Here is a 115,343-nt window from a genome sequence, read left to right as displayed (position 1 = left end):
GAGTTTGCAGATTTATCCACAGCTGAAACTTCAACCATCTGTGGCCGGATAAATAACTCTAGGCTTTCCTTCTTCTCTACTTTTTCCATAGGGAGAGACTGTGTGGATTTCACAAGACCTAGTGGGGTACTCACATGGAACTCATCTTCAATGGTTACTGGCAGAACATTTCCTGCCCCCATAAAATCGGCAATAAACCGGTTGTCTGGATGATGATAGATATCGAAGGCCGTTCCCTGCTGCATGATTCTGCCCTGGCCCATTAATGCAATGGTATCCGCAAATGCAAAACCTTCTTCACGACTGTGGGTGACAAACAGTCCTGCGACTTTTTGCTGCTTGAGAATATCCCGGATCTCTCTGACCAGATGCTGACGGACCTGGCTGTCGATATTTGAAAACGGCTCATCCAGCAACAGGATTGAAGGTTCATTGGCCAGCGCCCTGGCTATTGCTACTCGCTGCTGTTGTCCTCCAGAGAGTTCATGCGGATACCGCTTATCAAGACCATAGAGGTTGACCAGCTGAAGCATATCCTGAACCCGTTGTCTGATCTGTTCAGTGGTCTTTTTCTTAAGGCCGAACGCGATGTTGTCAAAAACCGTCAGGTGGGGAAACAGGGCATAGTCCTGAAAGATCATACCGATTCCCCGCTGTTCTGGAGGTGTTACTCTGGTAGCAGAGCTGACTTCCTTTCCATGTAGCTCAATGGTGCCGGATACCGGCTGAATCAAACCCGCTATCGCTTTCAATAAGGTCGACTTACCACATCCACTTCGACCCAGAAGACAGACAATTTCCCCATCCTCTATGGACAGGTTTAATCCTGATAGAACAAGATTGCTGGCAATAGCGTTGTTTGTTCCCGGTGGGCTGCTTTTTTTGGCAGAGCTGTCATAAGCACAGGCAAGTTCAGTGATTTTCAGGGCACTCATTTCTGTTCCTGCCTTTCCAGAGAGCGGTTTAGCATAATTAGAGGAATCAATCCTACCAGAACCAGTACCAATGCGGCAGGTGCCGCATATTCCAGCTGCTCATCAGACACGTATTGGAAGACCCAGGTTGCCAGTGTTTCAAAATTGAAAGGTCTGAGTAACAGCGTTGCAGGCAGCTCTTTCATGCTCTCAATAAATACCAGCAACAGTCCCGCCAGCATACCCTTGCGGATTAAGGGAAGGTGAACACGTTTCACCATTTCCTGAGGGTTACATCCCAGAGTTCGACTGGCCATATCCAGCGAAGGGGAAACTCTCCCAAGACTGGACTCAACGCTGCCAACAGCAACAGCAGAGAAACGCACAACATAGGCAAAAATCAGGGTAATGATAGAGCCACTGAAAATGAGCCCTACGGTTGACTGGTTCCAGTGAATGAGCAGTTCGTTGATTAAATGATCAGAGAGTGTCAGGGGAATCAGTACACCAATGGCCAGAACATTGCCTGGCAGGGCATAACCGGTTGAGGCAAGGCGAGCTGGAATTCGAGAAAAACTCGTACTCTTTAAACGCTGATAAACACCAAGGAACAACGCAATAAAACAGGCTACAGCGGCTGCGGAACCGGAAACCATCAGGCTGTTAAACCCATATTCAAAAAGCTCCGTGCTCCACGAGTTATCGAAATAGGCAATCATATACTCCACCAGCACCAACGATGGAAGCAGAAAACCCAGGATAACAAGCATCCAGCACCAACCAATAGCCAGCCACTTTGACCAGCCTGAAAGTTCGACCAGCTCCCGCTGCTCCTGCCCCGTATTTTTCTGATAGAGCTGCTGTTTACGGCGGCTGTATTTTTCAGTACTGATCAACAGCATGACCACCAGCAGCATCATGGCTGAGATTTTTGCTGCTGCATTCAAGCTGCCATAACCAAGCCAAGTGTCATATACCGCAGTTGTTAACGTCGGAACGGAAAAATAGCTTACCGTAGCAAAATCACCGAGGGCTTCCATGCCCATCAGAGCCAGACCGGTAATAATGGCTGGACGAGCCATGGGTAATGTTACGCGGAAGAAACTTTGTAGCGGTGAGCACCCCAAAAGCCGGCTTGCCAGCATCTGGCTTTTTGATTGCTCAAGAAAAGCGGTTCTTGCCAACAGGTAAAGGTAAGGGTAAAGCACCAGAGCCAGAACGATAATAGCGCCGCCAAGGCTGCGTATTTCCGGGAAGGAATAGTCTGCTGCGGATTCCCAGCCAGTGAGCGCTCTCAGAAACCGTTGAACTGGCCCGGCAAATTCCAGAAGGTCTGTATAGATATAGGCAATAACGTAGGATGGCATAGCCAGTGGTAAAACCAGCAACCACTGTAGCTGGTCTCTTCCTGGAATTCGGGTATTGGCCATCACCCAGGCTGCAGGAATAGCCAAAATGGCTCCAAGCCCCCCTACTCCGAGAATTAGAAGAACACTGTTCGCTATGTAGGTGGTGAGAACCGTATTCCACAGATGATCAAATAACTCTCCGGCAGGGGCGAGAGCCTCTATGACCAGAGCAATGACGGGAGAAAACAGCAAAAGGGCCAGCAACCAGCTGCCAGCCCTCCAGTAGATCGGTAAGTTGTGATTCATGCACTAATGAATAGATCTAGAGATCAAATTTTACTTCGTCCAGAAGACGTTGGGCCTTGGTACGGTTCGCTGCAATTTCTGAAATAGGCAGTGGGTCAGCCTTGAACTCACCCCATGCAGCAACGGTGTCAGACACAGGAACCTTCGGATTGACCGGGTACTCCATGTTGTCTCGAGCATAAATGGATTGAGCCTCTTCACTGGCCAGGTACTCCATCAGCTTGAGGGCATTATCCTTATTAGGCGCGTACTTTGCCATCACCATACCGCTGATGTTGACATGGGAACCAAAGTTTTTCTGGTTAGGGAAGTTGATATAAACCGCATCAGCCCAGGCTTTTTGATCGTCATTCTGCATCATTTTGCCAAAGTAGTAGCTGTTGCCCAGAGAGACATCACAAACGCCCTCTTTGATCGCTTTTACCTGAGCACGATCGTTTCCCTGAGGACGACGGGCCAGGTTTGCTTTCACCCCTTCCAGCCACTGTTTGGTTTCAGCTTCGCCTTTATGGGCGATCATGGAGGCTACCAGACCAATGTTGTATGGATGCTTACCACTGCGGGTACAGATTTTTTCCTTAAACTCACTGCTGGCCAGGTCTTCATAGTTGATATCAACCGGTTTTTCACCACGCTTGGAACTGTAAATATTTCGAACCCGCATGGTCAGTGAGTACCACTGGTTATTTGGATCTCTTAAGTGCGCAGGGATGTTCTCATTAATGGTTTTACTGTTGACTGGCTGTACCAGTTTGCGGTCAACCAGATCAAAAAGACTGATCATGTCAGAAGTCAGCACAACATCTGCCGGGCTGAATTTTCCTTCTCGCTCTATACGCTCTTCCAGGCCTTTCTTGGCAAATACAACGTTAACCTTAACGCCTGTCTGCTCTTCAAAGTCTTTCAGCATGGGCTCGATCAAAAAAGGTTGGCGGTAAGAGTAGACATTCACTTCTTCAGCAGCCTGAGCCAGCAAAGAAGAACAAGAAATAGCAATAGCGGAAGCAATAGAGAGAAGTTTTTTCATAGCGGTCTGTAAACAAGAATTATTATCGTTTGCGAATTCTACTTATTTCCACTGAATTCGCAACCGCTTTATTCCTCTGTGGATAAATTCAATTGCTATAAAACCATCGATTACTTTGAACATCCGATAACAAAAGGCTTTCAGGCAAGACATCTGAGAATCATGGAAATGTGGACATATACACAGACAAGCTATTAACAAGCCAAGGAATAACCTTTTAATAATATCTTTCTGTGGATAACGTCTGTTTTTTCCACAGCTTAATGACATGTTAACTAAACCTTTCTACCAAAAATACAACAGGGTTGTTCAATCAGTAATTTAATGAAAATAAAGAGATTTACTTGGTTATCCACAGATTTTATCAACACCTATATCTATTAAAAAAATAAAAGAACACTAAGAAACAGCTATTCGCTGTTATTACTGTTGTTTACACGGAAAAACCGTCCATTTTTATGAGAAACGTGTAGAGTTTTTGGGTGGATCTGCTGGCTGTGAGTAAAATTACGTGGCTTGTTTCCTTTCACAGACGTTATGAAAGCGTTGTCATTGGGCTAGCCGCTTGAAATCTTCAGATCACTCTTATCCAATGCTGGGTCACAGCGCTATTTAACCTGTGTATAATTGCCGGCCTTATCTTCTCTTGATGACAGGTGACAAACTTTGGCAGTGGATTTCCCAAAACAATTTGATGTGATTGTTATCGGTGGTGGTCATGCCGGTACTGAGGCCGCCCTGGCTTCAGCACGTATGGGCGTTAAAACGCTGTTGTTGACCCATAACATCGAAACTCTGGGGATGATGTCCTGTAATCCAGCCATTGGCGGGATTGGTAAAAGTCATCTGGTAAAAGAGGTTGATGCGCTTGGCGGTGTCATGGCAAAAGCGACAGACCTTGCCGGCATTCAGTTTCGGATTCTGAATGGCAGGAAAGGGCCTGCTGTAAGAGCAACAAGAGCACAGGCGGATCGTGCTCTGTATAAAGCAGCCATTCGTTCGATTCTGGAAAACCAGGAGAACCTGTGGATATTTCAGCAGGCTGCGGATGATCTGGTGGTTGATGACAGCACCAGTCAGGTTCGTGGTGTCGTGACCAACATGGGGGTTCGTTTTCTTGCCCCAAACGTTGTTTTGACCGCAGGTACTTTCCTTGGCGGCCGAATTCACATTGGTCTGGAAAATCACAGCGGGGGCCGAGCTGGTGACCCTCCATCCATTGCCCTTGCAAACAGGCTGAGAGAATTGCCTCTGGATGTTCAGCGCCTGAAAACAGGTACTCCTGCACGTATTGATGCCCGGAGTGTGGATTTTTCAGTGATGGAAGCTCAGCCAGGGGATACGCCGATGCCGGTGATGTCTTACCTTGGATCAATAGAACAACACCCTGAGCAGGTATCCTGTTATATCACTCATACCAATGAGCGAACCCACGACATTATTCGTGGTGGACTGGATCGCTCACCCATGTTTACCGGGGTGATTGAAGGCATTGGCCCTCGTTACTGCCCATCGATAGAAGACAAAATTACCCGCTTTGCGGATAAGAACTCGCATCAGGTATTTCTGGAGCCGGAAGGGTTATCCACACATGAGCTGTACCCCAACGGTATTTCCACCAGTTTGCCCTTCGATGTGCAGATTAATCTGATTCACTCTATTCGTGGCCTGGAAAATGCTCATATTACCCGTCCCGGTTATGCCATTGAGTACGACTACTTTGATCCAAGAGGGTTGAAGTACTCTCTGGAAACCAAAGCCATTGGCGGTTTGTTCTTTGCTGGTCAAATCAACGGTACTACTGGGTATGAGGAGGCTGCAGCACAAGGGCTGTTGGCTGGTATGAATGCGGCTCTCAGGGCACAGGACAAAGAGTCCTGGTGTCCTCGTCGTGATGAAGCCTATATCGGTGTGCTGGTGGATGATCTGATTACCAATGGCACCAGCGAGCCTTACCGCATGTTTACCAGTCGGGCAGAGTACCGTTTGATTCTTCGGGAAGATAACGCAGATCTGCGTTTGACGGAGAAAGGTAGAGAGCTTGGTCTGGTGGATGATGAGCGCTGGGCAGCATTCAGTGACAAGAAAGAGCGTATTGAGAAGGAATCTGAGCGCCTTAGAGCGGCGTTTGTCCATCCAGGTAGCGATGCAGCCAGTACACTGGAAAATAAGCTCAGCAGGCCTATAAGCCGTGAATACAGCCTTTTGGAACTGCTTCGCCGTCCTGAGTTGACCTATAATGATGTCGCTGGACTGGTGGGTGAGGCTGAAACCCATGACCAGGTAGCGGAACAGGTTGAGATTCAGATCAAGTATCAGGGGTATATTGATCGTCAGACAGAAGAGATCGATCGTATGCGGCGCTATGAGAATACCCGTATACCGGAGACCCTTGATTATACATTGATTGAAGGATTGTCGAACGAGCTGAAGCAGAAGCTGAGTGATGCCCGTCCCGAGACACTTGGCCGTGCATCCCGCATTCAGGGCATGACACCTGCTGCAGTCTCTTTGCTGCTGGTGTATATGAAAAAGCGTTCCATGGCGGCTTGATCAGCCAGTTACATGTTCCTGATGTCTCAGGAACATGTAACGTTAACCTCTCGATTCAGTTTATTCATCCACACAACACTCCTCGCTGAGAAATCCCATCACTTCATTGAACGTGTCAAACTGGGCAATGCAGTACAGTGTCCTTCCATCTCGCTTCTGTTGAACCAGCCCCACTGAAACAAGCGCTGAAATATGGTGAGAAAGGGTTGAACCGGGAATATCCAGCTCCTTTTGCAGGGTTCCAACGGGCAAACCATTATGGCCAGACCTGACAAGGCGTTTGAAAATCCCAAGTCTCGAAGGATGCCCCAGCTCTTTCAGAGCCTTTGCACAAGTGTCTAGATCCATAGTAGAAACTTACGTGACAAATAATTCGATAATAATGGAAATGAAGTGGGTTTGTACAGAAACTGCTTCCGGTTTATGGATTATTCTTTGGAAGCAGCTGGTCAATATTTGCTAGGCCAAATAGTGAGCAATGCCGTCCATAAACATCTGTACAGAGAGCATAACCAGTATCATCCCCATGAGCCGTTCAATGGCAAATATGCCCCGGCCACCCAGCAATTTCATGATTTTACCCGACATCATCAGAATGGCCGCACTCAGCGCCCAGGAGATAAAGACAGCCATGGCGAGTTTTAACTGATTTCCTGGGTGCTGACTGGATACCAGCATCAGGGTTGCCAGAATTGATGGGCCCGCAATGAGAGGGATTGCTAATGGGACAATGAAGGGTTCACCGTCTGGCGTACTGCCCATGATGCCGCCACCCCGACTGGATGGGAAAATCATACGAATAGCGATAATAAACAGGATGATAGCACCGGCAATACTCACCGATTCCTGTTTCAGATGAAGTGATAACAGCAGATATTTACCGGCAAACAGGAAGATCAGAAGAATAAACAACGCTATGAGGAGCTCTCTGATGAGCACCTTACTGCGCCTCTCTTCCGGAACACCTTTCAAGATCGAAATAAAAACAGGCATATTGCCCAAAGGGTCCATGATCAGGAAGAGTAGAATAACGGTTGAATATATTTCCATGTTAAGCGTAGCCAGATTGCCCTGAAAAGAGGGGTGGCTTATAACACATCTGAAATACAGACGAAAAGCACACCTCAGGTGTGCTCACAGATTATACACGGCCTTTTTCCGCAACTATTGAAGCCAGCCTCTGAGCATTTGATCTTTCGTAGGGAGTATCTTCTCCCATTAGAATATCCTCTTCAGCAAGCTTGTCATGGTACTTATCTGTCGCTTTGTCGGCCTGCTGAGTAGCACTGGCTTTTGCCGCTTCTTCAGCAAGTTCGATCTGAAGAGCGAGTAAATCTTCTTTGTTTCCGCTATTGACACCTTCGATTGGCATAGTTTTCACCCCAGAAAGTAGTTGTTATGAAACCCAAAAACGTTGCTAATAAATTCAGATTAGTTTTAGTGAGATGAATTCGTCTGTAATACTATGGTCGATAGCCTGAAAAAGACCGCGTATTTTTCTTTTAACTAATTGATAGTTAAAGATTAATAAATAGTGAGCCTTGTTCTTACTGATGAAAGTTCAAGTGATCAGATAGCTATCCTTCAGTTTCACGTAATTTCCTGCTGTGTATTTGAAAAAACTACGTTCTTTTTCAGATATTTCCCGTGTTTTTGTGGCCGGATTGCCTTTGTAAACAAAGCCACTTTCAAGACGTTTTCCCGGTGGTACCAGACACCCCGCAGCAACGATCACTTCTTCTTCAACCACTGCGCCATCCAGAATAATGGCGCCAATACCAATCAGGCATCGATTTTTAATGGTGCAGCCATGAAGAACCGCTTTATGCCCTACGGTTACATCATCGCCAATCGTCAATGGGTAGCCATTGGGGTTGTAATCGCTGGCATGGGTGATATGCAGAACTGAACCGTCCTGTATGCTGGTTCTGGCGCCAATGCTGATTGAATGCATGTCGCCACGAATAACGGCCGTTGGCCACACAGAGCTGTCATCCCCGATCGTGACATCGCCAAGCACAACTGCACTCTCGTCGATGTAGACCCTTTCTCCCATAACTGGCATTTTATTATTGAAGCTTCTGATGGCTTGACTCATTGAGCAGGGCTCCTCTGGTGTTTCTGCCATAGTGGATAGTGCGCTGACTGGATTCTGCTTGAATTCATACGGCGGTGCACCCATCTATTACAAATAATAACCTTGGTATAGAGAGCTGTCCTATGAATAACCCGCTACTGGAATCCAGTGAACTTCCTCCGTTTTCCAAAATTCTTCCTGAACATATAAAGCCAGCGATTGAATCCATTATTGATGAAAATGAAAAAGCGGTAGCGGCGTTACTGGCTTCCGGGGCGGGTACCGAATGGAGTGCTTTGCAAGAGCCTCTGGACCAACTGGATGACCGGCTGGGTCAGGCCTGGTCACCTGTTGGTCATATGAATGCAGTGGTCAACAGTGAAGCGCTGAGGGATGCTTACAATGGCTGTTTACCACTGTTGTCTGAATACTCCACTCGCCTTGGGCAAAATCGCCAATTGTTTGAAGCTTACCAGTCTCTGGCAGACTCTGAAGAGTTTAACAAGCTGGACAGTGCTCAGCAGAAAGTGATTAACGATAATCTCAGAGACTTTCGTCTTGCCGGTGTTGCCCTGGAAGACGATAAGAAAGCCCGCTATGGCGAGATTAAAAAACAGCTGTCAGAACTGACCAGTAAGTTCTCTGACAATGTTCTGGACGCCACCATGGCCTGGAGCAAGCTGATTACCGATGAATCTGAACTGGCTGGATTACCCGAGTCCGCACTGGCAGGCGCAAAGCAGCTTGCTGAGTCTAAAGAGAAAGAAGGCTGGCTGCTGAATCTGGACTTCCCAAGCTACTTTCCGGTGATGACCTATTGCGATAACAGGGAGCTCAGGAAAGAGGTTTACACCGCATTCTCTACTCGTGCTTCTGACCAAGGACCGAATGCCGGGGAGTTTGATAATACTAAGAACATCCAAGAAATCCTCAAACTGCGACATGAGCTGGCTCAACTGCTGGGTTTTGATAATTACGCCGAGTATTCCCTGGCCACCAAGATGGCCGAATCTCCTGATAAAGTCATTGAGTTTCTCGAAGACCTGGCTGCGAAAAGTAAGCCTCAGGCAGAAAAAGAGCTGGCAGAACTGAAAGCGTTTGCCAAAGAGACGTTCGGTGCTGAAGAGCTTGAAGCCTGGGATGTTGGTTATTATGGCGAAAAGCTTCGCCAGCAGCGTTATGCCATTTCTCAGGAAGAGCTGCGCCCATGGTTCCCGGCAGAGAAAGCGATTTCTGGCATGTTTGAAGTCGTAAATAGACTCTATGGTATTGAGTTTGAAACGGTGAATAACGTGGATACCTGGCATAAGGACGTTCGCTTTTTCAACATCACCAGGAAGGGAGAAGTGATCGGCCGTTTCTACCTGGACCTTTATGCCAGAGAGCATAAGCGTGGTGGTGCCTGGATGGATGTTTGCCGTTCGCGCTGGAAGCAGGATGACAAGTTGCAACTGCCGGTAGCGTATCTGACTTGTAACTTCACACCTCCAGTTGGTGATAAACCGGCTCTACTGACTCACGATGAAGTGGTTACCTTGTTCCATGAGTTTGGTCATGGGCTGCACCATATGCTTACCAAGGTTGATTATGCAGCGATTTCAGGCATCAGTGGTGTTGCCTGGGATGCCGTAGAGCTGCCCAGTCAATTTATGGAGAACTGGTGCTGGGAGAAGGAAGGTCTGGCCATTATCTCCGGTCATTTTGAAACGGGAGAGCCTCTGCCGGAAGAGATGCTGGATAAACTGCTGGCCGCAAAAAACTTCCAATCCGCCATGATGATGGTCAGGCAGTTGGAGTTTTCGCTCTTCGACTTCAAACTGCACAAGGAGTACAGGGAAAACATTGATGTGCAGTCTGTGCTTAATGAGGTACGTAAGCAGGTAGCTGTAGTCATACCTCCATCTTTCAATCGTTTTCAGAACAGCTTCAGCCATATCTTTGCGGGTGGTTATGCGGCGGGATATTACAGCTACAAATGGGCTGAAGTTCTATCAGCTGACGCATTTTCACGCTTTGAAGAAGAAGGGATTTTTAACCGGAACACCGGCGAGTCCTTCCTGCATGAGGTTCTGGAGAAAGGCGGTTCAGCAGAACCTATGGAGCTGTTTGTCAACTTCCGTGGCAGAGAGCCACAGATTGATGCGCTACTGCGTCATAGTGGTATTCAGACGGCTTAATGGCTTAGACTTCGCACTAATAATGATAAGTCTTGCAGTTAAATGACGATTATTTGAAGTAAATACGCAGCAGACAGTTTGAGGAGCTTTCTGTTGCGTATAAATGTCAGGTCATCAGTCAGGGATATGAGCCATGAAAACCAAACGATTTATAGCAGGAGCGGTATGTCCTTCCTGCGGAACGATGGATTCTGTTCGTATGTTTCGTAGTGAGACTGAACGGGATTACCGTGAATGTGTTGAATGTGGCTTTAGTGATGTGATGGAAGTGAACCCCAAGCTGGAGGGGGATCTACCAGCGGCTCGTATTGCCCGGGAAGAGAGTATTCTGGAAGATCATACCGATGTAATACGCTTTGTAGACGCCTCTTCTTCCGATAAACATTGAGCTGTTATGGACATACATTTACTTCTGCTGCTCAGGCTGCAGAAGTAAACTTCAGCTCTATACCCAGATTATTAGAAAGGCAGTTCCAGCGTGACCAGATTCTGATCCACTCCTCTGCACTGCGGTTGTGGATAAACTCTTTGAACTTCTCTTCATGATAGATGGCCTGAGAACGCATCATCTGGTCCACGGTTTTATCCACAATGATATCCAGTTCATTGGCAAAGTCTTCTCCCAAAATTGAGTGAACAATCAAGTTGGCCCAGGTCATATTCATCGGAATGAGCGTTGAGCCGGTTTTTACAAGATATTGGTCGTTTACTTCTTCAATGAGTCGATGAGCAAAATAAGCCTTATCCAGCAATAGATCGAGACCAGATAACGGCTGATCCTGGGTCACGGGAGACAGGAAGTTTTCTTCAGCAATATCAAGGAACGGTGAAATAAAACTGTGAATACCAACCTGTTGAGAGGCTTCATTAAGTGCCTCCAGAAAGTCAGGTACATGATCAATGTAATCCATTGTGAAGATCAGCAATGTCTCACAGGCATTCTCATCAGGCAGTTCAATTGTGCGATGTAATTGTTCAATCTGATCACTGATAAGCGTTTGGAGGTGTTTGCCTTGCGCTTCCAGCTCTTTGATCCGAATAATTAAATTTCGGATTGCCTGCACATCCATATTTATCCCCTGTGTTCATCCATTGCTGCCAGTATGAATTACTGACAATGGCTGTCCGGTAGATGCTTACAAAACCATAGTGCTGTTTATAAAACAAGAGATAGTAAATATTCCTTTTTCATATATTTCAATATTTTTATAAATAAAAAATAATACAGAAAAAAACTGTAAAATAAGGCTTTTTCCAAATTTTGGAATCTGTTGTGCAGTCAAAAAAATGGCACACTATATATGCCATGCCAGCTTTTATTTGATGGGTTTTATGGGTGGTTGGAAGGGTGCTCTCTCTGAATGATTGAAACAATAGTGCTCTATTTTCACAGCTACTATGGGAACACCACTCATAATAGTTAACTGTCATGCCCGCTTCTGTTATTTCCAGCTCTACCAAAAGCATCGTTTTGCAAATTGAAGTTTCTATAGATTCAGGCAACATGCTGAATCTTGAAGATAGTTTACAGCGTGCACTCAATGAAGCCGGGCAGCTTGGAACAAAAGAGTTATTGGGGCTATTTGAATCACCCAATAAAGAACCTATCGTCGTTAATCAGCAGAAGTGGAACTACAAAGGAAAGGTTCTTAAGCACTATGAAACCTTATACGGTCGTATACCTTTGGAGCGCTCCGTATATCAGGGTGTCAGAGGTGGCAGTACTCTGGCAGCACTTGATCTTCGTGCCGGTATTATTGGTTCAGCTACCCCCAAATTTGCCAAGTCTATCGCCTGGAAATACAGCCAGATGCCAGCGCCTGCGGTAAAAGAAGATTTTGAGACCAACCATCAAAGGACGCTTTCAAATTCTTATATCAAGCATTTATCGGACAGAGTAGGTGCATTAATTGAAGACCAGCAAGACACTCACTACCACCTTCCTCCACTAAAAGAGCCTGTTGAAACAATAGCCATTGGTCTGGATGGAACCTGCATGCTGCTTTGTGAAGAAGGCTGGAGGGAAGCCATGTGTGGGACATTGAGCCTATATTCTGCAGATGGAGACAGGCTCCACACGATATATACAGCCAGTTCGCCAGAGTATGGTAAACAAAGCTTTATGAGCAAGCTCGACGAGGAGATTGCAGATCTAAAACGACTCTACCCAAATGCCACATACATCGGGGTAGCTGACGGGGCTAGAGAAAACTGGAGTTATTTGAAACAACATACCTCTGGGCAGATACTCGATTTTTATCATGCATCTGAATATTTAGCTGGAGCAGCGGAAGCACTGTTTCCAACCAGTAAGGCGAAGCGACACCAGTGGCTTGAAGACAGGCTACATAGTTTGAAAAACAAGCGTGGAGCAGCCAAAAAAATCCTTCAGGAAATTGAATCAGCCGAGCTCCCGAAAAAGACAATCGCACTGACAGAGAAGCGCTACAAAGCTGTGAGCTATTTTACAAACAATCACCAGTTAATGAATTATCATCAGGCGCTTAAACGCCATTGGCCAATAGGTTCAGGAGTTACTGAAGCGGCTTGTAAGACTCTGGTAAAGCAACGATTATGTGGTTCTGGAATGAGGTGGAAAGCAACAGGAGCGGAAGTGCTTTTGACAACAAGAGCACTGATCCAGAGTAAGGGGCGCTGGGAACAACTTTGGTCTGAGTTCATGACTGGAAAGGTTGAAGCTAACCTATGAGTCAGTTATCAAATTGAGAGAGCACCCGGTTGGAAGGCAATACTCGGTTGCTGATATTTTCAAAAGAAAAGTGGTAATGGCGAACCTTATTCACATAAAGCAATAGGGCTTGTTCAGACTTGCCAGCTTCTCTAATTGCTGGAGCGGTGATCGTTTTTAATAAAAATTGGATGTCTTGGTCAAAAAGTTTTGTGTTATAGATCCTGAATAAAAATGTCGTTTAATTACAGTTCGTTATAGACCTTAATAATGAATGGCTTAAATATCTATTAAACGACATTTATAGTATTTCAAAATTGGAGATTTCATTTTTTTTCAGCATGTTGTTTAATGGTTTTCTAGAACTATACTCTATGGACGATTATTGTCAGACTTAGAGTGTTCTGCTTGGGATGTTTTGCCATAGCATTTCTATGGTGTGAGGTGTTGGATTTGCAGTTATGTGTATGTTAAGCAGTTTGACTTTGTCTCAATACTGATTGCATATCTGCTCTTGATTAGATGTAGTGGGGTTTTTCAGGTCAGATAAATCAAAGCAATATCGCTTACTCTCAATAAATCCATGTGTGGTTTACCTGCGTAAACGACACAAACGGGCTTTATCATGGGTGGTAGTGATGAATGTTTGTAACAATACAAGACCATTGGACAGGTCAGTATCGTGACACATACAACCGGGCAAAATGCTGTTCTGTTGTCAGTCACACCTCTGAGAAGTAAAGCAGCACAACAAGTCTGCACAATAATAATAAGAAGTTTCCGCTGCGATCAGCGGATAGTCAGGGGATGTAAGGGAATGATGCAGCAGGCGAAATCTCTTTTTCTTCTTCTTGCGGGACTGGCTGTAACGGGTAGTAGCCGTGCTGCATGGGAAGTCAACATGACCGAAGGTGTGACGGCTGTCAGCCGGAATATCTACGGACTTCATATGACCATACTGATAATCTGTGTCGTGATTGGCCTGATTGTCTTTGGGGTCATGTTTTATTCTATTTTCAAGCACCGTAAATCCAAAGGTGCTGTACCTCACCAGTTTCATGAAAGCACACTGGTTGAGATTGTATGGACATCCATTCCTTTTCTGATACTCGTGTTGATGGCCATCCCAGCGACAAAAACGCTGGTGGATATCTACAACACTGACGAGGCCGATATTGATATCAAAATCACCGGCTATCAGTGGAAGTGGCAGTATGAGTATGTTGGAGAAGATGTCTCCTTTTTCAGTAACCTCAGTACTCCTCGGGAACAGATCCTTAACGTCCGGGAAAAGAATCCCAACTATCTTCTGGAAGTGGATGAGCCGCTGGTGATTCCTGTTGGCAAAAAGGTTCGCTTTCTGGTTACCGCTGCGGATGTTATTCACTCCTGGTGGGTGCCTGCCCTGGCAGTAAAGCGCGATGCCATTCCCGGATTTATTAACGAAGCCTGGACGAACATTGAAGTGCCTGGCACTTACCGTGGGCAGTGTGCAGAACTGTGTGGTAAGGATCATGGCTATATGCCCATTGTCGTTGAGGCTAAGTCACAGGAAGACTACGACGCCTGGCTGGAAGCGAAAAAGGATGAAGCCGAAAAAGAGCGTGAGCTGACGGACAAAACCTGGACCATGGAGGAGTTGATGGCCAGAGGTGAGCAGGCCTACAACAAAGCCTGTGCGGTATGTCATCAGCCCAATGGTGCTGGTATGCCACCGATATTCCCTGCACTAAAAGGCAGCCCAATGGCCACGGAAGCCGATCAGATCGGAGCGCATGTCGATATCGTTATGAATGGTAAGAAAGGTTCTGCCATGCAGGCCTTTGCCGGCCAGTTAAATGAGGTGGACCTCGCGGCAGTGATCACTTATGAACGAAATGCCTGGGGCAATAACACCGGCGAAATAGTGACACCTAAAGAGATCGTGGAGTACAAGAAAACTGGCAAGTATGTAGAAGATCCGGCCAAGCAGGCCATGCCCGATAACAAACAGGCGAGCCTGTAAGGAGAGTAGATATGACTTCGGTAACTGATACTGCTTCTTCACATGAGCATGACGAGCATCATCATGGGCCTGCCAAAGGGTTGATGCGCTGGGTTCTCACCACCAACCATAAAGACATTGGCACCATGTACCTGTGGTTCAGTTTCATTATGTTTCTGACCGGTGGGGCCATGGCAATGATTATCCGAGCTGAGCTCTTTCAGCCCGGGCTGCAGATTGTTGAACCGGGATTTTTCAACCAGATGACCACGATGCACGGCTTGATCATGGTATTTGGTGCTGTTATGCCGGCTTTTGTCGGGCTGGCTAACTGGATGATCCCTATGATGATTGGGGCGCCGGATATGGCCATGCCTCGGATGAACAACTGGAGCTTCTGGATTTTGCCCTTTGCAGCGGTGATGTTGGTGAGTACGTTGTTTATGGAAGGTGGGGGGCCAAATTTTGGGTGGACTTTCTACGCGCCACTGTCCACAGACTATGCACCACCTTCAACGACCTTTTTCATCTTTGCGATCCATATGCTTGGTGTGTCTTCCATCATGGGGGCGATTAATATCATCGCAACCATCCTGAATCTGCGTGCTCCCGGGATGACCATGATGAAGATGCCGCTCTTTGTCTGGACCTGGTTGATCACAGCCTACCTGTTGATTGCTGTAATGCCGGTGCTGGCGGGTGCAGTAACCATGATGTTGATGGACATTCACTTCGGCACCAGCTTCTTCAATGCTGGTGGTGGTGGTGATCCCGTTCTGTTCCAGCATATTTTCTGGTTCTTTGGGCACCCGGAAGTTTACATCATGATTCTCCCCTCTTTCGGGATTGTCTCAGCCATTATTCCAGCATTTGCCCGCAAGCACCTGTTTGGCTATACCTCGATGGTTTACGCCACCGCCAGTATCGCTTTTCTGTCGTTTATTGTCTGGGCTCACCATATGTTCACCGTTGGCATTCCACTGATTGGTGAGCTGTTCTTTATGTACGCCACCATGCTGATTGCCGTACCGACCGGAGTGAAGGTCTTCAACTGGGTAACCACGATGTTCCGCGGTTCCATGACCTTTGAAACCCCAATGCTGTTCTCCACGGCATTTGTGGTGCTCTTTACCATTGGGGGTTTCTCAGGGTTGATGCTCTCTATTGCACCTGCTGATTTCCAGTATCACGACACCTATTTCGTGGTGGCTCATTTCCACTATGTGCTGGTGCCAGGGGCGATCTTTGCCATCTTTGCTGCCTGCTACTACTGGCTGCCCAAGTGGACTGGTCATATGTATGACGAGACGCTGGCTAAAGTGCATTTCTGGATGTCCTTTATCGGGATGAACCTGACGTTCTTCCCAATGCACTTTGTCGGGCTGGCAGGGATGCCAAGAAGGATTCCTGACTACGCACTGCAGTTTGCCAACTTCAATGAAATTTCCAGTATTGGTGGCTTCTTGTTTGGTACCACGCAATTGCTGTTCCTCTTTATCGTGATCAAATGCATCAGGGGGGGAGAAAAAGCTGAGGCCAAGCCCTGGGAAGGTGCTGAAGGGCTGGAGTGGAGTGTGCCATCACCTGCACCCTATCACACCTTTACGACACCACCGGATGTGAAGTAAACGACAGGAGTCAGTATGAGCGAACAGGGTAGAGAAGAGAAACCGGAGGCTATTGAGCGTTCAACTCATCGTACTGTCATTCGCTCCATACTCGTAGCCTGTGGCATGTTCGCTTTTGGTTTTGCCATGGTGCCACTGTACAACGTGTTCTGTCAGGTGACGGGTCTGAATGGCAAGACGGACCCTGACCCGTATATGTACAAGGCTGCAGAAGCCAAAGTGGATACCAGTCGTGATATCAAGGTGCAGTTTGTAGCCACCAAAAACGCTGGTATGAGCTGGGACTTCTCTCCCAGCACTCCCCAGGTAACGGTTCACCCTGGTGAGCCGGGGTTACTGAACTTTGTTGCTAAAAACCCCACGGACAAAAGGATGGTGGGCCAGGCAATTCCCAGTGTAACGCCGTTTGAAGCGACCAACTTTCTTCATAAGGTCGAGTGTTTTTGTTTTACCACTCAGACGCTGGAGCCCGGGGAAGAAAAGGTCATGCCACTGCGGATTATCGTCGATCAGGAACTGCCAAAACACATAAAAAAGCTAACGTTGTCTTATACGCTGTTTGATGTAACGCATATGAACTGAATCAGTTGAGCGGTTTTTTTGAAGATTGTTCGGGAGAAAAGGCGTACTCCCTGTCAGATCAGGAGAGGTGAAAGAAAGTATTATGGCTACCGAAGGTACCTACTACGTTCCGGCCCAGAGTAAGTGGCCAATCATTGCATCTATTGGGCTATTTCTGACCCTTCTGGGTGCTGGCATGATGATGAATGACATGACTGCCGGTGTTAAGGATTCCAGTGCTCACTATGTGTTTTACGCCGGCGGTCTGATTATGGCCTGGATGCTGTTTGGCTGGTTCGGCAATGTTATTCAGGAGTCCCGTGCAGGGCTTTACAGTGCTCAAATGGATCGAACATTCCGCTGGGGGATGTTCTGGTTTATTTTTTCAGAAGTGATGTTCTTTGCTGCACTGTTTGGAACCCTCTTCTATGTCCGGGTACTGGCCGTTCCCTGGCTGGCCGGTGAGGGTGAAGGGGTTATGACCCATGAAATGCTCTGGCCAAACTTTATTGCGGACTGGCCATTGATGGTGAATCCGGACAATGACCTTTTTGTTGGGGCTGCCGATGTTGTTGATCCTTTTCACCTGCCACTGTTGAACACGCTATTGCTGGTTGCCTCCAGTATCACACTGACACTGGCACACCATGCACTGCGGGCGAATGATCGCTACAAGATAAAACTGTGGTTGATCATTACGCTGGTACTTGGCACCGCATTCTTATTTTTCCAGGTTGAAGAATACATTGAAGCCTATAACGAACTGGGTCTGACTCTAAGTGCTGGTATTTATGGCTCAACCTTCTTCCTGCTAACCGGTTTTCATGGTGCTCATGTAACCCTGGGAGCCATTATGCTGGCGGTAATGCTCGTGCGAGTCTACCAGGGGCATTTTGAAGCGGATAACCACTTTGCCTTTGAAGCCGCCAGCTGGTACTGGCACTTCGTGGATGTGGTGTGGGTTGGACTATTCATATTTGTTTATCTGGTTTAGCGATATAACCAGGGCGCCTGGCTGTGGATATCTCCATGAAGCCAGGCCACAACAATAATAACCATAATCAAAACGGTCAGACCGATACGAACTTTCAGAGAATTCAGCAGTTTTGGCGAACTCTTTTTCTCTGTCAGCAAAAAATAAAAGCCGGTACCCAGACTGATAACCACGGCAAAGAAAAGAACAATAACGACGACTTTTATCCACATATTTCTGGCTCAAGAAAGTTATCCACAAGACAAGTTCCTGAGATGAACTCAGATTTTTTCCACACAATAGCATAGAAAGACTGTTCACTTGATGTTTGGATTCAGATTGAAGTTGACCCTATTAGTGATTGCCATCCTGCCAGTGCTGGTGACTTTGGGTTTCTGGCAGCTATCACGTTACGAGCAGAAGTTGATGCTGGAGCAGGCTTATGAGTCCAGACATGCTCTTGAGCCGTATTCACTTTCTCAAGTACAGCATCACGATGACCCTTTGTACCTGCCCTTTACTGTCAGTGGCCGGTTTGATCTGGATCGATACTTTCTGCTGGATAATCAGGTTTTCCAGGGTGAGGCCGGGTATGAGCTGTTCATGCCGTTTCTGACGGATGACGGAGAGTGGTTACTGATTGACCGAGGCTGGATTGTCGGTGGTGATCGAGAACTGCTGCCTGAGGTAATGACTGACACAGGGCATCTGGTACTGACTGGCTCTGCGTATAAGCCCCTGGGGAAACCCTTCATGTTGGCAGAAGACGTCTGGGAAGAAGGCTGGCCTAAACGCATTCAGGCGTTTGACCAGTTCAAAGTATCTGAAGCCATAGAAAGTGCTACCCCGGATTTTTTCATGGTGCTCAGAGCGGGCCAGCCAGGAGCTGAACAGATTCGTCCCATGGTGATTAATCTGAAATCAGAAAAGCATCTGGGTTATGCCTTTCAATGGTTTGCCATGGCTCTGGTATTGCTCTTGCTGTATGGGTTCCAGATGATTCGTGCAGGTGAGAACAACAAGAACAAGCATGACGTATGAGGTGATCATGACAACGACAACCAGCATTAATAAGAACCGGTTTCAGCTAGCCCTTGTCATTCTGATCCCATCCATAGCCATGGGGCTGGCCTGGATTATGTACTTTACCGGGGCGTGGATTCCGGAAGGTCGGACAAATAAAGGTGAGCTTTTATTACCTCCGGCCCAGTTTTCCGCTCTGCACCTTCAGAGTGGAGAAAAGAGCGTAGATGCAGCAGAGACAGAAGGGCTCTGGCGGGTTGTCGTGTTTGGCAGTACCCGTTGTGAAGAGTCGGAATGCATAGAAAGCCTCTATAAAACCCGTCAGGTGCATATTGCGCTCGGAAAAGAGTCTGACCGGGTGACCCGATTTTACATTGCCCCAGAAAAACCGGTGCCCTCCTCTGAACTTGAAACCGAACATCCGGGAATTTACTGGCTGAACGCAGATAAAAACCATGTGCAAACAGCGCTCGGTCTGAAGCATTGGCCAGAAAATCGGATCTTTATCATTGATCCTCTGGGGAATTTGATTATGGGATATCAGGTTGATCAATCGGGTGGAGATTTGCTGAAAGATCTGAAAAAACTACTGAAAGCATCCAATATTGGTTAATGGGTACTAAATGATTATTGAATCATTGGTTTTTGTTTAATGTGGTATTTTTTGGTTAAAAACAGGGTTGGTAATGGGTAGTCAACTCACTGGAGCAGTTATGAAGAAAAAAGGATTTTATCTGGCTCTGATCGCTACGCTGCTGGCAAGCATCGTGGTTGGTCTGGGTGCCTATACAAGGCTGGTGCACGCCGGGCTGGGGTGTCCTGACTGGCCGGGTTGTTATGGGTTTCTGACCGTGCCGGATACTCAGCAGGAGATTGCACACGCCGAGTCGCTCTTTCCAGACGCGCCGGTTGAAGTGGATAAGGGTTGGGCGGAGATGATCCACCGTTATGTGGCCGGCGCTCTGATGCTTCTGGTGTTGATGATTGTCATTCAGGCATTCAAAAACCGACGTGAGCCGGGTCAACCTTTCAAGCTACCCATTTTGATCTTTGCATTGATTACGCTGCAGGCCGCGTTTGGCATGTGGACAGTAACGCTTAAGCTGTGGCCTCAGGTCGTTACCGCTCATTTGCTGGGTGGCTTTGCTACCTTCAGTCTATTGTTTCTCTTAACGTTAAGGTTGTCTGGGGCGCATCGAGAAAAGGTGCCGGATAAACCGTTCTTTTTCCTGAAATGGCTTGCGGTAATAAGCCTGCTGGTGGTGGTTGGTCAGGTCAGCCTCGGTGGGTGGACGAGCTCCAACTATGCAGCGCTTGCCTGTCCTGATCTGCCCATGTGTCAGGGGCAATGGTTGCCACCCATGAATTTTGAGGAAGGGTTTGATGTGGGGCAGGATATAGGTCCAAATTATCTGGGTGGGCAGCTGCACGCTGAAGCCAGAACAGCCATACACTTTGCGCATAGAGTGGGAGCATTACTGACCGTAATATTACTGACGTTGCAAATGCTTATTGCGCTCAAGGTGTCGTTCAGGGTTGGTGGGCCTGTTGGGTCAACGGTTCGAAAACTGATGCTGCTGATTATGGTTATGTTGACGGTTCAAGTCGGGCTTGGCCTCAGCAATATAATCTGGAGTCTGCCATTGAGTATTGCCGTAGCGCATAACTTGGGTGGTGCGTTGTTATTGTTATCACTGGTGGCCTATAACTACTTCTTATTCGGCGGCAGCAGGAGGGCTGGAGCATGAGTCAAAGTAATGTATTACAGGCAGGGAGTGCCCACTGGCGGGATTATCTTGAGCTGACCAAGCCTAAGGTTGTCGCGCTGATGATTTTAACGTCGGTTATCGGTATGTACCTGGCGACGCCTGGTTGGGTGCCTCTGGATATTCTGTTCTTCGGTAATCTGGGGATTGCTCTTTGTGCCGGTGCCGCCGCAGTGATTAATCACGTTGTTGATCGCCAGATTGATACCGTGATGGCGAGAACTCATAAGCGGCCGGTGGCCACTGGTAGGGTTGAACCACTTCAGGCAGTCATGTTTGCCTTTATTATCGGTTCGCTGGGCATGGCCATGCTGTTTGTACTGGTTAACCCTTTGACGGCCTGGTTAACGTTTGCCTCCTTGATGGGCTATGCGGTGGTGTATACGCTGATTCTTAAACGAGCAACCCCTCAGAATATTGTTATTGGTGGTCTGGCCGGTGCGGCTCCTCCCCTGCTCGGCTGGACTGCTGTTACCGGACAGTTCGAAGGCCATGGTCTTCTACTGGTACTGATTATTTTTGCCTGGACACCACCTCACTTCTGGGCACTGGCGATCCACCGTAAAGAGGAGTATGCCAAAGCGGATGTTCCTATGCTGCCCGTCACTCATGGCGAGGCTTACACCAAGCTTCATATTCTGCTCTATACCATCATCATGTTTGTGGTCACCATACTGCCATTCCTGACGGGGATGAGTGGGGTGATCTATCTGATAGGGGCAACCCTTCTTGGTGCTCGTTTTCTGTACTGGTCGGTTGTTCTGCTTCGTGACAGCAGACCTCATGCCGCCATCAAGACCTTCAAGTTTTCGATTACCTATTTAATGCTGCTGTTTGTGGTGTTGCTGGTGGACCACTATTCATTTTATCTCTGGGTGTAAGGAGTACCTGTGGACAAAGAAAGGAGTAAGGGAGTGAGGAAGACGGTCACTATTTTACTGGCAGCCGTTGCCGTGGTGCTTGGGCTGACGGCGAATAAGTTCATGAACAAGCCGGCTTTGTCCAAAGAGCAGCTGCAGCAGATGGGGGCGGTGGTGTTTGAAACACCCAGGTCTTTCACTATGGAAGGGCTGGTTGACCATAATGGCCAGCCATTTTCTGCAGAAAATCTTAAAGGACGCTGGAGCCTGGTCTATTTCGGTTTTACCTTCTGTCCTGATATCTGCCCGGCAACACTGAGCCAGTTAAATAAACTGGATGCACTGCTTAAGGAAAAGTCTCCGGAACTGGCGAAAGAGATGCAGTACCTTATGGTGACGGTGGATCCACGAAGGGATACGCCTGAAAAACTGAAAGGCTATGTGCCCTACTTCAATAAGGACTTTGTTGGGGTAACGGGAGAAATCACCAATATTTATAATCTTTCGGTTCAAATGAATGTGCCATTTACACCGGTGGTTGATCCTGAGGATGAGTTTTACCTGGTGGATCATGGGGCAAACCTAGCGTTGATTAATCCGAAAGGGGATTATCATGGGTTTATAAGACCTCCACTGGATCCACTAAAGCTAACTAATATTGTTGAATCAATTCAAAAACCATAAAAACAGCCTTGGAAGTATACTTCCAAGGCTGTTTGTTCTCCAAAGCTTTGTTAAAACTTCGGTGGTGGCGGAGCTGGCGGTGGTGGTGGTTTAGGTTTGTCTGAATTTGAACTAGCCTCAGGTGCAGGTGCTTGCTTAGCCTGATTTCTCATTTCATCCAGGGTTACTTCAAGCTCTCGGACTCTTTTTTCTGCGGTTGCAGCTCTCCTGGCATTTGCGGCACTTTGATCTTTATACATTTTCAGCTGTATATCTTTATTTGCAACTTCTTTCTTTAATGCCTCAACCAACTCTTCTGGGGTCATCTTTTCATCAAAGCCATGGCCAATATTATCATTTTCTAGCTTGGGTCTTTCTCCCCTCAACATAAGGCAAATATTTTCTGGAGTAAATCCCTCCTCACCTAGCCTGGAAAGTGAAGCATAAATTCGATCAAATTCGTTATCACTAATCCAGATGGATTTATCCATTAAGACAGCATTGAATTTTCTTCCTGCAAATGCTGGCTTATCTCTGTTGATTGTGAATGTGTTGTAAATTTTATGAGCCAAGATATTTAGACCAGCAGGCCCTGATGGAAATCCTAACTCATCACATCGTCTTAATGCATCAAACTCTGGACTTTGTCTTGTTTTACCAGATGTTACATAGGTTACGAAATCCCCTAATAGATCCTCTTTATCAACAAATTGACAAACTAATGGCAGAAACCCTTTTGGGTGGTATCCATTCGATTTTGTATAAGCAATTACGGCATCCAATGTTGATGGTTTCTCTCCACGTAGTTCCATCTTTTGTTTAGTTTCAATAATGTTTTTTCTAAGACTAACTAACATTGCTTCGACTTTTTTTGCTTCTGGTTTTTTGCCAGGTGCAAATGAAATTCCTTCATAGTGAAGCATAAGCTCCAATAATGACGGTACAGCTTTCCCAGAGAAAACCTGTTCCAGGGTGTAACGGTCATACTGCCCTCTAGCCGTAAGGGTATCTAAATAACCTGATTCCCTCAGTGGTATATCGTTTTCACGAGCCCAAACCTGCAACACTTTGTCCGTTCTTGTATTCGCAACATCGGATCTTAGGCCTGCTGAATCTGCACCAGCAAGAACTTCTTGTTTACTTTTGACTTTATGTTCTTTTTTTGCTTTCTCACTTCCACCCATGGCATTAAGGCCCATGTTACCTTCGTTAAGATCAAGATCCCCGAACATTTTCTTACCGCCATTATTAGCGCCTTCAAAGTCAACACCTGCACTCAATTTTTGAAACTCTTCTTCCGAAATCGGCAATTTTTCGGCTGCGTCTAATGTTCTGGACATTTTATCACTTAGACTTTGTGCAAAACGTGTAATGTTGCCTTCAAGCGATGCTCCTGCCTTGTATTCAGAACTTTTTTTAATTAGGTCTGTTATGGATTGTTTGACAGAATTTTCTGACTTTTGATGTTGCTTCCGAAGTCTTTCAGCAGCTTCGTTTTCACCATCAACTTTTGATTGTTTTCCAGGTGCTTTTGAGGTTTTCTGAGGTTTAGAAACTGATTGTTGCTGCGCAGTACTGGAATTACCTGATCTAATACGCTGAATTTCCTCTGCCGTAGTAGTAATACCATTACGACTTAAGAGTAAGTTAGCTGCTCTATGAGGTGCTAAGTTTGGGCTGAGTTCTGAAAGTGCCTCACGAATCTTATTTTCGGGCGTTGGCACTTGTTCTTTGGTTTTCCTGTCAGTTACCAGCTTTTCTTCTGATTGTGAAGAGTGCGCAGGGTCAGTCTTTGCCCTTTGGACGATTTCTTGGCCCTTTGTCTTTACTGGACCTGCTGGTTTACTACCCCCTGTGGTAGATTTTTTTTGATCTTGAGGCGGTTGTTCTTTTGGTGCCGCTGGGCTCTGAGTACTGGCCTTTTGTTCTAATCTCATGACTTAACTCCCTGTATAGTCAATTTGAGGGGTATTTTCAGAAATTGACTAAATACCAGCAATTAGACCTTGGTATTTATAATTCTTGATTATAATAATTGTAGGTTTTAATTTTTTATTAGATAATGGAATTAAATATTTTATTATTAATTCCATTATCTAATATGTATTATTTATTTCGTCCTTTTGAATAATTGAGTCATTAGAAAAAGTAAGAAGCAAGACACCACTACCGATGGGCCCGCGGGTGTATCCAGGTACCAGGAAGCCGCTAAACCGCCAGAAACGCCCAGTATCCCCAGAAACGCTGAAAATAGTGCCATTTGCTCAGGCGTATTTGCCAGACGCTGGGCCGTTGCTGCTGGAATGATCATCAAGGAGGTAATCAGAAGGACACCGACTATCTTCATGGCAACAGCAATAACCAGTGCCATCAGCAGGGTTAGCACCAGCCTGAGCTGTTTGACAGGGACACCCTCTACCTGTGCTAACTCAGCATGAACGGACATGGACAGCAGTGGTTTCCAAAGCCATGCCAGCGTGGCCAGAACCAGGGCTCCACCTCCGTATATCCAGTAAAGATCAGATGGGCCTGTTGCAAGAAGGTCTCCAAATAAATAAGACATCATATCCACGCGGACATTGTCTGTGAAACTGACGGCGACCAGGCCTATAGATAGAGAACTGTGAGCAAGGATTCCAAGCAGGGTATCAGAGGCAATTCGTTGTTTTTCCTGGAAACTGACCAGAATGACTGCAACCATCAGTGAGCTGAATATAACGGCCAGATTAATATTAACATTCAACATCAGCCCCAGAGAGACGCCCAGCAGTGCGGAGTGCGAGAGAGTATCCCCGAAATAGGCCATTCTTCGCCATACCACGAAACAGCCCAAAGGTGCCGCCAGTAACGCTACGCCATAGCCTGCCAGCAAGGCATACATGATAAGGTCTGGCATTACTGTTTTCCTTCAGAATTAGTGCTGTGCGGCTCAAGAATATGCCCATCCACACCATGATGGTGATCGTGGTGATGAGTATAAACAGCAAGTTCATCCGACTCACCACCGAAAAGGCGAAGGTATGCAGGGTGCTGTTTAACCTGATGAGGATGACCGGAGCAGCAGACGTGCTGATTGATGCAGATGACTTTATCGGTCGATGCCATGACCAGATGGAGGTCGTGGGATACCATCAAAACGGCACAGTGCTCCCGGCTTTTGGATTCATTGCGAATATCCGTGATTAGTTGATAAAGCTCTTTTTGTCCTGTGACATCAACCCCTTGAACTGGCTCATCCAGTACCAGTAGGTGTGGTTTATGCAGAAGTGCCCTGGCCAGTAATACTCTTTGCAGCTCTCCTCCGGAAAGAGATTGCAGTGGAGATTGAAGCACATGGGCAACACCGGTGCGACTCAGAGCATCGTTAACGGCGGTCAGGCGACAGCCCGTCAGCTTCAGGAATCGATTGACGGTTAACGGCATCGTGTCATCAATATGCAGCTTTTGCGGCATGTATCCTATGCGAAGCCCTTTTTTTACCAGCCGTTGACCAGAGGAGGGTGCTTGAAGCCCAAGGGCAATGCGGACAAGTGTTGTTTTGCCAGCACCATTAGGGCCTATCAGGGTAACAATTTCCCCTGGGTTTACCTGCAGGTTGATACCGGTAAGTACGTCTCTGTTCTGGAATGTCATCCAGATATTGCTCAACTCTATCAGTGGTTGATTCATAACCTATTGATTCTTCAGTTGGTTCTGCAGTTTGTACATAGGCCAGCCAACTCTATTGAGGTGTCAGCAATAGTAAAGCCATAATCATTGGCACAGTCTTTCAGTGAATTTTCAATGCCAGAGTGTTCGATCTCAATGGTTGTGCGACATTGAGTGCAGATAAGAAAACAGCTCTTATGAGGAGTATTGGGGCGGCTGCAGCCAATATAGGCATTTATTGATGATAACCGGTGTACGAGTCCCTGCTCCTGGAGAAAATCCAGAGCCCTATAGACTGTAGGAGGCTGAGCAGGTTTTGACTCTCCCTGGGTTAGCTCGGCCAGTATTTCATAAGCGCCAACTGGGCAGTGGCTCTGCCAGACCAGCTCTAAAACTCTTTCTCTAAGAGCTGTCAGACGAACACCACGACTGTGACAAATAACACGGGCTTCCGTTAAAGCACCTTGGATGCAGTCATTATGATCATGTGGAGTGTAGGGGGTATTGGTCTTGCGCATAAAATAGCCATGTCATATTCGTTATATTATAACAGTGTGGTGCGAGCATTAATACTCGATAACGAGACCTTTGTTTAATGGTTATACTTGGCTTAAAGGAGTTGTAACTATTCAGCACCCTTCATATAAATCTGGAATTTTCTGATTTTTCGACCATCATCTTATACTCAATTTTTCTAACAAATCTCCAGTATGGAACCAGACTTCCCAGCTACTCCGTTTACCGAAGCTCTCCTTAAAGAGAATGAAGAGCTTCGGACCGAGAATGCGCTTTTACGGGAACGTTGCAGCGAACTGGAAGAAAGGGTTAATAAAAACAGTCAAAACAGTAGTAAGCCACCATCGTCAGATGGTTATCAAAAGCCCAGTAAAAAAGGGAGTGATAAAGGTGATACATCTTCCAAAGAAGCCCCCTGCTCCTCACAGGAAACACCGAACCCCAAAAGCCTTAGACCATCTTCAGGCAATAAACCAGGTGGCCAGAAAGGTCATCAAGGCTCTTGTTTGAGACGTGTCGCCTTACCCGATTATGTCAGGCATCTGAAGGTTGAAAAATGTTGCTGTTGCCAGTCTTCGCTTATCGATATTAAACCCACCAAATACATTGAGCGACAGGTTTTTGATCCAGGTAGACCCGGAGAATTTGAAGTTACCGCGTACTGGGCAGACGTTAAAGTATGTCCTTGTGGTAAACGGAACACCGCTGAGTTTCCCCAAGGAGTGAAAGCCGCTGCTCAATACGGAGAAGTGACTCAGGCAATGGCTGTTCATTTAAACCAGTATCACTTCATCCCATATCACCGGGTGTCTGAGTATTTCAATACTATTTATTGCATGAGTGTCAGCGCAGGCTCTGTTGCCAATTTTGTTGCCTATACCCATGAGAACCTGGCCTCTACTGAGCAGAGTATCCGCGATGCTTTACAAGAAAGTCCGGTTGCAGGAGCGGATGAAACTGGCATGCGGGTTGACGGTTCACTGTGGTGGTTACACATTATGCGAGATGACCAATGGACGCTTTACTACCTCTCAGAAAGGCGAGGTTGTGAAGCAATGGATGCAATGGGCATCCTGCTGACTTTTGCAGGCATTCTGGTTCACGATCATTGGAAGTCCTACTTTGCCTATGCGGCAGTGCATGTGCTTTGTAATGCCCATCATCTGAGAGAGCTTCAGGGAGTTGTCGATAGGGATGCGAATAAGCTGGCTCTGCGGCTGATGAAATTGCTTACGCTCTCCTGGCACTTCTGCAAGAAATACAAAGCAGCCGGTCTGACTCAAATGCCTGGTGCAATACAGCTTCGCATTGAGACGATATACGACCAAATCCTTCAAAGGGCTCTCACGAAGGAAACCGCTTATATGGAAAAACAACGACAGGTGCTTGGACGTAAGAAGGTCAGGAATACCAAGGCCTACAACCTGTTCAAAAGGCTTATTGAGTTTAAGGTTGAAACGTTGCGCTTCATGTCGGACTTTTCAATTCCCTTCGATAACAATGGCAGTGAACGTGATGCCAGGATGGCCAAACTTAAGCAGAAGATCTCAGGCTGCTTCAGAAGCGAAGACGGAGGTACCATGTTTACCCGAATCCGAAGCTATTTATCATCTGCTAAAAAGCAGGGGTTGAACATATTTCAGGCGCTTCTTAAAGCGGTTCGAAATTACAACAATACGCCTTTGCTGGGTGCTGAATAGTTACAAGGAGTTTATTCCCTGATCTTTCTCATAATTCGATAAGGAGATGTTTATGAGACTTTATAAAACACCAGAAATTGATAAAAGCCGTTGGCAAAACAAGACAGAACCTCAGAAAAGCGAGCAGCATGCTAAAGCTGTCACCGATAATAAGAGAAGCGTGAAAAAAGTGGATTTTAGTACACTGGAGGCCTCATTCAAGAAAGGACTTGAGACTCATCATCAGAGAAATGTTCCTTTTGGTAAAAATGCACCAGGATATTTAGATTCAGCCCCCTTTAAAGAGCTTTACGAGAACATAAAAGAAAGAAGTGTTGAAATCATTGAGAAATATGAGAATGGAGAAGTAAAGTTTATTGACCTTATTGAACACTTTGATCATGAATTGTTTGAAGAGGAGAATATGGCAGCTGAAAAAGCACATATCGCTCAAATAGAAGTAAATGAAGGCTCTCAAGTATCAGTGCCTGAGAAAAGGCAATCTACAAGAAATCCAGGATCGGGGTAGTGTGTGATGTAGGTCACCCTTTTCCAGGGTGACCCCAAACTACTACAATGAAAACTTGAAGTTAGAGGGTGCTCTCTCAATTTGATAACTGACTCATAGGTTAGCTTCAACCTTTCCAGTCATGAACTCAGACCAAAGTTGTTCCCAGCGCCCCTTACTCTGGATCAGTGCTCTTGTTGTCAAAAGCACTTCCGCTCCTGTTGCTTTCCACCTCATTCCAGAACCACATAATCGTTGCTTTACCAGAGTCTTACAAGCCGCTTCAGTAACTCCTGAACCTATTGGCCAATGGCGTTTAAGCGCCTGATGATAATTCATTAACTGGTGATTGTTTGTAAAATAGCTCACAGCTTTGTAGCGCTTCTCTGTCAGTGCGATTGTCTTTTTCGGGAGCTCGGCTGATTCAATTTCCTGAAGGATTTTTTTGGCTGCTCCACGCTTGTTTTTCAAACTATGTAGCCTGTCTTCAAGCCACTGGTGTCGCTTCGCCTTACTGGTTGGAAACAGTGCTTCCGCTGCTCCAGCTAAATATTCAGATGCATGATAAAAATCGAGTATCTGCCCAGAGGTATGTTGTTTCAAATAACTCCAGTTTTCTCTAGCCCCGTCAGCTACCCCGATGTATGTGGCATTTGGGTAGAGTCGTTTTAGATCTGCAATCTCCTCGTCGAGCTTGCTCATAAAGCTTTGTTTACCATACTCTGGCGAACTGGCTGTATATATCGTGTGGAGCCTGTCTCCATCTGCAGAATATAGGCTCAATGTCCCACACATGGCTTCCCTCCAGCCTTCTTCACAAAGCAGCATGCAGGTTCCATCCAGACCAATGGCTATTGTTTCAACAGGCTCTTTTAGTGGAGGAAGGTGGTAGTGAGTGTCTTGCTGGTCTTCAATTAATGCACCTACTCTGTCCGATAAATGCTTGATATAAGAATTTGAAAGCGTCCTTTGATGGTTGGTCTCAAAATCTTCTTTTACCGCAGGCGCTGGCATCTGGCTGTATTTCCAGGCGATAGACTTGGCAAATTTGGGGGTAGCTGAACCAATAATACCGGCACGAAGATCAAGTGCTGCCAGAGTACTGCCACCTCTGACACCCTGATATACGGAGCGCTCCAAAGGTATACGACCGTATAAGGTTTCATAGTGCTTAAGAACCTTTCCTTTGTAGTTCCACTTCTGCTGATTAACGACGATAGGTTCTTTATTGGGTGATTCAAATAGCCCCAATAACTCTTTTGTTCCAAGCTGCCCGGCTTCATTGAGTGCACGCTGTAAACTATCTTCAAGATTCAGCATGTTGCCTGAATCTATAGAAACTTCAATTTGCAAAACGATGCTTTTGGTAGAGCTGGAAATAACAGAAGCGGGCATGACAGTTAACTATTATGAGTGGTGTTCCCATAGTAGCTGTGAAAATAGAGCACTATTGTTTCAATCATTCAGAGAGAGCACCCAAGTTAGATTGATTTTATTGATGAAGAGTCAAGCCTCAGTTTAAGCATTTCTTTAAACTCATTTGGATCTAGAAAATGCCTAACCAAGCTATCATGATGTTCTTCATCTAATGGTGACTCTGGATAAACAAAAGTAATCAGTCTGGATACCCAAAACCTGAAGGCTGCCAATTGCAGCATTAATGGCCATGCCTTTTTTTCGTCATCCGAAAATGGTCGAATGTGGTTGTAGGCCTCTGTCAGAGCTTTTGTGCGTTTGCTATTTAATTCCAGGGTTTCTGTAAGACACCAGTCGTTTACGGTAACGGCAAGGTCATAGATTAACCAGTCATTACAGGCCTGATAGAAGTCGATTACGGCTGAGATTCTTCCCTGATCAAAAAGTACATTATTATGAAACAGGTCTCCATGAATGAGCCCTTTTGGCAGTTTATCAAAAGCTTTAAGTGCATTTGATATGTTCTTCCAATGCTCAGTCATGAAGCTGGCATCATCCTGATCGAGTAATGGACTAAGCCTTTTTTGCTGGTCATCCAGCCAGGAAAGGCCGCGCTGATTCTCCTGATAAAGGGCGGACCCTTGCCCTGCTATATGGATTTTTGCCAACATCGTACCAATTTGCTGGCATTGATCCAGAGAGAGGTTGCTGGCGTCAGGGTGCTGCCCAGCAAAGCATTGCACTATCAGTGCAGGTTTTCCTTTTACCGATTGGAGAGCAATGCCATTCTTATCCCGAACTGGGTTGGGCACAGGCAGGCCGAAAGCTTTAAGCTCATCCGTATAATTGATAAAAAATGGCAACGTGTCTGCAGGCAGGTACTCAAAGAGCGTTAATACATAACGTTGGAGATGGCTTTTTTTATCAACATCCAGAAAGTAGTTGGTATTCTCAACTCCGCTTTCGATGCCTTTGAATGATATCAAGTCACCAATGTCATAGTGAGTCAGAAGTTGCTCGATATCCTGGCGTGTCAAATGGGTATAAACAGACATGAAGTCCCTGTTCTTGGATAGTTAGATCTATGGTTCGTTATGTATTCAGTGCCACTCAAAGATGGTCCATGAAGGCACTAACAGGGTCCGTTTTGTTGGGTCAATGGGGTTTCCTTCATTATCTGAGGCGATCAGGTAGTAGGGTTTACCTGTTTCAGGAATAACCTGAATCGCATAAAGCTGACCGCCAACCCGGTACTCTTTATACGTTCTGGAATCGCCGGTACGAATCACTACCGATGTATCATCCCTGTTCTCCAGCTCTTCAGGGCGCAGGTGTTTTGGGATTTTCTTAATCGCTTCATCGGTAAATACAACGGCTTTCTGGTTGTTGGGCACGTCCGCACTGGTCGTCGATTGATCAGAACCTTCCGGACTGTGAGTAGCACAGCCAAAAAGAAACAAGGGAAAGAAAGCCAGACCCAACTGCGCTCTTTTTATGGAGGGTTTCATCAGGAGCCTCATGATAATTGCGGTGGAAACCATTAAACTGCTTGGAAGCATTCTATACCCAGTTACCCAGAATCGTAAGTGAGTCCGTAATCCATGTCAGAACAAGTCAGTACGCCTCCACTCATACTCGTTGATGGCTCATCTTACCTCTATCGCGCTTTTCATGCTTCTGAGCGTGCCAACCTGCGAACTGCTGATGGTCGCCCAACGGGGGCTATCCGGGTCATGACGAATATGCTGCGCAGCCTGATGCGTCAGTATCAGGATAGCCATGTTGCGGTCATTTTTGACGCCAAGGGAAAAAACTTCCGTCATGAAATGTACAGTGAGTACAAAGCAACCCGTAAGCCCATGCCGGATGACCTGCGCTCGCAAATAGAACCAATACATCAAATTGTCCGTGCTCTTGGCCTGCCTCTGTTAATGATTGAAGGCGTTGAGGCGGATGATGTGATTGGTACCCTGGCCAGGCAGGCAACCGAGAAAAAGATCGATACCATCATTTCAACTGGTGATAAAGATATCGCTCAGCTGGTTACTGAGCATGTGTCTCTGATTGACACCATGAATGATGCGTATACCGATCAAGGTGGTGTTGAGAGTAAGTTTGGTATTCCTGCCAGCTTGATTATCGACTACCTGGCATTGATGGGAGACAGCAGCGATAACATTCCGGGTATGCCTGGTGTTGGTCAGAAAACAGCATTGGCTTTGCTGAATGGCATCGGCAGTATCGATGAGATTGCGGAGCGTCTGGATGAGGTTGCCGCACTTGGGTTTCGGGGGAGTAAGAACTTTGCTGAGAAGTTTACTGAGCATAAGGATATCGTTCTTTTATCCCGAGAGTTGGCAACCATCAAGACCGATGTAGCGCTGCCGGTTTCTATTGATAACCTGGAAATGCAGCCCCTTGATAAAGAACAGCTGTTAGCGCTGTTTAAAGAGTACGAATTCAGAACATTGATAGCGGACCTGGAAAAAGAAGGTTCTGGTTCAGCGCTGGAGAATAATGGATCTGACGAAAAAGCATCAGGAGCTATCGGTGAGTATTTGGTAGTCACTGAGGAGGCAGAGTTTCTTGACTGGATAGCACAGCTCGAATCTGCAGAGCTGTTTGCGTTTGATACAGAAACGACCAGCCTGGATTACATGGTGGCTGAACTTGTGGGCGTTTCATTTGCCACTGAGCCCGGCAAGGCGGCTTATGTGCCCGTTGCGCATGATTACCTGGGGGCTCCAGCCCAACTGGATAGAAGATGGGTGCTGGAAAAATTGAAGCCTTTGCTGGAAGACCCGACGAAACAGAAAGTAGGTCAGAACTTCAAGTACGACGAAAGCGTGTTGGCTCGATATGACATCCAAATAAAGGGTATTGCCTTTGATACCATGCTTGAGTCCTATTGTTTGAACTCAATCGCCACCCGTCACAATATGGATGCCCTGGCAGAGCATTACCTAGGCTATAAAACCATCAAGTATGAAGAAATTGCTGGTAAAGGTACTAAACAACTAACGTTTAATCAGATAGAGCTTGAGAAAGCGGGTCCCTATGCGGCAGAAGATGCGGATATTACTTTACGCCTTCATCATGCCATCTGGGAGCAACTGAAGTCAGAAGCCACCCTATCAAGCGTTTTCCAGGATATAGAAATGCCGCTGGTGGATATTCTTTCACGTATTGAGCGTCATGGTGCCCTGGTTGATGGTGTGTTACTTAAGCAGCAGAGTCTGGAGATTGGTCAACGCCTCAAGGAACTGGAGAAATCAGCCCATGATGAGGCGGGACAGGAATTTAATCTGTCGTCACCCAAGCAATTGCAGGAACTGCTCTTTGATAAACTGCAGCTTCCCGTAATTAAGAAGACGCCTAAGGGGCAGCCATCAACCGCAGAAGAGGTGCTGCAGGAACTGGCGCTGGACTATGAACTTCCCAAGCTGATTCTTGAGCATCGAGGCTTAAGCAAGCTCAAGTCCACCTATACCGAGAAACTCCCGCAGATGATTAATGCGGCAACAGGCCGTATTCATACCTCTTATCACCAGGCAGTCACGGCTACTGGGCGACTGTCTTCCTCGGACCCTAATCTTCAGAATATTCCTATTCGAACGCCGGAAGGTCGTCGGGTGCGGCAGGCGTTTATTGCTCCGGAAGGTTACAAGTTGGTGGCTGCAGATTACTCCCAGATTGAGCTGAGAATAATGGCACACCTCTCTGGAGATAAAGGTTTGCTGGATGCTTTTGCCAATGGTCTTGATATCCATAAGGCAACTGCTGCCGAGGTTTTTGGAGTGGCGCTTGATGATGTAACGGGCGATCAGCGACGAAGCGCTAAAGCGATTAACTTTGGTCTGATCTACGGAATGTCATCGTTTGGGCTGGCTAAACAGCTGGGTGTATCCAGAAAGTCGGCACAGGAATACATCGACCTGTACTTTGAACGGTATCCGGGCGTTTTAAGGTACATGGAAGAGACCAAAAGCTTCGCGCGGGAAAAGGGATATGTAGAGACCATCTTTGGTCGCCGTCTGTATCTGCCAGAAATCAATGCTCGAAATGGTATGCGGCGTCAGGGGGCTGAACGTACAGCGATCAATGCGCCGATGCAGGGTACTGCAGCAGATATTATCAAAAAGGCAATGATCAGGGTTGATAACTGGCTGAAGATGTCGGGGCTTAATGCTCGTGTCATTATGCAGGTTCACGATGAACTGGTGCTTGAAGTTGCTGACGAGAGCGTTGACGCCATTGTAGAGGGTCTAAAAGTGCAGATGGCTGGTGCTGCAGAACTCAGTGTTCCACTGCTGGTCGAAGCGGGTATTGGAGATAACTGGGATGAGGCCCACTGAGTATTTTTATGTCTTAAGAAGTACTTGGTTATTTAGTTTGTAAGTTTTTTGTAAGTTGTGGAACTTTGTTGCCATATTGCTTGTCTCATATAGTGAGACTCAATTGAGTTGCTCCTTGTGTGTTAAGTGTTAGCAATATTGAAAGCGGTACAATGTTTCCCCGCATTTATCGTTCAAAGCCAGTATCCTCGATCAGGATTCTGGCTTTTTCTTTATCTGGCTACTTAAAGTAGCCAACCATATGGCATCCTGTATTTCTGAATCCTTGTTCAGAGGGTCTCGTTAACTTTCCTGCGACACAGCTAAAGCTTTACCCCTTTCGTATTGTCTGAATAGAGCTTGCTCAGGTAACCAGAAATCTCCGATCCATTTGGTTAACTATTTTTATTCAATTTTTTTTATTTTTTTGGGAACTTTTTGGAATTTTGCTTGTCTCAGTATATGATGATAGGAAAAAGACAGCAGTTTGGTACTAATTCTTATTGCTCACTGTGTGTTTTGTGTTGACAGAAAGTTAAGTTGTAGGCTGCTCCCCTGTAGCCTAAGCTATATAGCCAGTATTCTTCCCCCGGATACTGGTTTTTTTTTGCTCGGTTTTTTATACAACAGAACCTAACGAATGAGCTTTACCTGCCGATAGTAACTTCATGGTGATAGGTGCTTAATGTAAAGCCATGGTTTTTAGGTTATCGAAATCACCATGTTGTCTTTGATGTGTACTTTGCAGATGCTGACGTAGCAATAAAGATAGAATGGAACGGTCATCCTCCCCTGATGACCGTTTTTTTTGGTCTGTTTTTGTCTCAAGGGTCGTTCAGTTTGCTGAGATTAAAGATAATTCCTGGATAGCCACTGACAGCATGGCAAGGTTTTGTTCCCTTGCGGACTGTATTTCGCGAACAGTAGCTCTCCAGCAATCTATTGGTTCGGCATTTTTTTCCAGCCATTGTTTGAGCTTTTCTTCTGGCTTACCGTCGGAATGGTGTAGAACATTTATGCAGTTGTCATTGAGTGTACGATCTAATTGATCTTTGAGAGATGATTGAGCCTTGCGTTGCCAGAGATCATTAACTGGTAGTTGTCTAATTCGCTCTCTTAACCATGGGAGGCAAAGGTAATCTTCAAGGGCAAAAAAGATAAAAGCCACATCAGTAACGGTAAGTTTATACTCATCAGCCACTCCCACCATGAAAAGTACATAATAAAGGTATCGAAGACCTGCACAGGTTTCTGCCAGTGCGGGGGGTAAATTAGCTTCCTGAAGCCAAGTTACTCTACCTCCTAGCCATTCACAGTCTTCTTCTCCCAGTAGCTCCGCCAGTTGTCCACTGACTGCATTGACCCCTGGTTTATAGCTACTGATAAGGGACTCTATATTCATGTCGTTGGCATGATTTCTCAATAGCCAGATACACGCTTTTTCGACATGTTGTTGTATCCGGAATAATTCCACTCTCTGGATATCATCTTTTACACCAAAACCCAGTCTTTCAAATTGATCCCAGATGGATGAGATTGAAAAAATCTCTTTTATAGCCATAAATGCCCGGACGCAGTTAAGCTCCGAATTTCTGGTTTCCTGTTGAATATATTCAATAAAGGTGGCTCCCATCCTATTGCCAACTTCATTGCTGAGATGGGTGGCCAGTATTTCGGTTTTTAATGGGTGGCTCCTGATTTGATCAGGAAACTGAGTACGCAACTGTGATGGGAAGTAATCGAGTAACTTTGCAACAAGAATAGGATCATCATCGACTTTGGCCGTAACGAGAGATTCGAACAGATCCAGCTTTGTGTGAGATAAAAGAATGGCTATTTCTGGCCGGGTAAGTCCTTCACCATTCTTTGCTCTCGCTTTGAGCTCAGTATCTGATGGTAGACAGTCCAAGGTTCGATTGAGCCGTCCTTTCTGTTCAAGCTTCCTGATCAAAAAGCGGTGATCATTAAACAATATAACACTTTGTTGGAGACTGAGGCTTAACCTCTGACTCTGAAGAAAGTTATGCCTAAGGACCAGCTTTGCAATCTCGTCAGTCATACTGACCAATAAGACATTGCGTTGTTTAATTGTGATATCACCGTCATCAACCATCTGGTTCAGAAGTATCTTTATGTTTACTTCATGGTCTGAGCTATCAACGCCTCCTGAGTTATCAATGGCATCCGTATTGATCAGCCCCCCCCGTTTTGAGAACTCAATTCTGGCCAGTTGAGTTAAGCCAAGATTCCCTCCCTCGCCAACTGCACACGTATTCAACTCAGAGGCATTTATCCGCACACTATCGTTTGAACGATCTCCCACATCTGCATTACTTTCGCAACTGGCTTTTACATAAGTACCTATTCCTCCATTCCATAATAAATCTGCAGGTGCTTTGAGAATGGTTTGAATAAGCTCTGCAGGGGGCATCATGGACTTATCCGTAGCCAGGACTGATCTGGCCTGTTTACTTAAATGAATATTTTTCAACTGACGACTGAATACACCACCACCTTTTGATATTTTGTCTCTATCGTAATCATCCCAGGATGACCGGGGTAAATTGAACAGACGCTGCCGTTCATCGAAGCTGACCGATATATCTGGGGTTGGATCAATGAAGATGTGTTGATGATTAAACGCAGCAATCAGTTGAATATGGCTGGAAAGCAGCATTCCATTACCAAATACATCACCGGACATGTCTCCGATACCGATGACGGTAAAATCCTGAGTTTGACTATCAATTTCGCGTTCCTTAAAGATTCTTTTGACGGATTCCCAGGCCCCTCTGGCGGTTATACCCATTTTTTTATGGTCGTAGCCCTGGCTGCCACCGGAGGCGAAAGCATCTCGCAGCCAGAAGCCATAGATCATTGATACATCATTCGCAATATCTGAGAAGCTTGCAGTGCCCTTATCTGCAGCGACTACAAGATAAGGGTCATTATCATCGTAGCGTACGACGTCTTCAGGAGGGATTATATTTCCCCCTTGAAGGTTGTCAGTAAGATCCAGAAGTCCAGAAATAAACAAGCGATAGCATGAAATTCCCTCTTTTTGTATTTCTTCTCTTGAGCCATTTAATGGGAGATGCTTTGCAACAAAGCCACCTTTTGCACCATGGGGGACAATAACTGCGTTCTTGATCATTTGAGCTTTGACTAGCCCAAGGATTTCTGTACGAAAATCTTCCATTCTGTCAGACCATCTCAGCCCTCCCCTGGCAATTCGCCCACCCCGCATATGTACACCTTCAAACCTGGGGGAGTAGACGAATATCTCAAACATAGGCCTGGGCTGTGGAGATGTTGGAATTTTGTCTGGTTCTAATTTGAATGACAGGTAGCTTTTTGGCTCACCATTGCTTTCTTTCTGATAAGCATTAGTTCTCAACATGGCTTCAACCACGCTGAGAAAGTGACGAAGAATCCGATCTTCGTCAAGGTTGGCTACATTGTCCAGCAACCGGTAAATTCTTTCAGAGCACGCACTGGCAATTTCATGGCGATCCCCTCGAAAATCTGGATAAAAACGAACGCTGAACAGGTTTACAATTTCACGAACCACAGAAGGGTTGCTGTTAAGCACCTTCTGCATATAGCTCTGGCTGAAAGGCACTTGAAGCTGGAGAAGATATCTTGATAAGGCTCTGACAAGTACTACTTGCTCCCAGTTTAAGCCTGCAGAAACGACCAGCCCATTAAACCCATCATTCTCCATTTCTCCTTTCCATGTACGAATGAATACTTCATGAAATTGTTCTCGTAGGTGAGTATCTTCCAGGTTAGAGCAGTTTGTTTTTGACTCTTGGGAGTTAGAGTTAATTGACAGAGCATTTTCATGGCTATCAGGCTCAATACTGAAGTCAAGTACCCAGGCTCTTTCCAGATTACATGGGCTAATGGAATATGGCCTTGCACTACGAACTCTGACACCCATTTTTTCAAGGATTGGGAGTACATCCGATAGAGCAAGGAGTGGCCCTTTTCCAAGAACGCGGAAGTGCCATCGGTAGTGATCGGTGACAGGGCGGTATAGGCTGGTGCTTATCTGGCTACTGTTTTTTATTGACTCAAGTCGCTGAATATCAGCAACTGCCTGACGTGGGCTGACATCCTCGCGGTATGCAGCGGGAAAGGCCAGTAGGTAACACTGTGCCATTCGGTTTCCAGTAGCTTCACCAAACGCTTCTTTTAATGCCTGCTGTAAATGGTCTGACCAGCTCAGCATTGCTTCATGAATCAAGGCTTCCAGTCGTTCAACATCAATGTGTTGCTTATTAGCATGGTGACAGTGGACGGTAAACTGAAGTTGAGCCATAGGGTTTTCGGATAGCTGAACATTGAAGTCGATACTGTTCCCGCTGAGTTCACTAAGCAGAATCTGCTGCATTTTCAGACGAAGCTCAGTGTTGAAGTTATCTCTGGAGACATAGACGAGGACAGTAATAAAACGGTCGTAAGAGTCAGGACGGAGAAATACCTTCAACTGTCTCAATTCATGACAGTCAAGTATCCCATTAATTACTGATTTAAGCTGTTCGTAACTGGCCTGAAGAAGCTCGTCTCTAGGGTAGTCATGAATGATATGGCGAAGGGCATTTCCTCGATGACTGTTTGCTGGGCAGCCACTGTTTTTAAGAAGTTTAGCCACTTTTTTTCTTATTAGGGGAATCTCGTCAAGAGGAACGTTGTAGGCTGTTGATGAAAACAGACCGAAAAAGCGCCATTCGCCAATTATTGCGCCATTATCACCAAATTGTTTTATCCCGATATAGTCAAGGTGAGCTGGTCGGTGAACCGTTGATCGGCTGGTGGACTTAGTAATGACCAGCAACTCTGGCGTTTGAATTTGTGCAGCGATATATGGAGATAGGTCTCGCTCGACAGGGCTACTGTGGCTATCTTCTCTGAATGTGCCCAAGCCGGTTTTACTGCTGGTGCGCAACTTTAGCTTATGCGAGCTTTGAATTATTTCGTAGTATCGAAAGCCAATAAAGAGAAAGTTATCTTTTTTTAGCCAGTGTAAAAAAGCCAGTGCTTCTTTCTGTTCAATACTTGGTAATGGTGATGGGTGATTCTGGCACCATTGAATGGCCTCGTTCAGTCTGACCTGCATTGCCTCCCAGTCAGAGACAACCTTGTGAACATCATCAACAATATTTCGTATGCCTGAGGCTACTTTCTCCAGTTCCAGATGGTCTGGCTGTCGGTCAATTTCAATTCGAATGACGGCTTCAGTAAGGGGGGATTGATGAGTATTGATTGAGTTTAGATGGCCGGTGTTATCTCTTTCTGAGCATAAAGTGGGATGATTCAAGCGGTAAACTTTTATCTTTTGACGATCAAGTTCCATTAATATGGATGAAACCAGAAATGGCATATCATCAACGACTATTTCAATAATACTGTGAGTGGAGTGCCAGTGATGGGTTTCGGGCTCGGGGTTGTATGCCCGGATTTTGATTTGTTTCGGTTGTCTTATTTGTAAGAACTGCCATAGACAGAGCAGCGACCCATAGCAGTCATCTGTATTTATCTGGGTAAGGTCTTTTGGGGAAACTCCACAATAATAGGCATCTGCAAGTGATTGTATTTGCTCGCATTCTTTTTCTGACATGCGCTTTGCTAAAAGCGATTGAACCTGATTAACGATGACGGCTCGAAAATCTTTAAAGCGGTTCATGATGTTCCTCTGTAATTCGGAGTGAGGAAGGCAAACCGTCATAGGAGCTTTGCAATATGCTCCCCCTTGATTTGCCTTGTTGTGTAGTGACTGTCAAATCTCATACGCATCAGCAGACAACCTTGACTTCAAGTGAGTGGTTATTCCGCAGAGGCAAGTTTTGGGTGACACCGATCAAAACCTCTGTATAAAATCGTCTTTGCTCTGTTTGCAAAGAGCACTTTACAAAGAGCCTTTAAATAAAGTGTCTGGTTACATTAAAAATGTCAGTCTGGCTTTGCTGACAACATAGACGAGAAATGGTTTAAATGCCTTGGGATTGCTGATTTTGCGGGGTTCTAAGCATAATCCGTAGCCTTCAGGGAATTTGCAAGAGGCGTCCAACTCTGGTATAAAGCCCGATCTTTGTATGAGGGTAGCTGCTGATGAGTCTTGAAGGTCTCTTGACTCTGTAACCATGGGCAGATCTGCCCGAAGCAGACACTGGAATTCAGTTAAGTTTTCCGGCCTCATGGCTGGATTTTTGGTTTGAGAGGCCATCCACATGTCCAAGGTTTGTCAGGTTACCGGCAAGCGCCCGGTTACCGGGAATAACGTTTCCCACGCTCAGAACAAAACTCGTCGCCGCTTCGTGCCTAACCTGCACCACAAGCGCTTCTGGGTTGAAAGCGAAAAGCGCTTTGTGCGCCTGCGTGTTTCTGCAAAAGGCATGCGTATCATCGACAAGAAAGGCATTGATGCCGTTCTGGCTGATCTGCGCGCTAGCGGTCAAAAATTCTAAGTTAGCAGGAGCATAAATCATGGCTAAAGGTATTCGCGAGAAGATCAAGCTGGTTTCCAGCGCAGGTACTGGTCACTACTACACTACCACCAAGAACAAGCGTAATACGCCTGACAAGCTGGTGTTCAAGAAGTATGATCCAGTTGTTCGCAAGCACGTTGAGTACAAGGAATACAAGATCAAGTAAGTCTTGTTTGCTTTGCTCTGGTCCGTATCAAGTAAACTGATACGGACCGCCACTCCCTTCCGTTGCGCTTTTCTCTCTATTTATATTTCTGTCTAGGTTCAAAACGAACCATCCCCTCCGTTTCGCTTAGGATCTGGGGTCTCTCACTACTGTTGCATTCCGGTTGCACTGTTATAATGCGCGCCATTCAAGAACATCAGCTGTAGGTCATGATGAAACCGGAACTCCTTTCGCCAGCGGGAACACTGAAGAATATGCACTTTGCTTTTGCCTATGGTGCAGACGCTGTTTATGCTGGCCAGCCCCGCTATAGTCTGAGAGTCCGTAATAACGACTTTAAACTGGACGTAACTATTCAGCACCCAGCAAAGGCGTATTGTTGTAATTTCGAACCGCTTTAAGAAGCGCCTGAAATATGTTCAACCCCTGCTTTTTAGCAGATGATAAATAGCTTCGGATTCGGGTAAACATGGTACCTCCGTCTTCGCTTCTGAAGCAGCCTGAGATCTTCTGCTTAAGTTTGGCCATCCTGGCATCACGTTCACTGCCATTGTTATCGAAGGGAATTGAAAAGTCCGACATGAAGCGCAACGTTTCAACCTTAAACTCAATAAGCCTTTTGAACAGGTTGTAGGCCTTGGTATTCCTGACCTTCTTACGTCCAAGCACCTGTCGTTGTTTTTCCATATAAGCGGTTTCCTTCGTGAGAGCCCTTTGAAGGATTTGGTCGTATATCGTCTCAATGCGAAGCTGTATTGCACCAGGCATTTGAGTCAGACCGGCTGCTTTGTATTTCTTGCAGAAGTGCCAGGAGAGCGTAAGCAATTTCATCAGCCGCAGAGCCAGCTTATTCGCATCCCTATCGACAACTCCCTGAAGCTCTCTCAGATGATGGGCATTACAAAGCACATGCACTGCCGCATAGGCAAAGTAGGACTTCCAATGATCGTGAACCAGAATGCCTGCAAAAGTCAGCAGGATGCCCATTGCATCCATTGCTTCACAACCTCGCCTTTCTGAGAGGTAGTAAAGCGTCCATTGGTCATCTCGCATAATGTGTAACCACCACAGTGAACCGTCAACCCGCATGCCAGTTTCATCCGCTCCTGCAACCGGACTTTCTTGTAAAGCATCGCGGATACTCTGCTCAGTAGAGGCCAGGTTCTCATGGGTATAGGCAACAAAATTGGCAACAGAGCCTGCGCTGACACTCATGCAATAAATAGTATTGAAATACTCAGACACCCGGTGATATGGGATGAAGTGATACTGGTTTAAATGAACAGCCATTGCCTGAGTCACTTCTCCGTATTGAGCAGCGGCTTTCACTCCTTGGGGAAACTCAGCGGTGTTCCGTTTACCACAAGGACATACTTTAACGTCTGCCCAGTACGCGGTAACTTCAAATTCTCCGGGTCTACCTGGATCAAAAACCTGTCGCTCAATGTATTTGGTGGGTTTAATATCGATAAGCGAAGACTGGCAACAGCAACATTTTTCAACCTTCAGATGCCTGACATAATCGGGTAAGGCGACACGTCTCAAACAAGAGCCTTGATGACCTTTCTGGCCACCTGGTTTATTGCCTGAAGATGGTCTAAGGCTTTTGGGGTTCGGTGTTTCCTGTGAGGAGCAGGGGGCTTCTTTGGAAGATGTATCACCTTTATCACTCCCTTTTTTACTGGGCTTTTGATAACCATCTGACGATGGTGGCTTACTACTGTTTTGACTGTTTTTATTAACCCTTTCTTCCAGTTCGCTGCAACGTTCCCGTAAAAGCGCATTCTCGGTCCGAAGCTCTTCATTCTCTTTAAGGAGAGCTTCGGTAAACGGAGTAGCTGGGAAGTCTGGTTCCATACTGGAGATTTGTTAGAAAAATTGAGTATAAGATGATGGTCGAAAAATCAGAAAATTCCAGATTTATATGAAGGGTGCTGAATAGTTACAACTGGACAATCTGCAAAAGGGCATTGATGAGGCTCATGCCCTGGGTAAAAAACTGTATCTGGCAAGCAATATTGCGCCTCATAACAGTAAGGTAAAAACCTATCTACGTGATATGGAGCCTGTTATTGCCATGAGGCCTGACGCACTGATCATGTCCGATCCAGGCTTAATTATGATGGTGCGTGAAACCTGGCCGGATATGCCAGTCCATCTCTCTGTTCAGGCGAATGCGGTTAACTTTGCAACCGTAAAATTCTGGGCCAGGCAGGGTGTTGAGCGGATTATTCTGTCCCGAGAGCTGTCTCTTGAGGAGATTCAGGAGATCCGGGAAGAGTGCCCCGATACGGAGATTGAGGTCTTTGTTCATGGTTCGCTCTGTATCGCTTACTCGGGCCGTTGTTTGCTCTCCGGTTATATCAACAAAAGAGACCCGAATCAGGGAACCTGCACGAATGCCTGCCGCTGGCAGTATCAGGCTCATGAAGCCAAAGAGACCGAGAGTGGCGATGTTATCCCGGTTAGTGGTGGATTGAATATTGGTAGTCCCGAAATAGTGACGCCAACCCTGGGTGCTGGTGAAACATCAGACAATATTTTCCTGCTGCAGGAAAAGGGGCGTCCGGATCAATATATGCCTGCTTTTGAAGATGAGCATGGTACTTATATCATGAACTCCAAGGATCTCAGGGCTGTTCAGCATGTTCGCCGCTTTACTGAGATGGGTATCCACTCCCTCAAGATCGAAGGGCGTACCAAGTCTTTTTATTATGTAGCCAGAACCGCTCAGGTATACCGCAAAGCTATTGATGATGCTATGACAGGTATTCCTTTTGATATGGGGATGATGGACTCTCTGGAGAACCTGGCCAACAGAGGTTATACCGAAGGTTTTTATCGTCGCCATGTTCACGATGAGTATCAGAATTATGAAACCGGTAACTCCCGTGAAAGTAAGCAGCAGTTTGTTGGTGAAATCATTGAATTTGACGATCAGCAGCTAACGGTTGAGGTCAAAAACCGCTTTGAGCTGGGGGATACCATGGAACTGATGACCCCAAAAGGCAACTACGTATTTAACTTGGAGCATTTGGAGAATCGTCGTGGTGAGCGTGTTGATGTTGCGCCAGGGTCAGGCCACTTTGTAAAAATACCAAAGCCTGAAGGTGTTTTGCCAAATACCCACTCATTGCTGGTTCGTAATTTGCCCTAATCAGGTGATATTCTGAGTCGATAAGATCTGTATGGATCTTACGACTTTCACCAGCCTTTTTTCGGGCTCTGCCTATAAGCCTTTAAGCCAGCATCGACAGGTGGTTTTAGATGCTCTGGTTTTGTTAAGCAGGCAGTTGCAGAGCCGGTTAGCTCCCGGCAACCAGTGGCATGAAAGGCCTCAATGGTTAATTGAGTTCCCGCTCACAGTGGAAAAGCTTGAGCAGGAGGTCTTGACCAGACTGAATCAGCCAACGCTGACAGCACCTCCCAAGGGGTTGATTTTATCTCTGCTACAGACTCAGAATAATTTATCACACCTGATCTGCAGAATGGCTGAGCGGCTAACCTATAGACCTCCTGAACTCACAAAAGAACTAAAAAATTCTATGAAACGGTTAAATCAGCATTTTGCTGGAACCGTTCAGAGCTTGAAGTCTGGAATCAGTAAGCAGGATCGTTATGGTTTGGCTGGTTTCCGAAAACAACAATCTCAAATAATGATGGATGTTCATCAGGAAGTAAGGGGTGATGTGGATGAGTTGAGGGACATGATCTCGGCTTTCAAAGGTGAAGTTTTCCGAAATGAAGGAGGCCTGGATCCTCTGGATATGGCGTTGTTGCTTTTGTTACTTGAAGATATGGATGACCTGACTCTCTGGATTCGCTCAATGGTCACCCATCTGCAACAGATTTAGTTGGGCTGCAGTGTGTTCTGCTAGGAGCAAATATTGTCAGCAGAGCCCGATATACTACTTAACTATGCACTCAATCCGCTTTTTTTGATTCTTTTCGAGATACTCCTGAAAATCTTTTGGTAGTCGGCCTGTAGTTGAACCTTCCCAGAGAACTTTCTCCCCAGATGCATTCTTATATTGAAAAGTATGTTTGGCGACTGTTCGCCGACGTTTACTGTTTTTACCAGACTCATTGATGGTATCAAGATCAGATAGTGTGATTCCGAGCTCAGCCATTTCCTTCTGAATAGCGGCTATATCTGTCATTTTTTTTTGGCGCTTTGCGTCCTCTTTTACTCTTAGTTGCAACTTCTCTTCATGAACCTCCTTCAAACGATCCAGTATCTTTTCTAGATCTTTAATGCTGACGTCCTTAAATAAAGAGCGAATCCGGGATTTACTACCCAGCCGATGATGTAACTCATCTAGAAATTTCATTGTATATCCTCGGGTTATGGAAATGTTAGGCGGTTTGAGTCTCGTAATATCACATCAAGACAGTCGGTTTGGATCATAAGTGATTGTAGTGTTCCTGTTATGCAGGACAGTAATGTTTGCCATTTTCGTTTACGGGTATATATGGTCACCAAAAAAGCTTTATCAAACATCATTTTGGTCAATAGGAATAAAAATAATGTATTTTGTTTAATTGGCAAGGAATCCTTTAGCTTAGTGATCCCAATAATTTTTTTGTTGAGTATCAGTTTCCTCTATCAGGAGTATTGGTATACGGGCTGCTCTTATTTTGGACATGCCACCTTACAAGCTAATACTACGCTTGATATTGGACTATTCATGAGCCTTCACTGCCTATCTCTCTGAGAAATCCTGATTTTCGCTATTTTCTATGAAGTCTCATGTGCCTTGTAAATACCCTGCTCTCGTTTCTTTTCCCTATGCCATGAATATAGTCCTGCCTCCTCGCTTATCCTCTTGTCGTTGGTTTTTGATGTAATGGTATTTGAGTGAACCAGACTTTCAGTCGATAAGAAGTTTGTGGTCCTGAATTTATAAACGGGGCGTATTGTTTAGCAAGCAAGATACATGAATGATGAGTATGCTGGGACGCTTTTTCTTACCAACTGTTCTTTTATTGCTGATTTATGGCTTTTGGGTTAGTGCAGAGCTACAGGTAATAACGGCTGGTATCGTCATTTTTCTTCTTGGAATGGTTTACCTTGAAAAGGGCTTCAAGGTCTTTACTGGTGGCTTTCTGGAGAGTCTTCTGAAGAAGACTACTGATAGCTTGTGGAAAAGTTTAACCTTCGGTATTACAACCACTGCTGTCTTGCAGTCAAGTTCTTTGGTCTCGGTCATTGTTATCTCTTTTCTCAGTGCTGGCCTGATTGGTTTGACTGCAGGCGTTGGGATTATATTCGGAGCAAACCTAGGCAGCACTGTCGGTGCTTGGCTAGTTGCCTTGTATGGAATGAAATTGAAGCTGATTTCCTATGCAATGCCACTATTAGTCTTCGGCCTGATTTTAAGGACGCAGCAGGAGAAAAATTTCAGTGGGTTAGGCTACATATTACTTGGTATTGGCTTTCTTTTTCTTGGAATTCATTACATGAAGGAAGGCTTTGAAGCTTTTCAGAATGTCATTGATTTCAGTAGCTTTTCCATGGATGGGGTTCAGGGAGTTCTGGTATTCACATTCTTTGGTATTCTGGCGACCATTATCATGCAATCAACCAATGCTACCATGGTTCTTACCTTCTCAGCATTGGCTACTGGGCAGTTGACATATGATCATGGTTTGGCATTGGCCATTGGTTCAAATATGGGGACAACCATAACGGCAGTATTGGGAGCTATAGGTGCAAATGCTGCCGGTAAACGATTAGCAGTAGCACATATTGCCTTTAATGTTGTCACAGCAACTCTGGCTATTTTGTTGCTGCCTCAGTTGAAAGTGCTTGTTGACTTTATCGCAAACGCTATACAAATTGAACCAGATGACCATACATTGAAGCTCGCTTTATTTCACAGTATTTTTAATATCCTTGGCATATTGATACAGCTCCCTTTTCTCAAGCTACTTGTTCGCTGGTTGGAAATGCTCTTTGTCGACCCTGCCAAGCAGTCTTATCTTAATCTTGCTAATGAAGAGAACCCTGAAATTCATCGAGCAAGATATTTATCACCCGCAGCGTTAAGTTATCCTGATGCCGCGCTGAGAGCATTGACCAGAGAGTGTGACCACTTGTATAGGAATACTCTTGAGCTGATCTGTTATGGGATATACCTCACTGGTGACAAGCTAAGGGAGGCGGATAATTTAACGGAATTGGTCAACAACTGGGTGCGTGATGAGCAGCCCTGGTCGATTAAAGAGCTGTATATTCGTCATATCAAAGGAGTTTATGCGGATATTATTCACTACTCGGGTGCTATTGAGGGAAATTTACCCAGACAGCAGGTGCAGGAGCTATTTGCGCTTAAGGTTGCCTGTCGTGATTTTGTACAGGCGATCAAGCATGTTAAGAATATATACAAAAATATGGGGCAGTATCTTTATTCAGATAATGAACAGATAAAACATCAGTATAATCAGCTCAGACTTTGCCTCGCGTCTGTTTTAAAACTTGTTGATTTGTTGGGCGTTCGCCGAAATTATGACCACATTAGGCAGCATGCAGAACAGTTAAAACAAGAATTGAGAGAGCAGGATGAGCAAATGAATAAGAAGCTGAATGAGCTGATTCGTTCCAACCAGGTTGACTCATTTATGGCCAGCTCTCTAATGAATGACAGCGCCCACGTGCATGATGCCTGCACCAACCTTATTGATGGTGCAGTGATTATGTTGACCAGAGATCGTGAGGAATATCGAGAGATTGACCTTAACTTTGATTCTCGTAGCAAACCCGAAAAAACTTGAGCTTTCATGAGTTGCTAGAAAAGTGTAAATCGAGAGAGCTATGTCACAACTAGCTTAAAACCTGTTTTTGCCAGATAACTTCGCTCTGATTCAAAGTTTGCTGCTGTTAGAGGGTGCTTTTCTATCCACCCATCCGGAAAGAACAGGGAGATGTTGGAGCCGGATACACCCATGGAATACTCTGGCAGGGCATCATCGTCGCGGCCATGACTCAGCACATTTGCAACTCTAAGCAGTATAATCAGGCGCATTAACCTGCGAGATACTACTTTTGGCCATCCAGATAGTAACGATTTGGATATTGAGCGCCTGTGCCCCCTGACTAATAGAGCCAGTTGCTGCTGTTCTCTTTTACTGAATCCCATGAGATCAGAGTTATCAATTAGGTAAGCCCCATGACGATGGTACTGTGTATGGGATATATCGAGTCCTATCTGGCATACTCTGGCAGCCCATGATAGTAGCTCAAGATCTCCTTCGTTCAGCTCCCAAGCATCGGATACCATCCTAAAACAGTTTTGGGCATGAGTCATGACTCGGAAGGCTTGTTGCTCATCAACATGATAGCGACTCATTAAGGCATTTATTGTTCGCTCCCGCACGTCTTCATGACGATCTCGACCGAGCATATCGTGTAAAACACCCTCTCTGAGCGCTCCATCAGAGTAATACATTCGTTCAATGCTAAGGGCATCGAATCCAGCCATAAGAATGGCCAACCCAGCTGGAAAAATGGCCTGACGATCGGGTTTGAGCCCTAGGAAGCGAACAAGACCGATTTGGTTGAATTTCAGGACTTTCTGTTTGAGCATCTCAAGGCTATCCCGAGTGATGGTTTCACCCTCCCCCATGGCCTGAAGAATACCACTGACGGCACGGATTGAGCCTGATGAACCCACGGCATCAACCCAGCCTAGCCGGGTGAATGACTGCTCAATATTCAGCAGCTCAAGCCGTGCAGCATAATATGCTGATTGAAATCGTTGGGGGCTTAGCTCACCAGTCCCAAAAAAGCGATCGGTAAATACTACGCAGCCCATGTGAAGGCTTTCCATTAGCTTTGGCTCAAAACGTTCTCCAATAACGAATTCGGTACTTCCTCCGCCGATATCCATAACCAGACGGCGCTCATTATCATCAGACTGAGTTTGGGCTACACCAAGATAAATGAGACGTGCTTCTTCCCTTCCAGCAATAATTTCAACGGGATAACCAAGAATAGACTGGGCTTTCTCAACAAAAACATCACTATTTCGGGCTTTACGTAGAGCATTGGTACCCACGACCCTGACAGCTTGAAAGGTATTGCCAGAGAGGTATTGTGCAAACTGCTCCAGACAACTGAAGCCCCGCTTCATTGCTTCAGCCGTGAGCTCGTCGTGCTGGTTGAGCCCTGCCGCTAACTGAACTTTCTTGCCCAGCCTCTCTACGGGTCGTATTTCACCCTGATCCACTCTGGCTACGATCATGTGAAAGCTGTTTGAACCAAGGTCTATGGCTGCTACCAGTGGTAGACTATTGGACTGTTCACGCCCTTGTTGTGTCATGGTATTTCATAGCTAATAGATTGAAAACGTTATATTTTTCAGTGTCATCAACCCTTATCTCGTCAAAATGACAATACTGAGTTGCAGACCGGAGCATAACAGATGTTAGAAAGTTAACTTTAATAGAGTTATGCGTACAAATCTTATTGGTTATTCTGTCTATACCCATCGCCTTTCAAATTGCTATTTTGTTGGTTGCAATTGCCCAACCCTGTCACTGAGTTTGTCTAAGCTCCTGAGGCTTCTCTCTTTTACCCCCAGCCTAGCAACTTGAAATCCTTTGGGCATAAGTCGAAGCTGCATTGACGGCTGAAAACAGGTCTGAGTTATATGGTACTCCTATAGCCTCCTTGATTTATGGCATTTTTATAGAAAAAAAAGCCACAAAATTCCATGAATCAGGCATAATAAATCAGTTCTGGGCCGGTGATACCTTTTGGCAGTCAGTTTGGCATGCCCTCGGTCAAGGCTCCTGAGTTTACTTTAAACACTTTTAAGTACTATCTAAGTACCATGGTTAGGAGATCCATTCCATGAGCGAAATTGTCAAAGTGACAGATGACTCCTTCGAAGAAGTGGTTCTGAAGGCGGAAGGTCCGGTGCTGGTTGACTATTGGGCTGAATGGTGTGGTCCTTGCAAAATGATTGCCCCCGTTCTTGATGAAATTGCCCAGGACTACGATGGCAAACTGACCGTCTGCAAGCTGAACATTGATGAGAATGAGGCAACGCCACCAAAATATGGCGTTCGTGGTATTCCTACGCTGATGCTGTTCAAAGGCGGCAACGTTGAAGCTACGAAAGTGGGGGCCCTGTCTAAATCACAGCTGACCGCATTTTTGGACAGTAATCTGTAATTGCTGGTGTGGTGATTGGTGGTTGTGACGGACTGTTACAGCCACCTGTCTGGCCTCCATATTCATATCCATTGATTAAATTTTTAAATCAATTCAGTTGACGAAGCCTTTATTCTTGATTATTTTCCAGAAAAGGATATAGACTGTAATTTCACAGGGCTGTCAGGAATCTTCTGACCTCAGGGATATGGCCCAGACAGGGCAGCCGTTATAAACACTCGCAGGCATCAATCAATACATAGCTGTCCTTTATCATAATAAGCCAAACACTTTCTGATCTTCCTGCAAAGACAACGGCCACTTACCTTTCAATTTAACATTCGCAAACTACTGGTTATGCATCTTACCGAACTGAAGAAAAAGTCTGTTCCTGAACTTCTGGCGATAGCGAATGAAATGGGTCTTGAAAACCTTGCCCGTTCCAGGAAGCAGGATGTAATTTTCACCATACTTAAACGCCATGCACGCAGTGGTGAAGATATTTATGGTGATGGTGTTCTGGAAATCCTCCAGGATGGTTTTGGTTTTCTCCGTTCCGCTGATAGTTCTTATCTGGCGGGACCTGACGATATTTATGTTTCCCCAAGCCAGATTCGCCGATTTAATCTGAGAACGGGTGACACAATTTCCGGGAAAATTCGTCCACCTAAGGAAGGCGAAAGATATTTTGCCCTCCTTAAGGTTAATGAAATCAATTTTGACCAACCAGAAAACGCCCGCAATAAAATCCTTTTTGAAAACCTTACGCCGTTATTTCCTCAAGACCGTCTCACTATGGAGATGGGGAATGGCGCAACAGAGGATTTAACCGCTCGAATTATCGATCTGGTAGCCCCTATTGGTAAAGGTCAGCGTGGTCTGATTGTATCGCCTCCTAAAGCGGGTAAAACACTGATGCTGCAAAATATTGCAGCAAACATTACCCGCAACAATCCGGAGTGCTACCTGATTGTTCTGCTGATTGATGAGCGCCCGGAAGAAGTAACTGAAATGTCCCGCTCCGTCCGTGGCGAAGTTGTGGCTTCTACCTTTGATGAGCCTCCTTCCCGTCATGTTCAGGTTGCCGAGATGGTGCTGGAAAAGGCTAAGCGTCTGGTAGAGCATAAGAAAGATGTTGTGATTCTTCTCGATTCTATTACCCGTCTGGCCCGTGCTTACAATACAGTAATTCCTTCTTCCGGAAAGGTTCTTACTGGTGGTGTTGATGCTCATGCTCTTGAGCGTCCAAAGCGTTTCTTTGGTGCTGCCCGTAATATTGAAGAGGGTGGTAGTCTGACGATTCTGGCAACAGCACTGGTTGATACTGGCTCCAAGATGGATGAGGTAATCTTTGAGGAATTCAAGGGTACCGGTAATATGGAACTCCACCTTGATCGTCGGGCAGCTGAAAAGCGTGTGTTCCCCGCTATTGGTATCAACAAATCAGGTACTCGTCGTGAAGATCTGCTGACAACCGAAGAAGAGCTTCAGCGTATGTGGATTCTTCGTAAAATCCTTCACCCAATGGATGAAATTCAGGCGATTGAATTCCTGTTGGATCGAATGAAACACACCAAGACGAACAATGAGTTCTTCCAGTCCATGAAACGGAAGTAATTGTTATTCCTATAGGAAGGGCTGTGAGAAGGATGTCGTTTTATCACTATCACAGTCTTTGCGCAGGGGTAAGTCCAAAAGCTTCCTGCAAGCCTGTTTCTTCCAGTGAGCCATTTCGTAATCATATAGTCAGGCTTTGATCATGATATTTCGGTACGTTAATTTTCCGGGCCGAGAATACTGTGAAAGGAAAGCTTCTACTGTTCGACCCTCATCATTAGACCGCAATAACCTCTTTATCATCTGTTTCAACCGAAGTAGCTTTTACCACCCAGGGTAAAGTTGCCCAGAGCCAAAGAAGAAATTTTCATGAAATGTAACTATTCAGCACCCTTCATATAAATCTGGAATTTTCTGATTTTTCGACCATCATCTTATACTCAATTTTTCTAACAAATCTCCAGTATGGAACCAGACTTCCCAGCTACTCCGTTTACCGAAGCTCTCCTTAAAGAGAATGAAGAGCTTCGGACCGAGAATGCGCTTTTACGGGAACGTTGCAGCGAACTGGAAGAAAGGGTTAATAAAAACAGTCAAAACAGTAGTAAGCCACCATCGTCAGATGGTTATCAAAAGCCCAGTAAAAAAGGGAGTGATAAAGGTGATACATCTTCCAAAGAAGCCCCCTGCTCCTCACAGGAAACACCGAACCCCAAAAGCCTTAGACCATCTTCAGGCAATAAACCAGGTGGCCAGAAAGGTCATCAAGGCTCTTGTTTGAGACGTGTCGCCTTACCCGATTATGTCAGGCATCTGAAGGTTGAAAAATGTTGCTGTTGCCAGTCTTCGCTTATCGATATTAAACCCACCAAATACATTGAGCGACAGGTTTTTGATCCAGGTAGACCCGGAGAATTTGAAGTTACCGCGTACTGGGCAGACGTTAAAGTATGTCCTTGTGGTAAACGGAACACCGCTGAGTTTCCCCAAGGAGTGAAAGCCGCTGCTCAATACGGAGAAGTGACTCAGGCAATGGCTGTTCATTTAAACCAGTATCACTTCATCCCATATCACCGGGTGTCTGAGTATTTCAATACTATTTATTGCATGAGTGTCAGCGCAGGCTCTGTTGCCAATTTTGTTGCCTATACCCATGAGAACCTGGCCTCTACTGAGCAGAGTATCCGCGATGCTTTACAAGAAAGTCCGGTTGCAGGAGCGGATGAAACTGGCATGCGGGTTGACGGTTCACTGTGGTGGTTACACATTATGCGAGATGACCAATGGACGCTTTACTACCTCTCAGAAAGGCGAGGTTGTGAAGCAATGGATGCAATGGGCATCCTGCTGACTTTTGCAGGCATTCTGGTTCACGATCATTGGAAGTCCTACTTTGCCTATGCGGCAGTGCATGTGCTTTGTAATGCCCATCATCTGAGAGAGCTTCAGGGAGTTGTCGATAGGGATGCGAATAAGCTGGCTCTGCGGCTGATGAAATTGCTTACGCTCTCCTGGCACTTCTGCAAGAAATACAAAGCAGCCGGTCTGACTCAAATGCCTGGTGCAATACAGCTTCGCATTGAGACGATATACGACCAAATCCTTCAAAGGGCTCTCACGAAGGAAACCGCTTATATGGAAAAACAACGACAGGTGCTTGGACGTAAGAAGGTCAGGAATACCAAGGCCTACAACCTGTTCAAAAGGCTTATTGAGTTTAAGGTTGAAACGTTGCGCTTCATGTCGGACTTTTCAATTCCCTTCGATAACAATGGCAGTGAACGTGATGCCAGGATGGCCAAACTTAAGCAGAAGATCTCAGGCTGCTTCAGAAGCGAAGACGGAGGTACCATGTTTACCCGAATCCGAAGCTATTTATCATCTGCTAAAAAGCAGGGGTTGAACATATTTCAGGCGCTTCTTAAAGCGGTTCGAAATTACAACAATACGCCTTTGCTGGGTGCTGAATAGTTACCATGAAATATAAGGATCTCCGGGATTTCATTGACCAGCTGGAAAAACAGGGTGAACTCAAGCGCATCAAGTTTGAAGTGGACCCGATTCTGGAAATGACAGAAATCTGTGATCGAACCTTGAAAAAAGGTGGTCCCGCCCTATTGTTTGAAAACCCCAAAGGCTTTGATATGCCAGTGCTGGGGAACTTGTTTGGCACACAGAAGCGGGTTGCTCTGGGAATGGGGCAGAAGGATATCAGCGCACTGAGAGAGGTTGGTGAACTGCTGGCATACCTTAAAGAGCCTGATCCACCGAAAGGATTGAGAGATGCCATTGAAAAGCTTCCTCTGTTCCGGCAGGTACTGAACATGGGACCAAAGGTGGTTAAATCGGCACCTTGTCAGGAAGTAGTACTGAAAGGTGATGATATCGATTTGACCCGTCTGCCCATCCAGACTTGCTGGCCAGGTGATGCTGCACCGTTGATTACCTGGCCTCTGGTTATTACCCGTGGTCCAGAAAAAGAGCGTCAGAATCTGGGGATTTATCGTCAGCAGCTTCTTGGTAAGAATAAATTGATCATGCGCTGGCTGTCCCATCGAGGTGGAGCCCTTGATTTCAGAGACTGGCAGAAAAAATACCCGGATACACCTTTTCCGATATCAGTGGCTTTAGGAGCCGATCCTGCAACAATTCTTGGTGCTGTTACACCGATACCTGATTCATTATCAGAGTATGCGTTTGCGGGTTTGTTAAGGGGTAGTAAGACAGAGTTAACCCAAAGTCGAACTAACGATCTGCAGGTTCCTGCCAGTGCTGAGATTGTTCTTGAAGGTTTTATCTATCCTGGAGAAATGGCGGATGAGGGGCCATATGGCGATCATACCGGCTATTACAATGAGGTTGAGTCATTCCCGGTATTTACGGTTGAATGTGTGACACACCGACGTAATCCCATTTACCACAGCACATACACAGGACGCCCTCCGGATGAGCCAGCAATACTGGGCTTGGCTTTTAACGAAATATTTGTACCCATTCTCAAGAAGCAGTTTCCTGAAATTGTTGATTTTTATTTGCCACCAGAGGGTTGCTCTTATCGACTGGCTGTCGTTACCATGCGCAAAGAGTATCCGGGGCATGCCAAGCGGGTTATGCTTGGTGTCTGGTCATTCCTTCGACAGTTTATGTACACCAAGTTTGTGATTGTCACTGATGATGATGTCAATGCCAGAGACTGGAATGATGTGATATGGGCGATGACGACCCGTATGGACCCAAAAAGAGATTCAGTCTTCATTGAAAACACACCCATTGATTACCTGGATTTTGCTTCTCCCGTTGCAGGGTTGGGATCAAAGGTCGGCTTTGATGCTACCAACAAGTGGGAAGGTGAAACGAGCCGGGAGTGGGGAACAGCCATTTCGATGACAGATGCCATAAAGCATCGGGTTGATGATATTTGGGATCAGCTTGGCATTGATGAGTAACACTTATGTAGCTTCAGGAAGCTAAGGGCTCCTGAAGCTTTGAGCTTTAGAGGTAGCGGTATTCGTGCAGATCAACCAAGTTTCCACTCAGTCTTGCCAGGTTTCAGATCTTCAATTGCTATCAGAAGGTATTTACCGCGTTATCCTCAAACCTCATCAGGGTTATATCCCAGACTATCGAGCGGGGCAGTACCTTGAGGTTCTCCTGGCAGGTGGCGAAGCCTGCGCGTTCTCAATAGCCAGCCCTCCGGCTCCCATGCAAAAGGAGCTGGAATTACATATTCAAAAGTTGCCTTCCAGCGCTAATTCCATCAAGTTATTCAATGAGCTTGAGCAGGGCAGTGTTTCAATCAGAATGCCAAAAGGTCAGTGTTTTCTTGAAAGCATTCCCGATAAACCGCTGGTGTTTATCGCTGCCGGTACTGGGTTTGCCCAGATGAAAAGTATGATTGAGCTCTCGCTGAAAAAGCCCAGGCATAAAGATATCTACCTCTACTGGGGAGCTCGTTCGCCAGAAGGGTTCTATATGCCGAATCTTCCAGTTCATTGGGCGTCTTCTCAATTTCACTACCACCCAGTGGTCAGTGATGCTCTTGACGAAGATGGCTGGAAGGGTCGGAAGGGTCTTCTGTTGGAAGCAGTGATAGACGACAAAAATATTATTATTGGTAGTGAAATCTATATCAGCGGATCGCCACAGATGGTTTATGCAACTTTTGATGCACTGGTAGCGGAAAACTTTAAGGCTGAGTATATTCACTCGGATGTCTTTGAATATGCACCGCGATCTTGATAACGCTTAATTACATCGATAGATTATTGTTCGCATAGTTTCATTAAAACGACAGTATTTTTTATTTGAATACTGTCGTTTTTTATCAAGCCGTGGAAAAAGCCCGTCCCTTGTCTATATTCAAATCGAGTATAATCAATGCAAGGTACGGTATTCAGTATGCAACCATCACCCTCAAAAACAGATCAAGCAGGATTGAAAAATAGTCGGGTCCGGCAGAAAAACATTCAAATTATTCTTCAAGCCGCAGAAGATGAGTTTGTAGCCAGTGGTTTTAAAGGTGCGTCCATACGCGATATTGCCCATCGAGCAGGTTTACCAAAAGCTAATGTGCACTACTATTTCAATAGTAAGGTTGAGCTATACGGTGCTGTGCTAAATCACATTATGGAGCTATGGCAGTCTGTTTTCAGTGGTCTTAATCCAGATGATGATCCTGCAACTGCATTAAGGCAGTTTATCAGAGCCAAAATGAAATATGTGCTGGCTCACTCAAATGCATCCCGTATATTCAGTAGTGAAATACTGCATGGGGGGCAGCATATTAAAGACCATTTGCAGCCTTTTAATGACTGGATTCAGGAAAAATCTGAGGTTATCAACGGTTGGATTGCGCAGGGTAAGATGAGGCCGGTTGATCCTGTCCATCTTTTATTTACCATCTGGGCAACGACTCAATACTACGTCGACTACGGGCCTCAGGTTGCTTCTGTTCTGGGTAAGGAAGACCTTGATTCTGAGGATGTGGAAGCTTATACAGAAAGTGTCTGCCAGATGATACTGGGTGGCTGTGGAATCAATAATTAGAACAAATTTTTACAATGCTTTTTCAACGAGCACATTCTTTCATGGGGGAAGGTCGTCGGAATAAGCCTTGAAAGGCTTATCCGAAAAGACGCTTACAAATAAATTCTGCAGGTTACCCTGCAGAAACAACTTCAACCTTATCCACTTTCTGAAAGCCTCTGGGAAGCTTATTACCACGCCTTCCCCTCTCGCCACGATAATGCTCAAGGTCTGTGGCTTTTAAAGTAACATGGCGTTTTCCAGCAAAGAGTGTAAGTGCATCATTGTCATTGATGATGGCAAGCTGGGTCATGAGCTCACTTCTATCCGCCGCACGAGCAGAAGCAATATTAATAATTTTATTTCCTTTTCCCCTGCCAAGCTTTGGAAGGTCCTGTAATGGGAACACTAACATTCTTCCTTCATTAGTGATTGCTGCCAGCATGGGATTGTTGCCACTTACTGGTATTGGAGTCAGTACATGAGCATTTTTGGGCAGCGTCAGCAGGGTTTTTCCCGCCTTGTTTTTACTGACCATGTCTGAAAACTGAGCAATAAAGCCATAACCCGCATCACTTGCTAGCAGGTAACAATCACTGGAGTCACCAACACACAAACCTTCAAAGGTTGCGCCTGATGGAGGGCTGACTCGTCCGGTCAATGGCTCACCCTGCCCTCTTGCCGAAGGAAGCGTATGGGTCAGAATGGAGTAAGCTCTCCCGGTAGAGTCGAGAAAGACAGAGGTTTGATTGCTTCGTCCTTTTGCAGATAAGCGATAACCGTCTCCAGACTTATAGTTAAGCGTCAATGGATCAACATCATGACCTTTAGCGAATCGCACCCAGCCTTTATTTGACAGTACTACGGTAACAGACTCAGAGACCATTAAATCTGTTTGTGATAATGCCTGAGCTTCAGATCTTACGACAATAGGAGAACGACGGTCGTCGCCAAAACTTTCAGCATCTGCTTTAATCTCTTTCTTTATAAGCGTCTTAAGACGTCTTTCTGATCCGAGGGTTAGCTCAAGTGAATTGCGCTCCTGCTCTAGGTCATCCTGTTCTGCACGAATCTTTACTTCTTCGAGTTTGGCCAGATGTCGCAATTTGAGGTCAAGGATGGCTTCAGCCTGAATATCAGAAAGACCAAACCGTTCCATCAGAATAGCTTTGGGTTTATCTTCTGTACGAATAATTTCGATAATTTCATCAATATTCAAAAAGGCGATCATCAGGCCTTCAAGAATATGAAGTCTGCTGAGCACTTTATCCAGTCGGTGTTGTAAACGACGACGTACCGTTTCACTCCGCCAAGTAAGCCACTCTCCCAGCATTTTATCGAGAGCCTTAACCTGTGGGCGTCCATCAACACCGATCATATTCATATTAACCCGGTAGGTTTTTTCCAGATCAGTTGTTGCAAACAGGTGGTTCATCAGGCTTTCGATGTTTACCCGATTGGATTTGGGAACGATAACCAGACGAGTCGGATTCTCATGATCGGATTCATCGCGCAGGTCAGCGACCATTGGCAGTTTTTTGGCTTGCATCTGCGCTGCGATTTGCTCAAGAACTTTCGCTCCAGATGCCTGATGTGGCAGTGCAGTCACTACAATATCACCACTGTCCTGCTGGTAGACCGCTCGCATCCTTAAGGATCCCCTGCCCGACTCATACATTTTGATCAGGTCTGATCGAGGGGTAATCAGTTCAGCTTCCGTTGGAAAATCAGGCCCCTGAATATGCTCACAAAGTTCGGCAACGCCTGCTTTGGGGTTTTCCAGCAGGTGAATACAGGCGTTGGCCACTTCACGAAGGTTATGAGGTGGTATGTCTGTTGCCATACCGACGGCTATACCCGTGGTTCCATTCAGCAGAAGGTTTGGTAAACGAGCAGGAAGTATCGATGGCTCTTCCAGTGTTCCGTCAAAGTTTGGGACCCAGTCCACGGTCCCCTGGCCAAGCTCACCCAGTAATGAGTCAGCATATTTAGTGAGACGGGACTCGGTATAACGCATGGCGGCAAATGATTTCGGGTCATCAGGCGAGCCCCAGTTTCCTTGCCCATCTACCAGCGGGTAGCGATAGGAGAAAGGCTGTGCCATCAATACCATGGCTTCGTAACAAGCGCTATCACCGTGTGGATGAAATTTACCGAGTACATCACCCACGGTTCGGGCAGACTTCTTGAACTTGGCGGTATTCTTTAAGCCAAGCTCGCTCATTGCATAGATGATGCGCCTTTGGACAGGTTTGAGGCCATCCCCGATATGAGGCAGCGCACGATCCAGGATGACGTACATGGAGTAATTCAGGTACGCGTTCTCTGTATACGCTCTCAGGGACTGACGCTCAACTCCATCGTCGCCAATAATGATCTGCTCCGCCATGCTTTAACCTGTTTCAGGACACTGATAATAAATCCGTCATGATAGCAAGTATCTTTCTTGTTCTAAAAGCTATGATGCTGTGTATCACTGGATGATGCTTTGACCACATCGACTGACAAGAGCTAGGAATAGTGCTTTTTGCAGCTTGTTCCTTATGGCTCGGTACAATCAGGAATTGGTTTCTATTGATAGCCTTACCAGTTAGCCCTCTGAACGGGTATCAATATATGGATTTCCCCAACCCTGGATTTCACTGATTTGCTGGTTACGTTCGGACTCCCAGGAGGTAACCGGGTACATTTTGTTCCACGCTTCAAAGAGCTTTCTTTCTTTGTCACTGAGTTTGAATTTATATTTATCCGACATATAGAGGTAAGTTCGTGCAATACTGCCGCGTTGATTTTCGGGAGGTTGGGCAACACGGGCTTTAAAGTCAACATGGAAGTCACAGCGGCCGTAATAGTTTGGAGGGTTATTCAGCACACCAAAACGGTAGTTAGAACGGTCACCATTCACTTCCCCAATCGCCGGAACCAGGTTATGCAGATCTGCTTCCATTGCTCGAAATTCCGGACTGTTACGACTGCAGTTTTTCCGACCTCCCTTTTGCCAGCATTGCAGCTGATGGCCAAATGCCCAGGCAGGAACGACGTGTTCCCATTCGATCCGGTTTGCTCTGGTTTCCTGCTTACGGACGGAATAACCGCAGGCCTGAAGGTCAGGGACCAGTTTTTTTCCTTCTTTTTTGATCGGACAGCCACAGTAAAAACTAATAAGGTTTTTGTCGTATATTTTGGCGGCCTCGCGCTTGGCGCCGGAAAAACTCGTGGGTGGTGTAGCATAAGGAGAGGAGGAAAAAATGGCGAAGCTAAGGCAGATAACCCAGTTTTTTAAAGGAATGATAGACATGCCAGTTTGCCAGAGAAAGTAGTCAATTAGAGGTACTCAGGCTCACAAGAATATGCCTGATATCGAGCCGAGAATGAAATTATGAGCAACAAGGGTGTTGTGCGATTTTAAGATATATCAAGCTATGTTAGTCGTATAGTTTATTGCTCTGAATCAGAAAATAAACCATCTAAAGAATTTTTATCCCATTGTCGCTTTTCGCGGTAGTACACTACTTTTTTGGCTTTAGGGCCTGCGCACCAGATGGCATCCGCAAAACCCAGACTTTTGGCGGTTTCTTTGACTTTCTTAAAATAGAGAGCTCTGCTTCTCGGATCAGATGAATTGTTTACACCGTACTCACCCAAATAAATTGGGATTTGATGCTGGTCAGCCCACTGTTTTACCCGTAAAAAATTATCTTCCAGAAAAGCGATGTCTTCACCCGTACCCCATGTGGGCTGTGAGTTTTTAGTTTCAGGATATTTTGTGAACGTATTGGGCCAGTGGTAATGAAACCAGGCTATGAGGTGGGGGTCAGACTGTATAAAGGCAGGGTCTATTTGCATGGGAGCATGAATGGAGTTTGCACCGCCCCCGGTAATCAGAACATTTCTTGTTGGGTTATGTTTCCGAACGATAGCCAATAGCTCTTGATTAAGTTTGTCGACGACCTTTTTACTAAGGTGAAAATAGGGCTCGTTAATTAACTCAAAGAGCAGTGCATCAGGCTGGTCACTGAAGTAAGCACTGATCTGAGCCCAAATGGCCAGCATGCGTTGCCAGTTTTCCGGGCTGCAGTAGAACTCTTCTCTTTTGCCACAGGCTTCTATAAACCAATGCTCGCCATGAGCATTCAGAACCACTTTAAGATCTTCGTCCTGTGCCCATTCGATAACGGTTTTTACGCGAAGCAACCAGTCCGGGTCTATGCGATAGGGTGGAGATTGATCGGTGTGTTGATCCCAGCGGACAGGGATACGAACATGATCGAATCCTACTGCTCTGATATCTTCAAAATAAAACGGTTCTATCGGCTTTGCCCAGTTTCCTTCTTGAGGGGCACTCATTACATTGCCGATATTGATCCCCGCCCCCAATTGCCGGACCATTTCTGAAGGGGAGGTTTCTGCGAAGGAAGCCTGAGTCAGTAACACGGTGAGCGCGCTATAAATTAAGGCTGTCTTCATGTGTAACTGTTGTTTATCAGCAATCCTGTAATTGGCAAAAGCCCAACAATAATCAATGCAACACGTAAGCAGGGCTATTTACTGACAGGGATATGTGACTGAGCTGTCAGTGCAGAGAGTCAGAGATCATTGCACTGAACACACCACAAACCATGATTACCAGACCAATACCCGCACCTGATGTAAATGAGGACCACAAGGAAGCCTGTTCAACCGTATAATAATAAGCGGCACCAGCCATCAACCAGGCCCACCAGAATCCCAGAGAAGCCATGGCCGTGAGTCTGAAACCGGTTGAAATCATAGTTCTCATCATCTGCTTCCCCAAGCTGTGTTGTCATCAATAGTGCAGAAACCATCTTATGCCTCAAACACACAGAGGTGCATCAGGGTTTTACGAAGTTCAATCCGTGTATTTCTCTTTTCAGATGTTTTTCAATCCCCTATAGCAATTTATCATTTATATTTTTTTGCCTGCGGCCAATTTTGGCTGTTTACCAGAAAGCCCCATGGCATATTTCATCACCTGATTGACCGCTGGTGACAGCCTGCCAGCTATCGTCAGGCCGAGATTCCGTAGAAGTTGCAGCGGTTTACTCTGATTACTGAAAACATGATAAAAAGCATCCATCGTATTCATCATTAATGCATTATCCCTTCGCCTTGCCTTTTCATACTGGGTAAGAACCTCTTGGCTTCCCAGGTTTTCACCTGCCCTGTAGGCTTCAACCAGAACTTCAATCAGCCAGGCAGCATCCTGCAAACCCAGGTTTACACCCTGTCCCGCTAAAGGGTTTATGGTGTGGGCTGCATCTCCGGCAAGAACGACACCCGGACAGAAATACTCAGTAACATGGCGCCGGGCAATGGAGAATGCTCCACGCTCGTGAAGCTGGATAACTTCAGGTAGCTCAGCAGGGAATGTGGTTTTCAGCTCTTTAATGAATGCCTCACTGGAGAGTGCCAGTAGTTGTCGAATTTTCTCCGGATGGTTGTACCAGACAATAGATCCGAAACTTCTACCGTTAATATCCGGTAGTGGCAAAAAGGCCTCTGGACCTGTCGGGGTAAAGGCCTGCCAGGTAATGTCCTGACAGCCTCCGGTAATTTCAACCGTTGCAACCAGACATTGTTGCTCATAGTCCCGTTGCTCCATGGCCAGCCCCGCAGCTTGGCGAACCCGTGAGTTGGCACCGTCTGCACCCACTAACAGGTCACCAGAAAAGCGACGTCCATCGGACAACTCAATCATAGGGGGAGCCGCAGAAGTATGAATTTTTTGAATGTTGGCCGGGCAGAACAAAGAGACGGATGGATAAGATTTGATAGCTTCTAACAGGCCTAATTGAGTAACCCGGTTTTCAACGATAAAACCCAGCTGTGAGTGATTAATCTGTTTGGCATCAAACACAACCCGGTTTGCCCTGGAGCCTATCTCTTTTCCAAAGGCAGAGTGCAGTTTCTCCCACACGGCCATACGTCGATAGGGTGCCATACGCATGGATTGCATATGTGACCATGCTCCCAGTTGGCGAAGAATCTCTTCAGAGGCTGTGCTGAGAGCAGACACGCGCAACTCGGGCAGGGCATCAGCTGATAATGGGGATGGTTCAGTATGGTCGAATACGGCAACCCTTATTCCCTGTTGGCCAAGGCCGCAGGCGATCGTTGCACCCACCATTCCTCCACCGACAATAAGCACATCGTAGTGTTGCTGATCATCACTATGCCTGGAAGCGTCTGTTCTTTTCATAAGTAAGCTTTATGTGTAAGCGTCATAAGCCAGTGCAGCAGCGCACGCCATCAATCCAATCAATCCCGACCGGGATCTTTTCACCGAGAGTGGAATTAGTCAAATGAAGTATCTTAGGGTGTTTAGCAGCCTTTAGGGAAGCTGTTGGAAGTGGTGGAGGTATTGCGATTGGAAGTTAAAGGCAATCTGATGATTGCCTTCATTCGTCGGTCTGGTCATCATTAAACTCTTTGGTATTTCTCTCAGAGATTTTTTTCTTCTTGCGCTTGTTCTTTTTACGAGCTTTGCGCATTTCCAGAGATTTATCCTCGCCCTTTCTTGAGTCTGAGCGGTCAATGTAAGACTTGTGGTCTGCTGAGGAAGAGCTGGCACTGCCTTCATTTTTACCAGAGTTGTCATCATTGCCTTGACCGTAGTCAAGATGGGGAGAGGATGATGGATCAATTCTATAACCTGAACTCACAATCTAGCCTCCTTGCTTAATGAGTTACTTTAAGTTTATACAACGAAATAGCGTAATTCTGCCCCTATATGACTAATGATTGAGGCTGTCATACCCTTATGGGAGATAGATGCCTGTTTTTCAACCATAACAGCGTCAATAATTTTGCTTGGAGCCTTGCCAAGGCTGGATAGGCGGAGATTAACCAGAGCCGCTTCTGCGGCAGTCATTCCCGGGTTGAAGGCTACGTTTTCGGCATATCTACCTGAAATTATATCTCCGTTATCTATAAGTAGAGCTACCCCTGAATGACAGCCGGAATAAGGCGCATAGCTCCTCTGGGCTGCTTCTGTTGCTGCATTGACCAGTTCATCTGCAGGAACCGGGCTCTCGAGTGAGAGCAGTGATGGACTCATCAGTCGAGTGTTTTGCTTCAGGTCTCCAGGACCAAAAGCATCTGGAAGGAGGCTTGAGATGCTGTATTGGCGCTGTTGATCACTGTCGAGCTGGCTGACCAGGATATCCATATGGTCGATCTCACTGAGTTCGTTCATGAACTGGCGGCAGTGGCCACAGGGCGCTTCATTGACCATCAGGCGGCGCAGTCGGGTTTCTCCCTGGTGCCATGCGTTACTGATAGCAGCCTGCTCAGCGTGAATCGCCATTTTCAGTGGCTGCCCAGCCATTTCAAGGTTTGCACCAAGATAGATAGGTCCTTGCCCTTCTGAGCGAAAGCCTTCAACAATCGCACCCACGGAAAAATGTGAAATTGGGCAGGTGCTCATGGATGCAGCGAGAGGAAGCAGTGCTTTCAGAAGGTTCTCTGATGACAGCTCCATCAACCCCTTAAGCTCATTCACTTGCTCTGGCTCAAGGCGGCCCTGCTGGTGAATCAACTGTTGCAGGATATCAGCAGTATTAACTGGGAACTGAGCCAGCTGATCCTGAAAGGCCCTGTGATTCATAGCGTTACTCCGGTAACAGGATTCAATGCTGTTTATGTACTATGGAAATGGGGTAATTTCCATTGCTCTTTTTTCAAACCCTGCAATCTGCTGTATCTTCATAAATGGGAATAACGCTTATTGCGTCTTCAATGGAGATTGAAAACACTATGTCGCCATTAAAGCCTGAACAACGCGAGTATCTGTTCCAGCAATTGCAGCAACGCAGAGAGGCACTCATGGAAGCCGTAACTCAATCTGGTCAGTCTGCTGAACCGGTAACACTGGATCAGCAGGCATTTGGAAGAGTATCCAGAAATGATGCTCTTCAACAGCAGAGTATGGCAAAGGCTGGTCTGGAACAGAGCCAGCAGCAGTTAAAGTGGGTGCTAGGGGCTCTGGCTCGCTTTGAAGGTGGTGATTATGGTTATTGTCAGGAATGTGACAAACCTATTCCTTTTGCCAGACTGGAAATTCAGCCGGAATCATCGTTGTGTATTGATTGTCAAAGCCTGAGTGAACAGTAAATCATTTTTGTGGAAGTTTCTTGTGAAAACAGCCGTGAATAAAAGGGTAAAACCAATCGTTATTTTTGATTCCGGTGTTGGCGGGCTCAGTATTTATCAGGAAATAAAGCAAGCTTTACCTTACACTCCGGTGGTTTACTGTTCTGATATCCATGGTTTTCCTTATGGACCAAAGCCTGAACAGGAAGTGATTGAGCGAACCAGCCTTTGCCTTAATGCTCTGGCGGAACAGTTTGATCCCTCTCTTGCTGTTATTGCCTGTAATACGGCCAGTACGATCTCGCTGCCCAGGGTACGTGAAGAGCTGTATTTTCCCGTTGTTGGTGTGGTTCCGGCTATCAAGACGGCCAGTGAATACTCTGAAAAACGGTGCATCGGTCTTCTGGCGACACCTGGCACTATTGCCCGCAGTTATACGGATCAGCTGATTAATGACTTTGCCGGGGACTGTCATGTGATTCGAGTCGGCTCCAGTGAGCTGGTGCAAATGGCTGAACAGTACCTTCGGGGTGATCCGGTTTCAGAGAAAGAACTGCACAGGATTCTTGCCCCCTTTCTTGAGGGAGAACAGGTGCCGGATGCGATAGTGCTTGGCTGTACACATTTCCCTCTGCTACGAGGCGCTTTACAACAGATCTCTTCAGGCATTCATTGGATTGACTCAGGCTCTGCTATTGCCCGTAGGGTTGCTAGCCTGTTGGAACCAACCGGTTTTGATGCTGATTCAGTGTCAAACGATCTCTTTATGCACACTGGGCAGGACGAGCAGGTCAGTGCCCTGATTCCAGCATTGAAGAACATGGGATTTGCGGGTGTAAGAAATTTACAGATTGGGGCAACTACGATAGCGCCACACTCACGGGGTGAATGTGGCGGCATGGCGATCAATTACTCAAGAGAGCGCGCTTCGTAAAAAGCGACTTCTGAAATGCTGTGGTAAGCCTTGGACTGCTCGCGGAACTCACTGAACGATTCATAAACCCGTCCAGCAACATCGCTGGTGGCTGCCACTTCCAGTGTGATCTCATCGGCCACTTTTTTCAGTTCAGCAAGTACATCATCCGGCAGGCGCTTTACTTTAACTCCGTGCTCGTTCACCAGCTGTTGAAGCGCCGCATTATTCCTCGCAGTATATTCATCAATCATGTCCTGGTTTGCTGCACGGGCTGCCGTTTTTACAATGGCCTGCAGGTCTTCAGGCAGTTTATTCCACGCATCCAGGTTGATGGTGAATTCCATCATGCTGCCTGGCTCATGCCAGCCTGGGTAGTAGTAGTAAGAAGCGGCTTTGTAGAAACCAAAAGCCAGGTCATTGTATGGGCCGACCCACTCAGTGGCATCAATAGCGCCGGTCTGAAGTGCAGTAAACAGCTCACCACCGGGTATATTCACGGGTACACCACCCAGACGCTTCAGCACTTCACCGCCCATACCCGGTATGCGCATTTTCAGACCTTTCAGGTCATCCAAGCTGTTGATCTCTTTGTTGAACCAGCCAGCCATCTGGACACCACTGTTGCCGCCAGCCATCGGTTTTACATTGAACGGCTTGTACACTTCATCCCAGAGTGCCTGCCCACCACCGTAGTGAATCCAGCTGCTGATTTCCTGTGCATTCAGACCAAATGGAACGGCAGTAAAGAACTGGGTAGCCGGGTCCTTACCCTTCCAGTAATAAGCACCACTGTGACCCATATCAGCAGTGCCACTGGATACCGCATCAAATACTTCCAGTGGTGGAACCAGTTCACCGCCACCATACACTTTGATGGTCAGGCGACCATTACTCATTTTATTAACGGATTCGGCAAAGCGCTCAGGGGCGGTACCCAGCCCCGGGAAATTTTTTGGCCAGGATGTAACCAGTTTCCATTCGATGGGTTTTTGAATTTCCGGAGCTGCTGACTCAGTACTGGAGGTTTGCTGCGGCTGTTCACCCTGCCCACAACCCACCAGTGCTGCAGTTGCGGCAGCGATCCCCAAAGAGGCCAATAAATTACGACGTTTCATGCAAGGACCCTGTTCTCTTGTTTTTAATCTTTTACCAATCGGATTCTCTAAATCCCTATTCCGCTGATAGCCTCAAGCGTAATCCTGCGTTAAAGCTCCTCACCATAGCTAAGGCTATGACTCGTCACTTTGCCTTGTCTTACACTTCAGTCAGCCATGCTCATAACGGGTTTAGAAAATTTGATTGGTATTATTTATGCGGAACACGACAGAAGCATGGTAAGTGGATAGGGGGAAGCATACAAGCCTCCATTGATATGGAGGCTTTGGGTCTGGAGCCTTAAGTCTGGCAGGCTCCTAGATTGGAGAAAGGTTGGCGTAGGCCATCATCAACCATTTAGCGCCTTCAGAATCAAAATTGACCTGAACCCGGGCCTGGTTGCCATCACCTTCGTAATTAATCACAACACCCTCACCAAACACGTTGTGATGGACGCGCTGGCCGAGTGAAAGACCATGATCGGGTGATGCCGGCGCCATGCGGGTGACTACCGGTCGGGTTATGGTACCACCAAGGCGAACCTCCTGAAGCAGCTCACCAGGAATCTCCCTGATAAATCGGGAAGGGCGATTCATGGTTTCACTACCATACAGTCGGCGACTTTCAGCGTACGTCAGATATAAGGTTTCCATGGCACGGGTTATGCCCACATAACAAAGCCTACGCTCTTCTTCGAGGTTGCCTTCATCCAGGGACATTTTATGGGGGAATAACCCCTCTTCCATGCCGGCCAGAAAGACCAGAGGAAACTCCAGGCCCTTTGCAGAGTGGAGTGTCATCATCTGCACGCTGTCCTGGAACTGATCTGCCTGATTGGTACCCGCTTCCAGTGCTGCATGGGCCAGAAAGGCATCCAGAGGCGTCATGGCTTCGGTTTCTTCATCCAGGTCGAGCTCGTCCATATCAAACTGACGACAGGCATTAACCAGTTCCTCAAGGTTTTCCACTCGAGCCTGACCTTTTTCACCTTTTTCTTTACTGTGGTGATCGATCAGCCCACTCATGGTGATCACATGATCTGACAGTTCGCCAAGATCCAGTGTTTCACCCGCATGACTCATGGACTCGATCAATTCCACAAATGCTGCCATGGATTTACCGGCCTTACCGCCGACTACGGATGATGCCACCAGGTTTTTCAGAGCTTGCCAGAGTGAAATCCCCTGACTTCGGGCAGCCTCTCTCAGTTTTTCTACCGTTTTCTCTCCAATCCCCCGGGTCGGAATATTGATAACCCGCTCCAGAGAAGTGTCGTCGTTGGGAGAACTGACAAGACGGAGATAGGCCAGGGCATTTTTGATTTCTGCCCGTTCAAAGAAACGCTGCCCACCGTAAATTCGATAGGGGATTGCAGCCCTGAGCATTGCTTCTTCAAGTATACGGGACTGCGCATTGGACCGATAAAGGACGGCAATATCGCTGCGGGCCATGCCTTTGGTGACCGCATCTTTAATCCGATCTGTAATAAAGCGAGCTTCGTCCATTTCGTTAAAGCCAGCGTACAGATGTACTGGCTCGCCTTTATCGCCGTCGGTGCGCAGCTCTTTTCCTAAACGGTCCGGGTTATTGGCAATAACGGCATTGGCGGCCTGGAGAATATTACCGGTTGAGCGATAGTTCTGTTCCAGTTTGATGGTCTGGGCATTCGGGAAGTCATGTGTAAACTGACGTATATTTTCAATTCTGGCACCGCGCCAACCGTATATGGACTGGTCATCATCACCAACGACCATCAATTTGTCCTGGTCTCCAGCCAGCAGCCGTAGCCAGGCATATTGCACGGCGTTGGTATCCTGAAACTCATCCACCAGGATATAACGGAAACGCTCGCGGTAATGCTGGAGAATATCAGCCCGCTTCAGCAGCAGCTCATGCGCACGCAGCAACAGTTCCCCGAAGTCTACCACGCCGGCTTGCTCGCAGTACTCATGGTAGCGTCGATAAACATCCACCATGGTTCGTTCAAATGGGTCGTAACCGGGGTCGATGTAATCAGGACGAAGTCCTTCATCTTTTTTACTGTTGATAAACCACTGGGCCTGACGTGGAGGCCACTTTTGTTCATCCAGCTGCATGGCTTTCATGATCCGTTTGAGCACGCGCAGCTGATCATCACTGTCCAGAATCTGGAAGTTCTCAGGCAGTCCGGTTTCCTTCCAGTGCGCCCTGAGAAGGCGATGGGAAAGACCGTGGAAAGTACCCACCCACATCCCTCTGGGGGCGATGCCCAGCAGTTCCTCAATACGTGAGCGCATTTCTGCCGCCGCCTTGTTGGTGAAGGTTACGGCCATCACTGAATAGGGTGACATGGCTTCAGCCTGAACCAGCCAGGCGATGCGATGAACCAGAACGCGGGTTTTACCACTGCCGGCACCTGCCAGTACCAGCATAGAGCTGACGGGAGCAGCAACGGCACTGCGCTGTGCATCGTTCAGTGAATCAAGTATTGAGGTTACGTCCATAAAAATCTTTCAGTCAGGATTCGGTGCCCCCTTGCGATGGGGAGAGTATTTACAAGTACAGTGAGAGTTTAACGAAACTGCGTCATGAGGTCTTGCCTGTGTTAAGGTTCATTTAGACAGAGATGCAAGTGATGAACGAAGTTATTGCTATTTATTAGCATTTTGTCTGTGTATCCATGAGAACAACAATGAACGAATCAATGATGTTGAGCAGTTTATGTTAAGCAATGACCCGATTATCGAAGTGGGCAGGCAGTATGACAGTCTGAGACGTTCAGAGAAAAAAGTAGCTGACTGGGTACTCAATGAACCATCAAGTTGTATCAGCTTAAATATTGGACAGGTGGCTAAACAGGTTGGTGTCAGCGAGCCTACTGTCATGCGCTTTTGCAAGGCAATTGGTTGTAAGGGATTTCAGGATTTCAAATTAAAACTTGCCCAGACTCTGGGTACAGCTTCTGCTCCCCGCTTTACCAGTATGAAACTGGATCGGGATGACAGTACTGAATCATTAAAGAATAAGGTCTTTGATTTGACAATTCAGGAGTTGATGCAGGTCAGGGAGAGAATGGATATAGCCGGCCTGCAATCAGCAATTGAGGTCTTGGTTGGTGCTCGACGAATCGAATTTTTCGGGTTTGGTGCTTCTGCAGCGGTGGCACGCGATGCCCGGCATAAATTTATACGCTTGAAAGCGACAGCGGTAGCCTGTGCGGACCCTCATATCCAGCTGATTTCTGCTTCAACCATGACCCGTGATGATGTCGTTGTTGCGATTTCTCAAACTGGACGTTCAAAGGACTTGATCCACAGTGTAAAGCTTGCCAGAGAGCACGGAGCAACGATTATTGGCATCTGTCCAAATGGTACACCACTAGCAGAGCACTGTGATTTCCCGCTTGCGATAGCGGCGGAAGAAAATACGGATCTGTTTACACCATTAACGTCCAGAATTGTTCATCTGGTTGTGATTGATGTGCTCGCGGCAGGGGTCGCCATGCAGAAAGAACCAGAGCTTGAATCACAGCTGAAAAGCATAAAAAAAGGGTTGAGGTCTCTTAGAGTTAAGGATTTGTAAGATTTATCTTACATTTTTATACGACATGAGTGGTTGTCGTATGACCAGTAATTTAATATTTTGGTAACCGTAATCAGGCATCATTTAATAACAAATACAAGAAGAGGATGCTGTTATGGGAAAAGGTAAGAAAGCCGAAAAAGAGTTCATTCTGGATGAGCACCTGATCCGTCCTGAACTTGAGCAGAAAGGTTCCAAGCGCTCTCTGCAAATCCGCAGAGCACTTGAGGATAGAGAAGAAGACAAGCGACTCAGTGCCATTTTTGGCGATGACTACTGGGGAGGCATCTAATCACTTCAAATGAATACGAACCTTTGCTTACTCCTCGGTGAGGGTTCGTATCAAAATACTCCATTCTATCCCAACCATTTACTGAATGAGTTTTAGCAACTGCATCTTTTTTCCATCTGACTTCTAGCCATCACTTTCAATCACTATTCCTGGCTCTTCCCTCCAATATCTCTTTATATATTACTATGGTTCAGAAAAAAGATGACTGAGATCTTGGTTCTGAACTATGAATGTGGGGATCCTTTTTTAGATTAAAGTACGCCATGTGCGACTTTTAGGTTTGCATAAGGAGACATGACTGATCCTGCTTTCTGCTATTAAAAGCAGTAGAAAGCAAAGAAGGTTTCAGTCATGCCCGTTGAAGAGTTTATCACTACAGTCTACTGCTTGATCGACGATTTGGTAAAAGAGCTTTTTCCTGTACCACTGCGACTTCGAGGGTTTCCACCAAAGCTCACTGATAGTGAAGCGATCACCATGGAAGTTGTCGGTGAATGGCTTGGGCATCATAAGGACACTGAGATTTGGAAGTATTTTACCCGACACTGGCGACACCTGTTTCCTGACATTCCTTCACGCTCGGCATTTGTCAAACAGGCCGCCAACTTATGGCATGTGAAACAACGACTGCAAATTCGTATAGTCCAGATGATGCATGCAGATAATGCAGATATCCATTTAATCGATGGTTTTCCGATTGATGTTGTCGTCAGAACCCGTGCACCACAGAGCCGTATCTTTAAAGCTGAGGCTGGTTATGGTTACTGCGCTTCCAAGGACAAGAAGTTCTATGGCTTTCAGGGGCATTTGCTGGTTGAAGCACGAGGGATTCCTGTGGGTTTTACTCTGACCGCAGCGAACGTAGATGAGCGTGATGCAGCCTATGACATGCTCGAGACCATTTCTGGCCTCTTGCTTGGCGATAAGGGCTATATAAGGCCTGAGTTTAAAGCTGATTGTCAGGAATTAGGTATTGATCTTCAGACGCCACTGAGAAAAAACATGCAAGATGAACGTCCGAAGTCGTTTGTAAAGCTGGTATTACGGGTACGACGGAGAATAGAAACAGTGATAGGTCAATTGACAGAGCGCTTTGAAATAGAAAAGTGCCATTGTCGAGATAGATGGCATATGACATCACGTATCGCTCGGAAGTTACTGGCACATAATATTGGTTCTTATCTGAATATAATTGCTGGTCGTCCTGCAATACAGTTTGAGAACCTTATTTCCGAAGATTAAAAAACGGAAAGCAAATAATTGCGTGATTTTGAAGATACAACTTGGACTTACCATCATGCTAGCCCGGATATTTCATAAACGTGCTCCCGTTCTCGCTTGTCCTTTGCCGCCCTAAGGGAGTTTTGCTCGGTCGACCGTACTCCCCGGTACGGCACTCCCTCACAAAATCCCTTAGGGCGACAAAGTCCTGCCCGAGATTCGGGGCAGTTTATGAAATATCCGGGCTAGTAATTTGAGATAGTTTCAGACAAAGTCGCACATCGCGTATTAAAGTGTTATATTATAACACTTACCAAAAGAGCGGGTTTTGTATGCAGTTTGTCCCCATTAAACAGTTGCTGATAACAGTGTTGCTAATGACTGTCAGCTTCTTTGCAAGTGCTGAGCCACCAAAGGTTCTTGCCAGTATCAAGCCCTTGCAGTTGATTGCCCAGGCGGTTACGGAAGGGGTGGCTGATACGAAAGTATTACTGCCTCCGGGTAGCTCACCTCATAGTCATAGCCTTAAGCCTTCGGATGTGCGGAAGTTGAGAGATGCTGATGTCATTTTTTGGGTAGGCCCTTCAATGGAGACTTTCCTTCCAAAAATGTTGACCTCTACAAAGGGGGTAAAATCAGTTTCCATGATGGATATTCATGGGATTCGCCTGCGTAGCAGTGAAGAGGATGAGCATCATATCCATGAGCACGGAGAGCATCATGACCATGGTGACTATGACCCCCATATCTGGCTAAGTACAGAGAATGCCAGGGTTATTGCGAAAGAGATGGCTCGTGTGTTGATTTCTGTGGACAAAGTTAACCAGTCTCGCTATCAGAATAATCTTGATCTTTTCTTGAAAAGTATGGATCAGACGGATTCACGTAACTGTCAAAAAGTAGAACAATCAGGAAAGAAACCATTTTTTGTGTTCCATAATGCATATGGCTATCTGCAAGAGCAATATGGTCTGGAGGTTGCTGGCTATTTCACACTCAATCCTGAGCAACAGCCAGGAGCCCGGCATCTAGTAAGCTTGAAAGGGCAGTTGGATAAGGCCAGTGAAACCTGTATCTTTCGTGAACCACAGTTTCAACCTGCTTATATTGAACGACTAACTGAGGGGCGCTCAATAAGAGTAGGGGTGCTTGATCCTCTGGCGGAAAATATTCAATCCGGGCCTGAAAGCTATGCAAAGTTTATCAATCAGCTTGTGGATAACATTACCAGCTGTATTCAAGGTGCAGCCAAAAAGAACGGCAAGCTTAGCTGATTAAACTGATACCCATTAGATTGCCAAGCAGCAGGCTGATAATTATCGATACTGGTAGCAGTGCTGCCAGTAATGTTACCCACATTTTTAGGCTTGCGTATTCCTGACGAAGATTCCAGCGCTTTGCTGCATATCTCTTATCCTCATCCATTTCTGTGGATAAACCACAGCCAGTGCAGCTGACCTGCCACATTTTAACTCTTCGATTGGCTTTGCCTATGATCAGGTCTGCAAATATAGCTTTACCCCGGCAACAGGGGCAGGGCTGTAATTTCATAACTCTTCCCTGAGCGACATCTATCTCATTATTGCTTATACCCTGTGTATTAATAGCTTATTCACAGACTTTAACAGCTTATCCACAGGGCGAACACAATCACTTAATCTTTGTTATAAGGGTTATCCTAAGATAATGGTCTTGCTGCCATCAACAATAACCCGGTCTTCGATGTGATACCTCAATCCTCGCGCTAGTACACTTTTCTCAACATCCTTACCTAACCGAACCATGTCTTCTGGAAGGTGGTGATGCCCTACCCTGATAACATCCTGCTCAATGATAGGACCTGCGTCGAGTATCTCCGTAACGTAATGGCAGGTGGCGCCTACCAGCTTAACCCCCCGCTCATAGGCTTGATGATAGGGCTTAGCTCCCACAAATGAAGGTAGAAAGCTGTGATGGATATTGATGACTCGGTCAGCATAGAGTTCACACAGCTGTGGAGGCAAAATTTGCATATAACGTGCAAGTACGACCGTATCAACACTGTATTCTTCGAGAAGTGATGTCATTTTCTCAAAGGCAGGTGCTTTATCATGTTTATCCACAGGTACATGATGATAGGGAATACCATGCCACTCCACATAGCTTCTCAAATCCTCATGATTGGAGATGACACAGGGGATTTCCATCTTCAGGTCGCCACTGCGCCAACGATAAAGCAGGTCAGACAGGCAGTGAGCCTCTTTACTGGCCAGAAGGGCTACACGCGGCGGGACTCCTGAGTCATTGACGCGCCAATCCAGGCTGAGCTTTTCAGCTATCGGGGTGAAATGCTCTTTGAATTGATCCACAGAGAAAGGGAGGCTTTCTGCTTTAATCTCATTGCGCATGTAAAACCGCCCAGTAACAGGGTCGGAGTGATGATTGGCCTCAACAATCCAGCCGCCATGCCTAGCGATAAAGTCACTAACGGTGGCTACGATGCCAGTGGAATCCGGGCAGGAAACAAGTAAACGATAAGTTCTGGTCATGATGCTTAAAAAACGTAAGTTGACGATCAATTATAAGTATTTGGCGCTATGAAATCATATTTTGCTTTATGCTGATCAGTGCTTAGTCTGAATTTTCACAGGTCTCTGGGGCCATTAAGTTACACTAATTGATCATAAATAGAGGAGGAGTGGTTGTTTTAATGATGCGTTTGTCTGATAGTCCGGATCTGATCATCATGGGTGATCCCCTGCTTTTTCAGCAACATCGGCAAGTGAGAGTTGATGATATCCTGACCGATAATTTCCAGCACAACTTGCGAGTTCTTCGTAAAAGACAACTGGAGGCCAACGGTATTGGTATTGCCGCTCCACAGGTTGGCTGGGGGGTGAGGGTTTTATGCATAGGAATCTCTGAAGAGACAAAGACACGTTATCCCAGCGTGCCAGATATTCCTTTTTCATTTTGGATCAATCCGCAGATCATAGAAGTCAGTCAAGAAACCTGCTGGACGTGGGAGGGTTGTTTATCAGTTCCAGGTATCAGAGGGTGGGTCAACAGGCCGGCAAACGTGAAGGTCAGAGGTTTTGATGATCAAGGAAACATCATTGAGGCCTCGCTGGATGGATTTGCAGCCAGGGTTATGCTGCATGAAATTGATCACTTGGATGGGATTTTGTTTCCAGAAAGGGTTGATGAAACCAGGTTAATGGTTCCCAATATATCAATGGATACACAGAGTTGCTGGCCCGAGAACTGGCCAACAATAAATGCTCGAATTACACCGCCGGGAACTATTTCGAAAGAACGATAAAGAGCAGCTTAAGTCGTTGACCTGCTTCTTAAAAGATATCATCACCATCTTCAAGAAGCTGTGTTGTATCAGAATTGCTCCTCAGGCTTTCGCGGTATCTCCGGCGATTGAGAAGCTTTCTTTGAACGACATCAGGAAATTCGGTGAACTGAATAATTTGCTTATCGATGAGTAAGTCAATAACGTCTTCAAGTACACGTATGAAATCAGCATCAGAAGATTCCATGATTCCGGTACTGATCTCAGGGTTGTTTTGTAAAAAAAGTTTCAGGCTTGCATCGTCCATGTCAGCTCGCTCCCATTCGTTCGAAAGCGGCTTATCTGAGACGGCGCATACCTGATTATTGTCATCCCTGAGTACGTAGAGCATATCCTTTTCTCTCGTGTTTAATTGTTTAGTATAAGCATTATGGGACTACTTTGCTTATTGAAGAGGCATGGCCGCCACAAGGTCAGCAATCAGCTTTCGGCTCACATCATAAGCCGCTTCACCAGGGCGCCCTTCTCCCATGCCACTTATGCTCCATATGTCTTCTCCTGAAGCAATATCCGTAACTTTCAGCTGCAATGCGGTTGAAAAACGGTTCTGTTCATCATATTGCCACTCAAGAATTTCACCTGATATCGATAGTTTAATGCTTTTACTCTTTGCCCACAGCTGAGCGCGTTCAAGCTCATAGATATCAGCAAGATAGCTGGGGGCTGGGTTGGTTTCTGGCTTTTTATAAACAGTAGTATTTTTTATTCCAACCGACGCCAATTGAACTAATAAAATACGCTTGAGCTGAACGGTTTCTTCCTTAGGGACACCGGTATGGCTGATGAATGGTAACATTGCCAGGTGAGAATCTCTGGGAATGCCATTTTGATACTGTTTGGCTATTTTACTGGCATTAACCTGACATCCAGCCAGTAATATGAAAAGCAGGCTAAGTACGAAGATGGAAGCAAACCGTTGCTGTAATCTGCCGGAGAAGAGTTTATTTTTCATGTTGGCATAACTCGTGATGATGCAGCTTGAGCCATTGCATTGCAATGATTGCTGGAGCGTTGGCTATCCTACCATCTTCCACCATATCATAAGCTTCCGGGAAGGGAAGAACATGAACTCTGATATCCTCACCTTCATCGGCCATGCCAAAAACGCCGCCTGCATTTGTGGCGTCCACCAGACCACAGAAAAGTTTCAGCTTCTCATTACTTGCTCCAGGGCTGACATAGAAATCAGATACTGGCCTCAATGAGGTAATCTTATAACCGGTTTCTTCCTCTACTTCTCGAAGGGCAACTTCTTCCAGCGTTTCTCCGGGCTCGCTGATGCCGGCAACCACCTCCAGTAACCAGGGATCATCGTTGCTCAAAAAGGGTCCCATGCGGAATTGCTCGACCAGAACCACCTGATCATGAACCGGATCAAATAAAATGACACCGACAGAAGGTGGCCTTACGGTGGCTTCACGGATCAGGGGGCGACTGATTCCCCCTTTAAAGAGGCCATGAGTAATCGTGTATTTAAAGAGCTTCAGAAAGCCTGAATAAACCTTTGTCTCTTCCTGAACCTGTACATCGCTGGCATCAAGACCTGAAAGCTTCATATGTTCCCTGTCTGGTATAAATTGTTATTCATAATAAAAGCCTGAACAGAAGGTAGCAGCATATTCAATCCCTGCTGAAGATCATCGGCTATTTTTGAGGATTCAAGAATTTTGCGGACATCACTGCTGCGGATAGGTAGCCGTTCGGTAGCGGTAAAGATAGGCCACTTTTCCTCAATTTCTTTCGATTTATAAAATCGAGTCCAGGTTTCAGGCCTTGCATTATCTGGTCCCCTGATGAACGAAATATCGGCTTTGTCTTTGTATTTACTGGTTAAGGCTTCCATCAGATCATATGTGTATACCGGCTTGCCAGGGTTCTGTTTCAGCAGTTCTGCCTCCAGGTCACAAACCTCTAAAGGGCAGCCTGCATCTGCATCATCAATAAAGCATTGCAGCATTTGCAGGCGAAGGTTGAATGGCAGGGGCTTCTTGTCGAAAGCATGAAACGCACTGGGGATAAGCAGGATGTGATCATGGCAGGTAGCAGCCTGCCGTAAAACATCCAGGTGCCCAAGTGTCGGGGGGTCAAATGCTGAGCCGAAAACTCCCAGCTTCATGTGGCTCATCATTCAGTCTCCATATTTGATGATAGTCTGTGGATGTAATGGTCTGCCGGTATCGTAAAGAGAGCCAGCCAGACCAACAAAAGGGTGTCTCATTATATCGATTTTATAAGGTCTGCCGAGGGCAACCAAAAGGTTGGTTTATTCCGAAGCCGATAAGGCCGCATTACGTATGAGGCGAGGTTTTTTTACTGATAGGCAAATAATTTGCGTCAGGTATTATTTTCCGTCTGGAATGACTCCCTGTCACTGAAACAGTGATGGCTTTTTTTCGAGGCCCGATATCTCCCTCCTTACTTCCCCCTTGATATCGGGTCTTTTTTATTTTTTTGTCCTGCCTTGTAGTAAACCTCATCACCTGTAAGTGAACGTTTCTTATATAGCCTGCTAATAAAGCCTTATTAGTTTCAAACTGTCTCTATTTTGGCTTGATAAATCACACGTTGCTCAATACAGAGTCAGGAATCTGGATTTCCACAGATACCGGCAGATGGTCAGTGATAGGAATATTAATAACGCCAAATCGATTAACAACCAGAGAAGGGCTGATCAGAATATGGTCCAGAGAGCGCTTTGGCTGCCAGCTGGGGAAGGTATTTTGTCCCCAGTGGGCGGCATGGAGGGATGTGTCTTTCAGGGGGGAGTCATTGAGTAACTGATCTGCGTGGGTGTTCATATCACCCATTAGCACCACATGCTGATTGTGTTGCACAACATCCCGGATATAGGAAAGCTGGATATCTCTGGCCCTTTTGCTCAGCGCCAAATGCATCATCACCACGGTAAGAGGCTCTTCAGGGTTGCCAAAGCGGGCGACAATGGCACCTCGCCCGGGAATCAGTCCGGGCAGTTTGTGGTCTTCCAGCGATACAGGCTCAAACCGGCTGAGCAAACCGTTACTGTGCTGTGCCAGCTTGCCAAGATTTCTGTTGATCTGATGATACCAGTAAGGGAAGTGCCCTTTCAGAGCCAGATATTCAGTTTGATTGATAAAGTTACTTCGAATACTTCCACCGTCAGCTTCCTGCAGGGCAACCAGATCAAAGTCAGGAAGAACACTGGCAATACGGTCAAGGGTAGTCAGGCGGTTAGCGTGAGGAAGAATATGCTGCCAGCTGCGGGTCAGATAATGCCGGTATTGCTGAGTATTAATGCCTACCTGAATATTAAAGCTGAGCAGGTTGAGGGTATTTTTGTTTAACTGACAGGGAGTTGCTCCCTGTACAGAGTGGTGAATATGCCCGGAACGGTACTGACAACGCTGCCGGTGTAAGCGCCGACGAATGGCACCTGTAAGAGTTCGAATGGGCATTGTGACCTACCGCAAAAATGTGTACGGGAACCTATGGACAGATATTACAGGCCTTTTATTCAACTTCCTTCAAAGAGTTATCGAAGATTTACAAAATAAAGTGGTTAAAAATCCAAACATTTGATCTTTAACCACTCCTGCTAGGAGCTTGTGGTCGGAACTAACCTTTTCGATCCTGTTTGACTTTCCGAATCAGGTAGTCGGCAATAACCGGCATATTACCCATTGATCCCGCCAGTCCTGGCTCAACCACATATCGACCATCGATAACAATGGCGGGTACACCAGACAGCTCATAGCCTTTAAGTTTAGAGAAGGCTTTCTGAAGCTGATTATTCACCCCGAAACCCTTGAACTCTTTATTAAAGGCACCGGGCTCAACACCAAACTCCCGATTTAAAAACTCGGTCATCTGCTCACTGTCCTTGAGCTGGTTTCGGCGGTTCTGTATTTCACTGAAGATACCAGCATGAACCTTCTCTTCCAGCCCCATATTTCGGACAGTATAGTAAAGCCGGGCGTGGGTCTGCCAAAGGTTAGGACCGAAGAAACCAGGCGTTCGAATGAACTCAACATCTGCAGGCAAGGTTTCTTGCCACTGCTCAATCTTTGGCTCAAGTGCATAACAGTGGGGGCACCCGTACCAGAAAATGGAAACAACCTCGACCTTCTCCGGTTTGGCATCCGTTTTTACCGGATTGGCTAACACTCGATAGTGCTGACCTGGCTGAAACAGTTGGGGTGGACTGGACTGAGTGATGACTTGAGGTGACGTTGATGAGTTATCACTGTTTGTTGAGCGCTTGGTCGTGCTGGTTTGCGCTACAGGTGTATTTTGAGCAACAGTCGCTTCCTTACTGTTTTGAGCACCATTGAACAGATATCCAGCTGCGACCAGGGCAACTCCCAAGAACACAGCAATACCTAATATACCCTTCGTTTTTTTTGTCATTAGGGAGCCCTCTATTTTTCATTGTTATTAAGTAACTAACCATAGGGAATCATACATTTCTGACTCCTTGTTCAGGCACTCTGCCGCGTTACAACTCCGGTCACGTAGCTAAGGCTATGCTCCCTCCATTGTGCCTTGCATAGTATCTGCCCAAGTAGCCTGAAATATGCGATTCCATATGGCCAGCTACTTAAGGATATGGCGTTTTATTGGAGACACATTACGTCAGCATCTGACGAAAAGGAAGTCTGATCAGGTCGGTTGGTCAGGATGTTTTTACAAGGGGAGTATCACAGAAGCCTGTCTGAATCAGGCTTCTGTAAATCATCAAGGATGACAAACGATCAGCGAAGACCGCTGATGTAGTGGGAAACGGCTTCGATTTCTTTATTGCTCATTTTCTCAGCAATCGTTCTCATGATTTTGGTGTCGCCGTCATTGGTTCGATCACCTTCACGAAGATCCCGAAGCTGCTTGGCGGTGTAATCTGCTTTCTGGCCCGCCAGGGAGGGGAATCCCGCAAGGAAGTTACCCTTACCCGTAGGAGAGTGGCAGCTGGAGCAGGCTGGAATGCCTTTCTTGGCATCTCCGCCTCGATAGAGTGCTTCACCCACTGAGACATACTTTGCGTCGGTTGCTCCCTGTGGAGCCGGCTGGCTGGCGTAAAAAGCAGCCAGATCAGCAATGTCCTGCTTGGTAAGAGCGCTGACGAAGGGCATCATCTCTGGAACAGAGCGCTCACCGTCTTTGATTTCAGTGATCTGCTTAATCAGGTAACGCTCCCCCTGACCCGCGAGATTCGGCCAGTTTGGAGCAGGGCTGACCCCTGTTGCGCCATGACAGGCAGCGCAGGTAGTCGCTTTGCTCTTGCCTGCAGCTGCATCCCCTTTGGCAAAGGCTACGCCCGTTACCCCCAAAGAAATTACCAGAGTGAGAATGACTTTTTTCATTACCTGACCCAGTTACGGCGTTTGCCTCAAATGGCTGTTATTATTCATCAGACCTGACAGCTTTTATTATTTAGAGGCTGTCCGAGAATAGACTGCCCTACTGCGGTAGCAGCAAATTGGTCTAAAAACTCCGTTTTGTTCGGCAAATAGAACCACTATTCACCTCACAAAACAGAATTTCTATCCTCAATTTTCTGCCATCCTCGCTACGGGCGTTATTCTTAGACAGCCTCTTAGCGAAACAGATCCATGCAGAGATTCGCGTCTGCTTTCTGGCTGCTTCAGCATCAGGTGACATGACGGCATGTGCCTTGAACGACGATAGTATAAACTACTCAACCGGCAACCGGTACAGGCAGAGCTATATCGATCAGCTGGAAGCGATAACCTAGCGTCCTTTTTCTGATTTCTATTACGTGGTTTATTAAGCCCGGTGCTTATTAATTCAAGGCTCACTGGAAGTCAGCAAAGATTACTGGAATAGATGAAACCCCATGAGTGATACCAGATCTTCATTAAATTACCGCAAGGCCTCTTTTTACAAGAGTGCGGCCAAGCTGAGCCAGTGTCCGGAGAATGAAGGTCGTGAAGTGGCCTTTGCAGGTCGCTCTAATGCAGGCAAGTCCAGTGCACTGAATGCGCTGACCGGTTCCAACAAGCTGGCTCGAACCAGTAAGACACCAGGCAGAACCCAGCTCATCAACTTCTTTGAGGTTCAGGAAGGAGTCTTTCTGGTGGATCTTCCAGGCTATGGTTATGCCAAAGTGCCTGAGGCCATGAAGAAAGAGTGGCAGCATCACATGACTGATTACCTCGAGCGCCGTGAGGCGTTAGTTGGTCTGGTGCTGTTGATGGATATTCGTCATCCGATGAAAGAGTTTGATCAGATGATGCTTAATTGGAGTGTAAGCGCTAACTTACCTCTGCATATCCTGCTCACCAAGGCTGATAAGCTGAAACAGGGAGCTGCCAAGCAGGTGTTGAATGCGCTTAGAAAGGATCTGTCCCGATTCCCGCAGGTGAGCGTTCAGTTATTCTCTTCGCTCAAGAAAAGCGGTGTTGATCAGCTCTCTATGAAACTGGACGAGTGGTTCCTTGCTCCTGAGCCTGATGATATTTATGACGATCAGGAAGATGACTACATTGAGTCTGATGATTAAGTTTTACTGCTGAGCATGGAAGACTGTCCTCCACCTTGTGGAGGACACCTTATTCATCAGGATCAAGCCTGAACCAAAATCTCTCCGGATTTGGCCGGTATGGTCAGCTCAAGGGTGCCATCTGAAGCATCAATGCCCTCTCCTTTTTTTATCAGTAATGAAAAATACCCTTGCTCGAGCCCCATCTGCCAAATGGGTAAAGAGAGCGCTGCAGGTGTTAATCCACGGTTTATTGCACAGATTACCCGCTCATTATCCAGGCAGCGGGCAAAAGCAATAACATCCCCTTCTGCATAAAGCCACTGAACACGGCCTGACTGCAAAGCTGAAGACTGGTTACGCAGGGAGGTCAGCTGCTTAATAAAATCCACCATGTCCTGCCGGGAATCCAGGCGCTCCCATGGGAAACAGCGGCGATTATCCGGGTCATGCCCCCCTTCCAGAGCGACTTCGGTGCCGTAATAGATGCAGGGTACACCGGCCCAGCAGAACAGAAATATCAAAGCACAGCGTAAAGTGGCCTCATCGCCGTTAACCATGGTCAGAAAACGCATGGTGTCGTGGCTATCCAGCTGGTTAAGTTGACTCAGCTGATTACGCCAGGGAATCTTTGCCGCCGCTTCCATCAGCCATTGGGCAAACTCATCTGCCTCAATACGACAGGGATCGAAGGCAATATCCAAACCGGCAAAGAAAGCCCGAACGGGGTGGGCAAAGCCATAATAATTCATTGCCCCGTCTTCCTGATCACCTTGCAACCATTGGGTTGCTTCGAAAAAGTGCTCACCCAGCACATAGCACTGTGGATTCTCGGCTTTTGCTGATGCCCGAAATGCCCTGACGTAATGAGCATTGTTGGTCGCGCCCTCCCCTTCTCCCAGCATATGGATAACATCGAAGCGCCAGCCATCGATACAATATGGTTGTTTCAGCCAGTGCCGAATAACTGAGTTGTCACCAGCGTAAAAGTAATCACGGACTTCAGGGTTCAGAAAATTCAGTTTTGGCAGGGTGTGGATACCATTCCAGCCAATGTAGTTTTCGGAGTCACCATCAAACTGGTGATAGTCCCGAAAGGGAGATTTGGGATTTTGCCAGGCACCCTGACCATCACCCCGCTGTTGAAAACGATCAAACCATGGATGGTCAAGAGAGGTGTGATTGAAAACTGCATCCAGCACAATCTTCATATCTCGCTGATGCAGATCGTTCACCAGCTCAGCAAATTCCTCATTGGTGCCAAGGTGTGGGTCAATATTGAGGTAGTCTGTGGTGTCGTACTTGTGATTACTGGGGGCTGCAAAGATTGGGTTCAGATAGAGCGTTGTGACACCCAGAGACTGGAGGTAGTCGAGCTTGTCACGGATACCCTCGAGATCGCCACCAAAGAACTCACTGGCACCATCTTTTCCATGCTCTGAGACAGAAGTTCCCCATGGTTTGGCTACCGTTGGCTTTTCCTCACCCAGCAGGCAGTATTCATTGGAGGTGACACTGATTGCCGGGTTGGCGTTAGCAAAGCGGTCGGGAAAAATCTGATAGAAAACCTGATGTTTTACCCACTCGGGAGGCTGATGTTCCGAGTTGTATCGGAACAGCTTTTCCTGACCAGGCATACGTTTAGATATACCTGCCCCGTGGAGCCACCATTGACGCTCTTGGGTTATAGCTTTAAAGCAATAGACCGTTGTTGCCTTATCCCGGCTCATGGGAATGGTGGCTTTCCAGGTTGTTAGTCGTTCAGCGTCTTGAGACCGCTCCATTGGAATGAGGCGTTCCTCATTGTCTGGTTCGCAGCGGACATACAATGCTTCAGGCTGAAGACCTGGCTCCGTAACAAGATGAACCGTGAGCGCAGTGTTAGAAAGGATGACCCAGCTGTGATCCTGCCCATGGTACATAAATGGTGCTTTCATACGACAATTCACCAACCAGAGTGGTTCTATGGTATTAACCAGTTGCCACTGCTTCAGAAGAAATCGATGTGGTTAAGGCTGATAGTTGAAAGGAGAAAAACTGGGAAAAATTTATCTGACGCTAAACCAGCCCATGTTCAGCCATGGATAGTATCTCTCCCTGCCCCACAATCATATGATCCAGCACCTGAATATCCACTAGCTGCAGCGCTTCTTTTAAGCGTTGAGTAATGCGAATGTCAGCCTGACTGGGCTCAGGATCCCCTGACGGGTGGTTGTGGCAGAGAATCAGTGATGCCGCATTCAGAGCCAGTGCCTGCTTCACGACCTCCCTGGGATGAACTGTGGCTGCGTTCAGGGTGCCCTGAAAGAGCGTTTCAAGTGCAATCACCCGATGCCGGGTATCCAGAAAAAGGCAGGCGAACTGCTCCCGCTGAAGACCCTGAAAGTGAAGCTGCAGATATTCCCGAGTTGATTCCGGGCTGGAGATAATGTCTGAGTTCGCTACTTTTTCCAAAGCACTCTTCGACAAAGCTCCAAAGTGGCACTGAGCTGAGTGGCTTTAGCAGGCCCAAGGCCTTTAATCGACATCAGTTGCTGTTGGCGGGTTGTCAGCAGTTTGTCAAGTCCACCAAACTGCTCAAGCAGGAGGCTGGCCAGTTCCATCACGTTCATACCCTGACAGCCAGTTCTTAGCAGCAGTGCCAGTAGCTCCGCTTCAGTCAGTGCTGAGGGGCCCATAGCCAGTATCTTTTCTCTAGGAAGCAAATGATGACTCCAGTCTTGTGCTCTTATGGTAGTTATCCCGCCAGCTATTCACTGATATGATGGAAGAGATTTATGGTGAGTAGCTCATGGTTTTTTGTGCGATTCATGACTGCTCAGACAAAGAATTGCCGGTTTAATTCCCTGAGGAAATTTGCAACCTATGCAACAGCTAAGCAACAAACGCATTGTTCTTGGTGTTACCGGAGGCATTGCCGCCTATAAGAGTGCAGAGCTGATTCGTCTGCTGACCAAGCTGGGGGCGGATGTCCGTGTGGTTATGACCAGTGCTGCCTGTGAGTTTATTACGCCGTTAACGTTGCAGGCTCTGTCTCACAACCCAGTTCATCTGGATTTACTGGATACCAAGGCTGAAGCGGCCATGGGACATATTGAACTGGCACGCTGGGCAGATGTGGTTCTGGTTGCTCCTGCCACTGCTGACTTTATTGCACGACTGGCTGGCGGGCATGCAGATGACCTGTTAACCACCCTGTGCCTGGCCACCAGTGCCCCTATTTGCCTGGCGCCTGCCATGAACCAGGGCATGTGGCGTGACAGTGTGACCCAGCAGAATTGCGAAGAGTTGCTGGAGCGGAATATCAGCTTGTTTGGCCCAAGCGACGGCAGTCAGGCCTGCGGTGATATCGGCCCGGGCAGAATGCTGGATCCTGAGCTGATTGTGGAGAAAACATCGGAGCTGTTTACCCATGATATTCTTACTGGGTTGAATGTCTTGATCACGGCTGGCGGTACCCGCGAAGATATTGATCCGGTTCGTTATATTTCCAACCACAGCTCCGGAAAAATGGGTTTCGCCATTGCAGAAGCGGCGGTTGCATCGGGGGCAACGGTTACTCTGGTCAGTGGTCCAGTGAACTTGGACACACCGGATCGGGTCAAGCGGGTGGACGTGGTCAGTGCCAGAGATATGCATCAAGCAGTTCACGACCAGATAGAAGGGGTTGATATCTTTATCGGCTGTGCGGCTGTCAGCGACTACCGTCCATCAGAGATAGCGAAGGAAAAGATCAAGAAAGATCCAGAGAATGGCAGTGAAACCCTTGAGATTAAACTGGTACGCAACCCCGATATTATTGCTTCGGTCACTGGTCTGGATACACCTCCCTTTGTGGTTGGTTTTGCCGCAGAGACTCACAATGTGCTGGGGTACGCCGCAGACAAGATGCGACGGAAGAAGATGAATCTGGTGGTGGCCAATGATGTGGGTGACCGAGATATTGGGTTCAGCAGTGACAGCAATGAAGTGACTGTCATCGGTGAAGAGCTGGAAGAGCCATTACCAAGAGCATCAAAAAAAGTGGTGTCGCACAAACTGCTGCAAATTGTTGCCCGCCGTTTCAGAAAGTGGAAAAGCCTCCAGTCCACCACTGACACTAATGAATGAACAGGGAATTAAGCCACATGAAAACACTGAAGACTCGTATTCTGGATCCACGGCTGGGCACAGAGTTTCCACTGCCAGAATATGCAACTGAAGGCTCTGCGGGTATTGATCTCCGGGCCTGTCTTGATGAACCGATGACGCTGGAGCCGGGTCAAACTCAGCTACTGCCTACCGGAATGGCAATACATATTGAAGATCCGTCCCTGGCGGCTATGATACTTCCTCGTTCTGGTCTGGGCCATAAGCATGGCATTGTTCTGGGCAACCTTGTTGGACTGATCGACTCTGACTACCAGGGGCAGCTGATGGTTTCCTGCTGGAACCGTGGAAATACGACATTTACTGTTCAGCCGGGTGAGCGGATTGCCCAGTTAATTCTGGTTCCTGTGGTTCAGGCTCGACTGGAAATTGTGGAAAGTTTTGAAGAAAGTGATCGTGGTGCTGGAGGTTTTGGACACTCTGGAACCCACTGACTTCTTTTTTTGTACGAAAGGCATGGCTATATAGGTCGTGCCTGCACCAATAAAAAATAACTAACATCATGCTCAGTCAGTAAGAGCACTGCAGGAGGAGTAATGGATAAGCCTGCTTTATCCTCTCAGGAAATTGCAACGGTTCTGACCGAGGCCCTGCCCTATTTGCAACGTTATGCTGGTAAGACCGTCGTCGTTAAATATGGTGGCAATGCCATGGAAAACGATGAGCTGAAAAACAGCTTTGCTCAAGGTGTAGTCTTGCTGAAGGCGGTCGGGATTAATCCTGTGGTTGTCCATGGTGGTGGTCCACAGATTGGTGACATGCTGAAACGGCTGAATATCGAAAGCCGGTTTGTACAGGGAATGAGGGTTACCGATTCCAATACGATGGATGTCGTACAAATGGTACTGGGTGGACTGGTGAATAAAGAGATAGTGACACTCATCAATAACAATGGTGGGCGGGCTATTGGTGTTACCGGTAAGGATGGTCGGTTTATTCGTGCCAAACGGTTGATGGTGACAGAGATGACGCCGGAAATGACGGCAAGGGAGATTATTGATATTGGTCAGGTGGGAGAAGTGGAATCCATCGATACTGACATTATCACCATGCTGCAAAACTCCGACTTTATTCCGGTCGTTGCTCCTATTGGGGTAGATGATGCAGGTGCCTCCTACAATATCAACGCTGATCTTGTCGCAGGACGACTGGCTGAGGAGCTGGTGGCGGAAAAACTCCTGTTGCTAACCAATACTGCAGGCCTGTTGGATAAGGGTGGAAACCTGTTAACCGGACTAAATTCAGAGCAGGTCGAAGCATTAATTGCTGATGGAACTATTTATGGCGGTATGCTTCCCAAGATACAATGCGCGCTTAATGCCGTGAAGTGCGGTGTAAAAACAGCGCACATCATTGACGGCCGGGTGCCACATGCCGTTCTGCTTGAACTGTTGACTGACCGGGGAGTGGGCACCCTGATAACCGGAGATAGTGTTTAGTACTCATAATGGATATGTCTCAGAAAATTTCTCGCAAGCAGCAGATTCTGGAAGCCCTGGCTCATATGCTGGAGACGGCTCCGGGTACCCGGATTACCACATCGGCCCTGGCCAAAGCTGTGGGTGTCTCAGAAGCAGCCCTGTACCGACACTTCCCAAGCAAAGCTAAAATGTTTGAAGGGCTCATCGAGTTCATTGAGGAGACTCTGTTTTCCCGAATCTCCCTGATTCTTTCAGAAGAGCCTCATGTTGCCGCGCGGTGTGAGAAGATCTTGCTGTTGCTGATTGGCTTCTGTGAAAAAAACCCGGGGTTAACTCGTATCCTGACCGGAGATGCACTGGCTGGAGAGACTGAGCGCCTGCGCCAGCGTGTTACTCAGCTGTTTGATCGTCTGGAGACACAACTCAAGCAGACGTTGCGTGAAGCGGAAATCAAGGAGGGCGTGAGAACCCGTATGACCGTCAGCGTAACCGCTAATCTGATGCTGGCTTCTGCTGAAGGTCGGATCGCCCAGTATGTTCGCAGCGAGTTTAAGCGTAAGCCAACAGAGAACTGGTCAGATCAATGGGTGATATTATCTGAAACGGTATTTCGTTAACTGAGAGAATATCCGTCGTTCAATCACCAGTTTTTAAGAAGCCAGATTAAGTCATCTGGCTTCTTGGTTTTTAAGGACTCTTTTTGATCACTGATAACTTCTTGCATGAATCTCAGTGATCATTTCCTTTATTTATTGAATGTATTAATGCCTACCTTTCGAGCCGTTTCCAGCTTATAGATATAATCTGGTTTACCCTCACAAACGACATTGTCCCCTCGCATGGCTGTATAGCTGGTTTTATTGATATCGCCGACAGTACAGTTACGTGGATAAGGAGGGAATACGTTCCATACTTCTGCATTCGTTACCTGTCGGTAGCTCTTCTCATCAAGAGCATGCATAAACCGGGTCAGCACGATTTTGGCAAAATAGGTGCCTGTGTCAAAAGCAGCCTGATAGCCAATTTCATCGGGTCCAAACTGGCTCATGGAAACATCGCCACGGAATGGATAGTCTTTACTCTTGATATCGTGTGGATAGTCGCTGCCCTCAGGAATGCCTGGTATCGGCATGTCTGGATCGTAGTGTGTCAGCTTGACAGATTTGGGCAACTCTTTTGGGCTCCTGTCACCAAAGAGTATTTCATCAATGATTTTCTGCTCTTTTTCAGGGAGCTCAATGTAGTTTGAGTGGGATGCAAAATCCTGAACAGCATGCAAGGCACCACCTAAGTGAGTAAAAACACCAACCAGATCGCCATTCTTAGCCATCTCGATGGATTTGGCAAAGTTCTTTTTATAGGCCGTAACTCCGTTTAGAAATGCATCATGATTAGACTCGTTCTGGTAACGATCAAAATGCAGCTCTGGAAAGTACTCCTTATTGTGAGCGGTTGTGTTGTGCTCCCTGTCCGGATAAACAGCACCGGCCTTCAAGAGCTGGAGGGCTTCAGGGGTCCATATAAAGTATTTTGCAGCATCTTCTGTCATGGAGGGGTGGGCTCCAAAAGTTGACATACCAAAGCTAACGGTTGAGGCCGTAGCCAGGGTAATTGCTACAACCAGTTGATTCACTCTTTTACTGATCACGTTTACTTATTCCTCATCTGATCAGATATTTTTGTAACCCACCCTGAAAATAAGCAGGGTGCAAGTCTGTATGTTTGGTCGAGGTTGAGAAGCATTGACAAACTACTTGAGCAGCATAACTTCTGGTGATGCCAAATAGGGCTTGCACCACAGCCAACAGCCCGAAGTGGTTTACTTCTGGCTGTCGATAATAAGCAGAACTGGGATGAGGATGTTGATAAAAGGCAGGTTTCAGAAATTATAATGTTTGACGGATGTCAAACTTTGCCAGCAAGGTTGATACGATGGTGCTAAGTTTGGATTGAATGCTGTGACAATAGTCTCTCTACGAACGGAAGAGGTTTATGGCTTTACCATCCATAAGAAGTTGTAGCTCACTGTCAGTAGCCTTTAGAACTTGAATTTGTTTCTCTTGTGATACTCGTCTACTTTCCTCATCACCGATGGCATCTTTTTGTTGCTTTCGATTAATAAGAAGAATGATTCTGTTGTTGCTGAGCTGCCAGGTTCCAAAACTCTTTTCTGAGGCATGTGTTCCCAATTGCTGAAAGAACGAGTCAAAGGAGCCGCTGGCATCGAGATTCCAGTCCATGGCGACATCTTCGCGAATACGCCATTGGCCAATAAGTTGCTCTCGGCTAACCACTTCAATATCTTTTAGGTTTTTCTGCCTTAACAATTTTCTCAGCCGCTCAGCAGAAGCCGTGTATTGCTTCTTCAGCAGGGATTTCTCTCGATTATACGTTGCGGCCCGGTCTCCGTAGGTTTCCTTCTGGTCCTTCAGGTTCTCCAGCTCTTCGTGAAGGTATTCCGGTGCTTTATCTCCCGCTTTTTTAATCTGCAGGCGCTTGTCATCAATATTTTTAGCCAGAATGACTTCAAGGTTATGCATCTCTCTGACTTTTTGATCAAGTTCGTCCAGTTTGCGATTCATGGCACCGTATATTTCATCCGGAGTGCCATAAAGAAAGAGCAGCTCCTGGTCCAGCTCTGCCTCATGCTCTTGCTGAACTTTCCGGGATTTAAGATGTTCCAGTTGGTTCTTCTGATCGCGAGTCATGACCGGAGGGATGGTTTCAACAATACGGCCATTCCTGTCGAGTATACTGTACCCCAAGTGGACAAACTCACTGGGCATATTGGATGAGATAACCGTAACGCCCTCGTGATTTCTATACTTATACAGGTTCTGCGCTGCAGCCAGACTGGCTCCAGTCGCAGACAGCATTCCTGTCAATAACAGTATGAATGGCTGTTTAAGTCTCATACTCCGTAGGTATCTCTGTAGGCTTTAATTTCCGGCGCGTATCGACGGATTTCTGGATGATTTTCACTATATTCCAGCAAGTTGGCCAGGGAAACAATACTCAAAACCGGAATATTGAAATCACGTTCCACTTCCTGGATGGCAGAAAGTTCACCCTGCCCTTTTTCCTGACGATCCATGGCGACCACAACCGCTGCTGGAGTAGCATCAGTTTGCTCAATAATGGCCATTACTTCGCGGATTGCTGTGCCTGCAGTGATAACATCATCAATAATCGCTACACGCCCTTCCAGGGGAGCTCCCACAATACTACCACCTTCTCCATGGTCTTTGGCTTCTTTACGGTTGAAGCACCATGGAACGTTTCGATTATGCTTTTCAAACAGTGCAACAGCAGTGGTGGTGGCCAGAGGGATGCCTTTGTAGGCTGGACCAAACAGAATGTCAAAATCAAGCTTGGCATTCATCATTGCTGCAGCATAAAACTGGCCGAGTTTGCTGATGGCTTCACCGTTGTTAAATAACCCGGCGTTAAAGAAATAAGGAGACTTTCTTCCGGATTTCAAGGTGAACTCACCAAAACGGAGCACTTGCTGCTCAATAGCAAAGTCCAGAAATTCTTTTTGATACTGTTGCATTGGGAGAGTCCTGTTCGCATATGCCCGTGATGATGGGCTTAAAGGCGTATTTTATACCAATGTATCGCCCTAAATCCCCTGACTTATGGGTTATTTCAGAGATATTTTGAAATTCAAATTATTGGGTTCTTAGTACTAAAATAGCCCGATGACTGAATCAAAGGGGGGCTGAACAAAGTGGATTGTTGCCGCTTACCGGCTGTACTGCTGGCACTGAATAGTGCGAAATTGCGGAAACTGTCAGGGGTGGCTCCCTCAGAATAGCAGGCGCCTGTAGAAGAGACCGGATTTATGCGGATAAACATACGGGAGGCGACCCGCTATCATTTGTTCGATACAATTCCGAACTTTCTGTGTTCAACCGTACCATAAGAACTTGAATCATGCCTTATAATAGGGGTGAGGGCTCTTACTAACTCTGTCGTACAGTTGATGCAGGGTTAATCCCGGTTGAGTAACCGTATCCCTGAAAAGCTTAGACTTTAGCCGTCGTTCATCCTGATCAAAGCATCTGCTTCTCAGGCTGAGATTTGCTCTGGTGATTTTGCAGGTCTTCAGTTTCTGTTTTTCCGGTTACTGTCTTGCCGAGGTAACAAGCTTGATGCCCGGGCGTGCATGCGTCTTGGCAAGGTGTATTCGATGAGAGTTATCAGTTTAAATTGCGAAGGCATTAAAAACGCACGAGAAAAAGGCCTGTTTGACTGGCTCTTAGAGCAGGATGCGGACCTTATTTGTTTGCAGGATACTCGTGAAGACGAGCAGGTGATCGAAGATCAGTATTTTCTTGATGGCTACTTTGGTTACGCTTTCAGTGGCTACAACAGGACTGATCGTGGTGGTGTAGCCATTTATACCCGTCATGCTCCAAAGGCAATTATCAGTGGCCTTGGAATTCCTGAAGTTGATGAAACCGGCCGCTACCTTCAGGCAGACTTTGACAAGATCAGTATTGTCAGCCTTTACGTTCCGGAAGGTGATGATGAGGAGAGCCTTAATTTCAAATACCGTTTTCTGGACGGCTATTCGCATCACTTAAGCAAGCAGCGTCGTAAGCGCCGCGAGTTTCTTATGTGCGGTACCTGGAACATAGCGCACCGAAAAATTGATGTAGCTAACTGGCGTGATGCTCAGGAGGTCTCTGGCTTTAATCAGGCCGAGCGTGGCTGGATGGAAGGTTTGCTGGGAGATATGGGCTTCTTTGATGCTTACCGTGAGGTTGACCGGGAAGCTGGCAAGTACAGCTGGTGGAAAGATGAGTTCCTGCGACATGATAATGTTGGCATGCGCATCGATTACCAGATTATCACTCCCGGCATGCGTCACCGCGTGCTGAATGGTGGTATCTACAAGGGGCAGGTATTCTCATCCCATGCGCCTGTCATTATTGATTATGACTGGGAGCTGGGAATGTAACTATTTCCTACCCCTGGCATGTAAAAAATTCACTGAAAGAAGGAGGGGGTCAGCTACATTGGCGTCCTCCTTTTTTCACTTTTACCATCGACTGAAGATGGTGATTTGGATCTCCAACAGCAAAGAAACTCTCTGATTTGAGTACATGCAGGTTCTGTATTGTGGCTTTTCAAGGCTGACTTTAATAGCTGCCTTTCCTGTTGACTAAGTAGCGGCTTGCGTGGGGACGACATTTCTTTAGTGAAAGCTCCACTCCGCTGTTGAACAGCGCGACTGCTTGCATCTTCTTCCATTTGCTCCAAAGAGGGTTTTGCTCCTTTCAGAGTTGACCCTGTATTGCAGTTTTCTCCATCAGAGCTTGCTTCAGACTCGGCTAAAAAGCCAAGATCACGTAACATTGAAGTTTCTTCTGTGGAAAGACCAATGCATACAGTGTTGTCGAACTCCCCTGGGTTCTCCAGAATTCCAAGTTTGCGAAACTCTTCAACAGTGGACTTCTTTAAACCAATACATTCTTCAGGCAGTATTTCGAGACGATCTATTATTCTGCTCGGTCTTTCTGTGGTTTTTTGAGAAGCCAATAAACGCACAGAACATTTGACGATTGCCTTATGACTCTTTTGACTTGCTTTATCACCCTCTCTTGCTCGTTCCATGTAGTGTTTTGGTGGGGCACTGCGGTCAACTTCTCTGCCATTACTTTTCGTTTTTTTCCAAGGGGATTGATTAGACAGCGCTTTATTAAACTTCATTGCTGCTTTGGAGTCAGAACCTTTACTTGAAACTTCCTCTTCTCTCTTTATCTCATTACTTCCTTTTTCTGTAAAAAGAGACGGATCATTACCAGATATACCATTCATCACTAGAGCTCCCAAATAGTAGAAATTAATTTATCCCTGATAATGATGGGGCATCCGTGTAAGACGCATAATTTGAGCACTGTTTTTTTATTGGGCTTCACTATTTTGGTAAAAAAGGCTATTGGAAAAATCACAGTCTGAATACTGTTAGAAACACAGTATAGGGATCATAGCAGAGTTATTTGAGGTAGATGGTTAGCAATGTTATGTCTCTTCGAGCTTTTTGACACACCTTAAACAAATTTTGGAAGTTCCTGTTATAAAGACCGGGCATCGATTGAAAATAAGGTTATCGATTAATCAGCAAAGATCAGGTATCACTGTTAATGTGTCCATTATTTTTTGATGAAGCTTTGGATCATTTGGATACATTCATCAGTTCTTTTATCAATAGCAGTACTTTCTATCATGAGAACCTTTTTTTCAGATATCCCAAGGTCAACTCTGTTACAGAGTACCCACTGATCAATATCTTTCTGAAAAATCACATCACCGCTGCGAATGCCATCATTCTCCAGCTCAATTTTTCCTGTTGGCAGGTAGCAGTACGCATCGATCTTCTGGCTAATGGTTTTGGCCAGCCTAAGCATATAAGGGCTGATAGGGGTGTCGCATGCTTTCAGCCAATATCGATGGTAGGCAAGTAATGAGGGAGGGCCCGCATCGATAATGCCATGACCTTTCAGGTTTTCTATCCACTCAAGCATGGCTCCCAGTGCTGATCCTGCCATGGCCGTTGAAGTGACCTGACGAATTGCCTGATCCTCAAGAACGGCGTCCCGCGGCGTCTTATAGTGCAGTTGTTTTGCGATTTTTCGATAATAGTCGCTGAAAACTGACCACTCGCCCCCCAGTTCTTTCACCAGAGAGTTGCAGAGCGTTGTTTTACCGGTTCCATGGGAACCAATGAGAGAAATAATCATACTGCCTGCCTGTTACAGAGTAAGAACCCGGCATATAGCCGGGTTCTATTAAAAATAGCTCAAGTAAAAGGGCTGGCAGTAAAGTGTCATTCTGCTAACGCTTTTTTCTGTAATTCAATAATTTCCTCAATGCCGGATCGTGCCAAAGCCATCATGGCCAGCATTTCATTCTGACTGAAAGGGGCTGCTTCTGCAGTTCCCTGGACTTCGATAAATCCGCCAGCATCGGTCATAACAACGTTCATGTCCGTTTCGGCACTGGAGTCCTCAGGGTAATCAAGGTCAAGAACCGGGCTGCCTTTGTAAATTCCCACGGAAATAGCAGCAATCATGTGCAGAAAAGGGTCACTTTTGACCATTTTTTTCTCCTGCATATAGCGCAGGGCATCAACCAGTGCTACACAGGCTCCAGTAATTGAGGCTGTGCGTGTGCCACCGTCGGCCTGAATCACATCACAGTCAATATTGATGGTGTTTTCCCCGAGCTTTTTCATATCAACTGCAGCACGCAAAGCACGGCCGATCAGTCGTTGAATCTCAAGAGTCCTGCCACCCTGCTTACCTCTGGAGGCCTCCCTTCCCATACGCTCGGTGGTGGACCGGGGTAACATACCGTACTCGGCGGTGATCCAGCCCTGGCCAGTTCCTTTCAGAAAACGAGGTACACCACGCTCGACCGAAGCGGTACAGATGACTTTGGTATCTCCAAACTCAACGAGGACAGATCCTTCTGCGTGTTTGGTATAGTTGCGAGTGATTTTTACATCACGTAGTTGGTCTGCCGTTCTTCCGCTAGGGCGCATTTGAGTTACCTTGGTATGTCTGAAAAAGCTTAAGCACTACAAAAGTTGCGGAATTATAACTGCTCGGCGGGTTTTCGGGAAAACACTGTTTGAATAATTAGGTCGTGCCAGTGGGACAGGGTCATTAAATCAATGACATACATTCAATTGACCAGAATCTTCAACGATATAGTTTTTGTCGAAATCTTATCTCATCGGTTTATTTTATAGATAAACTTCTGAAATAATGGGTCTTTATTCGCCCACCGATTAAAGAGTATTTCATGACTTCCAGCATGACGGCATTCGCCCGTGTTCAGATACAGGAGGATTGGGGAAGCCTGGTATGGGAGATTCGATCCGTTAACCATCGTTACCTTGAGCCCCACTTCCGTCTCACTGAGCAGGCACGAGAGATCGAACCTGCCTTGAGAGAACTGATCCGCAGGCAACTTAAGAGAGGCAAGGTTGAATGCAGCCTTAAATATCAACTGGTTGAGAAAGAGCAGGTGCTTGACCTGAATCGTGCCCTGCTGGAAAAGCTTCAACTGGCTGTACGTGAGGTTGAGACCCATTTTTGTCAGGTTGCACCGGTAAATCCTCTTGAGGTTCTCCAATGGCCCGGAGTGCAGAGTACTGAGGAAACTGAACTGACAACTGTTCATCAGGCTGCCATAAAAGGGTTCAGCAAAGCGCTCATTCAACTGAATGAGATGAGACAACGGGAAGGGAAGGAGTTGCAGTCTTTCATTGAGGCCCGGTTGGATAAAATGGGGGATGAGGTACAGCAGCTTCGTGTGCTATTGCCAGAAATATTAAAAAACCAGCGTGAGAAAATCCTTGATCGCCTTTCGGAGGCTAAGCAAGAGTTAAATCCGGAGAGACTGGAGCAGGAAATGGTGATTCTGGCCCAGAAGATGGATGTTGATGAAGAGCTGGACCGCTTAGAAACGCACATAGCTGAGGTACGCCGAACCCTCAAGAACTCTGGGCAGGGAGCCGTAGGGCGCCGCTTGGACTTTCTGATGCAGGAACTTAATCGGGAGGCTAATACCCTGTCCTCCAAGTCAATTCATGCTGGCCTTACCCAGATTGCAGTAAATCTCAAAGTTTTTATCGAGCAGATGAGAGAGCAGGTTCAGAACATCGAATAGAAAAGCCTATTATTATCAAAAGGTTATTTTGTTTTGGTGCAAATATATGGGGCTAAACCCCTAGTCTGACTTAGACTATAAATTACAGGTTAAAAACAGGGCTTCTTCCCTGGAGTGTTCATGAATATTGGCAAACTTTACATTATTGCTGCCCCTTCCGGTGCTGGAAAGACCAGCCTGGTAAAGGCGATGGTTGAATCCACGCCTCATGTGCGGGTGTCTATCTCTCATACAACTCGGGGTATCCGCCCAGGTGAGCATGATGGAGTGAATTACCACTTTACTTCTATTGAAGGCTTTCAGGATATGTTGAAAAAAGACATGTTTCTTGAGCATGCAGAAGTATTTGGGAATTATTATGGAACATCAGCTCACTGGGTTCGTGAACAGCTGAACAAAGGTGAAGACGTTATCCTGGAGATTGACTGGCAGGGAGCACAGCAGGTGCGAAGTTTGATGCCTGATGCTGTTTCAATTTTTATTCTGCCGCCTTCTCTTGAGGCGTTGAGAGAACGGCTGATCGGGCGGGCTACCGATGATCTTTCCATTATTGAAAGACGGATGTCTCAAGCGGTCAATGAAATGTCTCACTATGGTGAGTTTGACTACCTGGTGATTAATGACGAGTTTGATCTTGCCTTGCGGGACCTGCAAACCATCATTCGAAGCCAGCGCCTGTCAATCAATTGGATGCAGCACTACAAGGAAGACCTAATTAAGGGGCTCATAAACTAAACAGTGTCGGGGAGCTATAAGCAAGAAGCTCCGTCTAAATTAATCAAACATTACAGGGACGTAATGTTATGGCTGTTAGCAGATTACCTGGTGGTAACCTTTCAAGGTATGATCAAAATAATCAGAAGGCTGTAAAGAGTCCAAAATCTGCAAAACATAATCAACGCAAAGTTGAGAATAGACACTGTGATAATCAAATTAAAAAAAGTAGTGCTGAGCCCTCTAGGACTAAAAATACAGACTTAAAGTCAAGAAAGGCCGGTTTTTTAGATCGTTTACCTGTTACTTTTATGAAGCCTGATGGCAAGAAGAGTCATCAGCTTGATCCAGATAAATTGCCAAAGTCACTTTCTAACGTTGCCAAAAAAGGGGGTAAGGCAAAAACTGCAGAAGAGGCAAGAGGCGCCATAAAGGGCTATTTCCAGCTACTGAGACAATCTTACTCTAGGGAGGCTCCTCCTTCGCCAAAAGTAAGGGAGCAGTTATATAACGATGTTGTAAAGCTTTCTGCAAAGGTCATGAGTTTTGAGTTTACCGCTGGCAAGGATAACGATAAAGAAAAAATGCTAGGTTTAACCGCAGAGCTTCTGCAACAAATGCAGACAGGCTTGGAAACTTCTTCCGCAGAGTTTGTGAATAGTCAGGTAACAGCAGTTCTGTCACTAGGAATGATGACTCCAGAGGATAAAGAGTTTCTTTTTGCTTCCTGTTTGAATACCCAGATTATTTCTGTAGATAAATATACCGCGGATATTGAGAATTTAGATCGCAGCGTTTCTAAGCTTAATACGGAATTAGCTGGTGCAAAACCAGAAGATGTAGACGGTCTTAGGGGTAGAATCAAAAATGCAGGTCTAGAGCGGGATGATTTAGTGAGAAAGCATGATCAGCTGGTAAACAAAGAAAAGGGAGGGATGCATGGACAAAAAGAGTTTTTTCAAAGTTGCTATAAAATTATGATGGATCAGGTTAGATCTGAAATCAGGACTGGATTAAAAAAACAGCTTAATAAAAAAAGTGCTGACCTAGGAGCAGGGTTAGTTAAAAGCATAATGGACAAAATGGATTCAACCCTACGTAGTAAATCTGAATCTATTGCTAAAAATGCAGCTAATGAAAAAAAAGGTGTTAAAACAGAAGTTGTTTATCAGCAAAAAAGAACTGGTCTTTTTTTACTACTGAATGAAGAGGTTTCAGGGCTTCTTGGAGGAGATAAAAAAGGCTCATCTGAATTAAAATCTTTACCTACAGATAAAAGTGATTCACCAAGGTCAGCTCCTGCAAGGGATGAAGAACCAAAGGGGGTTGATCTGATATCAGTGAAGTTAGATATTGATGACGTATTTCTTCCTATGAACAAACAGGCTGAAGAATGGGCAGAAACCTTATTAAACCAACTTCCTGACTCCGTGCGTAAGGTGGTTGATGTGGAAGACTTGGCTAGACGTCTCACTGATAAAGCGCTTGAAATGGATATAAGGGATGGTTTGATATTGCCTGAGGGGTCAGAATCTCCCTTTAATAGAAACAGCGTGTCTCGTAAAGCTATACGTAGAAAGAAAGGCACTGAAGCCAGTAAACCATCGACATCAGTAACAGAAGCGTTAAAAGAAGCTGTTGTTAAACAGGAGCAAAAAATAAAAGCTCTTGCTGCTAATCTGCACACAACTGCTGATACTAAGAAGCAAGGTGTAGTTCAGGAGCTGGCCAGGTTCTTTGAAGACGTTATTAAGCAGCACAGAATTGAGGCTGGCAAGGGATTTACTGGGCGTTCGTCAACCTGGCTATAGCCATGCTTGCTCGTTGGCTTCTTATTATACCAACGAGCGAGGTGGTGTAGGTTCCTTATTTTACAAATCCTTAGCAGCCTCTTCTAGCCATTCCAGATCTTTCCCTTTGAGTTCAGGTGAAAGTGCTTCTCTCACCATTCTGTGGTATCCATTCAACCACTGAATTTCTGCATCAGTCATTAGTTCTTTAACCAGTGGCTTAGTATCAAATGGAGCAAGTGTCATAGGAATGAGCTTGAAGAATTTTCCAAACTCATTCTCGATATCCTCAGCAACCAGCATAATATTCTCAAGCCTGACGCCGTGTTTGTGATCACGGTAAATGCCTGGTTCGTTAGTAACCAGCATGCCAGGTTTCAGGGCAACATCAAACCATCTTGGGCTGATGCTTTGGGGGCCTTCATGCACATTCAGGAAGTAACCAACTCCGTGGCCGGTACCATGATTGAAGTCGATACCCTCGCTCCATAAAGGCTGCCGGGTAATGGCATCCAGCTGTATCCCCCGTGTTCCTTCCTTGAACTTGGCAGTGGCCAGAGCAATATGGCTTTTCATCACCAGGGTATAGTCTCTCTTCTCCTCATCAGTCATCTCCCCACAGGCAAACGTACGGGTGATATCCGTTGTGCCATCTGGATACTGAGCACCTGAGTCGATGAGCAGCAACCCTTTGTTTTTAATAGGATAAGCAGACGCTTCATCCGCCCGATAGTGACAGATAGCACCATGTCCGGCGTAGCCAACGATAGAGGGAAAGCTGACCCCTTTGAAATACTCGGACTCTGAGCGAAATTGAAGCAGCTGCTCATCAATATTGACTTCATCCAGCTGTCCAGTTGGAACGTTGCTTTCCAGCCAGCGCATAAAACGAACCATTGCAGCGCCGTCACGGCGATGACAATCCTTCATCCGTTCAATTTCTGTGCTGTTTTTAATGGCCTTAAGGTCTGTAGTTGGCAATCTATCTTCGATAAGCTTAATCGATTCAGGAATGGCGGCGGCAAGCTTATAACCGGTGTTGGCCGGGTTGATCATCAGGCGAGTGTTATCTGGAAGCGTTGATAACCTGTCCAGAATTTCATCATAGTCGGCCAGATCTACGCCAGCCTTTGCCAGTGCTGCCAGTGCATCAGCTTCTATTCGCTCTTTGTTGATAAACAGTGTGATGCGGTCAGGTGAGATCAGTGAATAGGCAAGAAATACAGGGTTACACTCGATATCAGAGCCCCTTAGATTAAACAGCCAGGCAATATCGTCCAGTGTGGTGATGAGAAGTTCTGCTGCTTGTCGTTCCTTGAGAATTTCTCGAACATCAGCGACTTTTTCGGTGAGGCTTCTACCTGAATATAAATCCTCGTGAACAAATACGGGCTCAGCAGGCAATGCAGGTCTGTCAGGCCAGATATCATTCAGCAGATCGTGATCGAATTTCAAAGTAATTGATTTGTCAGCCAATTTCTTTTCGAGGTTTCTGACGTTGCTCAGACTCTGAGTCGCACCATCGAAACCAATGCAGCCCTGCTCAGTAACTTCACCTGCCACCCAGTCAACCATTGAAGGGACTCCTGGCTGGCCATCTTTCATCAGGGTGATTTCTGAACCTGTCAGCTGCTCTGATGCCTGAATAAAGTAGCGGCCGTCAGTCCACAGTGCTGCCTTGTCTTGTGTTACCACCAGTGTGCCCGCAGAGCCGGTAAAGCCGGAGAGCCAGGCACGACCTTCCCAGTGAGGCGCTACATACTCACTGTTGTGGGCATCCGAAGATGGGATAATCCAGGCGTCAATGCCATGTGCAGCCATTGCATCACGAAGATCTTGAAGCTTTTTGGCTCTCTCTCTGGTCTTGTTTGCTCCAGAGCTGTTCGGGATATTCACCATGTATTTATTCCAGGCTTTTGGCCGTTCGGCGAGTTATTTTCAGGCAGGACTGTTTTTCTGCTTAGATCATGCTTACGAATACTATAATCCGCACTCCTTATGGAGCAAACACTAACCCTGCTAAAGCTTGTCTGGCTATAGGTCGTAAAGTACACTAAAGGGTCCGGCAAACCGGCATTAAGGTTCTGTTATCGGAACCTGATACTAATTGATGGAGTAAAATGTGGCTCGAGTAACTGTAGAAGACTGTCTGGATAACGTAGATAACCGCTTTGAACTGGTTATGGTTGCCTCCAAGCGTGCCCGCCAGCTGACTATTGGCGGTAAGGATCCCAAGGTAGACTGGGAAAATGATAAGGCAACGGTGGTTGCTTTGCGTGAAATTGCAGAAGGTCTGGTGACCCCTCTTTCCGTTGACGACCGCACGGTTGATGACGATGAAGCAGCAATGTTTCTGGCTGGTGTAGAACAATAAGCGTTTTACCTTCGTACTATCTTTAGATCACAGGCTTTAGAAGATAAGAAGGTGCAATGGATGATCTGCGCGTAAGGAGCGGACTTTGCTGACCATCGATGAGTTTGCCGGCCGCTTGAAGTCCTATCTGAATCCCGAGCAGGTCAACCTGGTTCGTCGGGCCTACTATTATGCGGAGCAGGCCCATGACGGACAAACACGCCGAAGCGGCGACCCATATATTATTCATCCCCTCGAAGTAGCCTCTATTCTTGCCGATATGCACATGGACCATCAGAGTCTGATGGCGGCCATGCTGCACGACGTTATTGAAGACACGGGAATCGAAAAGCAGGACATTGCCGGGCAGTTCGGTGATGTGGTTGCGGATCTTGTGGATGGGGTCAGTAAGCTGACCCACATGAATTTTGAAAACAAGACGCTGGCCCAGGCCGAAAACTTCCAGAAAATGGCCTTGGCCATGGCCAAGGATATTCGAGTCATCCTGGTTAAGCTGGCCGACCGTCTCCATAATATGCGTACATTGGGTGTGCTGAGGCCTGACAAACGCCGTCGCATTGCCAAAGAAACGCTGGATATCTACGTTCCCATTGCCAATCGTCTTGGCATGCATACGCTCAGGATAGAGCTGGAGGACCTGGGCTTTTTTGCTATGTACCCCATGCGTGCCCGGCTGATTCGACAGGCGGTACGCAATGCCCGTGGTAACCGTAAAGATTTGGTCAGTCAGGTTCAGCAGGCGATTGCCGCCCGCCTGGAGGAAGAAGGCCTTAAAGGCCGGGTAGTTGGGCGTGAAAAGCATCTTTACAGCATCTATAGCAAGATGAAGAACCAGCGCAAGTCTTTTGATGACATCATGGACATGTTTGCGTTCCGAATCATTGTGGACAAAGTTGACAGTTGCTATCGAGCGCTTGGCATTGTCCATAACTTCTATAAGCCCATTCCCGGTCGGTTCAAAGATTACATCGCCATCCCGAAAGCTAATGGTTACCAGTCGCTTCATACCACTCTGTTTGGTATGCACGGCGTGCCCATAGAAATCCAGATCCGGACCCAGGAAATGGAAGACATGGCCAATAATGGTATTGCTGCCCACTGGCTCTATAAGTCTGGAGAAGAAGCGTTGTCTGGCAGCCATGCCAGAACCCGGCAGTGGCTCAAAGGTGTACTGGAACTGCAGAAAAATGCCGGAGACTCACTGGAGTTTATTGAGAACGTTAAAATCGATCTCTTTCCAGATGAGGTTTATGTCTTTACCCCCAAGGGGCATATTCTCGAACTGCCCAAAGGGGCAACAGCGGTTGATTATGCTTATGCCGTTCATACCGATGTGGGTAATACCTGTGTAGCCTGTCGTATTAATAAACGTCTGGCGTCTCTCAGTCAGCCATTGCAGAGTGGCCAAACGGTTGAAGTTGTTACCGCACCGGGCGCAAGGCCGAATGCTGCCTGGTTGAATTTCGTTGTGAGCGGCAAGGCTCGCTCCAACATTCGCCACTTCCTTAAACATCAGCGCAGAAACGAGTCGATCGCCCTGGGCCGACGTTTGCTGAACAAAGCACTGGTCAGCTTTGACAGTAGCCTTGAGCAAATTAGCGAACAGGTCATTCACAAGCAGTTATCGGTATTTAGTCTGGATGACCTTGATGAGCTTCTGGAAGATATTGGTCTCGGTAACCGTATGGCCTATATTGTCGCCAAGATATTGGTTGAGCCTGGTAGTCTGCCTGAGAACAAGAGTCAGCTGGACCTTTCCAACAGTGAGAAACCGCTCTCTATCCGTGGCTCGGAAGGCATGGTCATCAGCTTTGGTAAGTGCTGTTACCCAATCCCGGGTGATCCAGTCGTTGGTCATGTCAGCTCGGGTCGGGGTATCGTTATTCATACTGATACCTGCCCCAATGTTTCTGAAGTTCGACATAACCCAGAGAAGGTTCTGGAAGTTGAGTGGGATAAGGAGGTTTCCGGTGAGTTTACTGTAGAGCTCAGCGTAGAGCTGGAGCATCACCGCGGCATGATTGCCTCTCTGGCTACAGCAATTACTGCGGTGGAAGGCAATATTGAGAAGATCAGTATGGTCGAGCAGGACTCTCGATGCAGTATTGTTCAGCTGCTGCTCAGTGTTCGTGATCGGGTACATCTGGCAAAAATTATTAAACGACTTCGGGTTATTAAAGGAGTTCACTCCATCATTCGACGGCGTCGAGATTCATAAGTCTTTGTTTATTAAAACTCATCAATAAAATGCTTTGGTATTACCACTGTTAAAAAATAGTGGTCACAATCCGGTAAATATTGCTCTTAATCCTTGAAAAATAATGTTTACACCCTAGTATCGGGTAACTTCTTTTTCGGTTTTTCCATGGGGGCTGAGGGCTTTCCCCAGGGCTTCTGATTCCCAAGTTTAAGAGAGTAGATCGATGAGTAACCGACAGACGATTAATACTGATAAGGCTCCCCAGGCCATTGGGACCTATTCCCAGGCAGTAAAAGCAGGAACCACTGTTTACATCTCAGGCCAGATTCCACTGGTTGCACAAACCATGGAATTACTGGAGGGAAGTTTTAAGGAGAAAACCCGCCTCTGTTTTGAAAACCTTCAAGCCATTGCCATGGCTGCTGGTGGCACTCTTGACGATGCTGCCAAAGTGACCATTTTTCTTACCGATATGGCTAACTTTGCAGAAGTGAATGAGGTCATGGCTGAATTCTTTAAGCAGCCTTATCCTGCCCGCGCAGCTGTTGGTGTCAAAGAGTTGCCAAAAGGAGTACCAGTGGAAGTAGAGGCTATTTTGGAACTTAAGTAAGTTTCTTCAGTGATGAGCTCTTGATCTTCGGTCAGGGGCTCTACGAATATCCTGCGACGCACATTTCTTTTGGGTTTGATTCTTTTACAGCTTTCCGATGTATTGATGATCACAATCGGCTGAGTTGCGCTGTCGATACTGGGTTTGGTCTGGAGTCTCAGACAGTGTGAACATTCGGAATAGAACTGGCAGTGGCTTTGCCATTGCATATCCATAATTTCTGAGTGACTTTTGCTCGGTTCATTCAGTATACGCCCTTCTCCTGCTGGTATTGAGCTCTTTGTGATATCCCCTTGTCTTTCAGAAACTTCATTAACCGATCTTCCTGAGTGGAAATGTGTTGGCGAAGTGTTCTTCTTATTTTCCAGATTGAGGCACTGCACCATGTTGTTTGCTGGTGGGACCGAGGTTGATAGGGCCGTACTCACAATATTACGCTCTTTTCAGTGGTTAAAATTTAAACGAATTAACCGTATAGAAAGATTTTTAAAGTGATAGTTCAAAAATAATAGGCAGCATTGTTATCCAGATGTTCTATCTGTAGCCTATCCTGTGGGTAACTCTGTGAATTATATCTTGGTAAGCCGTTAATAAGCTTTTATTAACGGTGATTCAGGACTATTTGCGCTGTGGATTGTCAGGCTCTGCCGGTAGTAAAAATGCCTGAAGAACCTGGCAGTAGGGCTTATACCAACGGCACTTTCTAACTCTCTATTGCGTAGATGGTCAGTTGGTAACGCCCCATAAGGCTATGACTCGTTACTTCGTCTTGCCTTGTACTTCTGTCCATCATGCTCATAACGGGTTTAAAAAGTTTAATTGGTATTAATTTCCGTCATGGATAAGGCTTGAATAGCCGCTTTTGTAGTCTGGAAAGTAAAACTTATAACCTGTCTCAATAATCCTCTGATTCGAACACCTTCGGTTTCCGCGCTGCGGCGATGGATAATTCTCATTATCTAATGACACATTCAGTTGTTCCCCGAGCCATTGCAGTACATCGAACGTTGTTGCCGGAGTATTGTCGACACCAAGATACAGGTTATCGACAGGCATATTATCCATATCTCTTCGAATAAGGTGCGCGATGATTCCTGCACAGTCTTTTTGATGAATGCGATTACTGTAGATTTCCGGTTCTGCCGGACAGCCTTCACCTTTTAGAACACGGCTAATTAATCGATTCCTGCCGGGCCCATAAATTCCACCAAAACGAACAGCAGTACCGGGGAATGGAGCATGGTGTAACAGGCTTTCTGCTTCCAGCATAACTCGACCATTAAATTTCACAGGCTGGGTTGCAGACGTTTCATTTACCCATTCTCCCCTGCTTTGGTGGAATGTGCTGGTGCTGGATGTGAAGAAAATACGTTTTGGCTGGTACCGCTCAATCACTAAACGGTTAAGAATATTCTGCAGCCCTTCAATATAAGCCTGTTGGTAATGCTCTTCTGATCGCCCATTAGAAGCCGCAGAATAAACTACATAGTCAATCTGTGCAGGCCAGTCGCCTAGATTTTCAGCATTAAATAGGTCTCCGTGAATGGGGTTCACGCCAGAGGGAAGCTTTTCAATATTTCGCCGAAGCCCCCAGACATTAAAGCACTTCATGGAAATCAGCTGTCGGGCGAGTTCGCAACCCACATCCCCACAGCCAGCAATCAATATGTTGAGCTTATTCATAGCTATCATCTATTGGTTGGTATAACCTTCGGAAAAAACATAATGGCGAATTCATTTATATAACTGTATAAATTTACAGTATTATAGGTGGTACGAGCATCCTTGCCAGTCTTCCTGTGCTTTTATGAGCTCAGGGCTGTTCATCGAGACAGTTGAAAAACATTATGACACTGACAGAACTTCGCTACATTGTCACCCTTGCCCAGGAGCAGCACTTTGGCAGAGCTGCCAGTAAGTGCTTTGTCAGCCAGCCAACACTGAGTGTTGGGGTCAAAAAACTGGAAGATGAACTGGGGGTTGCCTTGTTTGAGCGAACCCGGAATGCTGTTCGTGTTACCCCAATGGGTGAATTGATCATCAGCCAGGCTCAGAAAGTTCTGGAAGAGGCATCGGCAATTAAGCAGCTGGCAAAAACCGGTCAGGATCAGCTCAGTTCACCCTTGAGAGTGGGAGCTATCTACACCATTGGACCTTACCTCTTTCCCCATCTGATTCCTCAGTTGGCACAGACCGCACCCAATATGCCGCTTTATATTGAGGAAAACTTCACGGCGGTTCTGCGCAGAAAGCTTCGTCTTGGTGAACTGGATGCCATTATTGTTGCCCTGCCCTTCAATGAGCCGGATGTGTTAACCAAGCCCCTTTACGATGAGCCTTTTCGGGTATTGTTGCCGGGGGGACACCCGTGGGAAAGTCAGAGAGAAATTGACCCATCTGATCTGGTCAAAGAAGAACTGCTGCTTCTGGGCGAAGGGCACTGTTTCCGCGACCAGGTGCTAGAGGCCTGCCCAATGCTGGCCAGTAAAAAAGAAGCTGGCAGTGACGGCAGTGGGATTGAAGCCACTTCACTGGAAACTATCCGGCATATGGTGGCATCGGGTATGGGCATCAGTGTGCTGCCACAGTACGCCGTTGTGGATCATCACTATGCCCCAAATATTCTCAGTACCCGACCATTTTGTGCTCCCTCCCCCAGCAGGACCGTGGCTCTGGCCTGGCGGGCCAGCTTCCCGAGGCCAAAGGCAATTGATGTGCTTTCCAATGCCTTAAGGCAGTGTTCGGTTGACCAGTAAGTGAGCCTATGGTGAGTATGAACATGTCATTGAATACGGTTCCGGTAACAACGTTAAAAGGCGTTGGTGAGGCTCTGGCGGACAAATTGGCCAGGATAGGCATTCACAATATTCAGGACCTGCTGTTTCATCTCCCACTCCGTTATCAGGACAGAACCAGAGTCACGCCGATTGGTTCCCTGCAGCCTCACAGTGATGTGGTGGTGCAGGGGAAAGTTCTGGCATCGGATATCGTTATGGGCAAGCGTCGCAGTCTGCTTTGCCGAATTGGTGATGGATCTGGATCAATCAGCCTGAGGTTTTTTCACTTTACCGGCGCACAGAAAAATAACCTCAGGCAAGGGGCAGAGGTTCGATGCTTTGGAGAACCCCGACGGGGCGCTACCGGGCTTGAGATGTATCATCCTGAATATCGGGTGATCAAATCGGATGCGCCTGCTGACGTTGAAGAAACATTAACACCGGTCTATCCAGCAACAGAAGGTCTGACACAGCAGCGAATCCGCAGTCTGTGCGAGCAGGCATTAAAGCTGCTCGCTGATGAAAGCTCCCTGCAGGAACTTCTACCTGTGGATATTCGGCAGAAATATCGGCTCAGTTCGCTGGTGGAAGCTGTTCGCCTGCTGCACCAACCGCCACCAGAAGAATCGATGATACTGCTCAGTGAAGGGCGGCACCCTGCCCAGCAGCGTCTGGCTTTTGAGGAGTTGTTGGCTCATAACCTCAGCCTTCAGCAACTCAGAAGGCGGGTGCAGTCTATCGGTGGTTTTGCCATGCCACCTGAAAACCGGTTAACCCGACAGTTACTGGAGCAACTTCCCTTTTCCCTTACCTCTGCACAGCAGAGAGTCACTGATGATGTCAGTCAGGATATGGCCACTCAGCTGCCAATGCTACGGCTTGTGCAGGGGGATGTCGGTTCAGGCAAAACCGTGGTTGCAGCGTTGGCTGCTCTACAAGCGGTAGAAAATGGTTATCAGGCTGCTGTGATGGCACCAACGGAAATTCTGGCGGAACAACACCAGTTTAACTTCTCAAACTGGCTGAAGCCGCTGGGCATTTCCATGGCTTTCCTTTCTGGCAAAACAAAAGGTAAAAAACGTCAGGAGACTCTGGATCAGATAGCTTCTGGTGAAGCTATGGTTGTGGTTGGAACCCATGCTCTGTTTCAGGACGATGTCATTTTTCATAAGCTGGGCATGGCCGTTATTGATGAGCAACATCGGTTTGGCGTCCATCAAAGAATGGCATTAAGGAAAAAAGGAGAGAAAAACGGAGGGCTACCTGACCAGCTGATCATGACTGCTACACCAATTCCCAGAACATTGGCCATGAGTGCATACGCCGATCTTGATGTTTCGGTGATTGACGAGCTACCGCCTGGACGTACACCAATCAATACTGTCGTTATTGGCGACGACCGTCGAGAAGCTGTCATTAAACGCCTTAAAACAGCTTGCCTTGAAGGACGACAGGCATATTGGGTGTGCACGCTGATCGAAGAGTCTGAAGCATTGCAGTGCCAGGCGGCAGAAGTGACCGCTCAGCAGTTGAAAGAAACACTTCCAGAGTTGTCTATAGGCCTGGTTCATGGACGAATGAAAGCCAGTGAAAAGGCTGAAGTGATGAAGGCTTTCAAGGAAGGTCATCTTCATCTTCTGGTGGCAACGACGGTTATTGAAGTGGGTGTTGATGTCCCGAATGCCAGTCTGATGATTATCGAAAATCCTGAGAGGCTTGGGCTTGCTCAGCTACACCAGCTACGTGGACGGGTTGGCCGCGGAAATATCGCCAGCCACTGCCTATTGATGTACCACGCGCCACTATCTCAGCAAAGTCGTGAACGTCTGCAGGTGATGAGAGATTCAAACGATGGCTTTGTGATTGCGGAAAAAGATCTTGAGTTAAGAGGCCCTGGCGAGGTTTTAGGTACCCGGCAGACAGGTCTGGCACAGTTTCGGGTTGCCGATTTGGAAAGAGATCGTGATTTGCTGATGGCTGTACGTACCGCGGCGCAGGAGTTAATTCAACAGTCGCCAGAAGGTGTCGAGCCGTTGGTGCATCGCTGGCTTGGCAAAGGTGAGGATTATGCTAATGTTTGATTGAGTGGGCCAAAGCTCATTTAAACACCGTAATCGCTTAGGGAATTTCCATCTTTGGATTCTTTATCAAACTTACACCCAACTTATCCTCATCATGTAAATGCATCCTTTAAGACACCTGAGCTCCATGAACTAGTTCAAGAGTTAACTCCTGATGGACTTGAAAGGTATTTATCAACATTTCGGGGCGATATAAATAAAACAGGAGAGAATGGTTTTCCGATTTTGCACTGTGCTCTTCACAACGAGTATTTTGAAGCTATTTTTCAACAGCTTCTTTCCGCTGGTGCTGACCCAATGGCTATTGATTCGCATGGAAATACCATCTTGCATAGGCTTGCCCGAAAAGGAGATTTTCAAGGTTTTCAGAGTGTGTGCAAGCAGATCTATTATTCAATAAATTTTGAAACCGCCAATCATAGGGGCTATACACCCATGCATTGTGCGGTTCGCTCAGATTGCGCAGGAATAGTCTTGTTACTGCTAGAAAGCAATCCGGATTTACTTCTTTTAAAAGATCATGATGGTAATACACCTGTACATTTAGCGGCACTGTATCATCAATATGACTGTCTTTATGTAATGCTTCAGGAACATTCAGGGCTGTGCTGTCTGGATATTATTAATGAGACTGGGAAAAGACCGACATAATTAGTTGAAGATTGTACTCAACCCTGCTTCAGCTTGCTTAACTCAGAAGTAAAAACAATGATGAGGATCGCTTATCCTGAGAGCTGTGTATCAACCGCTGATCAACTTTTATATGAGTCACAAAAAGCAAAAGACATATTAGAGGATGAGAGAAATCAGTCCTTAGTAAATAATATTTCTCAAAAAATAGCAGAAAAAATTTCTAGTCTTGATGATGGTAAATTTGAAATCTACAAACGTGGATTACAAAAAAGTTCAAGTCAATGCAATTATCCAGTAAGTATATTTATTGATTACTCAACCAAGACCGCATTAGTTGGGTCTATTTATGCCATGGTCAATGATTCGGAACGGAACTGCGTTGCTGATTTGCTGTCTGCTATTTGGAATCTGGCACATAAAATTTTGGTAACTATTCAGCACCCAGCAAAGGCGTATTGTTGTAATTTCGAACCGCTTTAAGAAGCGCCTGAAATATGTTCAACCCCTGCTTTTTAGCAGATGATAAATAGCTTCGGATTCGGGTAAACATGGTACCTCCGTCTTCGCTTCTGAAGCAGCCTGAGATCTTCTGCTTAAGTTTGGCCATCCTGGCATCACGTTCACTGCCATTGTTATCGAAGGGAATTGAAAAGTCCGACATGAAGCGCAACGTTTCAACCTTAAACTCAATAAGCCTTTTGAACAGGTTGTAGGCCTTGGTATTCCTGACCTTCTTACGTCCAAGCACCTGTCGTTGTTTTTCCATATAAGCGGTTTCCTTCGTGAGAGCCCTTTGAAGGATTTGGTCGTATATCGTCTCAATGCGAAGCTGTATTGCACCAGGCATTTGAGTCAGACCGGCTGCTTTGTATTTCTTGCAGAAGTGCCAGGAGAGCGTAAGCAATTTCATCAGCCGCAGAGCCAGCTTATTCGCATCCCTATCGACAACTCCCTGAAGCTCTCTCAGATGATGGGCATTACAAAGCACATGCACTGCCGCATAGGCAAAGTAGGACTTCCAATGATCGTGAACCAGAATGCCTGCAAAAGTCAGCAGGATGCCCATTGCATCCATTGCTTCACAACCTCGCCTTTCTGAGAGGTAGTAAAGCGTCCATTGGTCATCTCGCATAATGTGTAACCACCACAGTGAACCGTCAACCCGCATGCCAGTTTCATCCGCTCCTGCAACCGGACTTTCTTGTAAAGCATCGCGGATACTCTGCTCAGTAGAGGCCAGGTTCTCATGGGTATAGGCAACAAAATTGGCAACAGAGCCTGCGCTGACACTCATGCAATAAATAGTATTGAAATACTCAGACACCCGGTGATATGGGATGAAGTGATACTGGTTTAAATGAACAGCCATTGCCTGAGTCACTTCTCCGTATTGAGCAGCGGCTTTCACTCCTTGGGGAAACTCAGCGGTGTTCCGTTTACCACAAGGACATACTTTAACGTCTGCCCAGTACGCGGTAACTTCAAATTCTCCGGGTCTACCTGGATCAAAAACCTGTCGCTCAATGTATTTGGTGGGTTTAATATCGATAAGCGAAGACTGGCAACAGCAACATTTTTCAACCTTCAGATGCCTGACATAATCGGGTAAGGCGACACGTCTCAAACAAGAGCCTTGATGACCTTTCTGGCCACCTGGTTTATTGCCTGAAGATGGTCTAAGGCTTTTGGGGTTCGGTGTTTCCTGTGAGGAGCAGGGGGCTTCTTTGGAAGATGTATCACCTTTATCACTCCCTTTTTTACTGGGCTTTTGATAACCATCTGACGATGGTGGCTTACTACTGTTTTGACTGTTTTTATTAACCCTTTCTTCCAGTTCGCTGCAACGTTCCCGTAAAAGCGCATTCTCGGTCCGAAGCTCTTCATTCTCTTTAAGGAGAGCTTCGGTAAACGGAGTAGCTGGGAAGTCTGGTTCCATACTGGAGATTTGTTAGAAAAATTGAGTATAAGATGATGGTCGAAAAATCAGAAAATTCCAGATTTATATGAAGGGTGCTGAATAGTTACAAATTTTGTTTACTGTCGATTTCAAACGTAAGCGTGAAATTGGCTCAGTATTCAGCACTTTTGATGAGCTGGGTAGACATCACGCGATTAGAGAAAGTTGGGATGATAACAGTACAAATCTGGATGATGGACATGTATGGTGTAGAAAAGGCACTTTGGGTGATAAAGAAATTCCAAGCACACTGCTGGATAACCTCATGTCACTAAAAAAGCTGAGTCAGTATTACAGTGAGCAGATAGATAGTGAAAATAAGACAGCAGTCCTTTATAAAAAGAATAAGTCCTTAGGTTTACCTTATCTGGCAGGTACCTCCGGAATGTGTAGCTGCTTTTATGCAGTCTACCCATTGCTAGGGATAGACTTTAACAGTCGTATGGGCAGGCAATTAGCCGAAGTTATGTCTGCATTTATTGTTGCTATTGGCTTTCATACCTTTCAAGAATGTTATGATGCTTTTAATTTGACAGACCTCTATCGAAGCAGTAAGGAGGTAATGGTAGCAGCAGAAGATGAAACAGGAGTTTTTAATCGAATGCTTTTTTATCCTTCCTAGCTTTCATGGGGGGATTGTTGTCTGCCAAGTTAAAGTATCATTATGGAGCCCTTTCTATACTGAAGTTTCTGGATGCCATCTTGGGCTCTGACGAACGAAATATTTTTTGCCTGACACATTTTAGTATCAGGCAAAAGTTATCTTAATAGCTGATTTTAAATTTACGAAACAGAAACCCCAGGCACCACAAGGGGCCAATCAATAGAAACTGTAGATCCTCAAAGAAAGACGGCTTTTTCCCTTCTACCTTGTGACCAATAAACTGAAAGATCCAGGCGACGATAAAAATCGCAATGCTGGCCTGTAAGACATAAGCTCCAAGGGCTTGAGAGAGTGCAGCCGATACAGCAAATACAACAATCATTGCCAGAGATAGCTTAAATGAGAGCTTGAAATAGAACAGCATGGTGATGGCCATAAGGGCCCAGGCTGCAACAGGGCTGAATGCCCACACAATACCGACAATGCTGAAAAGAATAGAGGGCACACAAATCCAGTGGATCAGTTTATTGGTTTTATTTTGGTGACTTTCGCCGTATTCACTGAACCATTGCTCGATAGTTTTCATAGTTATGTCGCCTCTTTATCTTCTTATTATTGACATAAAAGGCTAATCTATCATTTGGTACTATGGTTCGCAATTGATGACCGGTCAGCTAATCCTGGGACTTAATGATGGTGTCAGAAATTCCATCATCAACAATTTACTTTATTCTTCCCAATGCTCCCCTTTATTGCCAGCCAATATCGTGGCTATTGTCGATATCATTGTCAGCTATACTAAACTGCTGCCTCACTTGCTGGACCTTGTTAACTGTCGTCCGGAGTACCAATGCAGGACTTTCTTGATCGTTATGACTTCATGCTTTCAGAGGCCGCCGTTGTTGAAAGGCTGAAACGCCGGGACGACATCGCTCTGGACGACCACATCGTTCATGCCCACCTGATTTATGATTTGCCTGGCAGAACGGCGCTTTCAAAAATCTACAATGATTACATTCGCATAGCCCAGCAGGCGGACACGCCGCTTCTACTATTTACGCCAACTTGGCGGACGAATCAGGACAGAGTTGAGCGGTCCGGCATCAGTTCCACCATCAATCGTGATGCAGTTGATTTTCTGTATTCACTGAAGCAGCAAGAAAACGACACTGCAACTTTAAAAATCGGTGGAACCATCGGCTGCAGGAATGATTGCTACCGTCCTGAAGAAGCCTTGTCAGCCACTGAGGCCGCCCGCTTTCATAGCTGGCAAATCCGGCAGCTGGTTACTGGTGGGGTGGACTTTCTCATCGCTGTCACAATCCCGAGTGTTGAAGAAGCTTTGGGGATTGCTAACGCCATGGCGGTGACAGACAAGCCTTATATCATAAGCTTCGTCATTGGACGTGATGGCAAAGTATTGGACGGAAACTCTCTGGTTAATGCCTTTGATACCATTGATACTTTGGCAATAACGCCACCGCTCGGCTATTTTGTGAATTGTTCCTATCCCGCCTTCCTTAATCCTGTCACCCAGCCAGTAGCAGTCTTTCAACGGTTATTGGGAATGCAGGCCAACGCTTCCTCGCTGGACCATTCCGAGCTGGATGACTCCATGGAGCTGAAATCTGAACCTGTGGAAGCTTGGGGTGAGTTAATGCTCCAGCTCAACCATGACTATGGTGTGAAAGTATTAGGTGGCTGCTGTGGCACAGGTAGTGAACATCTCGAGTACCTGGTAAACCGTAATATTGCCTGAGGCGATGGTAATGTGATCCAGCCACTGTTGTTTCAATATCGTCATGGGCAAAGGAAATGGTGATCTTCCCATTGCTTCATAGAAGAAAGACCAAACAACGTTCGCTATTGTTTATTGATCGATAGACTCCAATGGAGCAGCATCCAATGACAACCTCCTTTGGGAAGTAGGCTCTATAAAAAAGCCCGGAGCAAAGTCCGGGCTTGAAGTCATGATTGATCGTAATCAGGCATTGGTTGCAACAAAGTACTTAGGATCTTCGATGACATTCACTTCCACGAGGTTGCCCGCTTTTGTCAGCAGCTTCTTGCAGTCATTGCTGAGGTGGCGGAGGTGCAGTGTTCTCCCGCTATTCATATAGCGTTCGGCCAGAGTATCAATGGCTTCCAGTCCGGAATGGTCACAAACTCGCGAGTCCTGGAAGTCGATAATGACATCCTTATTGTCGTCTTTTGGCGAAAACTGCTCCAGGAAGTGCGTGGTAGAGCCAAAGAACAGTGGGCCATGAACTTTATAAACGGTGGAGCCGTCCTGATCTTCCTGCTTTTCGATCTGAATATGTTTGGCATGCTTCCAGGCAAAAATCAGGGCTGAAACAATAACGCCGACAATAACAGCCACAGCCAGGTCAGTAAGAACAGTGACTACGGAAACCAGAATCAGTACAAAAGCATCTCCCTTGGGCACTTTGTTCATGATTCGGAAGCTACTCCACTCAAAGGTTCCGATAACCACGATGAACATGACACCGACCAGTGCAGCGACTGGAATCATTTCAATTAAAGAAGAAGCAAAAAGAATAAAGGTCAGCAGGAATAACGCCGCAGAAATACCAGACAGACGGCCTCGACCACCGGAATTCACATTAATCATGCTCTGGCCAATCATTGCACAGCCGCCCATGCCACCGAAGAAACCGGTAACCACATTAGCCACACCCTGCCCCACGCATTCACGGTTGCTGCTACCGTGAGTTTCAGTGATTTCATCAACCATTCTCAGGGTCAACAGTGATTCGATGATTCCGATAGCGGCAAGAATCAGAGAGTAGGGGAAGATGATCGTCAGGGTTTCAAAAGTAAAAGGGACTGAAGGAATACTGAATGCCGGCAACCCACCTGCAATACCCGCAACATCACCAACGGTTTTGGTATCCAGGTTCAGGCCAAGGGCAAGAGCGGTAACCACAATGATGGCGGCGAGAGAAGAAGGAATGGCCGTGGTCAACTTGGGCAGAAAGTGGATGATGGCCATGGTCAGGGCAACCAGTCCAAGCATTAAATAAAGTTCGTTGCCTTTCATCCAGGCCACATCAATCACACTGTTTTCCAGGAAAGAGCCAGTTAACCAGCCAGCTTCACCTTGCACACCAAACTGGCTCAGCTGTGCAAGGAAGATCACAATAGCCAGACCGTTTACAAAGCCGAGCATTACCGGATGAGGAACCATTCTGATGAACTTACCGAGCTTAAAGATACCGGCAAGTACTTGAATAATACCCATCAGAACAACTGCGGCGAACAGATACTG

The 115,343-nt window shown here is 46.4% G+C and carries 103 protein-coding genes and 2 pseudogenes (2 of these 105 only partly in view); 53 read left to right on the top strand and 52 right to left on the bottom strand.

Annotation, left to right across the window (positions count from 1 at the left end; all coding sequences use genetic code 11):
* The 3 genes in view from ACOCLE_RS20805 to ACOCLE_RS20795 are tightly spaced (at most 16 nt apart) and all read right to left on the bottom strand, a layout consistent with a single transcriptional unit that may run on beyond the window.
* Window positions 1-935: the 5' portion of an ABC transporter ATP-binding protein gene (locus ACOCLE_RS20805; protein WP_419534074.1), read on the bottom strand. It extends 226 nt beyond the left edge of the window; only the first 935 of its 1,161 coding nucleotides appear in the window; its start codon is at window positions 933-935; its stop codon lies off the left edge, out of view.
* Window positions 932-2,569, bottom strand: coding sequence for an ABC transporter permease (locus ACOCLE_RS20800; RefSeq protein ID WP_419534073.1), 1,638 nt, complete (start codon window positions 2,567-2,569; stop codon window positions 932-934). The genes ACOCLE_RS20805 and ACOCLE_RS20800 overlap by 4 nt, the downstream gene beginning before the upstream one ends.
* Before the next feature lie 16 nt (window positions 2,570-2,585).
* On the bottom strand, window positions 2,586-3,596 hold the full coding sequence (locus tag ACOCLE_RS20795) for a Fe(3+) ABC transporter substrate-binding protein (protein WP_419534072.1): 1,011 nt from the start codon (window positions 3,594-3,596) through the stop codon (window positions 2,586-2,588).
* 672 nt (window positions 3,597-4,268) lie between these two features.
* Here ACOCLE_RS20795 and mnmG point away from each other — a divergent pair.
* Complete coding sequence (gene mnmG, locus ACOCLE_RS20790) at window positions 4,269-6,149, top strand: tRNA uridine-5-carboxymethylaminomethyl(34) synthesis enzyme MnmG (RefSeq protein ID WP_419534071.1); 1,881 nt, start codon at window positions 4,269-4,271, stop codon at window positions 6,147-6,149.
* A 60-nt stretch (window positions 6,150-6,209) separates the two neighbouring features.
* Here mnmG and ACOCLE_RS20785 read toward each other — a convergent pair whose 3' ends face one another.
* The 4 genes from ACOCLE_RS20785 to ACOCLE_RS20770 form a co-directional block, all read right to left on the bottom strand.
* A complete protein-coding gene (locus tag ACOCLE_RS20785) occupies window positions 6,210-6,497 on the bottom strand; it encodes an ArsR/SmtB family transcription factor (RefSeq protein WP_419534070.1) in 288 nt (95 codons plus the stop codon).
* A 111-nt stretch (window positions 6,498-6,608) separates the two neighbouring features.
* Window positions 6,609-7,199 carry a YhgN family NAAT transporter gene (locus tag ACOCLE_RS20780; RefSeq protein ID WP_419534069.1) on the bottom strand — a complete coding sequence of 197 codons (591 nt, stop codon included), beginning with the start codon at window positions 7,197-7,199 and terminating at the stop codon, window positions 6,609-6,611.
* Window positions 7,200-7,290: 91 nt separating this feature from the next.
* Window positions 7,291-7,521, bottom strand: coding sequence for a hypothetical protein (locus tag ACOCLE_RS20775; RefSeq protein ID WP_419534068.1), 231 nt, complete (start codon window positions 7,519-7,521; stop codon window positions 7,291-7,293).
* 189 nt (window positions 7,522-7,710) lie between these two features.
* A complete protein-coding gene (locus ACOCLE_RS20770) occupies window positions 7,711-8,247 on the bottom strand; it encodes a gamma carbonic anhydrase family protein (protein WP_419534067.1) in 537 nt (178 codons plus the stop codon).
* A 122-nt stretch (window positions 8,248-8,369) separates the two neighbouring features.
* Between ACOCLE_RS20770 and prlC the strand changes: the two genes are divergently transcribed.
* Both prlC and ACOCLE_RS20760 read left to right on the top strand, forming a co-directional pair.
* Complete coding sequence (gene prlC, locus ACOCLE_RS20765) at window positions 8,370-10,403, top strand: oligopeptidase A (protein ID WP_419534066.1); 2,034 nt, start codon at window positions 8,370-8,372, stop codon at window positions 10,401-10,403.
* Window positions 10,404-10,536: 133 nt separating this feature from the next.
* Window positions 10,537-10,791: a YheV family putative zinc ribbon protein gene (locus ACOCLE_RS20760; protein ID WP_419534065.1), complete on the top strand. Its 255-nt coding sequence runs from the start codon at window positions 10,537-10,539 to the stop codon at window positions 10,789-10,791.
* 31 nt (window positions 10,792-10,822) lie between these two features.
* Here the strand turns inward: ACOCLE_RS20760 and ACOCLE_RS20755 are convergent, their stop codons facing one another.
* Window positions 10,823-11,473, bottom strand: a complete 651-nt coding sequence (locus ACOCLE_RS20755; RefSeq protein ID WP_419534064.1) for a hypothetical protein — start codon at window positions 11,471-11,473, stop codon at window positions 10,823-10,825.
* Between the two features lie 359 nt (window positions 11,474-11,832).
* On the opposite strand from ACOCLE_RS20755, the gene ACOCLE_RS20750 reads away from it, so the two are divergent.
* The 5 genes from ACOCLE_RS20750 (at window position 11,833) to ACOCLE_RS20730 (ending at window position 18,259) form a co-directional block, all read left to right on the top strand.
* Window positions 11,833-13,113 (top strand): ISKra4 family transposase, encoded by a 1,281-nt coding sequence (locus tag ACOCLE_RS20750; protein ID WP_419532972.1) that lies wholly within the window; start codon window positions 11,833-11,835, stop codon window positions 13,111-13,113.
* Between the two features lie 796 nt (window positions 13,114-13,909).
* On the top strand, window positions 13,910-15,097 hold the full coding sequence (gene coxB / locus ACOCLE_RS20745) for a cytochrome c oxidase subunit II (protein WP_419534063.1): 1,188 nt from the start codon (window positions 13,910-13,912) through the stop codon (window positions 15,095-15,097).
* A gap of 11 nt (window positions 15,098-15,108) precedes the next feature.
* Window positions 15,109-16,704: a cytochrome c oxidase subunit I gene (gene ctaD / locus ACOCLE_RS20740; RefSeq protein ID WP_020582196.1), complete on the top strand. Its 1,596-nt coding sequence runs from the start codon at window positions 15,109-15,111 to the stop codon at window positions 16,702-16,704.
* 15 nt (window positions 16,705-16,719) lie between these two features.
* Window positions 16,720-17,286, top strand: coding sequence for a cytochrome c oxidase assembly protein (locus tag ACOCLE_RS20735; RefSeq protein ID WP_419534062.1), 567 nt, complete (start codon window positions 16,720-16,722; stop codon window positions 17,284-17,286).
* 82 nt (window positions 17,287-17,368) lie between these two features.
* A complete protein-coding gene (locus tag ACOCLE_RS20730) occupies window positions 17,369-18,259 on the top strand; it encodes a cytochrome c oxidase subunit 3 (protein WP_419537242.1) in 891 nt (296 codons plus the stop codon).
* On the opposite strand, the gene ACOCLE_RS20725 is transcribed toward ACOCLE_RS20730, so the two are convergent.
* Window positions 18,256-18,471, bottom strand: a complete 216-nt coding sequence (locus ACOCLE_RS20725) for a DUF2909 domain-containing protein (protein WP_020582193.1) — start codon at window positions 18,469-18,471, stop codon at window positions 18,256-18,258. The genes ACOCLE_RS20730 and ACOCLE_RS20725 overlap by 4 nt on opposite strands.
* Before the next feature lie 106 nt (window positions 18,472-18,577).
* Between ACOCLE_RS20725 and ACOCLE_RS20720 the strand changes: the two genes are divergently transcribed.
* From ACOCLE_RS20720 to ACOCLE_RS20700, 5 genes are all read left to right on the top strand, one after another.
* Window positions 18,578-19,279, top strand: a complete 702-nt coding sequence (locus tag ACOCLE_RS20720) for an SURF1 family protein (RefSeq protein ID WP_419534061.1) — start codon at window positions 18,578-18,580, stop codon at window positions 19,277-19,279.
* A 7-nt stretch (window positions 19,280-19,286) separates the two neighbouring features.
* Window positions 19,287-19,874, top strand: a complete 588-nt coding sequence (locus ACOCLE_RS20715) for a hypothetical protein (protein ID WP_419534060.1) — start codon at window positions 19,287-19,289, stop codon at window positions 19,872-19,874.
* 100 nt (window positions 19,875-19,974) lie between these two features.
* Window positions 19,975-21,009, top strand: coding sequence for a COX15/CtaA family protein (locus ACOCLE_RS20710; RefSeq protein WP_419534059.1), 1,035 nt, complete (start codon window positions 19,975-19,977; stop codon window positions 21,007-21,009).
* On the top strand, window positions 21,006-21,908 hold the full coding sequence (cyoE, locus tag ACOCLE_RS20705; protein ID WP_419534058.1) for a heme o synthase: 903 nt from the start codon (window positions 21,006-21,008) through the stop codon (window positions 21,906-21,908). The genes ACOCLE_RS20710 and cyoE overlap by 4 nt, the downstream gene beginning before the upstream one ends.
* A gap of 9 nt (window positions 21,909-21,917) precedes the next feature.
* Window positions 21,918-22,571: an SCO family protein gene (locus ACOCLE_RS20700; protein ID WP_419534057.1), complete on the top strand. Its 654-nt coding sequence runs from the start codon at window positions 21,918-21,920 to the stop codon at window positions 22,569-22,571.
* 50 nt (window positions 22,572-22,621) lie between these two features.
* Here ACOCLE_RS20700 and ACOCLE_RS20695 read toward each other — a convergent pair whose 3' ends face one another.
* From ACOCLE_RS20695 to ACOCLE_RS20680, 4 genes are all read right to left on the bottom strand, one after another.
* Window positions 22,622-24,487 carry a hypothetical protein gene (locus tag ACOCLE_RS20695; RefSeq protein ID WP_419534056.1) on the bottom strand — a complete coding sequence of 622 codons (1,866 nt, stop codon included), beginning with the start codon at window positions 24,485-24,487 and terminating at the stop codon, window positions 22,622-22,624.
* A 173-nt stretch (window positions 24,488-24,660) separates the two neighbouring features.
* Window positions 24,661-25,446 carry a zinc ABC transporter permease subunit ZnuB gene (znuB, locus tag ACOCLE_RS20690; RefSeq protein ID WP_419534055.1) on the bottom strand — a complete coding sequence of 262 codons (786 nt, stop codon included), beginning with the start codon at window positions 25,444-25,446 and terminating at the stop codon, window positions 24,661-24,663.
* The gene (znuC, locus tag ACOCLE_RS20685) at window positions 25,446-26,219 is read right to left on the bottom strand and encodes a zinc ABC transporter ATP-binding protein ZnuC (RefSeq protein WP_419534054.1); all 774 of its coding nucleotides are present in this window, start codon (window positions 26,217-26,219) and stop codon (window positions 25,446-25,448) included. Before znuC ends, znuB begins: the two co-directional genes overlap by 1 nt.
* Before the next feature lie 14 nt (window positions 26,220-26,233).
* Complete coding sequence (locus ACOCLE_RS20680; protein ID WP_419534053.1) at window positions 26,234-26,716, bottom strand: Fur family transcriptional regulator; 483 nt, start codon at window positions 26,714-26,716, stop codon at window positions 26,234-26,236.
* Window positions 26,717-26,908: 192 nt separating this feature from the next.
* On the opposite strand from ACOCLE_RS20680, the gene tnpC (ACOCLE_RS20675) reads away from it, so the two are divergent.
* Together tnpC (ACOCLE_RS20675) and ACOCLE_RS20670 are read left to right on the top strand one after the other, a co-directional pair.
* Window positions 26,909-28,414: an IS66 family transposase gene (tnpC, locus tag ACOCLE_RS20675; RefSeq protein WP_419532963.1), complete on the top strand. Its 1,506-nt coding sequence runs from the start codon at window positions 26,909-26,911 to the stop codon at window positions 28,412-28,414.
* Between the two features lie 52 nt (window positions 28,415-28,466).
* Complete coding sequence (locus ACOCLE_RS20670) at window positions 28,467-28,922, top strand: hypothetical protein (RefSeq protein WP_419534052.1); 456 nt, start codon at window positions 28,467-28,469, stop codon at window positions 28,920-28,922.
* Between the two features lie 93 nt (window positions 28,923-29,015).
* Here the strand turns inward: ACOCLE_RS20670 and ACOCLE_RS20665 are convergent, their stop codons facing one another.
* The 3 genes from ACOCLE_RS20665 to ACOCLE_RS20655 all read right to left on the bottom strand — a co-directional run bounded on the left by ACOCLE_RS20665 (window position 29,016) and on the right by ACOCLE_RS20655 (window position 31,825).
* Window positions 29,016-30,296 (bottom strand): ISKra4 family transposase, encoded by a 1,281-nt coding sequence (locus ACOCLE_RS20665; RefSeq protein ID WP_419532972.1) that lies wholly within the window; start codon window positions 30,294-30,296, stop codon window positions 29,016-29,018.
* Window positions 30,297-30,382: 86 nt separating this feature from the next.
* Entirely contained in the window at window positions 30,383-31,372 is a 990-nt protein-coding gene (locus ACOCLE_RS20660) for a homoserine kinase (RefSeq protein ID WP_419534051.1), read from the bottom strand.
* A gap of 45 nt (window positions 31,373-31,417) precedes the next feature.
* Window positions 31,418-31,825 carry a DUF2782 domain-containing protein gene (locus tag ACOCLE_RS20655; RefSeq protein ID WP_419534050.1) on the bottom strand — a complete coding sequence of 136 codons (408 nt, stop codon included), beginning with the start codon at window positions 31,823-31,825 and terminating at the stop codon, window positions 31,418-31,420.
* A 93-nt stretch (window positions 31,826-31,918) separates the two neighbouring features.
* Here ACOCLE_RS20655 and polA point away from each other — a divergent pair, with 93 nt between their 5' ends.
* A complete protein-coding gene (gene polA / locus ACOCLE_RS20650) occupies window positions 31,919-34,672 on the top strand; it encodes a DNA polymerase I (protein ID WP_419534049.1) in 2,754 nt (917 codons plus the stop codon).
* Window positions 34,673-35,486: 814 nt separating this feature from the next.
* Here polA and ACOCLE_RS20645 read toward each other — a convergent pair.
* The gene (locus tag ACOCLE_RS20645; RefSeq protein WP_419534048.1) at window positions 35,487-40,340 is read right to left on the bottom strand and encodes an NAD-glutamate dehydrogenase; all 4,854 of its coding nucleotides are present in this window, start codon (window positions 40,338-40,340) and stop codon (window positions 35,487-35,489) included.
* 544 nt (window positions 40,341-40,884) lie between these two features.
* Between ACOCLE_RS20645 and rpmB the strand changes: the two genes are divergently transcribed.
* The 3 genes and pseudogenes from rpmB to ACOCLE_RS20630 form a co-directional block, all read left to right on the top strand.
* Complete coding sequence (gene rpmB, locus ACOCLE_RS20640; RefSeq protein WP_066013568.1) at window positions 40,885-41,121, top strand: 50S ribosomal protein L28; 237 nt, start codon at window positions 40,885-40,887, stop codon at window positions 41,119-41,121.
* 19 nt (window positions 41,122-41,140) lie between these two features.
* Window positions 41,141-41,308, top strand: coding sequence for a 50S ribosomal protein L33 (rpmG, locus tag ACOCLE_RS20635; protein ID WP_034834535.1), 168 nt, complete (start codon window positions 41,141-41,143; stop codon window positions 41,306-41,308).
* Between the two features lie 209 nt (window positions 41,309-41,517).
* Window positions 41,518-41,655: pseudogene (locus ACOCLE_RS20630) on the top strand (U32 family peptidase); the annotation flags it as partial.
* Between the two features lie 4 nt (window positions 41,656-41,659).
* Here the strand turns inward: ACOCLE_RS20630 and tnpC (ACOCLE_RS20625) are convergent.
* Window positions 41,660-43,165 carry an IS66 family transposase gene (gene tnpC / locus ACOCLE_RS20625; RefSeq protein WP_419532963.1) on the bottom strand — a complete coding sequence of 502 codons (1,506 nt, stop codon included), beginning with the start codon at window positions 43,163-43,165 and terminating at the stop codon, window positions 41,660-41,662.
* Between the two features lie 91 nt (window positions 43,166-43,256).
* Between tnpC (ACOCLE_RS20625) and yegQ the strand changes: the two are divergent.
* Together yegQ and ACOCLE_RS20615 are read left to right on the top strand one after the other, a co-directional pair.
* Window positions 43,257-44,465 (top strand): annotated as a pseudogene (gene yegQ, locus ACOCLE_RS20620) (tRNA 5-hydroxyuridine modification protein YegQ); the annotation flags it as partial.
* A gap of 388 nt (window positions 44,466-44,853) precedes the next feature.
* A complete protein-coding gene (locus tag ACOCLE_RS20615) occupies window positions 44,854-45,162 on the top strand; it encodes a hypothetical protein (protein WP_419534047.1) in 309 nt (102 codons plus the stop codon).
* Window positions 45,163-45,216: 54 nt separating this feature from the next.
* On the opposite strand, the gene ACOCLE_RS20610 is transcribed toward ACOCLE_RS20615, so the two are convergent.
* Window positions 45,217-45,639 carry a hypothetical protein gene (locus tag ACOCLE_RS20610; RefSeq protein ID WP_419534046.1) on the bottom strand — a complete coding sequence of 141 codons (423 nt, stop codon included), beginning with the start codon at window positions 45,637-45,639 and terminating at the stop codon, window positions 45,217-45,219.
* Between the two features lie 619 nt (window positions 45,640-46,258).
* Between ACOCLE_RS20610 and ACOCLE_RS20605 the strand changes: the two genes are divergently transcribed.
* Window positions 46,259-48,082, top strand: coding sequence for a Na/Pi cotransporter family protein (locus ACOCLE_RS20605; protein ID WP_419534045.1), 1,824 nt, complete (start codon window positions 46,259-46,261; stop codon window positions 48,080-48,082).
* Between the two features lie 38 nt (window positions 48,083-48,120).
* Here the strand turns inward: ACOCLE_RS20605 and ACOCLE_RS20600 are convergent, their stop codons facing one another.
* Complete coding sequence (locus ACOCLE_RS20600) at window positions 48,121-49,536, bottom strand: exopolyphosphatase (protein ID WP_419534044.1); 1,416 nt, start codon at window positions 49,534-49,536, stop codon at window positions 48,121-48,123.
* 626 nt (window positions 49,537-50,162) lie between these two features.
* On the opposite strand from ACOCLE_RS20600, the gene trxA reads away from it, so the two are divergent.
* From trxA to ACOCLE_RS20570, 6 genes are all read left to right on the top strand, one after another.
* Window positions 50,163-50,486 (top strand): thioredoxin TrxA, encoded by a 324-nt coding sequence (trxA, locus tag ACOCLE_RS20595; RefSeq protein ID WP_101745329.1) that lies wholly within the window; start codon window positions 50,163-50,165, stop codon window positions 50,484-50,486.
* Between the two features lie 336 nt (window positions 50,487-50,822).
* Window positions 50,823-52,082, top strand: coding sequence for a transcription termination factor Rho (rho, locus tag ACOCLE_RS20590; RefSeq protein ID WP_419534043.1), 1,260 nt, complete (start codon window positions 50,823-50,825; stop codon window positions 52,080-52,082).
* Window positions 52,083-52,487: 405 nt separating this feature from the next.
* On the top strand, window positions 52,488-53,993 hold the full coding sequence (gene tnpC / locus ACOCLE_RS20585) for an IS66 family transposase (protein WP_419532963.1): 1,506 nt from the start codon (window positions 52,488-52,490) through the stop codon (window positions 53,991-53,993).
* Between the two features lie 5 nt (window positions 53,994-53,998).
* Complete coding sequence (gene ubiD, locus ACOCLE_RS20580) at window positions 53,999-55,468, top strand: 4-hydroxy-3-polyprenylbenzoate decarboxylase (RefSeq protein ID WP_419534042.1); 1,470 nt, start codon at window positions 53,999-54,001, stop codon at window positions 55,466-55,468.
* A 64-nt stretch (window positions 55,469-55,532) separates the two neighbouring features.
* A complete protein-coding gene (locus ACOCLE_RS20575) occupies window positions 55,533-56,261 on the top strand; it encodes an NAD(P)H-flavin reductase (protein WP_419534041.1) in 729 nt (242 codons plus the stop codon).
* A 195-nt stretch (window positions 56,262-56,456) separates the two neighbouring features.
* Window positions 56,457-57,068, top strand: coding sequence for a TetR/AcrR family transcriptional regulator (locus tag ACOCLE_RS20570; protein ID WP_419534040.1), 612 nt, complete (start codon window positions 56,457-56,459; stop codon window positions 57,066-57,068).
* Window positions 57,069-57,180: 112 nt separating this feature from the next.
* On the opposite strand, the gene parC is transcribed toward ACOCLE_RS20570, so the two are convergent.
* From parC to cdd, 7 genes are all read right to left on the bottom strand, one after another.
* A complete protein-coding gene (gene parC, locus ACOCLE_RS20565) occupies window positions 57,181-59,436 on the bottom strand; it encodes a DNA topoisomerase IV subunit A (protein ID WP_419534039.1) in 2,256 nt (751 codons plus the stop codon).
* A 201-nt stretch (window positions 59,437-59,637) separates the two neighbouring features.
* A complete protein-coding gene (locus ACOCLE_RS20560; RefSeq protein ID WP_419534038.1) occupies window positions 59,638-60,345 on the bottom strand; it encodes an endonuclease in 708 nt (235 codons plus the stop codon).
* Between the two features lie 140 nt (window positions 60,346-60,485).
* On the bottom strand, window positions 60,486-61,514 hold the full coding sequence (locus ACOCLE_RS20555; RefSeq protein ID WP_419534037.1) for a glycoside hydrolase family 5 protein: 1,029 nt from the start codon (window positions 61,512-61,514) through the stop codon (window positions 60,486-60,488).
* 106 nt (window positions 61,515-61,620) lie between these two features.
* Complete coding sequence (locus ACOCLE_RS20550) at window positions 61,621-61,830, bottom strand: hypothetical protein (protein ID WP_419534036.1); 210 nt, start codon at window positions 61,828-61,830, stop codon at window positions 61,621-61,623.
* Window positions 61,831-61,974: 144 nt separating this feature from the next.
* Complete coding sequence (locus ACOCLE_RS20545; RefSeq protein ID WP_419534035.1) at window positions 61,975-63,267, bottom strand: FAD-dependent monooxygenase; 1,293 nt, start codon at window positions 63,265-63,267, stop codon at window positions 61,975-61,977.
* Between the two features lie 199 nt (window positions 63,268-63,466).
* Complete coding sequence (locus tag ACOCLE_RS20540; protein WP_419534034.1) at window positions 63,467-63,730, bottom strand: hypothetical protein; 264 nt, start codon at window positions 63,728-63,730, stop codon at window positions 63,467-63,469.
* A gap of 35 nt (window positions 63,731-63,765) precedes the next feature.
* The gene (gene cdd / locus ACOCLE_RS20535) at window positions 63,766-64,674 is read right to left on the bottom strand and encodes a cytidine deaminase (RefSeq protein ID WP_419534033.1); all 909 of its coding nucleotides are present in this window, start codon (window positions 64,672-64,674) and stop codon (window positions 63,766-63,768) included.
* A gap of 149 nt (window positions 64,675-64,823) precedes the next feature.
* Between cdd and ACOCLE_RS20530 the strand changes: the two genes are divergently transcribed.
* Together ACOCLE_RS20530 and murI are read left to right on the top strand one after the other, a co-directional pair.
* Complete coding sequence (locus ACOCLE_RS20530; protein ID WP_419534032.1) at window positions 64,824-65,180, top strand: TraR/DksA family transcriptional regulator; 357 nt, start codon at window positions 64,824-64,826, stop codon at window positions 65,178-65,180.
* A 22-nt stretch (window positions 65,181-65,202) separates the two neighbouring features.
* Entirely contained in the window at window positions 65,203-66,093 is an 891-nt protein-coding gene (gene murI, locus ACOCLE_RS20525; RefSeq protein WP_419534031.1) for a glutamate racemase, read from the top strand.
* On the opposite strand, the gene ACOCLE_RS20520 is transcribed toward murI, so the two are convergent.
* Window positions 66,069-67,190, bottom strand: coding sequence for a TRAP transporter substrate-binding protein (locus ACOCLE_RS20520; protein WP_419534030.1), 1,122 nt, complete (start codon window positions 67,188-67,190; stop codon window positions 66,069-66,071). The two genes, murI and ACOCLE_RS20520, sit on opposite strands and share 25 nt — an antisense overlap.
* A gap of 297 nt (window positions 67,191-67,487) precedes the next feature.
* Complete coding sequence (gene uvrD / locus ACOCLE_RS20515) at window positions 67,488-69,653, bottom strand: DNA helicase II (protein WP_419534029.1); 2,166 nt, start codon at window positions 69,651-69,653, stop codon at window positions 67,488-67,490.
* Between the two features lie 217 nt (window positions 69,654-69,870).
* Here uvrD and ACOCLE_RS20510 point away from each other — a divergent pair, with 217 nt between their 5' ends.
* From ACOCLE_RS20510 to znuA, 4 genes are all read left to right on the top strand, one after another.
* Window positions 69,871-70,731 (top strand): SIS domain-containing protein, encoded by an 861-nt coding sequence (locus ACOCLE_RS20510; protein WP_419534028.1) that lies wholly within the window; start codon window positions 69,871-69,873, stop codon window positions 70,729-70,731.
* A gap of 115 nt (window positions 70,732-70,846) precedes the next feature.
* Window positions 70,847-71,023 carry a PA3496 family putative envelope integrity protein gene (locus tag ACOCLE_RS20505; RefSeq protein WP_175404505.1) on the top strand — a complete coding sequence of 59 codons (177 nt, stop codon included), beginning with the start codon at window positions 70,847-70,849 and terminating at the stop codon, window positions 71,021-71,023.
* Window positions 71,024-71,374: 351 nt separating this feature from the next.
* Window positions 71,375-72,265 carry an IS982 family transposase gene (locus tag ACOCLE_RS20500; RefSeq protein ID WP_419533099.1) on the top strand — a complete coding sequence of 297 codons (891 nt, stop codon included), beginning with the start codon at window positions 71,375-71,377 and terminating at the stop codon, window positions 72,263-72,265.
* A gap of 272 nt (window positions 72,266-72,537) precedes the next feature.
* The gene (gene znuA / locus ACOCLE_RS20495; RefSeq protein WP_419534027.1) at window positions 72,538-73,518 is read left to right on the top strand and encodes a zinc ABC transporter substrate-binding protein ZnuA; all 981 of its coding nucleotides are present in this window, start codon (window positions 72,538-72,540) and stop codon (window positions 73,516-73,518) included.
* On the opposite strand, the gene ACOCLE_RS20490 is transcribed toward znuA, so the two are convergent.
* Both ACOCLE_RS20490 and purU read right to left on the bottom strand, forming a co-directional pair.
* Window positions 73,511-73,795 carry a Lar family restriction alleviation protein gene (locus ACOCLE_RS20490; RefSeq protein WP_419534026.1) on the bottom strand — a complete coding sequence of 95 codons (285 nt, stop codon included), beginning with the start codon at window positions 73,793-73,795 and terminating at the stop codon, window positions 73,511-73,513. The two genes, znuA and ACOCLE_RS20490, sit on opposite strands and share 8 nt — an antisense overlap.
* A 122-nt stretch (window positions 73,796-73,917) precedes the next feature.
* Entirely contained in the window at window positions 73,918-74,772 is an 855-nt protein-coding gene (gene purU, locus ACOCLE_RS20485; RefSeq protein ID WP_419537241.1) for a formyltetrahydrofolate deformylase, read from the bottom strand.
* A 161-nt stretch (window positions 74,773-74,933) separates the two neighbouring features.
* Here purU and def point away from each other — a divergent pair, with 161 nt between their 5' ends.
* Complete coding sequence (gene def / locus ACOCLE_RS20480) at window positions 74,934-75,545, top strand: peptide deformylase (RefSeq protein ID WP_419534025.1); 612 nt, start codon at window positions 74,934-74,936, stop codon at window positions 75,543-75,545.
* Between the two features lie 28 nt (window positions 75,546-75,573).
* On the opposite strand, the gene ACOCLE_RS20475 is transcribed toward def, so the two are convergent.
* The 7 genes from ACOCLE_RS20475 to ACOCLE_RS20445 form a co-directional block, all read right to left on the bottom strand.
* Window positions 75,574-75,831 (bottom strand): tryptophan synthase subunit beta like protein, encoded by a 258-nt coding sequence (locus ACOCLE_RS20475; protein ID WP_419534024.1) that lies wholly within the window; start codon window positions 75,829-75,831, stop codon window positions 75,574-75,576.
* Window positions 75,832-75,969: 138 nt separating this feature from the next.
* On the bottom strand, window positions 75,970-76,536 hold the full coding sequence (locus tag ACOCLE_RS20470) for a hypothetical protein (RefSeq protein ID WP_419534023.1): 567 nt from the start codon (window positions 76,534-76,536) through the stop codon (window positions 75,970-75,972).
* A complete protein-coding gene (locus ACOCLE_RS20465; RefSeq protein ID WP_419534022.1) occupies window positions 76,526-77,140 on the bottom strand; it encodes an NUDIX domain-containing protein in 615 nt (204 codons plus the stop codon). Before ACOCLE_RS20465 ends, ACOCLE_RS20470 begins: the two co-directional genes overlap by 11 nt.
* Window positions 77,137-77,712 carry an adenylyltransferase/cytidyltransferase family protein gene (locus ACOCLE_RS20460; protein WP_419534021.1) on the bottom strand — a complete coding sequence of 192 codons (576 nt, stop codon included), beginning with the start codon at window positions 77,710-77,712 and terminating at the stop codon, window positions 77,137-77,139. Before ACOCLE_RS20460 ends, ACOCLE_RS20465 begins: the two co-directional genes overlap by 4 nt.
* A 430-nt stretch (window positions 77,713-78,142) precedes the next feature.
* A complete protein-coding gene (locus ACOCLE_RS20455; protein ID WP_419534020.1) occupies window positions 78,143-79,018 on the bottom strand; it encodes an endonuclease/exonuclease/phosphatase family protein in 876 nt (291 codons plus the stop codon).
* A gap of 160 nt (window positions 79,019-79,178) precedes the next feature.
* Window positions 79,179-79,970 (bottom strand): thiol:disulfide interchange protein DsbA/DsbL, encoded by a 792-nt coding sequence (locus ACOCLE_RS20450; RefSeq protein ID WP_419534019.1) that lies wholly within the window; start codon window positions 79,968-79,970, stop codon window positions 79,179-79,181.
* Window positions 79,971-80,314: 344 nt separating this feature from the next.
* Window positions 80,315-80,920, bottom strand: a complete 606-nt coding sequence (locus tag ACOCLE_RS20445; RefSeq protein WP_066015758.1) for a c-type cytochrome — start codon at window positions 80,918-80,920, stop codon at window positions 80,315-80,317.
* A gap of 494 nt (window positions 80,921-81,414) precedes the next feature.
* Between ACOCLE_RS20445 and yihA the strand changes: the two genes are divergently transcribed.
* Window positions 81,415-82,080 (top strand): ribosome biogenesis GTP-binding protein YihA/YsxC, encoded by a 666-nt coding sequence (gene yihA, locus ACOCLE_RS20440; protein ID WP_066015759.1) that lies wholly within the window; start codon window positions 81,415-81,417, stop codon window positions 82,078-82,080.
* A 62-nt stretch (window positions 82,081-82,142) separates the two neighbouring features.
* Here yihA and malZ read toward each other — a convergent pair whose 3' ends face one another.
* From malZ to ACOCLE_RS20425, 3 genes are all read right to left on the bottom strand, one after another.
* A complete protein-coding gene (gene malZ / locus ACOCLE_RS20435; RefSeq protein ID WP_419537240.1) occupies window positions 82,143-83,981 on the bottom strand; it encodes a maltodextrin glucosidase in 1,839 nt (612 codons plus the stop codon).
* 136 nt (window positions 83,982-84,117) lie between these two features.
* Window positions 84,118-84,513: a RadC family protein gene (gene radC, locus ACOCLE_RS20430; protein WP_419534018.1), complete on the bottom strand. Its 396-nt coding sequence runs from the start codon at window positions 84,511-84,513 to the stop codon at window positions 84,118-84,120.
* Window positions 84,501-84,737 carry a UPF0758 domain-containing protein gene (locus ACOCLE_RS20425; RefSeq protein ID WP_419534017.1) on the bottom strand — a complete coding sequence of 79 codons (237 nt, stop codon included), beginning with the start codon at window positions 84,735-84,737 and terminating at the stop codon, window positions 84,501-84,503. The genes radC and ACOCLE_RS20425 overlap by 13 nt, the downstream gene beginning before the upstream one ends.
* A 187-nt stretch (window positions 84,738-84,924) precedes the next feature.
* Between ACOCLE_RS20425 and coaBC the strand changes: the two genes are divergently transcribed.
* The 4 genes from coaBC to slmA all read left to right on the top strand — a co-directional run bounded on the left by coaBC (window position 84,925) and on the right by slmA (window position 88,246).
* A complete protein-coding gene (coaBC, locus tag ACOCLE_RS20420) occupies window positions 84,925-86,169 on the top strand; it encodes a bifunctional phosphopantothenoylcysteine decarboxylase/phosphopantothenate--cysteine ligase CoaBC (RefSeq protein WP_419534016.1) in 1,245 nt (414 codons plus the stop codon).
* Window positions 86,170-86,186: 17 nt separating this feature from the next.
* Window positions 86,187-86,642, top strand: coding sequence for a dUTP diphosphatase (gene dut, locus ACOCLE_RS20415; protein WP_419534015.1), 456 nt, complete (start codon window positions 86,187-86,189; stop codon window positions 86,640-86,642).
* A gap of 102 nt (window positions 86,643-86,744) precedes the next feature.
* Window positions 86,745-87,647: an acetylglutamate kinase gene (gene argB / locus ACOCLE_RS20410; RefSeq protein ID WP_419534014.1), complete on the top strand. Its 903-nt coding sequence runs from the start codon at window positions 86,745-86,747 to the stop codon at window positions 87,645-87,647.
* An 8-nt stretch (window positions 87,648-87,655) separates the two neighbouring features.
* Window positions 87,656-88,246 carry a nucleoid occlusion factor SlmA gene (gene slmA, locus ACOCLE_RS20405; protein WP_419534013.1) on the top strand — a complete coding sequence of 197 codons (591 nt, stop codon included), beginning with the start codon at window positions 87,656-87,658 and terminating at the stop codon, window positions 88,244-88,246.
* 128 nt (window positions 88,247-88,374) lie between these two features.
* Here slmA and ACOCLE_RS20400 read toward each other — a convergent pair whose 3' ends face one another.
* The 3 genes from ACOCLE_RS20400 to pyrE form a co-directional block, all read right to left on the bottom strand.
* Window positions 88,375-89,178: an HET-C-related protein gene (locus ACOCLE_RS20400; RefSeq protein ID WP_419534012.1), complete on the bottom strand. Its 804-nt coding sequence runs from the start codon at window positions 89,176-89,178 to the stop codon at window positions 88,375-88,377.
* Between the two features lie 424 nt (window positions 89,179-89,602).
* Window positions 89,603-90,544, bottom strand: coding sequence for a hypothetical protein (locus tag ACOCLE_RS20395; protein ID WP_419534011.1), 942 nt, complete (start codon window positions 90,542-90,544; stop codon window positions 89,603-89,605).
* On the bottom strand, window positions 90,541-91,182 hold the full coding sequence (pyrE, locus tag ACOCLE_RS20390; RefSeq protein WP_419534010.1) for an orotate phosphoribosyltransferase: 642 nt from the start codon (window positions 91,180-91,182) through the stop codon (window positions 90,541-90,543). Before pyrE ends, ACOCLE_RS20395 begins: the two co-directional genes overlap by 4 nt.
* A gap of 639 nt (window positions 91,183-91,821) precedes the next feature.
* Here pyrE and ACOCLE_RS20385 point away from each other — a divergent pair.
* Window positions 91,822-92,595 carry an exodeoxyribonuclease III gene (locus ACOCLE_RS20385; RefSeq protein ID WP_419534009.1) on the top strand — a complete coding sequence of 258 codons (774 nt, stop codon included), beginning with the start codon at window positions 91,822-91,824 and terminating at the stop codon, window positions 92,593-92,595.
* Between the two features lie 53 nt (window positions 92,596-92,648).
* Here the strand turns inward: ACOCLE_RS20385 and ACOCLE_RS20380 are convergent, their stop codons facing one another.
* From ACOCLE_RS20380 to rph, 3 genes are all read right to left on the bottom strand, one after another.
* Window positions 92,649-93,455, bottom strand: coding sequence for a hypothetical protein (locus ACOCLE_RS20380; protein WP_419534008.1), 807 nt, complete (start codon window positions 93,453-93,455; stop codon window positions 92,649-92,651).
* 335 nt (window positions 93,456-93,790) lie between these two features.
* The gene (locus ACOCLE_RS20375; protein WP_419534007.1) at window positions 93,791-94,378 is read right to left on the bottom strand and encodes an AAA family ATPase; all 588 of its coding nucleotides are present in this window, start codon (window positions 94,376-94,378) and stop codon (window positions 93,791-93,793) included.
* A gap of 86 nt (window positions 94,379-94,464) precedes the next feature.
* Window positions 94,465-95,181: a ribonuclease PH gene (gene rph, locus ACOCLE_RS20370; RefSeq protein ID WP_419534006.1), complete on the bottom strand. Its 717-nt coding sequence runs from the start codon at window positions 95,179-95,181 to the stop codon at window positions 94,465-94,467.
* A gap of 263 nt (window positions 95,182-95,444) precedes the next feature.
* Here rph and ACOCLE_RS20365 point away from each other — a divergent pair, with 263 nt between their 5' ends.
* The 3 genes from ACOCLE_RS20365 to ACOCLE_RS20355 all read left to right on the top strand — a co-directional run bounded on the left by ACOCLE_RS20365 (window position 95,445) and on the right by ACOCLE_RS20355 (window position 98,839).
* Entirely contained in the window at window positions 95,445-96,314 is an 870-nt protein-coding gene (locus ACOCLE_RS20365) for a YicC/YloC family endoribonuclease (protein WP_419534005.1), read from the top strand.
* A 120-nt stretch (window positions 96,315-96,434) separates the two neighbouring features.
* Window positions 96,435-97,049, top strand: a complete 615-nt coding sequence (gmk, locus tag ACOCLE_RS20360) for a guanylate kinase (RefSeq protein WP_419534004.1) — start codon at window positions 96,435-96,437, stop codon at window positions 97,047-97,049.
* A 68-nt stretch (window positions 97,050-97,117) separates the two neighbouring features.
* The gene (locus tag ACOCLE_RS20355; RefSeq protein WP_419534003.1) at window positions 97,118-98,839 is read left to right on the top strand and encodes a hypothetical protein; all 1,722 of its coding nucleotides are present in this window, start codon (window positions 97,118-97,120) and stop codon (window positions 98,837-98,839) included.
* A 60-nt stretch (window positions 98,840-98,899) separates the two neighbouring features.
* On the opposite strand, the gene ACOCLE_RS20350 is transcribed toward ACOCLE_RS20355, so the two are convergent.
* On the bottom strand, window positions 98,900-100,717 hold the full coding sequence (locus tag ACOCLE_RS20350; protein ID WP_419534002.1) for an aminopeptidase P family protein: 1,818 nt from the start codon (window positions 100,715-100,717) through the stop codon (window positions 98,900-98,902).
* 223 nt (window positions 100,718-100,940) lie between these two features.
* On the opposite strand from ACOCLE_RS20350, the gene rpoZ reads away from it, so the two are divergent.
* From rpoZ to ACOCLE_RS20335, 3 genes are all read left to right on the top strand, one after another.
* On the top strand, window positions 100,941-101,192 hold the full coding sequence (gene rpoZ / locus ACOCLE_RS20345; protein WP_066016900.1) for a DNA-directed RNA polymerase subunit omega: 252 nt from the start codon (window positions 100,941-100,943) through the stop codon (window positions 101,190-101,192).
* Window positions 101,193-101,277: 85 nt separating this feature from the next.
* Entirely contained in the window at window positions 101,278-103,410 is a 2,133-nt protein-coding gene (spoT, locus tag ACOCLE_RS20340; protein ID WP_419534001.1) for a bifunctional GTP diphosphokinase/guanosine-3',5'-bis pyrophosphate 3'-pyrophosphohydrolase, read from the top strand.
* Between the two features lie 205 nt (window positions 103,411-103,615).
* Window positions 103,616-104,002, top strand: coding sequence for a RidA family protein (locus tag ACOCLE_RS20335; protein ID WP_066016902.1), 387 nt, complete (start codon window positions 103,616-103,618; stop codon window positions 104,000-104,002).
* An 825-nt stretch (window positions 104,003-104,827) separates the two neighbouring features.
* Here ACOCLE_RS20335 and ACOCLE_RS20330 read toward each other — a convergent pair.
* Window positions 104,828-105,685, bottom strand: coding sequence for an SDR family oxidoreductase (locus ACOCLE_RS20330; protein ID WP_419534000.1), 858 nt, complete (start codon window positions 105,683-105,685; stop codon window positions 104,828-104,830).
* Window positions 105,686-105,849: 164 nt separating this feature from the next.
* On the opposite strand from ACOCLE_RS20330, the gene ACOCLE_RS20325 reads away from it, so the two are divergent.
* From ACOCLE_RS20325 to ACOCLE_RS20310, 4 genes are read left to right on the top strand one after another with little or no spacing between them, the layout of a single operon-like run.
* Window positions 105,850-106,758: a hydrogen peroxide-inducible genes activator gene (locus ACOCLE_RS20325; RefSeq protein ID WP_419533999.1), complete on the top strand. Its 909-nt coding sequence runs from the start codon at window positions 105,850-105,852 to the stop codon at window positions 106,756-106,758.
* Window positions 106,759-106,775: 17 nt separating this feature from the next.
* The gene (recG, locus tag ACOCLE_RS20320) at window positions 106,776-108,860 is read left to right on the top strand and encodes an ATP-dependent DNA helicase RecG (protein WP_419537239.1); all 2,085 of its coding nucleotides are present in this window, start codon (window positions 106,776-106,778) and stop codon (window positions 108,858-108,860) included.
* Window positions 108,861-108,914: 54 nt separating this feature from the next.
* Window positions 108,915-109,511 carry an ankyrin repeat domain-containing protein gene (locus ACOCLE_RS20315; RefSeq protein WP_419533998.1) on the top strand — a complete coding sequence of 199 codons (597 nt, stop codon included), beginning with the start codon at window positions 108,915-108,917 and terminating at the stop codon, window positions 109,509-109,511.
* 57 nt (window positions 109,512-109,568) lie between these two features.
* Window positions 109,569-109,973, top strand: a complete 405-nt coding sequence (locus ACOCLE_RS20310; RefSeq protein WP_419533997.1) for a hypothetical protein — start codon at window positions 109,569-109,571, stop codon at window positions 109,971-109,973.
* Here the strand turns inward: ACOCLE_RS20310 and tnpC (ACOCLE_RS20305) are convergent.
* Window positions 109,924-111,429 carry an IS66 family transposase gene (tnpC, locus tag ACOCLE_RS20305; RefSeq protein WP_419532963.1) on the bottom strand — a complete coding sequence of 502 codons (1,506 nt, stop codon included), beginning with the start codon at window positions 111,427-111,429 and terminating at the stop codon, window positions 109,924-109,926. The genes ACOCLE_RS20310 and tnpC (ACOCLE_RS20305) overlap by 50 nt on opposite strands.
* 94 nt (window positions 111,430-111,523) lie before the next feature.
* Between tnpC (ACOCLE_RS20305) and ACOCLE_RS20300 the strand changes: the two genes are divergently transcribed.
* Window positions 111,524-112,072, top strand: coding sequence for a hypothetical protein (locus ACOCLE_RS20300; RefSeq protein WP_419533996.1), 549 nt, complete (start codon window positions 111,524-111,526; stop codon window positions 112,070-112,072).
* 142 nt (window positions 112,073-112,214) lie between these two features.
* On the opposite strand, the gene ACOCLE_RS20295 is transcribed toward ACOCLE_RS20300, so the two are convergent.
* Complete coding sequence (locus tag ACOCLE_RS20295) at window positions 112,215-112,640, bottom strand: DUF962 domain-containing protein (RefSeq protein ID WP_419533995.1); 426 nt, start codon at window positions 112,638-112,640, stop codon at window positions 112,215-112,217.
* A 264-nt stretch (window positions 112,641-112,904) separates the two neighbouring features.
* On the opposite strand from ACOCLE_RS20295, the gene ACOCLE_RS20290 reads away from it, so the two are divergent.
* Complete coding sequence (locus tag ACOCLE_RS20290) at window positions 112,905-113,813, top strand: homocysteine S-methyltransferase family protein (protein ID WP_419533994.1); 909 nt, start codon at window positions 112,905-112,907, stop codon at window positions 113,811-113,813.
* A 225-nt stretch (window positions 113,814-114,038) separates the two neighbouring features.
* On the opposite strand, the gene ACOCLE_RS20285 is transcribed toward ACOCLE_RS20290, so the two are convergent.
* Window positions 114,039-115,343, bottom strand: the 3' portion of a protein-coding gene (locus tag ACOCLE_RS20285) for a SulP family inorganic anion transporter (protein WP_419533993.1). Its footprint extends 255 nt past the window's final position; the window shows 1,305 of its 1,560 coding nt (coding positions 256-1,560); its start codon lies off the right edge, out of view — the gene reads right to left on this strand; the stop codon is at window positions 114,039-114,041.

This window comes from Endozoicomonas sp. (assembly GCF_965196975.1).
Taxonomy (GTDB): domain Bacteria; phylum Pseudomonadota; class Gammaproteobacteria; order Pseudomonadales; family Endozoicomonadaceae; genus Endozoicomonas.
This window is presented reverse-complemented; position numbering and strand designations above follow the sequence as displayed.

What these genes read in the sequence shown, in the direction of transcription:
- ACOCLE_RS20800 (WP_419534073.1), bottom strand. Translation starts at nt 2,569, where the DNA reads ATGAATCACAACTTACCGATCTACTGGAGGGCTGGCAGCTGGTTGCTG.
- ACOCLE_RS20795 (WP_419534072.1), bottom strand. Translation starts at nt 3,596, where the DNA reads ATGAAAAAACTTCTCTCTATTGCTTCCGCTATTGCTATTTCTTGTTCT.
- ACOCLE_RS20785 (WP_419534070.1), bottom strand. Translation starts at nt 6,497, where the DNA reads ATGGATCTAGACACTTGTGCAAAGGCTCTGAAAGAGCTGGGGCATCCT.
- ACOCLE_RS20780 (WP_419534069.1), bottom strand. Translation starts at nt 7,199, where the DNA reads ATGGAAATATATTCAACCGTTATTCTACTCTTCCTGATCATGGACCCT.
- ACOCLE_RS20775 (WP_419534068.1), bottom strand. Translation starts at nt 7,521, where the DNA reads ATGCCAATCGAAGGTGTCAATAGCGGAAACAAAGAAGATTTACTCGCT.
- ACOCLE_RS20770 (WP_419534067.1), bottom strand. Translation starts at nt 8,247, where the DNA reads ATGAGTCAAGCCATCAGAAGCTTCAATAATAAAATGCCAGTTATGGGA.
- prlC (WP_419534066.1), top strand. Translation starts at nt 8,370, where the DNA reads ATGAATAACCCGCTACTGGAATCCAGTGAACTTCCTCCGTTTTCCAAA.
- ACOCLE_RS20760 (WP_419534065.1), top strand. Translation starts at nt 10,537, where the DNA reads ATGAAAACCAAACGATTTATAGCAGGAGCGGTATGTCCTTCCTGCGGA.
- ACOCLE_RS20755 (WP_419534064.1), bottom strand. Translation starts at nt 11,473, where the DNA reads ATGGATGTGCAGGCAATCCGAAATTTAATTATTCGGATCAAAGAGCTG.
- ACOCLE_RS20750 (WP_419532972.1), top strand. Translation starts at nt 11,833, where the DNA reads ATGCCCGCTTCTGTTATTTCCAGCTCTACCAAAAGCATCGTTTTGCAA.
- coxB (WP_419534063.1), top strand. Translation starts at nt 13,910, where the DNA reads ATGATGCAGCAGGCGAAATCTCTTTTTCTTCTTCTTGCGGGACTGGCT.
- ctaD (WP_020582196.1), top strand. Translation starts at nt 15,109, where the DNA reads ATGACTTCGGTAACTGATACTGCTTCTTCACATGAGCATGACGAGCAT.
- ACOCLE_RS20735 (WP_419534062.1), top strand. Translation starts at nt 16,720, where the DNA reads ATGAGCGAACAGGGTAGAGAAGAGAAACCGGAGGCTATTGAGCGTTCA.
- ACOCLE_RS20730 (WP_419537242.1), top strand. Translation starts at nt 17,369, where the DNA reads ATGGCTACCGAAGGTACCTACTACGTTCCGGCCCAGAGTAAGTGGCCA.
- ACOCLE_RS20725 (WP_020582193.1), bottom strand. Translation starts at nt 18,471, where the DNA reads ATGTGGATAAAAGTCGTCGTTATTGTTCTTTTCTTTGCCGTGGTTATC.
- ACOCLE_RS20715 (WP_419534060.1), top strand. Translation starts at nt 19,287, where the DNA reads ATGACAACGACAACCAGCATTAATAAGAACCGGTTTCAGCTAGCCCTT.
- ACOCLE_RS20710 (WP_419534059.1), top strand. Translation starts at nt 19,975, where the DNA reads ATGAAGAAAAAAGGATTTTATCTGGCTCTGATCGCTACGCTGCTGGCA.
- cyoE (WP_419534058.1), top strand. Translation starts at nt 21,006, where the DNA reads ATGAGTCAAAGTAATGTATTACAGGCAGGGAGTGCCCACTGGCGGGAT.
- ACOCLE_RS20695 (WP_419534056.1), bottom strand. Translation starts at nt 24,487, where the DNA reads ATGAGATTAGAACAAAAGGCCAGTACTCAGAGCCCAGCGGCACCAAAA.
- znuB (WP_419534055.1), bottom strand. Translation starts at nt 25,446, where the DNA reads ATGCCAGACCTTATCATGTATGCCTTGCTGGCAGGCTATGGCGTAGCG.
- znuC (WP_419534054.1), bottom strand. Translation starts at nt 26,219, where the DNA reads ATGAATCAACCACTGATAGAGTTGAGCAATATCTGGATGACATTCCAG.
- ACOCLE_RS20680 (WP_419534053.1), bottom strand. Translation starts at nt 26,716, where the DNA reads ATGCGCAAGACCAATACCCCCTACACTCCACATGATCATAATGACTGC.
- tnpC (WP_419532963.1), top strand. Translation starts at nt 26,909, where the DNA reads ATGGAACCAGACTTCCCAGCTACTCCGTTTACCGAAGCTCTCCTTAAA.
- ACOCLE_RS20670 (WP_419534052.1), top strand. Translation starts at nt 28,467, where the DNA reads ATGAGACTTTATAAAACACCAGAAATTGATAAAAGCCGTTGGCAAAAC.
- ACOCLE_RS20665 (WP_419532972.1), bottom strand. Translation starts at nt 30,296, where the DNA reads ATGCCCGCTTCTGTTATTTCCAGCTCTACCAAAAGCATCGTTTTGCAA.
- ACOCLE_RS20660 (WP_419534051.1), bottom strand. Translation starts at nt 31,372, where the DNA reads ATGTCTGTTTATACCCATTTGACACGCCAGGATATCGAGCAACTTCTG.
- ACOCLE_RS20655 (WP_419534050.1), bottom strand. Translation starts at nt 31,825, where the DNA reads ATGAAACCCTCCATAAAAAGAGCGCAGTTGGGTCTGGCTTTCTTTCCC.
- polA (WP_419534049.1), top strand. Translation starts at nt 31,919, where the DNA reads ATGTCAGAACAAGTCAGTACGCCTCCACTCATACTCGTTGATGGCTCA.
- ACOCLE_RS20645 (WP_419534048.1), bottom strand. Translation starts at nt 40,340, where the DNA reads ATGAACCGCTTTAAAGATTTTCGAGCCGTCATCGTTAATCAGGTTCAA.
- rpmB (WP_066013568.1), top strand. Translation starts at nt 40,885, where the DNA reads ATGTCCAAGGTTTGTCAGGTTACCGGCAAGCGCCCGGTTACCGGGAAT.
- rpmG (WP_034834535.1), top strand. Translation starts at nt 41,141, where the DNA reads ATGGCTAAAGGTATTCGCGAGAAGATCAAGCTGGTTTCCAGCGCAGGT.
- tnpC (WP_419532963.1), bottom strand. Translation starts at nt 43,165, where the DNA reads ATGGAACCAGACTTCCCAGCTACTCCGTTTACCGAAGCTCTCCTTAAA.
- ACOCLE_RS20615 (WP_419534047.1), top strand. Translation starts at nt 44,854, where the DNA reads ATGAAACGGTTAAATCAGCATTTTGCTGGAACCGTTCAGAGCTTGAAG.
- ACOCLE_RS20610 (WP_419534046.1), bottom strand. Translation starts at nt 45,639, where the DNA reads ATGAAATTTCTAGATGAGTTACATCATCGGCTGGGTAGTAAATCCCGG.
- ACOCLE_RS20605 (WP_419534045.1), top strand. Translation starts at nt 46,259, where the DNA reads ATGCTGGGACGCTTTTTCTTACCAACTGTTCTTTTATTGCTGATTTAT.
- trxA (WP_101745329.1), top strand. Translation starts at nt 50,163, where the DNA reads ATGAGCGAAATTGTCAAAGTGACAGATGACTCCTTCGAAGAAGTGGTT.
- rho (WP_419534043.1), top strand. Translation starts at nt 50,823, where the DNA reads ATGCATCTTACCGAACTGAAGAAAAAGTCTGTTCCTGAACTTCTGGCG.
- tnpC (WP_419532963.1), top strand. Translation starts at nt 52,488, where the DNA reads ATGGAACCAGACTTCCCAGCTACTCCGTTTACCGAAGCTCTCCTTAAA.
- ubiD (WP_419534042.1), top strand. Translation starts at nt 53,999, where the DNA reads ATGAAATATAAGGATCTCCGGGATTTCATTGACCAGCTGGAAAAACAG.
- parC (WP_419534039.1), bottom strand. Translation starts at nt 59,436, where the DNA reads ATGGCGGAGCAGATCATTATTGGCGACGATGGAGTTGAGCGTCAGTCC.
- ACOCLE_RS20560 (WP_419534038.1), bottom strand. Translation starts at nt 60,345, where the DNA reads ATGTCTATCATTCCTTTAAAAAACTGGGTTATCTGCCTTAGCTTCGCC.
- ACOCLE_RS20555 (WP_419534037.1), bottom strand. Translation starts at nt 61,514, where the DNA reads ATGAAGACAGCCTTAATTTATAGCGCGCTCACCGTGTTACTGACTCAG.
- ACOCLE_RS20550 (WP_419534036.1), bottom strand. Translation starts at nt 61,830, where the DNA reads ATGATGAGAACTATGATTTCAACCGGTTTCAGACTCACGGCCATGGCT.
- ACOCLE_RS20545 (WP_419534035.1), bottom strand. Translation starts at nt 63,267, where the DNA reads ATGAAAAGAACAGACGCTTCCAGGCATAGTGATGATCAGCAACACTAC.
- cdd (WP_419534033.1), bottom strand. Translation starts at nt 64,674, where the DNA reads ATGAATCACAGGGCCTTTCAGGATCAGCTGGCTCAGTTCCCAGTTAAT.
- ACOCLE_RS20530 (WP_419534032.1), top strand. Translation starts at nt 64,824, where the DNA reads ATGTCGCCATTAAAGCCTGAACAACGCGAGTATCTGTTCCAGCAATTG.
- ACOCLE_RS20520 (WP_419534030.1), bottom strand. Translation starts at nt 67,190, where the DNA reads ATGAAACGTCGTAATTTATTGGCCTCTTTGGGGATCGCTGCCGCAACT.
- uvrD (WP_419534029.1), bottom strand. Translation starts at nt 69,653, where the DNA reads ATGGACGTAACCTCAATACTTGATTCACTGAACGATGCACAGCGCAGT.
- ACOCLE_RS20510 (WP_419534028.1), top strand. Translation starts at nt 69,871, where the DNA reads ATGTTAAGCAATGACCCGATTATCGAAGTGGGCAGGCAGTATGACAGT.
- ACOCLE_RS20505 (WP_175404505.1), top strand. Translation starts at nt 70,847, where the DNA reads ATGGGAAAAGGTAAGAAAGCCGAAAAAGAGTTCATTCTGGATGAGCAC.
- ACOCLE_RS20500 (WP_419533099.1), top strand. Translation starts at nt 71,375, where the DNA reads ATGCCCGTTGAAGAGTTTATCACTACAGTCTACTGCTTGATCGACGAT.
- ACOCLE_RS20490 (WP_419534026.1), bottom strand. Translation starts at nt 73,795, where the DNA reads ATGAAATTACAGCCCTGCCCCTGTTGCCGGGGTAAAGCTATATTTGCA.
- purU (WP_419537241.1), bottom strand. Translation starts at nt 74,772, where the DNA reads ATGACCAGAACTTATCGTTTACTTGTTTCCTGCCCGGATTCCACTGGC.
- def (WP_419534025.1), top strand. Translation starts at nt 74,934, where the DNA reads ATGATGCGTTTGTCTGATAGTCCGGATCTGATCATCATGGGTGATCCC.
- ACOCLE_RS20475 (WP_419534024.1), bottom strand. Translation starts at nt 75,831, where the DNA reads ATGGACGATGCAAGCCTGAAACTTTTTTTACAAAACAACCCTGAGATC.
- ACOCLE_RS20470 (WP_419534023.1), bottom strand. Translation starts at nt 76,536, where the DNA reads ATGAAAAATAAACTCTTCTCCGGCAGATTACAGCAACGGTTTGCTTCC.
- ACOCLE_RS20465 (WP_419534022.1), bottom strand. Translation starts at nt 77,140, where the DNA reads ATGAAGCTTTCAGGTCTTGATGCCAGCGATGTACAGGTTCAGGAAGAG.
- ACOCLE_RS20460 (WP_419534021.1), bottom strand. Translation starts at nt 77,712, where the DNA reads ATGATGAGCCACATGAAGCTGGGAGTTTTCGGCTCAGCATTTGACCCC.
- ACOCLE_RS20455 (WP_419534020.1), bottom strand. Translation starts at nt 79,018, where the DNA reads ATGCCCATTCGAACTCTTACAGGTGCCATTCGTCGGCGCTTACACCGG.
- ACOCLE_RS20450 (WP_419534019.1), bottom strand. Translation starts at nt 79,970, where the DNA reads ATGACAAAAAAAACGAAGGGTATATTAGGTATTGCTGTGTTCTTGGGA.
- ACOCLE_RS20445 (WP_066015758.1), bottom strand. Translation starts at nt 80,920, where the DNA reads ATGAAAAAAGTCATTCTCACTCTGGTAATTTCTTTGGGGGTAACGGGC.
- yihA (WP_066015759.1), top strand. Translation starts at nt 81,415, where the DNA reads ATGAGTGATACCAGATCTTCATTAAATTACCGCAAGGCCTCTTTTTAC.
- malZ (WP_419537240.1), bottom strand. Translation starts at nt 83,981, where the DNA reads ATGTACCATGGGCAGGATCACAGCTGGGTCATCCTTTCTAACACTGCG.
- ACOCLE_RS20425 (WP_419534017.1), bottom strand. Translation starts at nt 84,737, where the DNA reads ATGGGCCCCTCAGCACTGACTGAAGCGGAGCTACTGGCACTGCTGCTA.
- coaBC (WP_419534016.1), top strand. Translation starts at nt 84,925, where the DNA reads ATGCAACAGCTAAGCAACAAACGCATTGTTCTTGGTGTTACCGGAGGC.
- dut (WP_419534015.1), top strand. Translation starts at nt 86,187, where the DNA reads ATGAAAACACTGAAGACTCGTATTCTGGATCCACGGCTGGGCACAGAG.
- argB (WP_419534014.1), top strand. Translation starts at nt 86,745, where the DNA reads ATGGATAAGCCTGCTTTATCCTCTCAGGAAATTGCAACGGTTCTGACC.
- slmA (WP_419534013.1), top strand. Translation starts at nt 87,656, where the DNA reads ATGGATATGTCTCAGAAAATTTCTCGCAAGCAGCAGATTCTGGAAGCC.
- ACOCLE_RS20400 (WP_419534012.1), bottom strand. Translation starts at nt 89,178, where the DNA reads ATGACAGAAGATGCTGCAAAATACTTTATATGGACCCCTGAAGCCCTC.
- ACOCLE_RS20395 (WP_419534011.1), bottom strand. Translation starts at nt 90,544, where the DNA reads ATGAGACTTAAACAGCCATTCATACTGTTATTGACAGGAATGCTGTCT.
- pyrE (WP_419534010.1), bottom strand. Translation starts at nt 91,182, where the DNA reads ATGCAACAGTATCAAAAAGAATTTCTGGACTTTGCTATTGAGCAGCAA.
- ACOCLE_RS20385 (WP_419534009.1), top strand. Translation starts at nt 91,822, where the DNA reads ATGAGAGTTATCAGTTTAAATTGCGAAGGCATTAAAAACGCACGAGAA.
- ACOCLE_RS20380 (WP_419534008.1), bottom strand. Translation starts at nt 93,455, where the DNA reads ATGAATGGTATATCTGGTAATGATCCGTCTCTTTTTACAGAAAAAGGA.
- ACOCLE_RS20375 (WP_419534007.1), bottom strand. Translation starts at nt 94,378, where the DNA reads ATGATTATTTCTCTCATTGGTTCCCATGGAACCGGTAAAACAACGCTC.
- rph (WP_419534006.1), bottom strand. Translation starts at nt 95,181, where the DNA reads ATGCGCCCTAGCGGAAGAACGGCAGACCAACTACGTGATGTAAAAATC.
- ACOCLE_RS20365 (WP_419534005.1), top strand. Translation starts at nt 95,445, where the DNA reads ATGACTTCCAGCATGACGGCATTCGCCCGTGTTCAGATACAGGAGGAT.
- gmk (WP_419534004.1), top strand. Translation starts at nt 96,435, where the DNA reads ATGAATATTGGCAAACTTTACATTATTGCTGCCCCTTCCGGTGCTGGA.
- ACOCLE_RS20355 (WP_419534003.1), top strand. Translation starts at nt 97,118, where the DNA reads ATGGCTGTTAGCAGATTACCTGGTGGTAACCTTTCAAGGTATGATCAA.
- ACOCLE_RS20350 (WP_419534002.1), bottom strand. Translation starts at nt 100,717, where the DNA reads ATGGTGAATATCCCGAACAGCTCTGGAGCAAACAAGACCAGAGAGAGA.
- ACOCLE_RS20335 (WP_066016902.1), top strand. Translation starts at nt 103,616, where the DNA reads ATGAGTAACCGACAGACGATTAATACTGATAAGGCTCCCCAGGCCATT.
- ACOCLE_RS20330 (WP_419534000.1), bottom strand. Translation starts at nt 105,685, where the DNA reads ATGAATAAGCTCAACATATTGATTGCTGGCTGTGGGGATGTGGGTTGC.
- ACOCLE_RS20325 (WP_419533999.1), top strand. Translation starts at nt 105,850, where the DNA reads ATGACACTGACAGAACTTCGCTACATTGTCACCCTTGCCCAGGAGCAG.
- recG (WP_419537239.1), top strand. Translation starts at nt 106,776, where the DNA reads ATGAACATGTCATTGAATACGGTTCCGGTAACAACGTTAAAAGGCGTT.
- ACOCLE_RS20310 (WP_419533997.1), top strand. Translation starts at nt 109,569, where the DNA reads ATGATGAGGATCGCTTATCCTGAGAGCTGTGTATCAACCGCTGATCAA.
- tnpC (WP_419532963.1), bottom strand. Translation starts at nt 111,429, where the DNA reads ATGGAACCAGACTTCCCAGCTACTCCGTTTACCGAAGCTCTCCTTAAA.
- ACOCLE_RS20295 (WP_419533995.1), bottom strand. Translation starts at nt 112,640, where the DNA reads ATGAAAACTATCGAGCAATGGTTCAGTGAATACGGCGAAAGTCACCAA.
- ACOCLE_RS20290 (WP_419533994.1), top strand. Translation starts at nt 112,905, where the DNA reads ATGCAGGACTTTCTTGATCGTTATGACTTCATGCTTTCAGAGGCCGCC.